125 protein-coding genes, 2 pseudogenes and 1 riboswitch (2 of these 128 running past the window's edge) are annotated in these 115343 nt (G+C 38.4%); of the genes and pseudogenes, 96 read left to right on the forward strand and 31 right to left on the reverse strand.

Going from position 1 to position 115343, the window contains the following annotated elements; translation table 11 throughout:
• Positions 1–848, forward strand: the 3' end of a protein-coding gene (locus tag PI85_RS24020; RefSeq protein ID WP_082011594.1) for a YheC/YheD family protein. The gene continues 1387 nt to the left of window position 1, outside the view; 848 of the gene's 2235 nt are visible here — the last part of the coding sequence; the start codon falls outside the window, past its left edge; its stop codon occupies positions 846–848.
• Positions 849–930: 82 nt separating this feature from the next.
• Here the strand turns inward: PI85_RS24020 and PI85_RS19025 are convergent, their stop codons facing one another.
• The gene (locus PI85_RS19025) at positions 931–2142 is read right to left on the reverse strand and encodes an ATP-grasp domain-containing protein (protein WP_036125115.1); all 1212 of its coding nucleotides are present in this window, start codon (positions 2140–2142) and stop codon (positions 931–933) included.
• A 140-nt stretch (positions 2143–2282) separates the two neighbouring features.
• Here PI85_RS19025 and PI85_RS19030 point away from each other — a divergent pair, with 140 nt between their 5' ends.
• Positions 2283–3677, forward strand: coding sequence for a Mur ligase family protein (locus tag PI85_RS19030; protein ID WP_036125116.1), 1395 nt, complete (start codon positions 2283–2285; stop codon positions 3675–3677).
• A 146-nt stretch (positions 3678–3823) separates the two neighbouring features.
• Positions 3824–5212: a UDP-N-acetylmuramoyl-tripeptide--D-alanyl-D-alanine ligase gene (gene murF, locus PI85_RS19035; protein ID WP_036125117.1), complete on the forward strand. Its 1389-nt coding sequence runs from the start codon at positions 3824–3826 to the stop codon at positions 5210–5212.
• Positions 5213–5262: 50 nt separating this feature from the next.
• On the opposite strand, the gene PI85_RS19040 is transcribed toward murF, so the two are convergent.
• The 4 genes from PI85_RS19040 to PI85_RS19050 all read right to left on the reverse strand — a co-directional run bounded on the left by PI85_RS19040 (position 5263) and on the right by PI85_RS19050 (position 8486).
• Entirely contained in the window at positions 5263–6609 is a 1347-nt protein-coding gene (locus PI85_RS19040; RefSeq protein WP_036125118.1) for a C40 family peptidase, read from the reverse strand.
• Positions 6610–6852: 243 nt separating this feature from the next.
• Entirely contained in the window at positions 6853–7218 is a 366-nt protein-coding gene (locus tag PI85_RS19045) for a VOC family protein (protein ID WP_036125120.1), read from the reverse strand.
• A gap of 79 nt (positions 7219–7297) precedes the next feature.
• A complete protein-coding gene (locus PI85_RS25270; protein WP_082011595.1) occupies positions 7298–7636 on the reverse strand; it encodes a TetR-like C-terminal domain-containing protein in 339 nt (112 codons plus the stop codon).
• 136 nt (positions 7637–7772) lie between these two features.
• On the reverse strand, positions 7773–8486 hold the full coding sequence (locus PI85_RS19050; protein ID WP_036125122.1) for an MBL fold metallo-hydrolase: 714 nt from the start codon (positions 8484–8486) through the stop codon (positions 7773–7775).
• Positions 8487–8671: 185 nt separating this feature from the next.
• Positions 8672–8861: riboswitch (cobalamin riboswitch) on the forward strand.
• A 29-nt stretch (positions 8862–8890) separates the two neighbouring features.
• Here PI85_RS19050 and PI85_RS25090 point away from each other — a divergent pair.
• From PI85_RS25090 to PI85_RS19085, 9 genes are all read left to right on the forward strand, one after another.
• Entirely contained in the window at positions 8891–9013 is a 123-nt protein-coding gene (locus PI85_RS25090) for a hypothetical protein (RefSeq protein WP_255350108.1), read from the forward strand.
• Positions 9014–9076: 63 nt separating this feature from the next.
• Positions 9077–9244: a hypothetical protein gene (locus PI85_RS24720; protein ID WP_008175715.1), complete on the forward strand. Its 168-nt coding sequence runs from the start codon at positions 9077–9079 to the stop codon at positions 9242–9244.
• Positions 9245–9331: 87 nt separating this feature from the next.
• Positions 9332–9976, forward strand: coding sequence for a TetR/AcrR family transcriptional regulator (locus PI85_RS19055; RefSeq protein ID WP_235318512.1), 645 nt, complete (start codon positions 9332–9334; stop codon positions 9974–9976).
• Positions 9977–9992: 16 nt separating this feature from the next.
• Positions 9993–11012, forward strand: a complete 1020-nt coding sequence (locus tag PI85_RS19060; protein ID WP_036125124.1) for a 2,3-butanediol dehydrogenase — start codon at positions 9993–9995, stop codon at positions 11010–11012.
• 408 nt (positions 11013–11420) lie between these two features.
• Positions 11421–12782 carry a PepSY domain-containing protein gene (locus tag PI85_RS19065; RefSeq protein ID WP_036125126.1) on the forward strand — a complete coding sequence of 454 codons (1362 nt, stop codon included), beginning with the start codon at positions 11421–11423 and terminating at the stop codon, positions 12780–12782.
• Between the two features lie 182 nt (positions 12783–12964).
• Complete coding sequence (locus tag PI85_RS19070) at positions 12965–14443, forward strand: HAMP domain-containing sensor histidine kinase (RefSeq protein WP_036125129.1); 1479 nt, start codon at positions 12965–12967, stop codon at positions 14441–14443.
• Positions 14421–15107 (forward strand): response regulator transcription factor, encoded by a 687-nt coding sequence (locus PI85_RS19075; protein WP_036125131.1) that lies wholly within the window; start codon positions 14421–14423, stop codon positions 15105–15107. Before PI85_RS19070 ends, PI85_RS19075 begins: the two co-directional genes overlap by 23 nt.
• 141 nt (positions 15108–15248) lie before the next feature.
• Positions 15249–15959 carry an ankyrin repeat domain-containing protein gene (locus PI85_RS19080; RefSeq protein ID WP_082011596.1) on the forward strand — a complete coding sequence of 237 codons (711 nt, stop codon included), beginning with the start codon at positions 15249–15251 and terminating at the stop codon, positions 15957–15959.
• Positions 15960–16236: 277 nt separating this feature from the next.
• Complete coding sequence (locus tag PI85_RS19085; protein ID WP_036125132.1) at positions 16237–17322, forward strand: Ig-like domain-containing protein; 1086 nt, start codon at positions 16237–16239, stop codon at positions 17320–17322.
• A gap of 58 nt (positions 17323–17380) precedes the next feature.
• On the opposite strand, the gene PI85_RS19090 is transcribed toward PI85_RS19085, so the two are convergent.
• From PI85_RS19090 to PI85_RS19105, 4 genes are all read right to left on the reverse strand, one after another.
• Complete coding sequence (locus tag PI85_RS19090) at positions 17381–17986, reverse strand: response regulator transcription factor (RefSeq protein WP_036125134.1); 606 nt, start codon at positions 17984–17986, stop codon at positions 17381–17383.
• Complete coding sequence (locus PI85_RS19095) at positions 17983–19011, reverse strand: sensor histidine kinase (protein WP_052323564.1); 1029 nt, start codon at positions 19009–19011, stop codon at positions 17983–17985. Before PI85_RS19095 ends, PI85_RS19090 begins: the two co-directional genes overlap by 4 nt.
• A 78-nt stretch (positions 19012–19089) precedes the next feature.
• On the reverse strand, positions 19090–20238 hold the full coding sequence (locus PI85_RS19100; protein WP_036125136.1) for a DUF418 domain-containing protein: 1149 nt from the start codon (positions 20236–20238) through the stop codon (positions 19090–19092).
• Positions 20239–20378: 140 nt separating this feature from the next.
• Positions 20379–21086: a class I SAM-dependent methyltransferase gene (locus tag PI85_RS19105; RefSeq protein WP_233300770.1), complete on the reverse strand. Its 708-nt coding sequence runs from the start codon at positions 21084–21086 to the stop codon at positions 20379–20381.
• 183 nt (positions 21087–21269) lie between these two features.
• On the opposite strand from PI85_RS19105, the gene PI85_RS19110 reads away from it, so the two are divergent.
• On the forward strand, positions 21270–21515 hold the full coding sequence (locus PI85_RS19110; protein ID WP_036125137.1) for a hypothetical protein: 246 nt from the start codon (positions 21270–21272) through the stop codon (positions 21513–21515).
• A 51-nt stretch (positions 21516–21566) separates the two neighbouring features.
• On the opposite strand, the gene PI85_RS19115 is transcribed toward PI85_RS19110, so the two are convergent.
• Positions 21567–22616: an NAD(P)/FAD-dependent oxidoreductase gene (locus PI85_RS19115; protein ID WP_036125138.1), complete on the reverse strand. Its 1050-nt coding sequence runs from the start codon at positions 22614–22616 to the stop codon at positions 21567–21569.
• A gap of 147 nt (positions 22617–22763) precedes the next feature.
• On the opposite strand from PI85_RS19115, the gene PI85_RS19120 reads away from it, so the two are divergent.
• From PI85_RS19120 to PI85_RS19160, 9 genes are all read left to right on the forward strand, one after another.
• Entirely contained in the window at positions 22764–23552 is a 789-nt protein-coding gene (locus tag PI85_RS19120) for an ABC transporter ATP-binding protein (protein WP_036125139.1), read from the forward strand.
• 16 nt (positions 23553–23568) lie between these two features.
• Entirely contained in the window at positions 23569–24495 is a 927-nt protein-coding gene (locus PI85_RS19125) for an iron-hydroxamate ABC transporter substrate-binding protein (RefSeq protein ID WP_036125141.1), read from the forward strand.
• Between the two features lie 23 nt (positions 24496–24518).
• Entirely contained in the window at positions 24519–25520 is a 1002-nt protein-coding gene (locus tag PI85_RS19130) for an iron ABC transporter permease (protein WP_036125143.1), read from the forward strand.
• Entirely contained in the window at positions 25513–26520 is a 1008-nt protein-coding gene (locus PI85_RS19135; RefSeq protein WP_036125147.1) for an iron ABC transporter permease, read from the forward strand. Before PI85_RS19130 ends, PI85_RS19135 begins: the two co-directional genes overlap by 8 nt.
• A gap of 229 nt (positions 26521–26749) precedes the next feature.
• Positions 26750–27169 carry a MarR family winged helix-turn-helix transcriptional regulator gene (locus PI85_RS19140; RefSeq protein ID WP_036125148.1) on the forward strand — a complete coding sequence of 140 codons (420 nt, stop codon included), beginning with the start codon at positions 26750–26752 and terminating at the stop codon, positions 27167–27169.
• 13 nt (positions 27170–27182) lie between these two features.
• Positions 27183–28385, forward strand: coding sequence for an MFS transporter (locus PI85_RS19145; RefSeq protein WP_036125149.1), 1203 nt, complete (start codon positions 27183–27185; stop codon positions 28383–28385).
• A 162-nt stretch (positions 28386–28547) separates the two neighbouring features.
• Complete coding sequence (gene efeO / locus PI85_RS19150; RefSeq protein ID WP_036125150.1) at positions 28548–29417, forward strand: iron uptake system protein EfeO; 870 nt, start codon at positions 28548–28550, stop codon at positions 29415–29417.
• Positions 29418–29423: 6 nt separating this feature from the next.
• A complete protein-coding gene (efeB, locus tag PI85_RS19155; protein ID WP_036125154.1) occupies positions 29424–30683 on the forward strand; it encodes an iron uptake transporter deferrochelatase/peroxidase subunit in 1260 nt (419 codons plus the stop codon).
• Entirely contained in the window at positions 30658–32373 is a 1716-nt protein-coding gene (locus PI85_RS19160) for an FTR1 family protein (protein ID WP_036125157.1), read from the forward strand. Before efeB ends, PI85_RS19160 begins: the two co-directional genes overlap by 26 nt.
• Before the next feature lie 58 nt (positions 32374–32431).
• Here the strand turns inward: PI85_RS19160 and PI85_RS19165 are convergent, their stop codons facing one another.
• Positions 32432–33286, reverse strand: a complete 855-nt coding sequence (locus tag PI85_RS19165) for a pentapeptide repeat-containing protein (RefSeq protein WP_036125160.1) — start codon at positions 33284–33286, stop codon at positions 32432–32434.
• A gap of 165 nt (positions 33287–33451) precedes the next feature.
• On the opposite strand from PI85_RS19165, the gene PI85_RS19170 reads away from it, so the two are divergent.
• From PI85_RS19170 to PI85_RS19185, 4 genes are all read left to right on the forward strand, one after another.
• A complete protein-coding gene (locus PI85_RS19170; RefSeq protein WP_036125162.1) occupies positions 33452–35044 on the forward strand; it encodes a PucR family transcriptional regulator in 1593 nt (530 codons plus the stop codon).
• 131 nt (positions 35045–35175) lie between these two features.
• Positions 35176–36444, forward strand: coding sequence for a cytosine permease (locus PI85_RS19175; protein ID WP_036125163.1), 1269 nt, complete (start codon positions 35176–35178; stop codon positions 36442–36444).
• On the forward strand, positions 36441–37544 hold the full coding sequence (locus PI85_RS19180; RefSeq protein ID WP_036125164.1) for a DUF917 domain-containing protein: 1104 nt from the start codon (positions 36441–36443) through the stop codon (positions 37542–37544). The genes PI85_RS19175 and PI85_RS19180 overlap by 4 nt, the downstream gene beginning before the upstream one ends.
• Positions 37537–39087 carry a hydantoinase/oxoprolinase N-terminal domain-containing protein gene (locus tag PI85_RS19185; protein WP_036125165.1) on the forward strand — a complete coding sequence of 517 codons (1551 nt, stop codon included), beginning with the start codon at positions 37537–37539 and terminating at the stop codon, positions 39085–39087. The genes PI85_RS19180 and PI85_RS19185 overlap by 8 nt, the downstream gene beginning before the upstream one ends.
• Before the next feature lie 59 nt (positions 39088–39146).
• Here the strand turns inward: PI85_RS19185 and PI85_RS19190 are convergent, their stop codons facing one another.
• Positions 39147–39359, reverse strand: coding sequence for a cyclase (locus PI85_RS19190; protein ID WP_036125167.1), 213 nt, complete (start codon positions 39357–39359; stop codon positions 39147–39149).
• Positions 39360–39567: 208 nt separating this feature from the next.
• Here PI85_RS19190 and PI85_RS19195 point away from each other — a divergent pair, with 208 nt between their 5' ends.
• The 11 genes from PI85_RS19195 to ptsP all read left to right on the forward strand — a co-directional run bounded on the left by PI85_RS19195 (position 39568) and on the right by ptsP (position 50124).
• A complete protein-coding gene (locus PI85_RS19195) occupies positions 39568–40347 on the forward strand; it encodes a hypothetical protein (RefSeq protein WP_036125169.1) in 780 nt (259 codons plus the stop codon).
• Entirely contained in the window at positions 40344–40700 is a 357-nt protein-coding gene (locus PI85_RS19200) for a GntR family transcriptional regulator (protein ID WP_036125172.1), read from the forward strand. Before PI85_RS19195 ends, PI85_RS19200 begins: the two co-directional genes overlap by 4 nt.
• Positions 40701–40709: 9 nt before the next feature.
• Positions 40710–41432, forward strand: a complete 723-nt coding sequence (locus PI85_RS19205; RefSeq protein WP_036125173.1) for an ATP-binding cassette domain-containing protein — start codon at positions 40710–40712, stop codon at positions 41430–41432.
• A 36-nt stretch (positions 41433–41468) separates the two neighbouring features.
• On the forward strand, positions 41469–42389 hold the full coding sequence (locus tag PI85_RS19210) for an ABC transporter ATP-binding protein (RefSeq protein WP_036125180.1): 921 nt from the start codon (positions 41469–41471) through the stop codon (positions 42387–42389).
• Complete coding sequence (locus tag PI85_RS19215) at positions 42367–43305, forward strand: ABC transporter permease (RefSeq protein ID WP_036125181.1); 939 nt, start codon at positions 42367–42369, stop codon at positions 43303–43305. The genes PI85_RS19210 and PI85_RS19215 overlap by 23 nt, the downstream gene beginning before the upstream one ends.
• Before the next feature lie 174 nt (positions 43306–43479).
• Positions 43480–45429: an N-acetylglucosamine-specific PTS transporter subunit IIBC gene (gene nagE / locus PI85_RS19220; RefSeq protein ID WP_036125183.1), complete on the forward strand. Its 1950-nt coding sequence runs from the start codon at positions 43480–43482 to the stop codon at positions 45427–45429.
• Positions 45430–45526: 97 nt separating this feature from the next.
• Positions 45527–46681 carry an N-acetylglucosamine-6-phosphate deacetylase gene (gene nagA / locus PI85_RS19225; RefSeq protein ID WP_036127832.1) on the forward strand — a complete coding sequence of 385 codons (1155 nt, stop codon included), beginning with the start codon at positions 45527–45529 and terminating at the stop codon, positions 46679–46681.
• A 30-nt stretch (positions 46682–46711) separates the two neighbouring features.
• Positions 46712–47422: a sugar isomerase domain-containing protein gene (locus tag PI85_RS19230; protein ID WP_036125185.1), complete on the forward strand. Its 711-nt coding sequence runs from the start codon at positions 46712–46714 to the stop codon at positions 47420–47422.
• Positions 47400–48149 carry a glucosamine-6-phosphate deaminase gene (locus PI85_RS19235; protein WP_200878316.1) on the forward strand — a complete coding sequence of 250 codons (750 nt, stop codon included), beginning with the start codon at positions 47400–47402 and terminating at the stop codon, positions 48147–48149. Before PI85_RS19230 ends, PI85_RS19235 begins: the two co-directional genes overlap by 23 nt.
• Complete coding sequence (locus PI85_RS19240) at positions 48149–48415, forward strand: HPr family phosphocarrier protein (RefSeq protein ID WP_008175794.1); 267 nt, start codon at positions 48149–48151, stop codon at positions 48413–48415. The genes PI85_RS19235 and PI85_RS19240 overlap by 1 nt, the downstream gene beginning before the upstream one ends.
• Entirely contained in the window at positions 48412–50124 is a 1713-nt protein-coding gene (ptsP, locus tag PI85_RS19245; RefSeq protein ID WP_036125189.1) for a phosphoenolpyruvate--protein phosphotransferase, read from the forward strand. The genes PI85_RS19240 and ptsP overlap by 4 nt, the downstream gene beginning before the upstream one ends.
• Positions 50125–50283: 159 nt before the next feature.
• Here the strand turns inward: ptsP and PI85_RS19250 are convergent, their stop codons facing one another.
• Both PI85_RS19250 and PI85_RS19255 read right to left on the reverse strand, forming a co-directional pair.
• Complete coding sequence (locus PI85_RS19250) at positions 50284–50958, reverse strand: HAD family hydrolase (RefSeq protein WP_036125194.1); 675 nt, start codon at positions 50956–50958, stop codon at positions 50284–50286.
• An 82-nt stretch (positions 50959–51040) separates the two neighbouring features.
• A complete protein-coding gene (locus PI85_RS19255) occupies positions 51041–51808 on the reverse strand; it encodes a sporulation protein (RefSeq protein ID WP_036125195.1) in 768 nt (255 codons plus the stop codon).
• A gap of 312 nt (positions 51809–52120) precedes the next feature.
• On the opposite strand from PI85_RS19255, the gene PI85_RS19260 reads away from it, so the two are divergent.
• From PI85_RS19260 to PI85_RS19270, 3 genes are all read left to right on the forward strand, one after another.
• Positions 52121–52858: a sulfite exporter TauE/SafE family protein gene (locus PI85_RS19260; protein WP_036125196.1), complete on the forward strand. Its 738-nt coding sequence runs from the start codon at positions 52121–52123 to the stop codon at positions 52856–52858.
• 26 nt (positions 52859–52884) lie between these two features.
• Entirely contained in the window at positions 52885–53595 is a 711-nt protein-coding gene (locus PI85_RS19265) for a cytochrome c biogenesis CcdA family protein (RefSeq protein WP_036125199.1), read from the forward strand.
• Between the two features lie 67 nt (positions 53596–53662).
• Positions 53663–55144 (forward strand): multicopper oxidase family protein, encoded by a 1482-nt coding sequence (locus PI85_RS19270; protein ID WP_036125200.1) that lies wholly within the window; start codon positions 53663–53665, stop codon positions 55142–55144.
• 52 nt (positions 55145–55196) lie between these two features.
• Here PI85_RS19270 and nhaC read toward each other — a convergent pair whose 3' ends face one another.
• Positions 55197–56579: a Na+/H+ antiporter NhaC gene (gene nhaC / locus PI85_RS19275; protein ID WP_036125202.1), complete on the reverse strand. Its 1383-nt coding sequence runs from the start codon at positions 56577–56579 to the stop codon at positions 55197–55199.
• A 544-nt stretch (positions 56580–57123) separates the two neighbouring features.
• On the opposite strand from nhaC, the gene PI85_RS19280 reads away from it, so the two are divergent.
• The 6 genes from PI85_RS19280 (at position 57124) to PI85_RS19305 (ending at position 62440) form a co-directional block, all read left to right on the forward strand.
• A complete protein-coding gene (locus PI85_RS19280) occupies positions 57124–57744 on the forward strand; it encodes a DUF47 domain-containing protein (RefSeq protein WP_008175806.1) in 621 nt (206 codons plus the stop codon).
• A gap of 15 nt (positions 57745–57759) precedes the next feature.
• Positions 57760–58776 carry an inorganic phosphate transporter gene (locus tag PI85_RS19285; protein ID WP_008175807.1) on the forward strand — a complete coding sequence of 339 codons (1017 nt, stop codon included), beginning with the start codon at positions 57760–57762 and terminating at the stop codon, positions 58774–58776.
• 220 nt (positions 58777–58996) lie between these two features.
• Positions 58997–59695 carry a response regulator transcription factor gene (locus PI85_RS19290; RefSeq protein WP_036125206.1) on the forward strand — a complete coding sequence of 233 codons (699 nt, stop codon included), beginning with the start codon at positions 58997–58999 and terminating at the stop codon, positions 59693–59695.
• The gene (locus tag PI85_RS19295) at positions 59692–61131 is read left to right on the forward strand and encodes a HAMP domain-containing sensor histidine kinase (protein ID WP_036125209.1); all 1440 of its coding nucleotides are present in this window, start codon (positions 59692–59694) and stop codon (positions 61129–61131) included. Before PI85_RS19290 ends, PI85_RS19295 begins: the two co-directional genes overlap by 4 nt.
• Before the next feature lie 7 nt (positions 61132–61138).
• Positions 61139–62209: an outer membrane lipoprotein-sorting protein gene (locus PI85_RS19300; protein ID WP_036125211.1), complete on the forward strand. Its 1071-nt coding sequence runs from the start codon at positions 61139–61141 to the stop codon at positions 62207–62209.
• A 9-nt stretch (positions 62210–62218) separates the two neighbouring features.
• A complete protein-coding gene (locus tag PI85_RS19305; RefSeq protein WP_036125212.1) occupies positions 62219–62440 on the forward strand; it encodes a hypothetical protein in 222 nt (73 codons plus the stop codon).
• A gap of 176 nt (positions 62441–62616) precedes the next feature.
• On the opposite strand, the gene PI85_RS19310 is transcribed toward PI85_RS19305, so the two are convergent.
• Together PI85_RS19310 and PI85_RS19315 are read right to left on the reverse strand one after the other, a co-directional pair.
• Complete coding sequence (locus tag PI85_RS19310) at positions 62617–62970, reverse strand: DUF4260 domain-containing protein (protein WP_036125213.1); 354 nt, start codon at positions 62968–62970, stop codon at positions 62617–62619.
• Entirely contained in the window at positions 62957–63397 is a 441-nt protein-coding gene (locus PI85_RS19315) for a MerR family transcriptional regulator (protein WP_025114892.1), read from the reverse strand. Before PI85_RS19315 ends, PI85_RS19310 begins: the two co-directional genes overlap by 14 nt.
• A gap of 115 nt (positions 63398–63512) precedes the next feature.
• On the opposite strand from PI85_RS19315, the gene PI85_RS19320 reads away from it, so the two are divergent.
• From PI85_RS19320 to PI85_RS19330, 3 genes are all read left to right on the forward strand, one after another.
• On the forward strand, positions 63513–64019 hold the full coding sequence (locus PI85_RS19320) for a sigma-70 family RNA polymerase sigma factor (protein ID WP_036125214.1): 507 nt from the start codon (positions 63513–63515) through the stop codon (positions 64017–64019).
• Positions 64012–65202: a hypothetical protein gene (locus tag PI85_RS19325; RefSeq protein ID WP_036125216.1), complete on the forward strand. Its 1191-nt coding sequence runs from the start codon at positions 64012–64014 to the stop codon at positions 65200–65202. The genes PI85_RS19320 and PI85_RS19325 overlap by 8 nt, the downstream gene beginning before the upstream one ends.
• 233 nt (positions 65203–65435) lie before the next feature.
• The gene (locus tag PI85_RS19330; protein ID WP_036125219.1) at positions 65436–66884 is read left to right on the forward strand and encodes a GGDEF domain-containing protein; all 1449 of its coding nucleotides are present in this window, start codon (positions 65436–65438) and stop codon (positions 66882–66884) included.
• A 46-nt stretch (positions 66885–66930) separates the two neighbouring features.
• Here PI85_RS19330 and PI85_RS19335 read toward each other — a convergent pair whose 3' ends face one another.
• A complete protein-coding gene (locus tag PI85_RS19335; RefSeq protein WP_036125220.1) occupies positions 66931–67485 on the reverse strand; it encodes a GNAT family N-acetyltransferase in 555 nt (184 codons plus the stop codon).
• A 166-nt stretch (positions 67486–67651) separates the two neighbouring features.
• Here PI85_RS19335 and PI85_RS19340 point away from each other — a divergent pair, with 166 nt between their 5' ends.
• The 9 genes from PI85_RS19340 (at position 67652) to PI85_RS19380 (ending at position 75876) form a co-directional block, all read left to right on the forward strand.
• On the forward strand, positions 67652–68122 hold the full coding sequence (locus PI85_RS19340) for a DUF2975 domain-containing protein (protein WP_036125221.1): 471 nt from the start codon (positions 67652–67654) through the stop codon (positions 68120–68122).
• A gap of 10 nt (positions 68123–68132) precedes the next feature.
• Positions 68133–68345 (forward strand): helix-turn-helix transcriptional regulator, encoded by a 213-nt coding sequence (locus PI85_RS19345; RefSeq protein ID WP_008175824.1) that lies wholly within the window; start codon positions 68133–68135, stop codon positions 68343–68345.
• A 188-nt stretch (positions 68346–68533) separates the two neighbouring features.
• Positions 68534–69181 carry a TetR/AcrR family transcriptional regulator gene (locus tag PI85_RS19350; protein ID WP_036125222.1) on the forward strand — a complete coding sequence of 216 codons (648 nt, stop codon included), beginning with the start codon at positions 68534–68536 and terminating at the stop codon, positions 69179–69181.
• Positions 69182–69219: 38 nt separating this feature from the next.
• Positions 69220–71538 (forward strand): ABC transporter permease, encoded by a 2319-nt coding sequence (locus tag PI85_RS19355; protein ID WP_036125223.1) that lies wholly within the window; start codon positions 69220–69222, stop codon positions 71536–71538.
• Between the two features lie 3 nt (positions 71539–71541).
• Positions 71542–72300 (forward strand): ABC transporter ATP-binding protein, encoded by a 759-nt coding sequence (locus tag PI85_RS19360; RefSeq protein ID WP_036125224.1) that lies wholly within the window; start codon positions 71542–71544, stop codon positions 72298–72300.
• Between the two features lie 124 nt (positions 72301–72424).
• A complete protein-coding gene (locus PI85_RS19365) occupies positions 72425–72943 on the forward strand; it encodes a sigma-70 family RNA polymerase sigma factor (protein WP_036125225.1) in 519 nt (172 codons plus the stop codon).
• Positions 72930–73592 carry a TIGR04104 family putative zinc finger protein gene (locus PI85_RS19370; protein ID WP_036125228.1) on the forward strand — a complete coding sequence of 221 codons (663 nt, stop codon included), beginning with the start codon at positions 72930–72932 and terminating at the stop codon, positions 73590–73592. Before PI85_RS19365 ends, PI85_RS19370 begins: the two co-directional genes overlap by 14 nt.
• Positions 73593–73740: 148 nt before the next feature.
• Complete coding sequence (locus PI85_RS19375) at positions 73741–74292, forward strand: biotin transporter BioY (protein ID WP_008175833.1); 552 nt, start codon at positions 73741–73743, stop codon at positions 74290–74292.
• An 18-nt stretch (positions 74293–74310) separates the two neighbouring features.
• Positions 74311–75876 (forward strand): amidohydrolase, encoded by a 1566-nt coding sequence (locus PI85_RS19380; RefSeq protein ID WP_036125231.1) that lies wholly within the window; start codon positions 74311–74313, stop codon positions 75874–75876.
• A 27-nt stretch (positions 75877–75903) separates the two neighbouring features.
• Here PI85_RS19380 and PI85_RS19385 read toward each other — a convergent pair whose 3' ends face one another.
• Positions 75904–76113, reverse strand: a complete 210-nt coding sequence (locus PI85_RS19385) for a hypothetical protein (protein ID WP_036125234.1) — start codon at positions 76111–76113, stop codon at positions 75904–75906.
• Between the two features lie 221 nt (positions 76114–76334).
• Between PI85_RS19385 and PI85_RS19390 the strand changes: the two genes are divergently transcribed.
• From PI85_RS19390 to PI85_RS19420, 7 genes and pseudogenes are all read left to right on the forward strand, one after another.
• Complete coding sequence (locus PI85_RS19390) at positions 76335–78107, forward strand: glycerophosphoryl diester phosphodiesterase membrane domain-containing protein (RefSeq protein WP_036125236.1); 1773 nt, start codon at positions 76335–76337, stop codon at positions 78105–78107.
• A 118-nt stretch (positions 78108–78225) separates the two neighbouring features.
• Positions 78226–79176, forward strand: coding sequence for a stalk domain-containing protein (locus tag PI85_RS19395; RefSeq protein ID WP_052323565.1), 951 nt, complete (start codon positions 78226–78228; stop codon positions 79174–79176).
• Between the two features lie 108 nt (positions 79177–79284).
• Positions 79285–79818 carry a cysteine hydrolase family protein gene (locus PI85_RS19400; protein WP_036125238.1) on the forward strand — a complete coding sequence of 178 codons (534 nt, stop codon included), beginning with the start codon at positions 79285–79287 and terminating at the stop codon, positions 79816–79818.
• Positions 79808–80364, forward strand: a pseudogene (locus tag PI85_RS19405) (N-acetyltransferase family protein). The gene PI85_RS19400 and the pseudogene PI85_RS19405 overlap by 11 nt, the downstream one beginning before the upstream one ends.
• A 22-nt stretch (positions 80365–80386) precedes the next feature.
• Positions 80387–81268 carry a DMT family transporter gene (locus tag PI85_RS19410; protein ID WP_036125240.1) on the forward strand — a complete coding sequence of 294 codons (882 nt, stop codon included), beginning with the start codon at positions 80387–80389 and terminating at the stop codon, positions 81266–81268.
• 632 nt (positions 81269–81900) lie between these two features.
• Positions 81901–82110, forward strand: coding sequence for a hypothetical protein (locus PI85_RS19415; RefSeq protein ID WP_036125242.1), 210 nt, complete (start codon positions 81901–81903; stop codon positions 82108–82110).
• A 90-nt stretch (positions 82111–82200) separates the two neighbouring features.
• Positions 82201–82737, forward strand: coding sequence for a GNAT family N-acetyltransferase (locus PI85_RS19420; protein ID WP_036125244.1), 537 nt, complete (start codon positions 82201–82203; stop codon positions 82735–82737).
• A gap of 92 nt (positions 82738–82829) precedes the next feature.
• Here PI85_RS19420 and fumC read toward each other — a convergent pair whose 3' ends face one another.
• A complete protein-coding gene (gene fumC, locus PI85_RS19425; RefSeq protein WP_036125246.1) occupies positions 82830–84221 on the reverse strand; it encodes a class II fumarate hydratase in 1392 nt (463 codons plus the stop codon).
• 274 nt (positions 84222–84495) lie between these two features.
• Positions 84496–84711 (reverse strand): hypothetical protein, encoded by a 216-nt coding sequence (locus PI85_RS19430; RefSeq protein ID WP_036125249.1) that lies wholly within the window; start codon positions 84709–84711, stop codon positions 84496–84498.
• Between the two features lie 525 nt (positions 84712–85236).
• On the opposite strand from PI85_RS19430, the gene PI85_RS19435 reads away from it, so the two are divergent.
• The 5 genes from PI85_RS19435 (at position 85237) to PI85_RS19450 (ending at position 89560) form a co-directional block, all read left to right on the forward strand.
• Positions 85237–85965 carry an AAA family ATPase gene (locus PI85_RS19435; protein WP_036125251.1) on the forward strand — a complete coding sequence of 243 codons (729 nt, stop codon included), beginning with the start codon at positions 85237–85239 and terminating at the stop codon, positions 85963–85965.
• Positions 85962–87185: an enhanced intracellular survival protein Eis gene (gene eis / locus PI85_RS19440; RefSeq protein WP_036125254.1), complete on the forward strand. Its 1224-nt coding sequence runs from the start codon at positions 85962–85964 to the stop codon at positions 87183–87185. The genes PI85_RS19435 and eis overlap by 4 nt, the downstream gene beginning before the upstream one ends.
• 136 nt (positions 87186–87321) lie before the next feature.
• The gene (locus PI85_RS24725; RefSeq protein WP_191967742.1) at positions 87322–87459 is read left to right on the forward strand and encodes a hypothetical protein; all 138 of its coding nucleotides are present in this window, start codon (positions 87322–87324) and stop codon (positions 87457–87459) included.
• Between the two features lie 51 nt (positions 87460–87510).
• Positions 87511–88029 (forward strand): GNAT family N-acetyltransferase, encoded by a 519-nt coding sequence (locus PI85_RS19445; RefSeq protein ID WP_036125257.1) that lies wholly within the window; start codon positions 87511–87513, stop codon positions 88027–88029.
• Positions 88030–88348: 319 nt separating this feature from the next.
• Positions 88349–89560 carry an MFS transporter gene (locus PI85_RS19450; protein ID WP_036125260.1) on the forward strand — a complete coding sequence of 404 codons (1212 nt, stop codon included), beginning with the start codon at positions 88349–88351 and terminating at the stop codon, positions 89558–89560.
• Positions 89561–89633: 73 nt separating this feature from the next.
• On the opposite strand, the pseudogene PI85_RS19455 reads toward PI85_RS19450, so the two are convergent.
• Positions 89634–91017 (reverse strand): annotated as a pseudogene (locus tag PI85_RS19455) (PLP-dependent aminotransferase family protein).
• 110 nt (positions 91018–91127) lie between these two features.
• Between PI85_RS19455 and PI85_RS19460 the strand changes: the two are divergent.
• Positions 91128–91568, forward strand: coding sequence for a GNAT family N-acetyltransferase (locus PI85_RS19460; protein ID WP_036125262.1), 441 nt, complete (start codon positions 91128–91130; stop codon positions 91566–91568).
• A gap of 86 nt (positions 91569–91654) precedes the next feature.
• Here the strand turns inward: PI85_RS19460 and PI85_RS19465 are convergent, their stop codons facing one another.
• Entirely contained in the window at positions 91655–92338 is a 684-nt protein-coding gene (locus PI85_RS19465) for a class I SAM-dependent methyltransferase (protein ID WP_036125264.1), read from the reverse strand.
• Between the two features lie 230 nt (positions 92339–92568).
• On the opposite strand from PI85_RS19465, the gene PI85_RS19470 reads away from it, so the two are divergent.
• From PI85_RS19470 to PI85_RS24910, 5 genes are all read left to right on the forward strand, one after another.
• Positions 92569–93168: a CPBP family intramembrane glutamic endopeptidase gene (locus PI85_RS19470; protein ID WP_036125268.1), complete on the forward strand. Its 600-nt coding sequence runs from the start codon at positions 92569–92571 to the stop codon at positions 93166–93168.
• A 71-nt stretch (positions 93169–93239) separates the two neighbouring features.
• Complete coding sequence (locus PI85_RS19475; RefSeq protein WP_036125271.1) at positions 93240–93425, forward strand: hypothetical protein; 186 nt, start codon at positions 93240–93242, stop codon at positions 93423–93425.
• Positions 93418–93585, forward strand: coding sequence for a hypothetical protein (locus PI85_RS24730; protein WP_008175876.1), 168 nt, complete (start codon positions 93418–93420; stop codon positions 93583–93585). The genes PI85_RS19475 and PI85_RS24730 overlap by 8 nt, the downstream gene beginning before the upstream one ends.
• Before the next feature lie 8 nt (positions 93586–93593).
• Positions 93594–94226 (forward strand): hypothetical protein, encoded by a 633-nt coding sequence (locus PI85_RS19480; protein WP_036125272.1) that lies wholly within the window; start codon positions 93594–93596, stop codon positions 94224–94226.
• A gap of 378 nt (positions 94227–94604) precedes the next feature.
• Positions 94605–94796: an RNHCP domain-containing protein gene (locus PI85_RS24910; protein ID WP_235318513.1), complete on the forward strand. Its 192-nt coding sequence runs from the start codon at positions 94605–94607 to the stop codon at positions 94794–94796.
• Between the two features lie 79 nt (positions 94797–94875).
• Here PI85_RS24910 and PI85_RS19485 read toward each other — a convergent pair whose 3' ends face one another.
• Complete coding sequence (locus PI85_RS19485; protein WP_036125274.1) at positions 94876–95373, reverse strand: hypothetical protein; 498 nt, start codon at positions 95371–95373, stop codon at positions 94876–94878.
• Between the two features lie 92 nt (positions 95374–95465).
• On the opposite strand from PI85_RS19485, the gene PI85_RS19490 reads away from it, so the two are divergent.
• From PI85_RS19490 to PI85_RS19515, 8 genes are all read left to right on the forward strand, one after another.
• The gene (locus tag PI85_RS19490; protein WP_036125275.1) at positions 95466–96206 is read left to right on the forward strand and encodes a sulfite exporter TauE/SafE family protein; all 741 of its coding nucleotides are present in this window, start codon (positions 95466–95468) and stop codon (positions 96204–96206) included.
• Between the two features lie 12 nt (positions 96207–96218).
• Complete coding sequence (locus tag PI85_RS19495) at positions 96219–97154, forward strand: PD-(D/E)XK nuclease family protein (RefSeq protein ID WP_082011597.1); 936 nt, start codon at positions 96219–96221, stop codon at positions 97152–97154.
• A gap of 45 nt (positions 97155–97199) precedes the next feature.
• On the forward strand, positions 97200–97853 hold the full coding sequence (locus PI85_RS19500) for a hypothetical protein (protein WP_036125276.1): 654 nt from the start codon (positions 97200–97202) through the stop codon (positions 97851–97853).
• A gap of 172 nt (positions 97854–98025) precedes the next feature.
• A complete protein-coding gene (locus PI85_RS19505; RefSeq protein ID WP_052059773.1) occupies positions 98026–98286 on the forward strand; it encodes a hypothetical protein in 261 nt (86 codons plus the stop codon).
• Positions 98287–98470: 184 nt separating this feature from the next.
• Positions 98471–98602, forward strand: a complete 132-nt coding sequence (locus PI85_RS25095; RefSeq protein ID WP_255350109.1) for a hypothetical protein — start codon at positions 98471–98473, stop codon at positions 98600–98602.
• 140 nt (positions 98603–98742) lie between these two features.
• Positions 98743–98895 carry a hypothetical protein gene (locus PI85_RS24735; protein ID WP_200878313.1) on the forward strand — a complete coding sequence of 51 codons (153 nt, stop codon included), beginning with the start codon at positions 98743–98745 and terminating at the stop codon, positions 98893–98895.
• A gap of 215 nt (positions 98896–99110) precedes the next feature.
• Entirely contained in the window at positions 99111–100274 is a 1164-nt protein-coding gene (locus PI85_RS19510; protein WP_036125277.1) for an MFS transporter, read from the forward strand.
• A 111-nt stretch (positions 100275–100385) separates the two neighbouring features.
• On the forward strand, positions 100386–101045 hold the full coding sequence (locus PI85_RS19515) for an MBL fold metallo-hydrolase (protein ID WP_036127842.1): 660 nt from the start codon (positions 100386–100388) through the stop codon (positions 101043–101045).
• 36 nt (positions 101046–101081) lie between these two features.
• On the opposite strand, the gene PI85_RS19520 is transcribed toward PI85_RS19515, so the two are convergent.
• The gene (locus PI85_RS19520; protein WP_051998210.1) at positions 101082–102248 is read right to left on the reverse strand and encodes a Ger(x)C family spore germination protein; all 1167 of its coding nucleotides are present in this window, start codon (positions 102246–102248) and stop codon (positions 101082–101084) included.
• Positions 102249–102386: 138 nt separating this feature from the next.
• A complete protein-coding gene (locus tag PI85_RS19525) occupies positions 102387–102632 on the reverse strand; it encodes a YkuS family protein (RefSeq protein ID WP_008175890.1) in 246 nt (81 codons plus the stop codon).
• 266 nt (positions 102633–102898) lie between these two features.
• Between PI85_RS19525 and PI85_RS19530 the strand changes: the two genes are divergently transcribed.
• Entirely contained in the window at positions 102899–103090 is a 192-nt protein-coding gene (locus PI85_RS19530) for a hypothetical protein (protein WP_036125278.1), read from the forward strand.
• Between the two features lie 55 nt (positions 103091–103145).
• On the opposite strand, the gene PI85_RS19535 is transcribed toward PI85_RS19530, so the two are convergent.
• Positions 103146–103721 (reverse strand): TIGR00730 family Rossman fold protein, encoded by a 576-nt coding sequence (locus PI85_RS19535; protein ID WP_036125280.1) that lies wholly within the window; start codon positions 103719–103721, stop codon positions 103146–103148.
• Positions 103722–103801: 80 nt separating this feature from the next.
• Here PI85_RS19535 and PI85_RS19540 point away from each other — a divergent pair, with 80 nt between their 5' ends.
• Positions 103802–104119: a MazG nucleotide pyrophosphohydrolase domain-containing protein gene (locus PI85_RS19540; protein WP_008175899.1), complete on the forward strand. Its 318-nt coding sequence runs from the start codon at positions 103802–103804 to the stop codon at positions 104117–104119.
• Positions 104120–104197: 78 nt separating this feature from the next.
• Complete coding sequence (locus PI85_RS24915) at positions 104198–104593, forward strand: N-acetyltransferase (protein ID WP_233301151.1); 396 nt, start codon at positions 104198–104200, stop codon at positions 104591–104593.
• A gap of 16 nt (positions 104594–104609) precedes the next feature.
• Here PI85_RS24915 and PI85_RS19550 read toward each other — a convergent pair whose 3' ends face one another.
• The gene (locus PI85_RS19550) at positions 104610–105062 is read right to left on the reverse strand and encodes an NUDIX domain-containing protein (protein WP_036125283.1); all 453 of its coding nucleotides are present in this window, start codon (positions 105060–105062) and stop codon (positions 104610–104612) included.
• A 96-nt stretch (positions 105063–105158) separates the two neighbouring features.
• Here PI85_RS19550 and PI85_RS19555 point away from each other — a divergent pair, with 96 nt between their 5' ends.
• Complete coding sequence (locus tag PI85_RS19555) at positions 105159–105656, forward strand: hypothetical protein (protein WP_191967740.1); 498 nt, start codon at positions 105159–105161, stop codon at positions 105654–105656.
• Between the two features lie 70 nt (positions 105657–105726).
• Here the strand turns inward: PI85_RS19555 and PI85_RS19560 are convergent, their stop codons facing one another.
• Positions 105727–106899 (reverse strand): multidrug effflux MFS transporter, encoded by a 1173-nt coding sequence (locus tag PI85_RS19560; protein WP_036127849.1) that lies wholly within the window; start codon positions 106897–106899, stop codon positions 105727–105729.
• Positions 106900–107268: 369 nt separating this feature from the next.
• Between PI85_RS19560 and PI85_RS19565 the strand changes: the two genes are divergently transcribed.
• The 3 genes from PI85_RS19565 to PI85_RS19575 all read left to right on the forward strand — a co-directional run bounded on the left by PI85_RS19565 (position 107269) and on the right by PI85_RS19575 (position 109036).
• The gene (locus tag PI85_RS19565) at positions 107269–107808 is read left to right on the forward strand and encodes a GNAT family N-acetyltransferase (RefSeq protein ID WP_036125289.1); all 540 of its coding nucleotides are present in this window, start codon (positions 107269–107271) and stop codon (positions 107806–107808) included.
• Between the two features lie 129 nt (positions 107809–107937).
• Positions 107938–108168 (forward strand): hypothetical protein, encoded by a 231-nt coding sequence (locus tag PI85_RS19570; protein WP_036125291.1) that lies wholly within the window; start codon positions 107938–107940, stop codon positions 108166–108168.
• Between the two features lie 292 nt (positions 108169–108460).
• Positions 108461–109036: a dihydrofolate reductase family protein gene (locus tag PI85_RS19575; RefSeq protein ID WP_036125294.1), complete on the forward strand. Its 576-nt coding sequence runs from the start codon at positions 108461–108463 to the stop codon at positions 109034–109036.
• A 402-nt stretch (positions 109037–109438) separates the two neighbouring features.
• Here PI85_RS19575 and PI85_RS19580 read toward each other — a convergent pair whose 3' ends face one another.
• Complete coding sequence (locus PI85_RS19580; RefSeq protein WP_036125296.1) at positions 109439–110095, reverse strand: hypothetical protein; 657 nt, start codon at positions 110093–110095, stop codon at positions 109439–109441.
• A 345-nt stretch (positions 110096–110440) separates the two neighbouring features.
• On the opposite strand from PI85_RS19580, the gene PI85_RS19585 reads away from it, so the two are divergent.
• On the forward strand, positions 110441–111391 hold the full coding sequence (locus PI85_RS19585; protein WP_036125298.1) for a DUF2268 domain-containing putative Zn-dependent protease: 951 nt from the start codon (positions 110441–110443) through the stop codon (positions 111389–111391).
• Positions 111392–111772: 381 nt separating this feature from the next.
• Here PI85_RS19585 and PI85_RS19590 read toward each other — a convergent pair whose 3' ends face one another.
• A complete protein-coding gene (locus tag PI85_RS19590) occupies positions 111773–112093 on the reverse strand; it encodes a general stress protein (protein WP_036125300.1) in 321 nt (106 codons plus the stop codon).
• A gap of 408 nt (positions 112094–112501) precedes the next feature.
• Between PI85_RS19590 and PI85_RS19595 the strand changes: the two genes are divergently transcribed.
• The 4 genes from PI85_RS19595 to PI85_RS19610 all read left to right on the forward strand — a co-directional run.
• Positions 112502–113035: a hypothetical protein gene (locus PI85_RS19595; protein WP_036125302.1), complete on the forward strand. Its 534-nt coding sequence runs from the start codon at positions 112502–112504 to the stop codon at positions 113033–113035.
• Positions 113036–113051: 16 nt separating this feature from the next.
• Positions 113052–113567: a GNAT family N-acetyltransferase gene (locus PI85_RS19600; RefSeq protein WP_042737466.1), complete on the forward strand. Its 516-nt coding sequence runs from the start codon at positions 113052–113054 to the stop codon at positions 113565–113567.
• A gap of 252 nt (positions 113568–113819) precedes the next feature.
• On the forward strand, positions 113820–114761 hold the full coding sequence (locus PI85_RS19605) for a rhodanese-related sulfurtransferase (RefSeq protein ID WP_036125305.1): 942 nt from the start codon (positions 113820–113822) through the stop codon (positions 114759–114761).
• A gap of 285 nt (positions 114762–115046) precedes the next feature.
• A protein-coding gene (locus tag PI85_RS19610; RefSeq protein ID WP_036125307.1) for an SDR family oxidoreductase crosses the window boundary here: on the forward strand, positions 115047–115343 show its 5' portion. The gene runs 597 nt beyond the window's last position; only the first 297 of its 894 coding nucleotides appear in the window; its start codon is at positions 115047–115049; its stop codon lies off the right edge, out of view.

The raw sequence follows: 115343 nt of genomic DNA on the forward strand, positions 1-115343 counted from the left end.
ATATTAGTATAGTGACGAATATTGGTTTAGCCCATGTAGGTAACTTTGATGGGGATGTAAGAGGTGTTGCAAAGGCGAAATCTGAATTGATTCATGGGATGGATCAGCAAGGGCTATTAATCTTGAATAAAGATGATGATAACTCAAGATTTTTAGAGACCCAGCAATTTAAAGGGAAAATGCTAACGGTGGGCATAAAAAGAGATGCTGATTACCGAGCATATGATCTTCAGTATAAAGATATTGGCATGTCCTTTAAAATGAAGCTGCATGGGCAAGAAATAGAATTGTATATTCCTATTCTGGGAGAGCATCATGTTTACAATGCCCTTAATGCTGTAGCTGTAGCAGATTATTTAGGGTTTAGTCCCTTGGATATTCAAGCGGGGCTCAACTTTAAAAAGCCACCAAGACGCTTAACGATTTATAACTTGCGCGATGATATTACGGTGATAGATGATACGGTTCACTCCCATCCACAAGGAGTCCGAGCAGCTATTGATGTATTGACGAATATTGCCAAGAAACGTAAAGTGGCGATTATTGGACAAATGCGAGAGCTTGGCGTGTTGAGGGAAGAAGAATATCGGAAGGTTGGCGAGTATATTTACGAGGAAGGCATTGATGAATTCATTACCTATGGATTTAGGACAGATGAAATGAGCAATGCAGCAATTAAAATGGGTATGGACCCATCTAGAGTACATCATTTTATTAATAAAGATGCCTTGCATGCACTGCTAGATAAACTCATCAAACCTCATGATACGATTCTCGTCAAGGGTGCTAGTAAAACGAATATGTTTGAAACGGTGAAATATTTGGACCAAACATTAAAAGAAGAATAATTAATGACGTCAAGGTAAATGAATGTATATAAAAACCCGAGTAACTGTCCACTGGCAAGCGGCAATTATTCGGGATTTTTTTTCATACTCTTAAAATAAATTTAATTTCTTTAGCGGCAGTTGTTGCATGATTCCGAGCTTCTGATAGAGTTGAGCCTTGTGCAATGACATAGGCATAACGGTGACCCATTGATAAAGGAGGGGTTAATAAAGTACCTTTCCTTGGCTTAACATAAACCTCGACTACTCCAGTTGAATTCGTCGCTCTTGTTCTGCCAATCACTTTTTCTAAAATCCCTTTGCTTTCCACAATGACATATTTTGTGTAAACAAACTTTTTATGTCTAGGCTTAAGATTAGGCTCTTCACCAAGAAGGAGCTTTAGTGTTTCTTCCACTAAACTAAATCCGAGAGCCGCTTGAAGCATATTGTTCATAGCACCTCCAGAAATCCTTGGGTTAATCTCAATGAGCTTCCAACCGTTTTTTGTCAGGCGGAGTTCCAAATGAAGAGCGCCATTTTCAATATCAAAAGCTTTGACGATGGATTGAAGAACTTCCTCAATGCCTGCCTGTATATCCAAAGGAGCTTTCACTAATACGCCATAGCCTGTTATGATAAACCGTTTACCTTGGGTAATTTCCTGCTCAATAATGCCAATGACATGTGATTGACGTTGATATACGACCGCCTCCACTAAATATTGGGGGCCTTCCAAATATTCTTCAATCATAATCGTTTCATAGGGGTTTTTACTGCGCAATGCTTTGAGGTGGTTATTCAGCTGGTCGGCATCCGTTGCTAATAGTACATCTTTTGAACCTGTTGACTTTGGTGATTTCACGATTAATGGAAATGTTAAATTTTTCTCAATGGGTTCATTAGGCTTCATGAGTGAAAATTTTGGTGAGTAGGGTTGGTCTTTCAAATAATTTCTTGTTTTTTCTTTATCCTCCATAATTTCAATAGCGGAGGAGGATGTATAGTTATGACAAAATTCATCACATAGCATGGAAGCAACATGGACAAATGGATCAACAAAACTAACGATACTTTTTATCTCTAATCCGGTTTTTCCTAGTTTATCAATTTCCTCTTTCATTCTTTCGATATTCAAAGTATCAATGAGTATCATTCTATGAATATCGGGGTAAGATCGGCGCTGCTGAAGTTGTTTTTCATTATTGGTGAAAAGTATTGTGAAATAGCCTAATCTTTCAGCTGCTCTTGTTGCTTCACGACTAGACCCGGATTTGTTTGTACCGATAAATACAATCGCTTTCAGGTATATCACTCCTTCTATTGGTACTTAGATACTTAATCACCTTTATATATATGCAACGAAATAGTTTTCTTCTAGTTGTGTATCTTGTCTACATCCAAGCAACTTTTAAGAGATTACATATACTAGAAAAGAAAGGAGGGAGAAAAGATATGAAGCCTCTTTCGGTGAAAAATTTAGCAATGATTACGGCGGGCTATTTAGTGCAAGGGTCTGAGGAAATGCTCATACAGCATGGTGCTTATCGATTAAAACAAGTGAAAAAGCCCAATACGGCCCTTTTTACAAGTAAACGTATTGTTAATTGGAAAAGTCTTGAGCCACTTTCTCCTCTTGTAATAGTGACCGACAGAGCATATCGGCCAAATGACATTCCAGCCCAAATCATCATCATACAGGTTGCGAATGTAGATGAGGCATATTGGAGATTTGTTCATTTTTATCGCAATCAGTTTCATATCCCGATTGTTGCGATTACGGGTACTTCAGGCAAAACAACAACGAAAGAGATGATTAAACATATTCTTTCTGCTGATCGACAAGTGACAGCAACGACATTAAGTAGTAACTCAAGAACGGCATCATTGCAATATTTACTGAATATTGAAGATGACACAGAGGCAGCTGTATTTGAAACAGCTGTTGGCTCACCGGGGGATGTCACGAATGCAGGGAAATATTTTAAGCCGACTATTGGGATTATTACTAATATTGGTGCCCATCATTTGAATTATTGTAAGACGCTTGAAGGCTATATTCAGGCGAAGGGAGAAATGCTAGACATCATTCAGCCAAAAGGGACCCTCATCATAAACGCTGAGGATATGAATACTAAAAAGCTAGATATCTCTAAGTTTAATGGGCGCGTATTGAAGGTAGGCATCCATGATTCCTGTCATTTTCGTGCAAGCCATATCCAATATTATCAAAAGGGTATGAATTTTAAGCTGCACCATAATAGAAAAATCTATGACATTTTTGTACCAGGATTTGGCCAACATCAAGTGTACAACGCCCTTGCTGCCATTGCAGCGGCCTATGAAATAGGGGTACCCATTCCGGTGTCAGCCAATCAACTCCAATCTTTCCGTCAATTGAAAAAGCAATTACAGCTCTTTGAGGGCATTAATCATTCCATGCTTTTAGATGATACATGGAGTATTACTACAACTTCCTTAGAGGCAGGCTTAAAAGTGTTGAATGATCTCGGAGTAGGCAAGAAAAAAATTGCTGTTATTGGCACGATTACCGATTTGGGTTCATGGGGCTATATTATTCATGAGCAGGCGGGTGAATTAATTCACCGTATTGGTGTGGATGTGCTCATTACTATTGGAGAGCACGCGCGAATCATGGCTGATCATGCTGTGAATTTAGGGTTTAACGCTCCTGTTTATACCTATAAAAATAGCACGCTTGTTTATCCATTGTTACAGCAGATTGTAGATGAAAATACGATAGTCCTTATAAAGGGTGATATGTATAGTGAACAGGTTTCGAAATTAGCAGCTGAGCTTAAATTTAAACCACCACCTCCCACAGTTTAGCTCACTTCTTTATTTATAGGATATTAACTGTGTCATATAGAATGCCACTCTAATAAGGTATAGTAATTGATCAAAAATGTAGCATTCTTGTTCAAGAGAATTAATAGGTCTGTACAAGATTGATAAAGAAAGGAGGCGTAGTACACTTGCAATCCATTAGTGTGCAAAAAATTAGAAGCGTCCTACAGGGGAAAATTATCCATGGATCAGATCAATGGTCTGTGAAGCATGCAATCTACTATAATCGACATGATTTAATTCACACTCACACACTTATGTTTGTTAGTCGAAGTGATAAAATCAATTGGCAAGAGATTGATAGAAAGGGGCCATCCCTTGTCATTTCCGATAAACCAGCTACTGAGTTGAAAAATGCGTTAGATAATACAACGGTTTTACACGTCAAAAGCGTTGCGCAGGCATACTGGACATTTATCGAATATTACCGTGGCCTTTTTCAAATTCCAGTAGTGGCATTGACAGGAACCTGTGGTAAAACGACAACGAAAGAGATGCTAAAACATATCGCTAGTAAACATTGGCAAGTGCAAGCATCTGTTAGTAGTAAAAATGAACCAAGGCAATCATTGCCCTATTTGACGGGTGTTGATGATAAGACACAGGCAGCCATTTTTGAACTAGGCTTAGGGAATACAGGTAACATAAAACATCAATGCATGATCTATCAGCCGACTATCGGCATTATTACAAATATTGGTGTTCACCATTTAGATGGCTGTCTCAATCTTGAAGGTTATATTAAAGCGAAAGCAGAGATAGTCGAGGGAATTCGAGCAGATGGTACACTAATAATTAATGCAGATGATGCCAATATCGCAAAAATTTCATTACAAAAATTTAAAGGGAAAATGATTAGATTTGGCTTACAGGATTCGGCTGATTACAAAGCTTCCGCTATAGAATTTGCTCATACAGGCATGAAATTCGTGCTAGAAGTAGCAGACACTAAGTATAATGTGTTTGTACCTGGTTACGGTGAGCATCAAGTATATAATGCTTTAGCCGCCATTGCTGCCTGTAGCGAAATGGGACTTTCCATACGTCAAGCCATTGCAGGGTTAAGAACCTTTAAACAGATGGCGAGACATTTAGAATTTACGACAGGCATAGGTGACAGTACGATTATTGATGATACGTGGACCAATAATCCGACTTCTGTCGAAGCAGCCTTGAAAGTGTTAGATACAGTAGGGAAAGAGAAAAAAGTTATTCTTGTGCTAGGGGATATAAAGCGATTAGGGAATTTTGAAGAAAAATATCATCGGGAAATTGGCTCCAAAGTAGCTGAAAGACAGATAGATACATTAATTACAATCGGCAAAAGGGCAGAGGCAATTGCCGACCAAGCGAAAAAAGATGGAACTAAAGCAGAGGTTCATACGTTTAAAGATGTAACAGGTGTTTTAGAATTATTGAAACCAAAGCTTGACGCGGACACGATTGTTCTTATAAAAGGACCGATGTCGAGTAGATCTATGATTGAATTTGCCAATAATCTTAAAAATTTATCCTAATTTAAAAGGGTGTCTCTATTATTTGAGACACCCTACCATTTAAAGCTTTGTTATTTTAACACACGGCGAGCTGTAACATAATTCTTTTGCGCCCAAGTGGAACTTAAATTTTGTTTGACAACATTGTTAGTTGTCATACTAATATATTGATTATTTCCTAAATAGATACCTGTTTGTGTAATATTTGCTCCTCCATCATTCGTTGAGAAGAACAATAAATCACCTTTTTGAAGCTGAGACTTGAGCACTTTTGTACCAACTAAAGCCTGTTTGCTCGCTAGTTTATCCTTTAAATCAATGCCGTTCTTGTTAAATACATAGTACGTAAACCCCGCACTTGTGAAAGTTAGTGCACTCTCATTATACGTATAGCCAAATTTTGCTTTGCTAGTTAAACCTGAAGCTGTAGCAATAATTTTATCGGCAGACGTATTCGCTGAAGGTGCACTTACCGAGGGGGTGTCAGAGAAAACCCGCTTAGCTGTAATATAGTGTTCTTTATAATAATCAACTAATAAAACTCTCGTCATTACACCATCGGAATTAGGGATGATAATACGGTGATCACCAGCATAAATCCCAACAATTGAAGGATTTTTTGAGCCTGCCACACTATTGAAGAATACTAAATCACCCTTTTTCAAGTTTGCACGTGCTACCGTTGATCCTTGGTTCATTAAATCAGTTAACGATTTTGCGCCTAATGTCACACCGCTTTTACGATAGACGAAATCGACAAATGCTGGAGCTGTAAAGCGTAGGCTCGATTCATTCGTTGAAGAACTAATCGTTGCTTTATTTTTATAAGTTAGCGCATTCTCTACAATTTTATCGCCTTTTGTTGCTGGGTTGGCAGATAGTAGGGTAGGTAAAACGCGTCGTGCTGATACATAGTTTTCAGTATAATATGGTTTACTATTTAAATCTGATATTACGATATTTTGCTTGGAATCAGCCATGTGGATCATTTTATTGCCACCAATATACATACCTACATGATCGGGATCCGTGCCTGTTTTTTTACTCTTAAAGAATAGTAAATCACCTTTTTGTAATTGGTTTCGCGCTACATATGTGCCTTGTTGTATCATATAGTTTTCATTATACGTCCCAAGATCTACACCATTTTTCTCGAAGATATACATTAAAAATGAAGCACAAGAAAATTTATAAGGATATGTAGGCTTGTAAACCGTATTGCTATATGTCGATTGACCCATTAAGCTTTTACCAGTTTGAATCAATTGATCGGCTTTAGCGGCAACTGCCTGAGCGTTGTTTTGTGCATTTGTTGTAGCTGCCTCTACTTGAATTGGCTGCATTGCTGTTTCGACTAATCCGAATGAGCTAAATCCAATTGTTAATGCGAGTGTTGTAGATAAAAATCGTTTATTCATGTTGTATATTACCTCCTGAAGCATCTAGTAGGATTTCTCCTGTATCGTCTTGCCTTGGAAATAATCGTAGCATGAAAATATAGGGCTTCTTGGCGGTAAATGTTTCCAGGGAGAAGTGGGGAGTGCCTCAACGCCTGCTATAAATGGCTTTATCGAAGGAATTTACAGTTATATTACAAATGTTTCAGTAAACTGTAATATGGGCGGGTTTCATACAAAAAAACTGCCCTCAACTAGGACAGTTTAGGCAATTGCCTGTATGATTTCTAATCGATTACCAAATGGATCTCGGAATTCAAAACGCTCATAGCTTGGGATAGGTACAGATTCTATTATTTCTATTTGATGTTCGACTAGTTTTGTCTTCCAATAATCAATATCTTCAACTTGATACGCAATATGAGCCTTTGTCGACAATCGATCAAAGCCATTCTCTGTTCCTACATGTACCTCTTGGTGACCAAGCTGTAACCAAAACCCGCCTCTACCTTTCAGAGAATCGGGTTTTTCTATTTCTTTTAGACCTAAGATACCGCAATAAATATCTTTCCCTTGCTCCTCTGAACCTTTTGGAATAGTAATTTGCACATGATGTAAAGCAATAATCATAGTTATACCTCCCATTATATTTATAGTTAATTATAAATTAATCCCTAAATATTTACAAAGTAGGGTGGTATGGCAACATCTACGTCTCAGGCTGATTGAGCATAACTGCATGAATACCTTCTATAAAAGTGTTTAGTAAGATGGAAAAGCTTTTATTTCTATCAAGAGGCATCCCGAATTCCCCTAATTGTTCAATAGAGGTGAATCCATGAAGAATACTGCGTAGTCCTCTACCCATATGAATCGCCATTTCATCTTGCAAATGATAGGTTTCTAATACATCAAGTACAAGCTGTTCGATAGATTTTTGAGCCTGCTTTAAATTAGGGTCATTAGCATCTGGGAAGCGAGTGCATGCATTATATAAGCCGGGGTGATCTCGAACAAATTGAATATAAGCTTTACTGATTGCACGGATGGCATCATCGCCTGAGCGTCAAACTGTTGCTTGAAGCATATATGCTTACAGGCCCTTGACCTAACTTTTGCTTCAATTCAGGGCAATCCATCAAGATGGCTATACAGGGTAGGAGGTCGCACTTCCAATTTCTCTGCTATTGTCTTTGTAAACTTTTTTCTGCTTCTGCAATAGCTATTGCCAAAAGCTTCTGTGGCTGCATTAACATCTTTCCATGACCGACAGCTAGTAGACTTGGCTTTAATTTACTTAATTTTTTTGCGCTTTCAAGTGCTGTCCTTTTATCCCATGTAGCAAGGGCAGGAAACGGAAATAATGGATTCATCATACCGGATACGACAAGCTTTCCTCTTGTTATAAGGGCGTCTCCAGCAATTAAACTTCTATTGCGTGTGTCGAAAAGAGTAATAGAACCAGGAGTGTGACCTGGGGTTGCAATCACTTCTAATGAACCAACCCGTGCACCTTCTTCCAGGAATAGGTCTGGTTTCGTTTTAATGTTTTTAGGAAGCCCTCCCTTGATCGGTACAGACTTTTCATGGGGAAGCAAAGTTTTATTCCCCTCCAATAATAGGGCATCCCTTGAAGAGATATACACCTGACAATCAGGTATTTCTTCTTTTAATGTATCTAACGCTCCTATATGATCATTATGTGCATGGGTAATTATGATTTTCGTTATTGGTTTTCCTATAGTTTTAGCTACATCCATAATACTTTTTGCACTATATGGTAATGCGGCATCAATCAGTGTTAGCTCATGTTGCTCTTCTACAAAATAACAATTAACAGGAAATATTCTCGGCATAAATGACAATTGATATACGGCGTTAATAGTCGAAACCTTCATTCTGATAATACCTCCTATAAACTAATCTTATTTTTATTTTATCTAATGTAATTAGTCTTTGCATTATTCACTTTAAGTGAGGTGTACAGTGCTAAAAATATGGTCGAAATAGCTGGATGGGTGAATAAACTATAGTTTTTTGGAATCTATTAAGATCGTACAAACCTTATGGTATAATAATAAAAACGGAATAATAGGATAGAGGTACAAACCAAATTGGGTTTGTTTAAAAGGGAAGATCGGTGAAAATCCGACGCTGTCCCGCAACTGTAAATGGGAGCACATTTCAAGAGACCACTGTTACGCCTTGTAATGGGAAGGTGAAAGGTGTGATGAACATAAGCCAGGAGACCTGCCTTTATCTAGTACAGCCAAAAAACCTACGCGGATAGGGGGTGTTGAGTGTGACTAGAGAAATTCTCCTGCATGCTCATAGTACGATGATTGCTAACAAGGTAGCTTCTATGAATAATAGAAAGCTTATTTCCATATGGCAAACATCGTATTATGTCGTGTATTTGTCATAAAAGACATCTTTCTAATGAGGGAAAGATGTCTTTTTTATGTAAATTATTAAAGGAGTGGTCCACATGAATCCACAAGTTGTTGAGTACTATGAAAGTTTATTTAAATTTGAAATTATGCAAGAGCCAAAGCCTTTGAAGGAGCTTGTTGAACAATATGTTGGGCATGATACGGCACATGAGCAATCTATTTTAGCAGCGTACGCGAATGTGATGAAGGAATTAATTGGATAATCAAGGTTTTGAAGGCTACTTCTTTATGGGGTAGCCTTTTTTATTGCGCATTTGTTGACAACATTTTGTAAGAGGCGTAAGATTCTATTGAACAATCGTTTTGAACACTTGTTCAAAAAAGAGGTGAGACCTGTCGATAAGAAAGATTTAATACTAAAAGAAAAAAATAAAGAGGTAAAAGATCAAATTTTACAGGCGGCAAAATTATTGTTTTCTTCAAGAGGATACGATGGAACGACGGTGAGACAAATTTGTGATGAAGCAAATGTATCACTCGCCCTTGTTTCCTATCATTTCGGTGGCAAAGAAAATGTTTTTAATGCACTATTGGAGCCACTCCGCCATACTTTTATGAATGCGCATTATGATGTCAATGATTCACTAGAAGCACTTCGTAGCTTTTGCAGAAACTTTGTCCTTTATCGCATTCACGAGCATGAATTAATTGATATTTTACAGCAAGAGATTGTGATGAATAGCCCACGATTAGAGATGCTGAAGGACGTATTTCTACCTTCCTGGGAGCAGCTTCGGACAATTTTACAAGCTTGTTTAGAGCAACGAACAATTCATTTTGATTCCATTGATATTGCTCTTAACTTCATCATGGGGACATTAATGTACTCACTCAATAATCCATTTTTAAATCGATCTGCATTGCCATTAACACCTGAACAAATTGCAGATCTTGCAGTCGATTTCGTGTTAAATGGTCTACAAACAAACTATTAAAAAGAAGGTAATCACAATGAAAGCAGCAAAATTTTATGGCATGAAAGATATACGAGTAGAGGAGGCCGAACTACCTGTACTAGAAAATGGAATGGTGAAAGTAAAAATTGCGTTTGCAGGGATATGTGGCAGTGATTTACATGAGTATGTAGGTGGTGCTTATGCATTCCGTACACAGCCCGTATTAGGACATGAATTTTCGGGAGTAGTTATGGAGGTCGCAGAGGGTGTCACTCATACCAAAGTGGGAGATCGTGTGGCAGTGGAACCACCTATCCCATGTGGAAAATGTGCGAACTGTAAACGTGGCTATTCTAACTTATGTAAAAGCGGCCAGTCATATGGTTATACGATTTCAGGTGGTTTTGCTGAATATGCTGTTGTTCGTGAGGAAAATATTTATCATCTTCCTGAAGGTATGAGCTTAGAGCTAGGCGCACTTGTTGAACCTACAGCCGTAGCCGTTCATGCTGTTCGTCAAAGTCAATTAAAGCTTGGAGACACAGCCGCTATTTTTGGTGCAGGTCCCATTGGCTTATTAATTTTGCAAGCTGTGAAAGCAGCAGGAGCAAGTGAAATCTTTGTAGTAGAGGTTTCGGATGAACGACGCCAAAAAGCATTGGAGCTAGGCGCAACCTATGTCATTAATCCAATCGACACAGATGCTGTTGCCTTTATTCGTGAAAAAACAAATGGCGGTGTGGATGTTGCATATGACGCAGCAGGTGTACAAACAACCTTCTCAAGCGGCGTAAGTGCTGTTCATCCGGGTGGTGAATTTAAAATCGTCAGTGTTTGGGAAAAACCAGTTGAATTCAATCCGAATGCGGTAGTTTCCCCTGAAGTGAAAATTAGCGGTTCATTCGCTTACGTAAATATTTTCCCAGAGGTCATTCGATTACTAGCCCGTGGGGTAATCGATGGACAGGCAGTGATTACAAGCCAAATTGCTTTAGAGGATATCGTTGAAAAAGGCTTTGAAGCACTCATGAAAGATCGTAGTCAATGTAAAATCCTTGTGAATATGAGTTTATAAATTTACCCTATTTCGTAGCCAAACTTGTATGATTACTTGTTTGGCTATGATTTTTTTATTGATAAATAGCATAATACCACTAGGAATACATTTGTTTGTCATAAAACTGCCTTTAGGACTTCATTCATATTTCACTTTTACTTTATATAATAAATTTGATATTTATCTTCATTCAGCAAATGTTTGTACTGAAAGTAGTACCAAATTCAGAAGGTTCCTCCTTCATAGCGGCGATAGATGCTAATTGAGTGTTCAAACGCCTACTGAATCAAGATAATGCCTCAAGCGGATATCACAGATTTTGAAGAGGAACTTTCCGGCCAAGCTCCTCTTCAAAATCTGGTCGCAGCCTAACAACAGCGGCAATTACGGTGAGGCGTATTTGATCAAATAGATTGGAGACTAAAAATGAAAAATCTGCTTTATTCAAGGTTTTGGCGTTTGCATTTTTTCGCAGCTCTGTGTATTACGCCATTACTGCTATCTCTCACATTAAGTGGGATCGGTTATTTGTTTTTTACAGATGTAGAAAATCGCTTATACGATGATTATTTTTTTGGCGATAGCCATAAAGAAGAGGTCTTAACAATTGATGAAGCAGTGGAAAAAGCAGAGGCAGCATTTGCAGGATACTCCACGACAAAAGTGATTATGTTGGAAGAGCCTTATAATACACGTTTAACTTTATCAAATGGCAATGAACAGAAATATGTATTTTTAGATGATCAAAATCAAATGGTTGGTAGTCAGGATGCCAATTATACATTTTCTAATATTATGAGAAATACCCATAGCTCTCTATTTATTGGGGGTACATTTGTCAATTATTTAGTAGAACTTGCGGCATGCTGGACGATCTTTTTATTACTATCTGGACTTTATATGACATTTAAAGGCGATTTATTGAAAAAGCGCAAGTCGGAAAATAAACGACAAAAAAGTAAGAGATACCATGCGCTTGTTGGGACAATCATTACTATTCCAATGGTGATGTTTATTTCTACAGGGCTTTTATGGTCGGCTTTTCAAGGTTCAATACTGGCCAATATAGCATCAGAAAGTCCAACTTTCGGCTACCCATTATTACAGCAAAAGCCACCAACATCAGATGTGTCTGAAATTCCATGGGCAACTCGTCAATTAGAGGCTCCAACATCTGAGGGAGAACATGCACAGCATCACGGTGGTGGGTCTGTTCGTTATACAAACGACAACCAAATGACGATTGCTAATCTTGAAAAAGAAATCACGGCCATGAATATCGCCAAACCTTATTCGATTATTTATCCGTCAGACGAAGAAGGCGTTTATACAGTGGCAAAGGCTAGTAACTCAGGTGTAACAGGGCTTGATGTCAAGCCGACAGACGAAGCAACCATGTATTTTGATCAATATAGCGGCAAGTTTATTGATCAGGTTAACTACGAGGATTATGGTATGCTGGCGAAGTTCTTTACATGGGGCATTCCTTTACATGAAGGTCATTTGTTTGGCTGGCCAAATAAGCTGTTAAACTTACTCGTATGTTTAGCCTTTTTAGCAGTAATTGTATGGGGAATACGCACTTGGATTTTACGTAGGAAAAAAGGTGAGCTGTCTGCGCCACCACAAATTTCACATAAAATCTCACTTCCTTTCGTTATCTTCCTTATTATTTTAGGGATTATCATGCCATTATTCGGTGCGTCATTGATCGCAGTGGTGTTGATTGAATATGTCATTTTAGGATGGCAAACTAAAAAGAAACTAAGAGCAGAAGAAACTAAATAACGATAATGGATACGGCACAACCAAAATGTGTCGTATCTTTTTTTGTGTTGATTATTTCAGTTGGTGTAAGCCGAATACTATGTTGATGCAAAATTATTTATAGATTTTTCAGCGCGATTTTATAAAGTTTTAAGATTTGTATGATACATTGCTATTAGTTTCAGCTAATTGGGGGAATTTAGATGTCGATTAAAACGAGGTTTTTGCTATCGTATGTAGGCGTTATTATTATTGCGATCACGCTTTTACTTGCAGCGGTTTTTCTTTTTGCCTTTGCGATCACAGGTGATGTGAAAGCAATTGAGCATTTTTACAAAAAGTCATATGTCCAAAAGCCTTTAACAACAGTAGAGGAAAATGCTTTTTTAGATTTGAAATTATTGGCTAAAAAAAATCCCCAGCAGCTTTTAGATATTGAACAGCTACAAACGATCAATGCTCCTTCCATTGAGATTGTAGTGCGGAAAGACCATCAAATTGTTTATGCCACACAGCAAGAGCATCAACAATTATTACTGCAAAGTTTACCAGGTTTTGAGGCGACCAATATTAATTCACGTGACACAATCATGATTAATCAAGCGTTTTATACGTATGTGAAGTTTGATTTTTATTTCCCTGACAAAACGGAGGGGAGTATATTTGTTTTAAGAGAGGTAAGTTCACATGCGGAAATAACGCGAGAATTATTACCTATTTTATTAGGTATCTTATTTGTATTATTTCTAATGATTATTGGTTTATTAAATTATTTAGTGTCTAGAAGTATCATTAACCCTATTACAGCCTTAAAAGAAGGGGCTCAACGAATTAAATCGGGCGATTTAGATTTTGAAATTACATCCCATTCTAATGATGAAATAGGTCAGCTCAATCGATCGTTTGAGGAAATGAGAGTTAAGCTCAAGGAGTCTGTACAAATTCAGCTTCAATATGAAGAGAATCGGAAAGAACTTTTATCGAATATCTCCCATGATTTAAAAACACCGATGACCTCTATTATTGGCTATGTAGAAGGTATTAAAGATGGTGTAGCGAATACCGAAGAGAAAATGGATAAATATTTAACGACGATCTATACGAAAGCTAAGGATATGGACGTATTAATTGATGAATTATTCTTATTTTCCAAATTGGATTTGAAAAAAGTTCCGTTCCAGATGGACAGTGTGAATCTTCAACAATATATGCATGATTATGTGGAGGATGCTAGTTTTGACTTTATTGCCAGAGATATTCATTTACAATATATATCAGCAGGCTCACCGCTTTTTGCTATGGCAGACAGGGATAAGTTAAGACGTGTCTTATCTAATTTATTGAGCAATAGTGAAAAATATATGGATAAACCCTATAAGCAGATTATTATTTCCCTGCATGAACGAGTAGATGATGCCATCATTCAAGTTACGGATAATGGTACGGGAATTGATCCTACTGCATTACCACATATATTTGACCGTTTTTATCGTGCGGAACCTTCTCGAAATTCGCAAACAGGTGGTAGCGGTCTTGGGTTAGCGATTGCAAAACAAATCGTCCTTGAAATGGGCGGCGATATTTGGGCAAAGAGTGAATTGACAAAGGGAACGAGCATTTTCATTTCATTGAAAAAGGATGAGGAAATGAGGAAAGATCATGAAAAAAATACTATTAATTGAAGATGAAGTGAGCATAGCAGAGCTCCAACGTGATTATTTAGAAATTAATGATTTTATGGTAGATATACAACATAATGGCGATGAGGGGCTGAAGCAGGCGCTTCATGGAGATTATGATTTAATTATTTTAGATATTATGCTTCCAGGTATGAATGGCTTTGAAATTTGTAAACAAATTCGAGCAGTGAACAATATTCCCATCTTATTTGTGTCGGCAAAAAAAGAGGATATAGATAAAATCCGAGGGCTTGGTTTAGGAGCAGATGATTATATTACCAAGCCCTTTAGTCCAAGCGAGCTTGTGGCAAGGGTTAAGGCGCATTTATCAAGATATGAGCGTTTAGCCTCTAACCAGCCAACGAATAATATGTTGTCTATCCATGGTATTACGATCGATACATCCGCTCGTAAGGTGTTTGTGAATGGTGAAGAAGTGGCCTTTACAACGAAGGAATTCGATTTGCTTGTATTTTTTGTCAAACATCCGAATCAAGTGTTAAGTAAAGAACAATTATATGAGCGAAACTGGGGCTATGAATCCGCTGCAGATGTTTCCACTGTTACTGTGCATATACGAAAGCTACGTGAAAAAATTGAACGTGATCCTGCACAGCCAAAGTTTTTGGAAACCGTATGGGGTGCAGGTTACCGCCTAAATGTATAAGATCAACGCCTCGTCGTCTTGACGAGGTTTTTTTATTGAAATTTTAGACTTTTTTAAGAAATGGTTAATAGGCAATTTAGCAATGACTTGTAAACTAAGACTATTACAACAAAATTAACTAGTGAGGACGGTGCAGAGCAAATGAAAAAAATGCAAGCGGTCACGATCGCTTTATCATTTTTACTGCAGGGATGTGCCCCAAATGATACGGAGGCCATAAAGATTAATAAAACTGGAGATGAGGAGGTGGCAACAGATTTGGCAAGTCAATTGTTTCAAGCGGTAGAAAAAAGAAATATAGAATCGCTTAAAAGGGTTATCAATGAAAAAGTAGATATTAATGCGCAGGACTCAAATAATCGAACAGCATTAATGATTGCTACTTATAATCAGGATGTGGAAGCAGCGAGATTACTAATCGATGCAGGTGCCGATGTAAACATCCAGGATGATATGAAAAACACGCCTTTCTTATATGCAGGTGCGGAAGGCTATTTAGATATATTAAAGTTAACGATTCAAGCAGGTGCCGATCCTACAATTGTAAATCGCTATGGGGGAACGGCATTAATTCCTGCAGCTGAGCACGGCTATATTAATGTCATTGAGGAATTATTAACTACCACTAACATCGATGTGAATCATATCAATCATTTGGGATGGACGGCATTAATGGAAGCGATCGTTTTAAATGACGGCAATCCTACACAGCAAACGGCCATTCAACTGTTGGTTGATCATGGTGCTGACGTCAATATTCCAGATAAAAATAATGTGTCACCCTTACAGCATGCGAAACAGAAAGGATTTAAGGAGATTGAAGAAATCCTTATTGCCGCAGGAGCCAAGTAAAGCCGGTACGGGAGTCGTCGCCCTTTGTTCCAAGCGCGTTTCTGCATAAAGTACTATATTTCTCATTTCACCCTAAAGTCATTCATCTAATAGTCGTGCTGAAATAAAGGCCATCGAGAATTCACTCTCGATGGCTTTTTTTCTATCGTCAACGCTATTCTTAAATATATTTCTCTATTTTTTAATTCTTTTTTAATAGTTTATTTATTGGCAGTTTAGATATGGACTTTATGATAAATATTGTAAACCAAATTAAACCAAAAGAGGAGTTTATAAGATGAAATTGAGAAAACGTATCGTCCCAGCAGCACTAGCTTTATCGGTATTATCAGCAGGTCTAGTTACATTTAGTGAGCCGTTAAATGCAGATGCAGCAGGTCAGAAAGTAGTAGCAACTGTGAACAATGAGCAGGTGGCGAGAATTACTAAAGTTAAGCCAATAAACACAATGACATTACAAGTTACATTTACCCAACCTTTAGCAGCAGCCGATATTGATCCAAACAATTTAGAGGCCATAAAAAAAGATTTTAATTTTAATGGAAATTTAGAGATTGTCAATGTTCCACGATTAATGACCGGTTCTACGAGTACATATATTGTACCTGTTACGTTCCAGGAAGATGATTTCATCTACAGATTAAGCTATAAAGAACAACGGAATAGAGTCTTTGAAGGGACAGATGAAAAAGTACTTGTACGAAATGTTGCGCAAGTAACGGATGATACTTTTACATTGGAATCATTCCAAGAGGATGGTGTAGTGGATTATGCTAATATCATTGAGGCTTACCGTGGAGGACGTGGAGATCTTGCATTTAGCATAGATCGTCAAAATCGTGATGCAAGTGGGAAGCGTTTTGATGTTATTTCTTCTTTACGTGATCGCTATGTGATAGTGAAAACAAGTGAAGGGGAGGAGTTTGTTGCTAATTATGTGCCTTTCACACAAGCAGCTGATGGTAAACAAGCACCTCAATTTAGATTACCAGCAGGTCAAACTTTAAAACAAGGTGTCACGTACCGAGTGTACTCTCAATGGGCAGAAATTGATGTAAAGAGCTTTGTTGCCAATAAAAAGGCACCATTTACATTGCAATCAGCTAATGCTATCGATAGACAATCATTTGAATTACAATTAACAAATGATCCCCAATCGGATTTATTAGCTGGCAGAAGTGTCGAACTTCGTGGTAATGATGGCAGCACATTACAAGCTCAATATCGATATTCATCACGTAAAGGGGCAGTAGGGATCTTTGATATTGCGAATGGTGGCACATTAAAAGCTGGTGTAAGCTATACAGTAATGCCATTAAATAATTGGGCTACTGCGAAAAATGTAGTTCTACAAGGTAAATAAACAGTCATACGTTCTCCTATAAAAAAATCTCGTCACAGTGGTGGCGAGATTTTTTGATTTATAGCCAGCCTTTATCACTCGCAATTTGAGCAGCTTGCTGTCTTGATTCTACTTGTAGTTTCTGAATAGACGTTGATAAATAATTACGAATGGTACCTTTAGTTAAAAATAATTTTTTACTGATTTCGTGAGTGGTTAAGCCTTCCTTCACTAGTTGTAGCACGGCAATTTCTCGCTCATTTAAAGGATTTTGCTCCTTCATAAATAAAGTAGCGGCTAAATCTTTACTGACCACCTTTTCACCCTGCATAATCTTGCGAATCGTAGCGATTAAATAATCAATCGGTTCATCTTTCAGTAAGTAGCCGTGTACTTCACAATCCATTGCTTTTTGTAAATAGCCTGGGCGTGCAAACGTTGTGACAATCATCACTTTGCAGGGCAAATTGGCCTCTTTAATTTTTTCTGCAAGCTCTAACCCTGAGAGATGGGGCATTTCAATATCTACAAGGCAAACATCGGGTAATTCCTGCTGAATGTAGTCCCATGCTTTTTGACCATCAGAAACTTCAGCGATTACTTCAATATCGGGTTCGAATGACAAAAGGGATGTTAAGGCACCACGTAACATTTGTTGGTCCTCTGCTAGTAAAACTCGTATCATGACGGGGGCTCCTTTCCATCTTGAATGGGTATGCTCAATATCACCTTTGTGCCTGTCTTTGTATTGTCTTCAAACAGGGCATTCCCCTGTAGAACGCGCATTCTTTCTTTCATCGAGCTCATGCCATTGCCCAGTCCCTTCTGTTCCAAACCAATCCCATCATCTTGAATAGCAATGGTATATTGTCTAGTTCGACAGTGGATTTGCATATGGCAGTTCTGAGCTTGACTATGCTTTAGCATATTAGTAGTAGCTTCACGTACACATAAAGCTAGCATTGTTTCCTCAACACTTGAAAGAACAATTTTGGGACAGTGATTGTGAATGGTGGTCTTAATATTGGCACTTTGTAATAGCTGCTGGCAGTGATGCAGCTCCGCTTGTAGAGATACGAAATTCATATCCGAAACAAGCTCACGTACTTGCTTTAGGGCTGTACGTGTTGTAGCTAATATGTCGTTTAATTCTTGTTTGACACTGGAAGGGTCCCGGTCGATAAGCTTAGTAGTCAATTCTGTTTTCACTTTAATCATCGTCAGGGTGTGACCAATGGTGTCATGAAGATCTCTAGCAATGCGCTGTCTTTCCTCCTGCTGAACAAGCTGGGTATTAACATCTGCCAATTCGTTCTGTAGATTTTTCGATTTTTCGACAAAATAAATGAGGATAGGAAATACCAATTGAATGATCATCATCGGTATTAGTACCTGTGAATCAACAAGTGCTAGGGAATTTGTGGTCGCCAAGAAAACGATTAAAAACATGACAGCCATCCCCAAAATTCCGCTAGCAATATGCCATTTTGATTTCGCTCTCCCTAATAAATCGGCAAAGGTAAATCCGAAAATTAACATGAAGATGTCCTCGTAAATGGCAAGGATAGTAATAAGAAGAAAGCCTATAAGTGAGGCAAGTAGTAGCTTCCAATTTCGATTCCATAAAGCCATATAGAAGGCGCCTAGGTACAAGAATAAAATAGCTAACTTAGCTATGAAAGGGAGTGTGGATTGAGACCATAACACCATGGCTACTAATACAATTATAGATACAACATCGATGATTAAATAATGTTTAACTTGTTCTCTGGGATATATTTTTATGGCTTACACCATCCTCTGTTGCTTATTCTTTGTCAAAGCGTGAATCGTTTTTTTACGTCCCCATTCCATCGGGCCAATCTGGAATTGCTGCTGCCAAAATGTTGCTAGGACTAGCTGCAGGCAAGAAAGGGCAATCCAAATACTTATGATAATAATGCTATTTACATGACCACCTAAGCCAAGTCCCCAGCCGTAAAAAATAATAGACGCCAGCACATTTTGCAGCACATAACAGCTTAATGACATTTTGCCGACATTGGCAAATCGTTGCCAAAGCCAATCAAGCCTCTTATATTCTACCAGTTTACCTAAAATTCCAATATAGCCAATCGATAGAATCGGCGCACATAAATAACGAACAGGTAAATCAAAAAGCCCCCCTGGAATAAAAATTAGCAGATTTAATGGAATGCCAATGAATACACCGATTGTAAACAGCTTTTGTCGAGCCTGATGACCTTTATTCGTTGGTGAAAAAACCTCATTGCGCATGAACTTGACGCCAAGAATAAATAAAAAAACATTCATGGGGATAATAAAAATAGCTTCTGTCCGATAAAATAAAAAGTTTGTTAGGCGATGCTGTACTTGCTCCAGCCATGTACCGTTTGCATAGATGGCTGCGACAGTTTCCATACCATTTAGGGAAACACTACCTGCAAGCAAGGAAATGACAAAAATAAAGAAAATGAGGAGGACATGAAAGCTACCAAAAAGATAGAAAGCCCATGTCATCACTTTGTCGCCTAATCTAATGACAATGGCCACGATAAAAGCAGTAACGGCGTAGCTCATTAAAATATCATATTCCATGACAAGTGTGTAATGAAGCAGTCCCTCCAACCCTAAAAAGACAATCGTCCATAGATACATGCCAGGCCAAGCATTTCCTCTACGAAGTGCTTGCTGGTATTTTAGCTGTAATCCAACCCCAAACATAATCGTTAATAATCCTAGAAGCTTTCCATTGACAAAAAATAGCACTAACATGCGTAAAAAATCATTGAAAGACCACCAACCAGTATAATTACTCGTTGTGATATACGATAAATCACCGAGATAAGCAAAAATCCAAATATTTGTTCCAAGCGTTCCTAAAACAGCGAAGCCTCTTAGCATATCGATAAAGGGAAGCCTTTGTTTTGTTTGCATTGTTCTATCACTCTTTCTTTGTTTTTCTTATATTCATGATAAAAAAACAGGAGGGGAAAACCTATTCACACGAGTCAAAGAAACTATATGACAGGTGTCATAACAAAAAACCAGCAACGCTTTGGATGCTGGCTAAAAGATTATTTTGTACATATATAGATGCGGTAATCTAAAATAGTATCGTATTTTTCGTTCATCCTCAAATGCTGATCCATGACATCATACAAGGTGGATTCAATATCCTTAGAAATGTGGAATTCTGGCTTGGATGAGATATCCTTGTTTTTTTGTATGCGAATATCTTGAAACCCTGTCTCTTGGAATAAAGCAACCCAATCCTTTTTCGTGAGGAGCGCATCAAATCCGTAAAATTGTTGGATGTCGTCTGCCTGCAGTGTGGAAAGGAGCATAGGGACGGTAAATTCAATGGCAATTAAGCGTCCACCTTTTTTCAATAAACGGAAAATCTCTTGCAATGCACGTTGTTTATTTACAAAGGCAAGAACTGATTCAGCAAGGACAAAGTCAAATGCTTCATTGGGTAATGTAGTTTCCTCAATCGAGCCTTGAATGACATTGACTGATAAATGTCCTTTTTTCATGCGGTGACGTGCTTTTTCTATCATAATAGGATTGATATCGATACCCGTTACGTGGGCTGCATAATGGGAAGCTAAAAAGGCAGCTGTTTGTCCTGTACCACAGCCAACATCTAAAATATGAGAGGCTGGTAGAATACGCTCATTCTTCATGATTTCCTTTGATAGATTAATGCCTCCAGGATGGGCACCACCCACACCAAATTTCGCTAACAATTGAAGATAATTAGAATTTTGAATGAAAACCACCTTCTTTTTTTATATAGTATGAAAAGAAAACTAGTATGGTTCCCTTACATATGGTGAAAAGCTAGAAATCCCTATATTTTATAGGACAAAAATAGATAATTTTTGATACTTCTTCATACGTCTAATTCCTTCATAAAAGGCGCACATATACTAGGGAAGAGCTTTTAGATAGGAGGTGTATAAATGCCACATTTTCAGCCGAATTATAGAAGAGGAGTCTATCCTTCAAACAATATGGGAACTTTTGGTCCTCCATTTCGAGGTAGAGCGATGCAACCTAACTATCCACCCAATCAGCAATTTCAAGGTCCTAGAATAGGAGGGAAGTTGCCAGATCATCTAAATACAATTATGGGTCATGCTGGAACGATTACGAATGGCGTAAATATGTTAAGACAGATGGGGGCACTATTAAGTTTATTCAAATAAAAGAAAGAAACCCTCTTAAGATTGCTTTCTTGAAGAGGGTTTCTATTATGATTAATGGGATGGGACAAGTTCTTTTTCGATAATGGAGCGGTTTTTCTCTTTAAATAGTTCATTATGAGAGGACACCATTCCATGGCGATAAGCAGTTGGCTCTAAATAAGTTTTAATAGAGTTGACCGCATTGGCTGCATCTTGGAATGTCCCAAGTAGCAAATTAATTTTTCCTTCAAATGATAAAATATCTCCTGCCGCAAAAATACCAGGCTGTACTGTTTCACCTGTTGCTTTGCCTTCGAAATAATAATCATCCTTTTTAGGAATCGAAATCGCTTCATCAAACGTGAGGGATGCTTCACAATTATAGCCATGACTAATGATGACCTCATCAATTTGACGAGTGTAGCTTTCCTTTGTTTTTGAGTTTTCACATCTCACTAATTGAATAGCCGTTTTATCTTCATTTGCTAAAAGCTTTGTAATCGTCGTATTGCATTCAATCAGGACACCAGCATCAAGGGCTTCTTTTACGGTTGCCTCATGCGCTGATAATGTTTCTTTACGGTAAACCACTGTCACACTTTTAGCAATGGGGCTCAGTTCGACAGCCCAATCAATGGCCGCATTCCCGCCCCCAGAAATAAGGATATCCTTATTCACAAAACGTTTATAGGATTGAACGGTATAGTGTAAATTGGACATTTCATATTTCTCAGCACCTTCCAGCGTTAGTTTCTGAGGATTAATAATACCTCCACCAACTGCTAGTAGAACTGTTTTTGAATAATGCTTTTCACCAGTAGCTGTATGTACAATAAATAGATTTTCTTGCCGTTCAATAAAATCTACTTTTGTGTTTGTTAGGATCGTAGGGTCAAATGTTTTAGCTTGCTGGATCAATTGTTTAACAAATTTCTCGCCTAAAATAGGGGGGTGACCTCCTATATCCCAAATAAGCTTTTCAGGATAAAGTAATACTTTTCCACCAAGTTGAGATTGGCTCTCGATTAATTTTGTTTTTAATCCTCGTAAACCACTATAAAAGGCGCTATACAAGCCGGCAGGGCCTCCGCCAATAATTGTCACATCATACACATGTTGCATTTTTATTGCCACATCCTTAATTAATAGTAAAAAAGTAATTGACAAAATCTTATCATAAAACTAGACTAATTTTAGTGATAATGATTATCATTTTTATCAGTGCCTATAATAGCATGGAATGAAGTAAAATGAAAGAGAGGGTCCGAATTGCGTTTAGAAGTAGAATCGATTCGTGTTGGTTATGAGAATAAAACGATTGTGCATGACTTATCGCTGCAAATTCCAGATGGTAAAATTACAACCATCATTGGTTCAAATGGTTGCGGAAAGTCTACCTTATTAAAGGCCATTACACGTATTTTAAAGCATGAGAGTGGACAGGTCATTTTGGATGGTCAAAATATTTCCAAGATGAACACGAAAGAATTGGCGAAAGAACTTGCCATTTTACCGCAAAGCCCAGAAAGTGCACATGGTTTAACAGTGGAAGAGCTTGTATCCTACGGTCGATTTCCCTATCAAAAGGGCTTTGGCAATTTATCACAGAAAGATAAAGAGGTCATTGACTGGGCTTTACAAGTGACAAAAACAGAAGACTTCCGCTTGCAATCTGTAGACGCTTTATCAGGTGGACAGCGTCAACGAGTGTGGATTGCAATGTCTTTAGCTCAGGAAACCGACATTATATTTTTAGATGAGCCGACAACCTATTTAGACATGGCACATCAATTAGAGGTTTTAGAGTTACTTTATAAGCTCAATGAAGAACAAGGGCGCACGATTGTTATGGTCCTCCATGATTTGAATCAAGCCGCACGTTTTTCTGATTATATTGTGGCACTGTCACAAGGAGAGCTTGTTAAATTTGGAACAGCTGAGGAAGTCATGGTTCCAGAAGTATTAAAAAAAGTGTTTAATATTGATGCTGTAATTGGCCAAGATCCACGAACAAACAAACCAATGTGCATTACATATAACTTATTACAAACCGTTTAAAGGAGAATGAAAGACAATGAAGAAGTGGTTATTACCAATGTTTATGATGCTTGTACTAGTACTAGCGGCGTGTGGCAATAAAGAAGAGAAAACAGAAAAGGCTGATGAAGGCTCGAAAGATGCAACTTCAGCTGAGACAATTACGTATCAATCAGAAGCAGGTCCTGTTGAAGTACCGGCAAACCCTAAACGTGTAGTCGTATTATCTTCTTTTGTAGGGGATTTATTACAGCTTGATGTTGATGTTGTCGGTGTAGATGCATGGGCAGCAAAAAATCCAAACTTTGAAGATGCTATTAAAGATGCAGTAGTTGTAGAAAATACAGATGTTGAAAAAATTCTTGAGCTAGAGCCAGACTTAATCATTGGTTTAAATGGTATTGAAAATGCTGATAAATTATCAGAAATCGCACCAACTGTATTATTTACGTATGGGAAAGTAGATTATTTACAACAATTTATTGAAATCGGTAAAGTTGTAAATAAAGAAAAAGAAGCAACAGCATGGGTAGAAGATTTTAAAGCACGTGCAGCAGAATCAGGTAAAAAAATTAAAGAAAAAATCGGTGAAGATGCAACTGTAACAGTGGCAGAGAACTTTAATAAACAATTTTATATTTATGGCGATAATTGGGGTCGTGGAACAGAGATTTTATATCAAGAAATGGGCTTGAAAATGCCTGAAAAAGTTAAAGAAACAGCTTTAGAGCCTGGCTACTATGCAATTTCTCAAGAGGTTTTAGGGGATTATGCAGGGGATTATGTGATTTTCAGTATGTTCCAAGACCAAGACAACTCATTTACAGATGCAGCATGGTTTAAAGATTTAGAGGCAGTGAAAAATGGTCATTTATTTGAAGTGAATGCAAATGCCTTTTATTTCAATGACCCGATCACGTTAGAGCATCAGCTGAAGTTCTTTGAAGAGAAATTTTTACAATAATTAGTAGAGAGTAGCGAAGGCAAATGACAAAGTTTCGACAGTTACCATTTTGGCTTCAGGTATTGCTTGCATTGATCGTATTAATCGGCACGGCTTGTATCTCGCTGTGCTTAGGTGCAGCGAATACGAGCATTCAAGATGTCTATCAAGCAATTGTCGGACAAAGTGGTGGTAAGCATTACACGATTTTACGTGAAATTCGATTTCCTCGTATCATTGCTGCTATTTTTGTTGGCAGTGCACTCGCAGTTGCGGGAGCGATTATGCAGGGGGTTACACGCAATCCATTAGCTGATCCAGGGCTACTTGGTTTAACAGCAGGGGCAAATGCTGCCCTTGCTTTAACGATGGCATTTATCCCGAAATTCTCCTATTATACGTTAATTTTAGCCTGCTTTATTGGAGCTGGAATTGGTATGATGATCGTTTATGGGATCGGTGCCTCTACTAAGAAAGGCTTCTCTCCATTGAGACTTGTTTTAGCTGGTGCAGCAGTTACTGCTTTATTACAAGCAGTTGCTGAAGGCACGGGCATTTTATTTCAAATTTCCAAGGATGTGTCGATGTGGACAAGTGGCGGATTCATTGGCACGACATGGCAGGCGTTATTGATCGTTCCGGTCATTGTCATTGGTCTCCTATTGTCGTTTGCTTTTAGTCGTCAATTAACGATTTTAAGTTTAAATGAAGAAGTAGCGGTAGGTGTTGGGCAAAACACAACATTGATTAAAGGTATTATGATGTTTGCTGTCGTTATTTTAGCTGGCTCTGCCGTAGCACTTGTTGGGAATCTAGCATTTGTTGGCTTAATGGTTCCGCATATTGTTCGCGCATTTGTAGGGACAGACTATCGTTTTGTCCTACCGATGAGCGCAATTGTTGGCGGCTGGTTTATGGTGACGGCTGATTTTGCAGGACGTATGATTAATGCACCATTTGAAACGCCGGTTGTAGCGATTGTTTCGATTCTTGGTCTACCATTCTTCCTACTATTAGTACGGAAGGGAGGACGCCAATTTGTTTAAAGAAGGTCGCAAAAAACAGCGAAAATGGTTTTTTACTTGGCTTGTCGTCACGTTATTCATTTTTGTTTTAGGTATTTCTTTAGGACCTGCCTCAGTTTCGTTTGATCGCATTCTCCCAACCTTGCTAGGCGATGGTAGTTTTAAAGAATCCTTCGTATTATTCTCAGTTCGCTTACCACGAATGTTGGTATTAGCAGCGGCTGGGATGGCATTAGCTTTAGCAGGTGCAGTCCTACAAGGGGTTACACGCAATGATTTAGCAGATCCAGGGATCATTGGTATTAATGCAGGAGCAGGTGTCGGGATTACAGTCTTTTATTTACTTGTAAATGGAGATCTTCCACACTTTGCTTATATATTGCCAGTTGTAGGATTTTGTAGTGCGCTTTTCACTGCCCTTTGCATTTACTTTTTCTCTTATCAACGCAATAAAGGAGTGCAACCCGTCCAACTGATTTTAATTGGGGTAGGGGTAGCCTCTGCTTTATCTGGCGTTATGATGGTATTAATTTCCTCAGCAGAGCGAAGTGATGTGCAATTTATTGCCCAATGGCTTGCAGGTAGTGTTTGGGGTACGGATTGGCCATTTTTCTGGGCTTTAGTGCCTTGGCTTGTCGTGGGAATTCCATATATTTTCTATAAATCCAATGTCTTAAATGTCTTGGCGATGACGGAGCAAACAGCCGTAGGTCTTGGGATGAATATCGGGCGCGAGCGGTTACGCTTATTAATCGTCGCTGTGGCACTAGCAGCAGCAGCAGTTTCTGTAACAGGTGGTATTGCCTTTATAGGGTTGATGGCACCTCATATTGCCAAACAGCTTGTCGGACCACGCTACCAATTCTTTTTACCATTGACATTATTCATTGGCGCAAGTCTATTAATGCTGTCCGATACTATTGGTCGTGTTGCCATTCCTACTGCAACTGTACCAGCGGGGATCATTGTTGCCTTTATCGGGGCACCTTATTTTTTATATTTATTACGGAAGAATGTATAGAAAAGTGATAGCACGAGTAAACGGATGCTCGAAATCAAAGGCTTTTGAACTACTGAAATGAATGAAGGATTTATTTTACTAAATGTATATGGCAAGTTTTTAGGAACCTCATTTGTTGAGGTTCTTTTTTTAATACCCTTATTCTATAGATGCGAAATCCCGACTAGACAAATAGAGATTTTAGGTATATAGTTAGCTAGGCTAACTAATATAAAGAGGAAGTGATTTTTTGACAATCGAGCAGGAGTTTTTTAATCAGTATCGTTTAATGTATAGACCATTTATCAATAAGCTGAATGTGCAACTTGAACCGTATCAGTTATATAGCTCACAGTGGGCAGTTCTTCGTTTTTTAAAGGATAAAGGTCCGCATTCCTTTGTGGATATCGCGAATTTTATGTCTATTGAGAAGCCGAGTGTGACGAAGCTTGTACATAAACTTGTGGAGCTTGGCTATGTGGAAACGATCCCGGGCAAGGATAAGCGGGAAAAGCTTGTTCATTTATCGGCGCATGGAGAGGAGCTTGTGCAGGAGATTAAAGCGCACTTGAAGCCATTTTTTGAGCATGCACTGGCAGGTGTACCTCAGCGAGATATTGAAATAGCGACACAGGTTTTTGAAAGAATTTGTATGAATATTCATCAATAGGAGAGCGAGTAACGTGGAAGGAACAACAAGAAAGAAACTATGGACAAAGGATTTTTTAATTGTCTCACTTATTAATTTTACCATTACGTTAATCTTTTATTTATTAATGGTTACGATTGCTGCTTATGCAGTGGAACATTTTAATGCGTCTACAAGTACAGCGGGTCTTGTATCGAGTATTTTTATTATCGGGACATTATTAGGGCGTCTTGGAACGGGCCGTATTATTGGGGATTGGGGCAGTAAGAAAACATTATTTTGTGGATTGCTTTTATTTATGCTGTCAACGATGTCCTATTTTATTGCAGGGAATTTACCTTTACTTATGCTGAATCGTTTAGTACAGGGGATTGCCCTAGGGGTGGCAAGTACAGCGACGGGGACGATTATTGCACAGATTTTACCTCCTGAGCGACGCGGTGAAGGAATTGGTTATTATAGCTTAAGTGCGATTTTGGCCACAGCTATTGGACCATTTGTCGGTATTTTATTAACACAGCTGTTTGAGGATTACCGCATGATTTTTGCTGTAGATTCAGTTTTAGCTATTATCTGCTTTTTCATGTATTTTATCGTAACAGTGCCAGATGCACCGAAGAAGGCAAAGGATGCGGCAGCAAAGGCTGGCTTTAAGGTGACGAACTTCATTGAATTGCGCGCTGTACCGATTGCTTTTGTTGCACTGGTCATCGGTTTTGCGTATTCTGGCGTCATGTCCTTTATGACCTTTTATGCGAAGGAGCTTGATTTAGTATCAGCAGGTAGTTATTTCTTCATTATCTATGCGATTGTCATTTTAGCTACACGTCCATTTACAGGGAAATTGTTGGATACAAGAGGCGCTAATATTATCATTTATCCATGTTTGGTGATTTTTGCTATTGGTATGTATGCATTTAGCTCAGCGTCAACAACGATTGCTTTTTTAATTGCTGCTGCTTGTATCGGTATTGGCTATGGTAACTTCAACTCAGTTGCACAGGCTATTGCTATTAAAGTAACTCCGAATGAACGTTTAGGACTTGCGACATCTACTTACTTCATTTTTTATGATTTAGGTTTAGGCGTAGGGCCTTATTTCTTAGGATTATTTGTTCCATCTGCGGGCTACAGAGCCATCTTCTTTGCGATGGTCTTTGTCATTTTATTATCAATTGTACTTTATTATTTCTTACATGGTAAATATGAAAAATTGAAACAATCAAAAATTTCGTAGATTAGAATCATTATATTGTGGAAAAAACGTATTTTTTCTAGTTGTTCTTCGAAAACAACTTAAAAATGACGTTTTTTTCTTTTTCAAAAAAATTATCTTGCATTAGAGGATGATAATCATTATCATCACAATATAAAACAAAATCGGGAGTAGGTACGAAGTATGAAAAATAAATCATTATTGTCAGTATTAGTAGCAGGAGGCATTCTAATGGCTGGCTGTGGTAATACAGAAGATACAAAAAAAGAAGATAAGCCTGAAACAGAGCAAACAGACAAAGCAACACAAGAGGTTGATTTATCTTCTGAACTATCAGCCTATCAACAATTTGCATTAGAGCAAATGGATCAATTTTTACTAGAAACAGAGAAATTTGTGAATCTTGTTAAGGCTGGCGATATTGAAGGAGCAAAAGCGGCCTATGCACCAGCGCGTATGTATTTTGAACGTTCTGAACCAATTGCGGAAAGCTTTGGTGACCTTGATCCACGTATTGATGGTCGTTTAGCTGATATACAGGAAGAAGGAAAAGGCGAAGAAGAGTGGTCAGGCTATCATAAGCTTGAGTATGCACTATGGGAAGAAAATACAACAAAAGGCTATGAGGCTGTGGCTGACCAGCTACTTGCAGATGCCAAGGAATTACATGCCCTTGTACAAACAGTTGAAGTGACTCCTGATTTAATGATTACAGGTGCAGTTGATTTATTAAATGAAGTGTCCACATCTAAAATTACAGGTGAAGAGGAAATTTATTCACATACAGACCTGTATGATTTTAAAGCGAATATTGAAGGTGCTGAAAAAATCTTTGAAATTTTACGTTCAAAATTAGAAGCGAAAGATTCAACATTAGTTACAACACTTGATGAAAAATTCAAGGCGGTGGACGATTTATTAGCACAGCATGCAACTGCTGATGGTGGCTATGTTTCCTACGAAGAATTAACAGAGGATCATACAAAAGCGCTTGCGGCAGCGGTAAATCAGCTTGGAGAACCATTAAGTCAAATGGGTATCATTTTGGAGTGAACATAAATGACAGCGTCAAATGAAGAAAAATGGATGAATAAAAAAATCTCTAGACGTGATATGTTGAAACTGACAGGCATTGGGGTGGCAGGTGTTGCTATTGGTGCCTCTGGTTTAGGTGGTGTGATGAAAGCAATGGGCTATGATGTTTTTGAGCCTGTTGCTGACAGTACCACTGCGAGCAATAAGGTCAATTTCTACGGCAGTCATCAGTCAGGTATTGTAACACCTGTACAAACGAATATTTATTTTGCTTCTTTGGATGTATTAGTGACATCGAAGAAGGAACTGCAAGAGTTGTTCCAGCAATGGACACCTCTTGTTGTACGTTTAATGAATGGTGAATTAATGGCTGATGTTTCGTCGAATACGAGAGTGCCGACTGGTGATACAGGTGAGGCAGAGGGCTTAGATGCTGCCAATTTATCAATTACTATTGGTGTTGGAGCTTCCTTATTTGATAAGCTTGGTATGCAGCATTTAAAGCCAGCGGAATTAAAGGATTTACCACATTTCCCAAAGGATCAGCTACTGAAAGAATATACAGGTGGTGATCTATGTATTCAAGCCTGTGCAGATGATCCGCAGGTGGCATTCCATGCAGTCCGCAATTTAGTACGTGCAGCGTCAGGGAAAGTGGAGATTAAATGGTCACAGTCTGGCTTTAACTCGTTTCCAGCAGGTGGTGGTACCCCCCGAAACCTCTTTGCATTCAAGGACGGTACGGTGAATCCATCCATTACAGATGAGAAGGATTTAAAGAAGGTTGTTTGGGTGGATAAAGGCTGGCTACAAGGTGGCTCTTATTTAGTTGCGCGTAAAGTTCAAATGCATCTTGAGACATGGGATCGTACATCTTTAAAAGATCAAGAAGCTACATTTGGTCGTTACCGTGATAGTGGGGCACCGATGGGTAAGACAAAGGAATTTGATGATTTTGATGTAGAGGCGAAGGATGATAAAGGGAATTATATTATGCCTGATACATCACATGTTCACTTAGCTCGTAAATCAGGAGCTCGTATTTTGCGTAGATCCTATTCCTATGCATCAGGTGTGATGTCGAATACAGGCACTCATGATGCGGGGCTTATCTTTATTTCATTTCAAAAAGACCCAGCCCAATTTACAACGATTCAAAATAGCTTAGGGCGTATGGATAAAATGAATGAGTATATTACCCATCGAGGCAGTGCAGTGTTTGCTTGCTTCCCTGGTGTACAAAAGGGGAGTTATTTAGGTGAAGCACTTTTTAACGCGCTGTAGTATTGTGATTGCTTTAGTTCTGACTTTAGCTTTACCAGTGCAAGCTGCGCAATCGTATAGTCCTTTATATATTGCGATTAGTGATGCATTGATGAATACGAAGCAGGATAAAGAGGCAGAGGCGAAACAGGCGCTTGAACAGTTTGCCACAGACTGGGCTATGGTTTCTTCAGAACAAAAAGAGGCGAAAGCAAAGGTTGATGAGATCCTTGCGCAAGCAACAGAGGCCAAGTCAAAGGATGACCGTTTAGAGGCGTTGTCAGCATTGTCGAATGCATTACGGGCGCTAGAAAAACTGGAAAATCCAGTAGATGAGGCTGCACAGCGAGCAGAGTTTGGACAAAAGATGAAGCCAATTTTGGCAGACTTTGAAAATGCTTTAGCTAGTGGTGATGTTCAGGCTATTGATGAAGCATACAAGGATTTTAATCTCAAGTGGAATAAAAGTGAGCGACCTGTACGTGAGCAAAGTATTGCCATGTATGGGCAAATCGAAACACAGATGGCATTTCTACGAATCTCTATTTCTGCGGAAGAACCAGATATCGCTTTAATGAAAACTCAATTTGCAGATTTACAACAAACAATTGTAGATTTTGTAGCGGGTAAAGAAACGGCTGAAGCGGTAGAAGGAGACTATTCGCTAGCTACATTAATTGCTTATATTGATGAGGCGTTGGACTATGTAGATAATGGTGATTATAAGGCAGCCTCTAATAAGGTTCGTGAATTTATCACGATTTGGCCACGAGTTGAAATAGAAATCTCAACTCGTAATGGTAGTCTATATACAAAAATTGAAAGTGATATGCCCATAATCGCCAGTGATTTATTAAAATCCTCTGTCGATCAAGGGGCTATTACGAAAAAATTAAATACATTCCGTACGGAAATCGAGTTAATTCAAGGTGATTCAGATTATACAGTTTGGGATGCCGCGTTAATATTACTTCGAGAAGGGCTAGAGGCTTTACTCATTATATTAGCTCTTGTGTCATTTCTTAATAAATCAGGGCAGAAGAAAATGCGTAAATGGATTTATATCGGAGCGTTTGTGGGCGTTCTGTTATCAGCAGTTGCCGCAGTTCTTATGTCAACGATTTTAAATTCGGCTACAATTGATACGAATCGTGAATTAATGGAAGGCTATGTAGGCTTACTGGCTGCAGCAATGATGATTGGTGTAGGTATTTGGCTGCATAGTAAATCGAGTGTGGTCAGTTGGAATCGCTATATTTCGAAGCAAATGGGCAATGCCATTTCCAGTGGCTCTATTTTTGCGATGGCAGCGATTAGCTTCTTATCCGTTTTCCGAGAAGGGGCAGAAACGCTTGTCTTTTATGCGGGTATTGCACCGAAAATGGCGACTTCTCAATTTATTCTTGGGATTGTCGTGGCACTCATTATCCTTGCCGTGCTTGCCGTTGTGTTGTTTAAGGCAAGTGGCAAAATTCCTATTCATAAATTCTTTGCCGTAGCGACCTGGCTTATTTATATATTAGCCTTTAAAATTATCGGTGTCAGTCTGCATACATTGCAGCTAACTAATAAGATTTCTACAACGATTGTTGATGGCTTACCTGTCGTAAGCATGATTGGTTTCTATCCAACCGTAGAAACGATGATTGGCCAAGCGATATTACTAGCATTGATCGGGGCAACGATCATTTATAAAAAGAAGCAAGCCTAAGCGTCTTTAGTAAAACGCTTATGGCGGAAAGGGATGTCTCTATTGGAGGCATCCTTTTTTATTGCCAATGAGCGGGACGTTTAATATACGAAGGTAGTTTCGTAGTGCTGTCACCTTGTGCGGCATTGATTTGCATTTGTGTTAAAAATAAACTTGTCGATAGATCTGCGCCGCGTAAATTGGTATCACGCATATCAGCCCCAATGAAATCTACCCCTTGTAAATTGGCTCCTTGTAAATTGGCAGCAATTAAATAGCTACCTCTTAAATCAGTAGCTCGTAAATCTTTCCCCTTGAAATTTTTCCCCATCCAATCAGCACCACGCTGATTTAATTTAGGAGAAGTTTTCCCCTTTACTAGCTGTTGCCGCATTTGTTCGCTTGTTTTTAAAAGAAGTGCGTTTACTGGCATACGAATAGCAATCATGTCCAGTGCCAATAAGCCATTAGCGTCAAGCTCTGTTGCCTGCTGTAGCTGCTCTAATTGAACGAGGAGCTGTTCATGGAGCGTATCGTCAACTGGATAGGAAAGAGCTTCAGCTACATACGCAATCATTTCATATAGCTGCTCCATAATTGGAAACACTTGAAACATCTTCTCAGCATGCTCTCGTGATTGGCGCCAATCTTGCCCTTTAAATGTCACTTGGGAAACTTGCTGACCTGCCCCTAAGCAATCAAAAACAGTACAGCCTTTATAGCCACTTTTTCTTAGCTTGCTATGAATTTGACAGCTATAATCCTCCTTTAAATTGGAGCATGGCTTGCCTGCTGGTTTATCCATGGCAAAATCACTAGAAGCTACTATATTTAATGCGGTACAACATAAGCCAAAACAGCTTTGGCAATCTGCCTGTAAGCTTTCTCGGATTGTCGTGCCAAACGATGTGTCTCTATTTGTTAGTCTAGACATTCTCTTTTTTCCTCTCTTACCTCATAAACTTAGCTATTATTTTAGCACGTACATGCGAAGTTATGAATATGAATACACCCATATTTTGAAAGACAGGTGCGATTATGGTATTCTTCTTCACAAGACATTGTATAGAAAATTTAGAAAAAGTAGTGGTGGTTGAACATGGGGGTAACGGTGAAAGATTTACTGCATTTGCCTTCCTTTCGCGGGGCAGAGGTTTTAACAGGGCGAGATAATCTGCATCGTACGGTTTCTTCTTTATCCGTTTTAGAAGTATCGAATGTTGATTTTTATTCGAAAATTATTAATCGTGTGCAAGAGGAATGGTATGCAGAAGAGCTCGTCATTAGCTCCTTCTATTCCATTCGAGATAGTGTAGAACAGCAATGTGAAACCATACAGCATTTACACGATTTAGGAGAGCTGGGCCTTATCTTATATTATGTTGGTATCGTGTTGCCACATATACCAGAGGAAGTGCTCGCCTTAGCGGAATCTCAAGGGTTTATTATCATCTGTATGCCAAAGAATGATTATTCCCTTCGTTATAATGAGGTTATTTATGAAGTTATGGAAGCGATTGTTAGTAATCAGGGTGTCAATGACCATTTCGTCAAGGAAACATTAGAGAAGGTATCCTTATTGCCAGAGCATTTAAGAAGTGTCGAAATTACATTGAAAATGCTATCAGATCGCTTGAAAGCCAATATTCTATTAACCAATAGTCATTTAGATATTATCAATCAAGTCATGTGGCCAAGAAATTCATCATTAGATGTGGTCCACGCTATCCATGAATGCTCACAATCACAAGTTTATCGTGAAACAGGTAAAGGTGAATTCAAACGAAGTGACATCTCATGTGTGATTGAATATAAAAGAGTACATCAAAAAAATGGGGAGCCTCTTTTTTTATTCCTTATAAAAGAAAATACCAAGTTACCTGCCAAGACAATTGAAAAGGTAAGTGAGGTTGTCCAAGTGGCGATTAATTTATGGGGAGACAAGCATGATGAGGTCAGCGAGTATGCCTTAGTCAAAGCAATCATTAATGATGAAAGTGAAAAAATGAGAAGATTAGCCAATCTCCTTCATATAGATGTTTCTGCTATTCAAATGATGTGGTTAGTATATATGCATGATTTAGCGGATGAAAAAAAGATTCGAGATGAGTTAGAAGAGCAGCTGTCTAAATACTATCAAACAAGAGTTATTCAATGTATGGACCATTGTATGATTGTTCTACTTGGTAATTGCATGTACAAGCACCATGAGTTTGAAATTACTGCCGAATATAATGAAACTACCAATTATGCTGGACAAATCGCAGAAATCGTCTATGCACCAAAAATGAAAAACACGAAGGCCGTTCGTCAGATGTATCAGTTGGTCAATCAGGTAGGTGATAAAGCCCACACGATATACCCCATGCGAAAATTATTTACAGCAGCTGAGGTTCGTTCCATGAAAAGAGCTATGGATGTAAGTAAGCAGGGGGAAGAAATGATTGAGGAATACTTATCGGTCATTGACCCCATTTTACATGATCATGATACATTACAGACATTGATTACCTTTTTATTAGATGCACATGCGAGTGTGGAGCGCTGTGCAGAGCTACTTTATATTCATAAAAATACGGTGAAATACCGTATCAAAAAAATTAGTGAACTGATTGGGATAGATGTGACCATTTACGCCGAATTTTATGATGTGTATATGGCTTGCATGCTCTATCGATTAATCAATGACTAGAATAATCTGAAATTTTGTCATTTTGAACAAAATTTCAGATTATTTTTTTTATTTACGCAAAAGACTCTCTTCCATACTTTCTTTATAATTAAAAACATTCATCCATCACCCAAGTATAAGGAGGGAGTCACTTGAGAAATGACAACAATGTTCAATCGTGGTATAGCTTAGGGATTATTTGGGCGGGTGCCATGATATGTATTCCTAGTTTATTGGTAGGGAATGCACTCATTACAAGTATGAGTTTATCGAAGGCACTGGCTGTAGCATTTGTAGGCTACGCGATCGTCGTATTTATTATGATATTACAAGGAATGCAAAGCAGTGATTTAGGTAAGCCAACTGTCCATGTCGCTGGTCAAGTGTTCGGTAAAAAAGGCTCTCGAACTATTTTGTCTATTATCCTAGCTATCGCTTGCTTAGGGTGGTTTGGTATTCAGGCTAATGTTTGTGGGGTTGCCTTAGCAAATTTGCTAGCAATCTATCACTTAAATATACCAGTTCCTTTAGCTTCGTTCATAAGTGGTATGGTGATGGTTGTATCTGCTATCTATGGCATGAAAGTATTACGTACATTAAGCTATATTGCTGTCCCATTATTAGTCATTATTTGCGTATACGGTTTAGTCCAAACGTTAACAGGGGATCAGTTGGAGTTTATACGTGCTTACCAACCACAAGGAAATATGAGCTTTATGGATGGTTTAGCAGTGACAATTGGTTCATTCGCATTAGGGGCAGTTATAGCGGGGGATTATTCGCAATTTTCCAAAAAACGTTCAGATGTTTTCAAGGCTGCTACGTTAGGAATTATTCCTGCTGGAGTGCTAATGATTGGCGTAGGGGCCATTTTAACAATTGCTTATCAAACAAGCGATATTACCGCAGTCTTTTTGCATATTGCTACACCATTTATTGGCGGGGTTGGCTTGATTTTAGCTACTTGGAAAACCAATTTGGTCAATGCGATTTCAGGCGGTATTGCCTTAATTAATGTATTTGACGTAGCAAAAAACAAAGAGAGAATGGCAATTTTTGTTGCTGGGACAATTGGTACGATTTTAGCAGTCATAGGGATTTTAAATTATTTCACACCAATTATGTCGATTCTATCCGCGATGATTCCACCTGTTGCAGGTGTCATGATTGCTTCCTATTGGGTCATCCATAAAGGTCGTAAAGATAGCTGGGTTGAGGTGGAAGGCGTTAATCGCTTAGGGGTGCTTTCTTGGCTAGTTGGGGCAGTGATTGCCTGTATGCCCGTCGTATTCTCTTTATTTCCTGAATTGCCGACATTACCTAATCAACCGATGATCGGCATTATTATTTCATTTGCTATTTATTATATTGGATATCGTGTATCCGTACAAAAAACTGTCATATTGGAGGAACATAGATGAGATATTTAGATCAAGCGGCTATTGAACATATAGCTATAGGTGCAGCATTTCTAGGGACAGGTGGTGGCGGAGATCCGTATATCGGGAAATTAATGGCACTTTCTGCTATTGAAAAAAATGGCCCTGTTCGGTTGTATTCCGTGGATGAAATTGAGGATGAGGATTTTTTCATTCCCGCAGCTATGATGGGAGCACCATCGGTTTTAGTTGAAAAATTTCCTCGTGGCGACGAGTTCGTAAAAGTTTTCCAAAAGCTTGCACAATATTTAGGGAAGGATAAAATTGCTGGTACATACCCGATGGAAGCGGGTGGGGTCAATTCGATGATTCCGATTGTGGTGGCTGCTCAGCTAGGTTTACCTTTGATTGATTGCGATGGTATGGGGCGCGCATTCCCAGAGTTGCAAATGGTGACGTTTAATCTAGATGGTATTTCGGCAACACCTATGGCCATCACAGATGAAAAGGGTAATATCGGCATTTTTGAAACGATTGATAATAAATGGACAGAGCGTATCGCCCGCTCGGCAACTGTTGAGATGGGAGCTAGCTCATTAGTGAGCTTGTATCCAACAACTGGTGCTCAAATTAAAAAAAGTGGTGTGCATCATATTGTGACACTTTCTGAAAAAATCGGTGAAATTATTGCTTCTAAAGATCAAGAGGTGATCGATAAGCTAGCAAGCCTTTTAAAGCTTATTGCAGGGTACGAGCTATTTCAAGGGAAAATTGTTGATGTGATTCGTGAAACGAAGGGCGGCTTTAACTTAGGGAAAATGCTTCTTGAAGGAATTGATGGCTATAAAGAGGATCAGATGAAGGTGCATTTCCAAAATGAAAATTTACTGGCAGAGAAGAACGATCAAGTTGTGGCGATGACACCTGACCTGATTTGTTTAGTCGATTATGAGACATTATTGCCTGTGACGACAGAGAGTTTAAAATACGGTAAACGTGTGCGTGTCATTGGTTTACCATCACATGAAAAATGGCGCACAGCAAAAGGGATAGAAACAGCAGGACCAAAATACTTTGGGTATGATTATAATTTCGTGCCAATTGAAGAATTGGTGAAAAAGGGGGTAGCTGAACATGTATAAAATCGGAATTGACGTAGGCGGAACAAATACAGATGCCATACTTTTAGATCATAATAGTCAGCTTGTTTATAGTGTGAAGTCACCGACAAGTTTAGATATTAAATCAGGTATCGAACAATCGTTACAGCAATTATTACAGGGTGCAAACATTGATAAAACGAAAATTACACATGCGATGCTAGGGACTACTCAATGTACAAATGCCATCGTTGAACGTAAGAAGCTAGCAAGGGTTGGTGTGATTCGACTGGGCTATCCAGCTACAGCATCAGTGCTACCTTATACAGCTTGGCCATCCGATATGATTGAAAAATTATCAGGAAATTATGCAATCGCACATGGAGGCTATGAATACGATGGCCAGCTATTGAGTGCGCTTGATCAGGAAGAGATTACAAAGCTCTTAGAAGAATGGCGTGACCAAGTAGAATCAATTGCCATTGTAGGTGTCTTTTCATCTATTAAAAATGATCAAGAATTGCAGGTTCGTGATTGGATTCAAGCGATCTATGGTGAAGATTTCCCAGTTTCTTGCTCATCGTTAATTGGCTCTGTAGGCTTAATTGAGCGTGAAAATGCAACGATTCTAAACGCAGCTCTATGCAAGGTCATTGAGACGACAACACAGGGTTTTATTCAAGCCCTTCAAGCGGAAGGCATTTTTAATGTAGAAGTGTACCTCTGTCAAAATGACGGTACATTAATGTCCATCGACTATGCGAAGCAATTCCCAATCTTAACGATAGCTTGTGGACCTACAAATAGTATTCGAGGTGCTTCGTATTTATCACAAATTCAAAATACAATGGTATTAGATGTAGGTGGTACTACTTCGGATATTGGTGTGTTACAAGATGGATTCCCCCGAGAATCTTCAGTCGCGGTGGAGGTAGGGGATATCCGCACTAACTTTAGAATGCCTGACATTATTTCAGTCGGACTAGGTGGTGGTAGTATTGTTCGAGTGAAGGATAATAAAATTACCGTTGGACCAGATAGTGTCGGCTATAAAATTAGTGAAGAGGCATTAGTATTTGGTGGGTCGACGATGACAACAACAGATATTGCCGTCCGTTTAGGTCTTGCAGAAGTAGGAAATCCAAATTTAGTGGCACATATTGATGAAGCATTTGCTAAAGCCGTTCAAGAAGAAATTTCCTCGTTACTAGAACAGGCCATTGATAAAATGAAAACATCGTCAGAGGATGTATCGCTTGTTTTAGTAGGCGGGGGTAGTATTATTGTGCCAGAAACAATTCAAGGTGTTTCAACAATTGCCAAATCGGAATATGGCGGTGTGGCAAATGCCATTGGAGCATCCATTGCACAAATTAGTGGACAATACGAGCAAATTTATATTTATTCCAAAGAACCTCGTGATGAATCTTTAAAGGATGCACAAAATAAAGCAGTGAAACAAGCTGTATTAGCAGGTGCCCTTGCGGATACCATTGAATTGGTTGAAGTGGAAGAAACGCCATTAGCCTATCATCCAGAAAACGCAACAAGATTAAAAGTAAAAGTAGTAGGGAAAATGGTATAGAGAAGAAGAGTCCTAAAGAGGGCTCTTCTTTTTTAATGCATTAAGAGGTCTAAGTTGGACTAATCTTGTCGTTTATGTTTTTCATTAATAATTCTCTTGTTAAGAATGCTTACTTTGCCCACCATTAGTAACCTCATATCTTCTACAATATATTGAGCTAACTCTTCGTCAGAGATGTCATCTCCTTCAATATCAAGGCGAAATTTTTGCCCTTGAATGCCCCCTCCATTTGTAAATTCAATGTCAAAATCAAATAACACCCTTTTTTCCATTCCACTATCACCTTTCCTTCGTCTTTGTGTGCTCTCAATGTATTCTGATTTTACTAAATTGATGCGTGAAGTCCTTAGGCTATACAGGTTAAAGGTTTCATTCTAATCAAATGAGGCTCTATCTTCCTTTTTCTTGTATTTGGCACTTGAAAATAAGGAAGTCATAGTGTAATATCTGACTAGTACACTATGACACGAGGTGCTGAGCATGAAAAGTTTTGTAGGACTTTTAAAAAAAGAATGGGTACTTTATCGCTCATGGTTTTTGATGGGGATATTTTCAGGCATTATGCTTTCCTGGATCGTTCCCTATGTATTGCATCAATTTGTTGATCTCTTTGCTCAAGAAAATCAGCTTGCATTTGCCTTTACACTTCTCGTCCTTTTTGTAGGTGGATTTTATTCCGTCTTACAATTTTTAGCGAGTATGCGATTGGATATTAAAGCTAAGGAAAGTTGGCTCCATTCCACTAGTTCCATCACAAAGCTAATTGGAGCAAAGATAGCCTGTTCACTAATAGGGTATGTGCTTTTTAATACGCTCTTTGTAAGTTTTGCCATCTTTCATCTAAAAGAAGAGTTTATTGCAAATATTGGACAAATCATTTTTGTTTTAGTAATAATCGTTATTGCATTAACTATTTTCCAATTTATGTTATTTGTTTTGCTGTTGTTCTTTTTAGCTTTTTACTTGCAATTAAAGCATGTAATTGGGCGTTTTTCCATTGTGTTGACGATGGTTGCTTTTGGCTTTACAACATCTGCTTGGGTACGAATAACGGAGAGTCCGTTTTATGAAACGGTTTTCCAACGTGGCGCCATTTCGTTAAGCAAATTTGAACCGTTTTTACCCAAAGTAAGAGCGGCGACAACGGTGGAATGGAGGCTAGGCTCTATTTATGTTGTGGAAGAATTTGCTTCTATAGTACTCATCGTGCTGCTCTTTTTAGCGGCATCCAAGTGGCTTGAAAAGGTGGTATTACGATGACGATGGATTTTTCACGTGATAAACCGATTTATAGTCAGCTTGTCGATCGGATATGCGGAGACATTTTGAAGGGGCACATATTGCTTGGGGATCGACTGCCCTCTGTTCGAGAATATGCAGTCGAAACGGGTGTCAATGTTAATACAGTGCAACGAGTCTATAAGGAGTTAGAGGCAATGAATATAACGGAAACCAAACGAGGACAGGGCACATTTATTACGACCAATGAGGAACGCATTGACGTATTACGGGATGATATGAAAAATAAGTTAGCCGAAAGTTTTTTAACTTCCATCGAGGCATTGGGATTTTCTAAGGAAGAAATGCTCATTGTTTTAAAAAATAAAGCGTGAGGTGAAGGAATGTTACAGCTATCGAATGTCTCTTTTCAGTATAAGAATAAGCCCATTTTACAGGATATATCCTTTTCCTTTCCTATTGGACAGATAATTGGACTAGTTGGGGAAAATGGTAGTGGTAAATCTACACTTCTCAAAGTTTTAGCGGGCTTACTACAATCATCAGCTGGTGAAGTAGTATTGAATGGTCAACCCATTTCCCGACGTAGTGCGGACCAAATTGCTTACTTACCAGATACAGATTTGTTTTTTGATTATTATACGGGTGAACAGCTTTTTCAGCACTACGCCTCTCAATTTGAAGACTTTTCCTATGATAAGGCTTGTATAGTAGCAGAATTTTTACAGGTGGATAAAAATACGAAGCTACGTCAATTATCAAAAGGGAATCGTGGTCGTATGAAAATGGCTGCTACACTGGGCCGAGAAGTTCCTTATTATTTAATGGATGAACCATTTGCTGGGCTAGATCCGATTGTGCGAGAGCAGCTCATTAAAGGTTTAATTCAATTTACGGACATCGAAAATCAAACGATTTTGCTGTCTACACATGAATTATATGAGGTTGAACCTATTTTAGATCAAATTATTTTATTAAAAGCGGGCTCTATCACAGCTTATGAAGATGTAGAGACATTGCGTGATGTGACCAATAAAGATGCGGTTGAGTGGATGAAAGGTTTTTATCGTTCTTCTACCAATGACACAGACCGCAATAGCTTTTAACGATTAGGCCTAACAATAAAGAAAGGGTGAATAAATATGACAGAACCAATTGTTCAATTGCAAAATCTATCGAAGACCATTGGTGGAAAGCAATTAATACAACAATTAAACATTGATTTATATCCAGGACAAATTACAGGTTTTTTAGGACCCAATGGGGCAGGGAAAACAACGACAATTCGTATGATGACAGGTCTCATGCATCCAACAGAGGGCAAGGTTATCATTGATGGGCTTTCACTACAGGAGCATTATGAGGAAGCGATTAGCAAGGTTGGCGTGATTGTCGAAAATCCAGAAATGTATAAATTTATGTCGGGCTATAAAAATTTATTGCATTTTGCACGTATGCATAAAAATGTTACAAAAGAACGAATCATGGAAGTCGTTAAACAGGTGGGTCTAGAAAATCGTATCCATGAGAAGGTTGCAACGTATTCTCTTGGTATGCGTCAACGACTAGGGCTTGCTCAGGCGTTATTACATCGACCAAAATTTCTAATATTAGATGAACCAACGAATGGCTTAGACCCTGCTAGTATTCGGGAATTCCGTATGTACCTTCGCAAAATTGCGGCAGAAGATAATGTTTCTGTTTTTGTATCCAGTCACTTATTATCTGAAATTGAATTAATGTGTGATCGAGTAGCCGTCATACAAAATGGGAAACTGATCGACATTCGTGAAATTCACAATGAAAGTACGTCGTTCTACTATGTGGAAGCACAGCCAAAAGAGCAGGTTTCTGCCCATCTGGCACAACATGATTACAAGTTTGAGGCAGTGAATCAAGGCTATGTAATTGAATTGAAGAAAGAAGATGTTCCTGCATTGACGTTAGGGCTTGTGCAAGCAGGTATGCAGCTATTTGCCGTACAGCCACATCAGAAAACATTAGAAGATCAATTCTTAGAAATGACTGGAGGCGGACAAATTGCTGAAGCTAATTCAAAATGAATGGATGAAATTATGGCATAAAAAAGGGACGTGGGCGATGGTCGCTATGCTTGTCCTTGTCATTTTAGTTCCTGGTGGCATCATGAAATATTATGAGGGTAAATCATCAGATGAGGGATCATGGCAGGAGATAGAGCAGCAGTCTATCCAAAATAATAAGGCAATGCTAGCAGAGGAGGATTTATCCGAGGAAGACAAAGCATTTTTTGAAGAACGAATTGCTATTTCGGAGTACCGTTTAGCCCATGATGCGCCGAGTCAAAAAGATAACAGCCTTGCAAGCTTTATGTCCTTTACAAGCAATATGCTAACACTTGTCACATTATTTACGGTGATTACAGCCGCAAGTATTGTCTCCAGTGAATTTTCAACAGGTACCATAAAAATGCTGTTGACTCGCCCAATGTCCCGTGCGAAAGTGTTAACGTCTAAACTATTGACGATTTTCTTATTCGGCTTGTTTTTAGTGGCCGTAAACGTAGTGGTGAGTGCAATTGTAGGTTTAGTATTATTTGGTGTAGGCTCAGGTGTGGAATTAGAAGTTGTCAATGGGCAGGTGGCTGAAAAGGCAGTATGGAATGATTTAGCCTATCATTACCTACTCTCTGGCGGTGATTTTGTCATGTCGACATTATTTGCCTTTTTAGTTGGTTCAGTGTTCCGTTCTAGCTCATTAGCAATCGGCTTAACAATGTTCCTTTCATTTACAGGTGGCATGATCGTCATGTTCTTAAGTAGATACGACGTTGTAAAATACATTTGGCTAACACATTCAGATTTAACTCAATATGAAAAAGGTATTTTAATGGTTCCAGATATGACAATGCCATTCTCGCTAACTGTATTAGCTATTTACGCCGTAATTTTCCTAGTGATTAGTTATACATCCTTTATGAAACGAGACGTTACTGCATAATTTAAATAAGAACTGTGCCCTAATGCTTTATTGGGGTACGGTTTTTTTTACATCAAGAATTATTAAAAAAGTATTTATTTTTTTTCAAATTGCGCCTATAATAATAGCAACTTAATGAAAACGCTTTTTTTTCATAAAAGTGGTCTAGACAACTATACCAAAGGGGGATGAAGAATGTTTGCTTTCTTACAAAAAATCGGTAAGTCACTTATGTTTCCAATCGCGACATTACCGGCAGCAGCTTTGCTTTTGCGTTTAGGTTCTGGGGATATGCTTGGTGCAGTACCGAATGAAGCCATTCAGTATATTGCTAGTATTATGGCCGCTTCTGGGAATGCTATACTAGGCAATTTACCTATTATTTTTGCGATTGGTATTGCGATGGGGTTAGCACATGATAGCAGTGGGGGAGCCGCTCTTGCGGGTGCGATTGCTCACCTCGTATTAATAGCCGTTTTAGGGACGGTTAATGAAGAATTAAATATGGGTGTGTTTGGCGGTATTATTGCCGGTATTACGGCAGGGTTACTGTATAACAAATATTATAATGTGAAATTTCCAGAATGGTTATCATTCTTTGGTGGACGACGGTTTGTACCAATTATCACGTCCATCACCATGGCGATTTTAGCGAGTATTTTAGCGATCGTTTGGGGACCAATTCAGGGCGGTATTGATGCTGTCGGAAATTGGATGATCGGTGCAGGATCACTTGGTGTTGGGATGTATGGTTTCTTCAACCGTCTATTAATACCAGTTGGTCTTCACCATGTAATTAATACGGTTATTTGGTTCGACTTCGGTGAATTTACGAATGCCGCGGGAGAAATTGTGAAAGGGGATATTAATCGTTTCTTAGCAGGAGATCCAACAGCTGGACATTTCCAAGCTGGATTCTTCCCAATTATGATGTTTGGTTTACCAGCGGCTTGTCTTGCGATGTATTTTACAGCGAAAAAAGAAAAACGTCCGATCGTTGGTGGGATGTTCGTATCTATTGCTTTAACTGCCTTTTTAACAGGTGTTACGGAGCCGATTGAATTTTCATTCATGTTCTTATCACCAGTACTTTATGGTATCCATGCAGTATTAACAGGTATTTCGCTTGCGGTTGCCTATATTGTTGGGTTCCGTGATGGCTTTGGATTCTCAGCCGGGTTAATTGACTACTTGCTTAACTTAGGTTTGGCTGACAGTCCATTACTGCTTCTACCATTAGGTTTAGGTTTTGGGGCGATATATTTTGTGGTCTTCTACTTCTTAATTAAAAAATTGGACTTAAAAACACCAGGACGTGAAGATGATGACGAAGAAGATGGTGAATCACATTCAGCTATTTCCGATGATATCGATTTACGTGCCTACTACACAATTGAAGCATTAGGTGGTAAAGATAATATTCAGCAAGTGGATTACTGCACGACTCGCTTACGTATGTCCGTACAGGATGCCAGTGTCGTGGATGAAAAAACATTGAAACAAACTGGTGCGCGAGGTGTTATGCGTATTAGTAAAACCAATGTACAAGTAATTATTGGAACATCTGTTGAGTTTTTAGCGGAGGCTATGAAAGAACGTCTGCAAAAAGGCAACCCAGCACCTGCTAATGCCCAATTGCCGACGGAACAGCCTGTAGCGACAGTAGAAGTAAAAAGTGACGCAACAACAACTTTCCATGATTTTGAAATGCCGATGACGGGAGATTTATTACCGTTATCTGAAGTACCGGATGAAGCCTTCTCTGCTGGCCTGATGGGTCCTGGTTTTGGGATTCGTCCGACAGATGGAACTGTTTATGCACCGTTTGACGGTCAAGTGGTGATGATTTTCCCTACGAAGCATGCGATCGGTTTAAAATCTGATACAGGATTAGAATTATTAATTCATGTCGGATTGGATACTGTAACGCTTAATGGTGAAGGCTTTGACATGCTTGTGTCAGATGGTCAAACAATTAAACGTGGGGATGCATTATTAAAAGCAGACATCACAAAAATTAAGGATCAAGTGCCTTCCATTATTACGCCTGTCGTTTTCACTAGCCTAATGGGGCAAGAGATTACGCTAGGAAAATCAGGTTACCAAAGAGCAGGCTCTACCAATATTATTTCAATGAAAAAGTAACAATTCATGGGGCTGTTTGCGGAGGAATACATGGGCAATCATATTGCAAATGGATACCTTTTCAACAGCCCTTGTTCAAGAAGAGGAGATGTTTTTCTTGAGTTTAATAATTCGGAACATCACAGTGGTCAATGCGAGTGGTCGAGATGAACAGATGGATGTGTGGATGAAGGACGGTAAAATTGCTCAGGTTGCCCATCATATTGAGGCGCAGGGCTTTGAACAATTAGATGGTTCAGGCAAGTTTTTATTGCCAGGATTTATTGATATGCATATTCACGGGTCTGCCGAAATGGATACAATGGATGCATCCGATGAAGGGTTACATATCATGGCCAAATCACTATTAAAAGAAGGTACAACCAGCTTTTTAGCAACTACGATGACACAAAGCTTTGACAATATCGAACGGGCCATCGCCAATGTGGCACAATTCCAGCCAAAGTCAGATGAAGCGGAATTACTTGGTCTTCATATTGAAGGACCTTTTGTATCGAAGCAGCGGGCAGGAGCTCAGCCACTTGATTATATTGTCCAGCCAGATATAGAAGTGATGACAAAATGGCAAGCATTAAGTGGTCAAAAAATTAAACAAATTACGCTAGCACCTGAAGAACCTAATGGAATGACAGCAGTCCAGAGCCTCTCTGAAAACGGAATTATTGTATCAATTGGTCATTCCGATGCTACATTTGAGCAAATGCAAGAAGCAGTACAATTAGGTGCATCACAGGGGACTCATTTATACAATCAAATGCGTCCATTCCATCATCGTGATCCTGGTGTGGTCGGTGGTGTTTTGCTAGTGGATGCCATAAAGGCTGAACTGATTGTTGATTTTATTCATATGCATGAAGGAGCTGTGGAAATGGCTTATCGCTTGAAGGGGGCAGACGGAATTATTTTAATAACGGATGCGATGCGAGCGAAGGGTATGCCATACGGTGAATATGATTTAGGTGGTCAATTGGTGCATGTGACAGAATCAGGAGCCCATTTATCGAATGGTTCACTAGCGGGTAGTATTTTAACAATGGATCAAGCTGTACGAAATATGCGTCAGATTACCAATTGTACATTGGAGGAGCTTGTGAAAATGTCCAGCTATAATGCTGCCCAGCAATTAAAATTAACGAACAAAGGACAGCTTATAGAAGGATATGATGCGGATGCAGTGATTGTGGATGAACATTTACTGCTACATCAAACGATTAAAGCTGGGCAAATCAGTATGCATGCAAACAATTTGTAAGAAACGTTTGAAATGAAAAGGTGATAGATCATGAATACCTATTTTCAACAAGTCAATCGCTATTTAACAATGGTGGCACAACAAGAAGATGAACAAATAAACCATGTAGCTCAGTTAATCGTCAAACGACTCTTACAGGGAGGCATTATCCAGTTATTTGGTTCAGGCCATTCCATGTTATTGGCACAAGAATGTTATTTCAGGGCTGGTGGATTAGTCCCTGTCAAACCAATACACATTGAATCCTTAATGCTACATCAGGGAGCACGGCAATCTTCACAAAATGAAAAGAAGCAAGCATTTTTAGCCTCCTATAAGGATCAGCTACAGTTTGATGCCAAGGATGTTTGTATCATTATTTCAACATCTGCCAACAATCCAGTCCCTATTGATATGGCGATCTACGCCAAAGAAGCAGGTGCGCATACAATCTCACTGCAATCATTGGCCTATCAACATCAGCCATCACGCCATCCTTCAGGCAAACGTTTAGAGGATATCGTAGATGACGTTCTAAATACACATGTCCCATTAGGGGATGGGGTTTTAACAGTTGATGAGTTGCAATATGGACCTGTATCTACAGTGTTAGGTGCAGCACTATTAAATGCTCTATTCGCCCAAATCATTGAAGTTCTACATGAACAAGGCGCCAGCTTACCAGTGTTTGCTAGCAGTAACTTAGGTAACACCAATAATGATGAGCTTATTGATCAATATGGTCGGCGCATTCATTTTTAAGGCTTTAGGAAAAGGAGGATATGTGGTGAACATAGAAAGATTTGATTCAAAAGAAGATTTATATGCACGAGCAGTAGCCATCATAGCAGATGCTAAAAATAATGGGTCCACTACGTTCGGGCTAGCTACTGGTGGAACGATGGAACCGTTGTATGCTAAAATCTGTAAAACGGATATTGATTTTTCGAATTGCATCAGCTTTAATTTGGATGAATATGTAGGGCTTGAGGCCAATCATGAGCAAAGCTATGCCTATTATATGCATCAGCATTTATTTCACGAAAAACCATTCCAGGCATCCTATTTACCAAATGGCTTAGCAGCTGATCCTATAGAGGAAGCAGCTCGCTATGAAGCCCTACTACAACAACATTCCTTAGACTTTCAATTGCTTGGTATCGGACAAAATGGCCATATTGGTTTTAATGAACCCGGTACACCATTTGAATCCATGACACATCTTGTGACATTGGAGGAATCGACTCGTCAAGCCAATGCTCGCTTCTTTTCTTCGATTGATGAAGTGCCCACGCAAGCGTTCACTATGGGGATTCAATCTATTATGCGCGCAAAATGCATTTTGTTACTAGCAGTGGGAGAAACTAAGCGTGAGGTGTTAGAACGTGTGCTGGCCTCTGATTATACAGAGGAGATTCCAGCAAGTGTTTTATCCAAACATCCAAATGTCATCATCTTAACAGACTTACAAGTAGAGGAGAATAAATAATGAAAACACAACAATTTACAGTAATCGATCCTTTAGGAATTCATGCACGTCCAGCGAGCCAGCTTGTGGCAAAGGCTACGCCATTCACTTCCGCTATCGAAGTGCGTACGGAAGAAAAAGCAGCAAATTTAAAATCTATTCTTGGCGTAATGGGATTAGCATTAAAGCAAGGTTCTCAATTTACACTTTATGTAGAGGGGGAAGATGAAGAGCAAGCATTTGAGGCATTGGCAACATTAATGACAGAAATGGGGCTTGCACAATGACACATTTCACTGGTATTGCCGCTTCAGACGGCATTGCCATTGCTAAAGCGTATCGTTTTGTACAACCGGATTTAACATTTAGCCAAACAAAGGTTCAAGATGTTCAGGCGGAGCAGCAACGTTTAGCCGCTGCCCTTGCCCAAACAGAGCAAGAGTTAGTGGCGATTAAACAGCAAACATTAAAAAAATTCAGTGCCGAGGAAGCAGCTATTTTTGATGCGCATTTATTAGTGGTAAATGACCCAGAATTAATTGGGCCTATTCATCAAAAAATAGCTGACGAAGGGGTCAATGCAGAGTTTGCCTTACATGAAGTTTCATCAATGTTTGTGGCATTGTTTGAAAGTATGGATGATGAATACATGAGTGCACGTGCATCCGATATTAAAGATGTGACAAACCGCATGTTAGCACATTTACTCGGTGTACATATTCCAAACCCAAGTAATATTAGTGAACAGGTGATTATTGTAGCCAATGATTTGACTCCTTCAGAGACGGCTCAATTGGATCGTAATTTTGTTCTTGGTTTTATTACTGATATTGGGGGTCGTACCTCTCATTCAGCGATTATGGCCCGTTCGTTAGAGATTCCTGCAGTAGTCGGAACTGGAGCAGCAACGACGACTATTCAAGATGGAGATTTATTAATCGTGGATGGTTTATCAGGTCAAGTACTGATCAATCCGACGGAAGATGTGATTGCCAGCTATCAAGAAAAAGCACAAAGCTATCATACTCAACAAGCGGAATGGTCAACGTTAGTAAACGAACAAACGGTATCTCAAGACGGTGTCCATGTAGAGCTAGCAGCTAATATCGGCTCTCCAGGCGATTTGGAGGGCGTTTTGCGTCATGGGGCTGAAGGAATTGGCTTATATCGAACAGAGTTTTTATATATGGGCCGTGAAAACCTGCCATCTGAGGAAGAGCAATTTACAGCGTATAAGACGGTTTTAGAAGGAATGCAAGGTAAGCCTGTGGTCATTCGTACACTAGATATTGGTGGAGACAAACACTTACCGTATTTACCACTACAGGAAGAAATGAATCCATTCCTAGGACATCGCGCCATTCGTCTATGCTTAGAGCAACAGGAATTGTTCCGTACACAATTACGCGCTTTACTGCGAGCATCTGTTTATGGCAACCTAAAAATTATGTTCCCAATGATTGCGACTATTCAAGAGTTCCGTGAGGCTAAAGCGATTTTATTAGAAGAGCAAGAACAGCTAGTAGCAGCAGGGAAGGACGTAAGTGCTGACATTGAAATAGGCATGATGGTGGAAATTCCTGCTACAGCAGTGATGGCTGATGTTTTTGCCAAGGAAGTGGACTTTTTCTCCATTGGAACAAATGATTTAATTCAATATACAATGGCTGCAGATCGTATGAATGAAAAAGTATCTTATTTATATCAGCCGTACAATCCAGCTATTTTACGCTTGGTTCAAATGGTCATTCATGCCGCCCATCAAGAACAAAAATGGGTAGGGATGTGCGGAGAGATGGCAGGCGACGAGCTAGCAGTTCCTTTATTGCTTGGCTTAGGCTTAGATGAGTTTTCAATGAGCGCAACATCCATTTTGAAAACACGTTCTTTATTGAAGCGCCTGTCAGTAAAGGACATGCAAGCTTTAGCCGCTGAGGCATTACAGTGTGCAACAGCTGAAGAAGTAATGGAAAAAGTAAAGCAAGCAGTAAAATAACTTTATGCTCAAAACCATCTAGAGGGTGGCTCAGGCTGTAGACGAACTCAAAAATGTTGAGTTGTCTACAGCCTTTTTTTGTGTTAATGAAATAAAACGAAGAACGAAAATAGCAATAGCCAACGAGAGTCTATTGATCGTTGGTCATTGTCTACCGTTTTATAGTTTGTTGTTTAAATAGTCGATGATGGAAGGTAATTCTGACAAATCATCAAGGATGGCATCTGCCTCAACATGGTCCCATTGAGCATCCTTTTTCCAAATACCTTTCATGCCAACAGCTTGAGCACCCTTCACATCAGTTTCAGGATGGTCTCCTAAAAAAATGCTGTCATGAGGAGAAACCTGTAGCTTGTCTAAAGCTCTCAAAAATAGTTGGGGATTAGGTTTTTTCATATTTTCCCATTCAGAAACTAAAATCACATCAAAATACTTCTCTATGGCTAAAGCTTTAATATTGTCCATTTGAAAATGACCATAACCATTCGTAATGATTCCTAGAAGATATTTATCCGTTTTCAATTGTTCTAGTAGGCTAATTACATTTGGGAAGGCGACACAATAATTTTTGAATTCATTCATGTAATCTTGAAGAAGCTCCTCCCAAGTGAGAGATACGATATTAAATTCCTGCACTAATTGCTGATAGACTTTATCCTTCCAAACATATCCTCGCTTATCTAGTTGAATAAAACGAGATACATAGCTTTCTTTTGGAATATCATCCAATGTCATACCGAGTCGCTCATATTGCGACTCTATAAAAAAATTTACAGATTCATCTCTATTTAACAAAGTTCCGTCTAAATCAAATAGTACCGCTTTTATGCCCATGCATTAAAACCTCGCCTTCATAAAAGGAGCTAGGAGAAAAAGTAAAGTAGTTGAAGTGCTCTTCAACTACTTGTTAGTGAAATTATAGTTGCTTTGAAATAAGTTGTTGGAATTTGTCTGGAAGCGTCGGTAAATCGTGCATCGTAATTGTTGTTCGAACGTAGCTTTCATCCATCTCTAGAGCTTCAGCGAAGAAGCTTCCAATGCCTTTTACTTTGCGGTCAATTTGTAAAAGAATTTCAGCTGAATGATTGGACTGGGACAGAAAGACCATTTCAAGTTCATCTAGATGGCCTCTAAAGGAACCTGTTGGTACAAATTCAAACTCCTGTACAAATGGATAATACCCACGTAAGCGGGCTGGGGCTTGCTCACATTCTGCTTCTCGTAAACGAAAACCTAATTGACCTATAGCATCAAGTATTTGCGCTGCGAGGCTTGTTGGCTCGACACGAATATAATCTTTGTCACTTGGGTCAACTGCGTTTTTAATATCGAGTCCAGTTTGAATCCAGACTTGCGTTTTGCCTGCACTAATCGGTGTTTCAAATGGCAGTGTCAACGAAATGGGAATGACCTTCTCTTCACTAGCAGCTAGTGTAAAAGGCTCTGTCACTTTGACTTTTTGTAGAGTGGCTACCTCTGTATGTTTATGATCATTTGACTCTCGTACATATGTCGTATTAATGGACAGATAGATGGAATCTACTTGTTGTTCTACTTGACCGCCACGCACGATGATTTCCCCTCGCATGACTTCTCCAGCTCGATAAGTATCCTTTTCCAACCTTGTATCAACTGTTGCTGAACCTATCCCAAAACTTGCTAGTGCTTTATGAAAAAAAGACATTCTTACATTCCTCCTACGGACATTGTTAGCTATACATACGCACAGGTTGAAAAAAGGTTTCAAGACTCGTAAATTTTTCACCATACTAATTGAAAATCCAAAAGGGGATGCAGTACCCCAAACGGAATGAACTGCTCACTATGTGTAGATTCGTATAAGTGCCTTTACCAACAAAAAGACAAACTTTGATCACATCATCGTCTTCTAAAAGCAGGTGAGTCGATTTCTGCACCATTTATTCATATTTACCCTTTATACTAGTTTTGGCTAGTTTGTAAAGCTGAAATGATGAACAGATGGAAGGTGTTTAAATTGTATAGTTTTTTGTCAGCTATTAGTCAGTTTCTAAGTGAGCCGATCAATCAATTTTTAAATGCCTATGAACATTCAGCATGGGCTATGGCGCTGCTATTAGGTCTCATAGGGGCACTAGCTCCATGCCAAATAACCGGCAATATGAGTGCTATTACATTTTATGGGAATAAAACGCTGCAAATGAAAAATAATTGGCAGGAGATACTGTTTTTTATTCTTGGTAAAATAATTGTTTTTAGTGGACTTGGGCTTTTTGCATGGTTATTTGGACAATCGTTTGAAACTAAAATGACATTGTATTTTCCCATTTTCCGTCAGGCCATTGGACCAATTATGATGATGACAGGACTCGTTTTATTAGGTTTATGGAAGCTGAAATTTTTAAATCGTCTGTCGACGCTTATTCCTCCTGTTATGAAAGGGGGCAAACTAGGCTCCTTTTTAATGGGCGCTAGCTTCTCTATTGCCTTTTGTCCGACCATGTTTGTTCTGTTTTTTGTATGGCTAATGCCTATCGTAACTGGCACATCCTATGGGTTTATCTTACCTAGTATTTTTGGGGTGGCCACTTCTATACCATTACTCATCATGCTTCTTTTCATTTATCTGTTCGATGCGAAGCGACTCATTTTACGAACAAGCATGAAGATGGGGAGAGTTATTCAAAAAGTGGCAGGCATATTACTACTATTATTAGGGATAGTGGACACCATTACATATTGGGGAATCAATTAACATGAAAGATGTAAGGAGCGCTTAAAATGAATCCAGATATGAATCTTTTATTAGCCTTTGGTGCAGGGTTTTTAAACTTTATTTCGCCATGCACCTTACCGCTCTATCCCGCTTTTATTTCTTATATTACAGGGATGTCACTGGATGAGCTTCAGGGTGACAATAAAAAATTAAGAACAATGGGTATGTTGCATACGCTGTTCTTTTTAATTGGATTTTCGGTGATTTTTATTTTCTTAGGATATAGCTCATCTGTTGTCGGGTGGTTTTTCTTCCAGTACCAAGATGTATTGCGACAGGTTGGGGCTATTTTAATTGTGCTCTTTGGTTTAATGATTATAGGGGCCTTTTCCCCGAAGTTTTTAATGCAAGAAAAACGTCTTTCCTTTAAAAATCGTCCTACAGGCTATTTAGGCTCCTTTTTCATTGGGCTTGCCTTTGCAGCGGGGTGGACCCCTTGCACAGGTCCGATTACTGGGGCAGTTTTTATGATGGCTTCTCAACATCCAGGGATGGGCATGGTTTATATGGTAGCCTATGTTTTAGGGTTTGCCATACCGTTTTTCCTGCTATCACAATTTGTCTCGAAACTCGCATGGATACGAAAATATAGTCAAACGATCACAAAAGTGGGTGGCTATTTCATGATTGTGCTAGGAATTGTATTATTTTTCGACGGTTTAACAGTAATCATCATTTGGCTAAGTCCATTGTTCGATGGTTTTTCAGGATTTTAACGATCTTCATTATTTCTCCATACTTCTTTGTTACAGTATTTTTGTCGTAACAAAAGGAGGAAAATAGATGAAATTTAAAATGCAGTTTTCATTACTGACAGTATTGATTGTACTTATAGGCGGGTGTAGTGCTAGTAAAACAGAAGACGATGTTTCGACTAAACCAATGAACAACGCTCATGAAGGAATGGATATGACAAATGGTCATATGAGTCATACAAATCCTTTACAGCTTGCTCCCTCTACAGGAGAAAATGAGTTGGCTATACCTCCATTACTAGAACCAGATGGAAAAAATCCAGCTCACTATTCCATTGTGGCACAAGAAGGGACAACAGAGTTTTATCAAGGTGTCCAAACAGAGACCTATGGCTATAATGGGGCCTTTTTAGGGCCGGTGATACGAATACAATCGGGACAAACCGTACAATTTACAACTACGAATGAAATGAGCAAAGAGACAACATTCCATTGGCATGGTTTAGAAATACCTGGTGAGGGGGATGGGGGCCCACATGAACAAATAGAGCCTGGTCAATCGAAGAAGCTGACTTTTACTATCCGTCAGCAAGCAGCTACTTTGTGGTTTCACCCTCATCCAGAAGGACAAACGGCTGAGCAGGTATATAAAGGACTAGCCGGGCTCATTTATGTGGAAGATGAAAATTCACAGCGTTTAGGATTACCTGAAGAATATGGTGTAAATGATATTCCGTTAATTTTTCAGGACCGCCAATTTGATGATCAACAACAATTAAATTATCAACAGTTCAAAAATAATGATGGGACAATTGGTGATACATTGCTTATTAATGGTACGCTTAATCCGAAGCTCCATGTACGCCGAGAGCCTGTTCGCTTTCGATTGGTGAACGGCTCCAATGCCCGGAATTTCACCTTCAAGCTAAGTACCAATGAGGAATTTCAACAAATCGCCACAGATGGAGGATTTCTAAATAGCGCTGTTCCACTAAATAAACTGACCTTAACACCAGGTGAACGTGCTGAAATCATCATCGATTTTTCCAAGCTAAGTAGTTCTACTGATTTATCATTGATAAATGAAGAAGGTGTAGTCCTGTTACCGTTTACGATCACAAATGAACGCACTACACCACAGAAGATGCAGGATGTATTTAATCAATTCTCTACAACTCGTGAAGAACAACAATTACCTGTATCTAAACGTATAGAGCTATTTGGTATGGGGAAGATGGTAACGATTAATGGCAAGCAATTTGATCGAACTAGAATTGATTTTGTACAACAACAGGGAGTGACAGAAATTTGGGAAATTTACAATAAACCCGATATGATGGGCGGCATGACTCATCCGTTTCATTTACACGGTACGCAATTTAAAATTGTATCCATTAATGGTCAGGCGCCACCGCTTAATGAACAGGGCTGGAAAGATACGGTGTCCATTGAACCAGATGAAACAGTTAAATTGGCAGTGAAGTTTCAAGATAAGGGTGTCTATATGTTCCATTGTCATTTATTAGAGCATGAAGATAATGGTATGATGGGGCAAGTGAAGGTAGAATAGAAACTTTTAGAAAAATAGAAAAGGTAGCTGATCAATCATCAGCTACCTTTTATTATTGCTCAAGCTTTGTTAATGTTTTACCGCTCCAACCAAAAAGTACGGTTAGAATTGGCCCAAGTAAACAGAAGAAGGTGAATGGTAGGTAATCCAGTGTGGAAATACCAAGAACACTTGTGATGAAAATACCACAGACACTCCAAGGTACAAGTGGATTGACAACCGTTCCAGCATCCTCCATGACACGAGATAAGTTTTTAGGTGCTAGGCCAACCTTTGCAAATTGAGCTTTAAATGCTTCACCTGTTAACAGGATAGATAAATACTGCTCACCGATTAATGTATTGACTCCAATGCCGGTAAGTGCGGCGCCTGTAATAACGGAACCAGCACTTTTAAATAAGCTTTCAACCTTAGCTAAAATACTTTGTATAATACCAAGTGTGAACAAAAGCCCACCCATTGTTAAGGCCAGTAAGACAAGAGCAATTGTAAATAGCATACTATTCATGCCTCCACGTGTTAATAGGGCATCTACTTCCTTATTACCAGAGTGAGAGACATAGCCATCAAATAAAACTTTGAAGACGTCTGAAGCTGGTAGGGGATCTAGTGTATAAGATAAGCCTACACCGAGAATAGAAACAACGGCTAATGTAATAACGGCAGGAGCTTTATAAAAAGTCATCATAACGAGGACGACAATTGGTAATAATGTATACCAATGAATAAGTCCTGTAGTCAATAATCCTTCTTTAAATTGCTCCACCGTGTCAAAAGATGTTGCTTCGCCTGTTGGCGATAAAATAGCGTATAGGACGAATGAAATCAGAAAAGCAGGGATTGTTGTCCAGCCCATATTTTTAATATGTTCAAATAAATCTACACCGACTGTTCCTGACGCAAGATTGGTTGTATCGGATAATGGTGACATTTTATCACCAAAAAAAGCACCAGAAACAATTGCACCAGCTGTTATGGTTAATGAAATGTCCATGGCACCTGCGATACCCATAAATGCCACTCCGACAGTTGCGACTGTTGTTAACGAACTACCAACAGAAATACCAACGATGCTACAAATTAAAAAAACAATGGCAAAGAAAAAGTTTGGTGAAACAGTTAAAAAACCATAATAGATGAGCGTAGGGATTGTTCCACCCATAATCCAGCTCGAAATTAAAATACCAATAAAGAAAAAGATGAAAACAGCGCCCAATCCAGCACTAGCACCTGCAATCATTCCACCCTCTAAATCGCGAAAGGGAACTTTTTTTAGTAATCCATAGGCTAGTAAAAGAGAAATAACTAAAAAAATCGGAATATGGGGTGTTGCTTTTAAATACCCAATACTAAAAGACATTGTGGCAATAATTAAAAGTATAACGAAGCTTGCCTCCATAAATCGAGGGTTGCTTTTAGCTTCTATTCGAAACATATGAAACCTCCTAATAAATACTTCTTCGCTTCAATGCGGTGAAGCCCAAAAGTATTATAGCACGCTAATATTTTTTGTCAATTGACAGAAAATTGCAGGATTCCTTCAAGTCAATGCTCTCAAGTTGTTGTCCTTACTTTTATGTATAAGCAGCAACAAGGACGAGCATAACAAATAGGAAAGGTGACATGTTTCGACATCTGTAGGTAATAAATAACAGAGGAAATACTTATTTCGAATGTAAATATCGTTTACAATTCCTTAACATTTCATGTGGTAAATAAATAAGGGGAAAAAAGATTATTTCAAGTATTTTTATAAAAATAACAGAAAAAACGGTCATATTTAAAGAAAAAATAGTGATTTTTATTATTTGATTTCCAACGTTTTCAACTTGGAAACCAGCCTGAAAATAAATGTGGCAAATTTTATATTACAGTTTTGTAAAATCAACATAGAAGTGTTTAAAATTTTGTAGAATTGTGTAAATGTTTTGTTATGATGATTCAGAAATTGATAATTTTTATTTTACAGGAGGAACAAGATGTTCAACTCAAACAAGCAAGATCCATTTTTTCAGTCATTATTGAAAATCGCTAAAAATGTGAATGAGGGAATTTATTATGCACATAATGCCCATATTCAAGATATAGATGCGTTAAAAGAAATTGCCGATACCATGAAAGATTATGAAACAAGCGGTGATAAATTAATTCATGAGCTTATCGTCATGCTGAATAAATCATTTATGACACCAATCGAGCGAGAAGATATTTTAGCTTTAGCCAATAAATTGGACGATGTAATTGATGGAATGGAAGGCTGTATTGCTCACTTCAATATGTACAATTTAACGGAAGTAACGGAGCCAATGCGTCAATTCCTAACATATATTGCGAAGAGCACTGATGAGATGGTACAAGCCATGGAGCTATTAAATAATAAAAAGCTTGTAGAGATGCGTAAACATGCGATTCAAATTAAAGATAATGAACGCGAATGTGATGAAATCTTCCGTTCCTCTATGAAACAGTTATTTATTCAAGAAAAAGATCCAATGCGCCTCATTGTTTTCAAGGATATTTATGAGCAATTCGAGGATATTGCTGATAGCTGCCAAACAGTGGCAAACACAATTGAAACAATAATTATGCGTAACGCATAAGATGGAGTGTAACAAATGGATACAATCTTACTAATTACCATATTAGTCGTTATATTCGCATTAGTGTTCGACTTTATAAACGGCTTTCATGATACAGCGAATGCTATTGCAACGTCGGTATCAACCCGTGCATTAAAACCACGTACAGCGGTTTACATGGCTGCGGTTATGAACTTCGTCGGAGCTATTACATTTGTTGGGGTAGCCAAAGCCTTAACAAAAGATATTGTGGACCCGTTTACCTTAAATGCCTATGATGGCGATATCACAGGTTCTGTTGTTATATTAGCAGCTCTATTATCTGCCATTACATGGAATTTACTTACGTGGTATTTTGGGATTCCATCAAGTTCTTCCCATACATTAATTGGGTCTGTAGCAGGTGCCGCGATTGCAGCAGCTGGATTCAGTATTCTAAACTATGCTGGATTTATAAAAATCTTACAAGCACTGATTTTCTCACCACTACTAGCGTTTGCCGCTGGTTTCCTAATGATGACCATATTAAAGGTCATCTTTAAAGATATGAATTTATACCGTACCAATAAAGGCTTCCGTACCATGCAAATCGGAACAGCGGCCTTACAATCATTTACACACGGAACGAACGATGCCCAAAAAGCGATGGGTATTATCACACTCGCTTTAATCGCAGGTGGATTACACACAGGCGACGATATTCCTTTCTGGGTACGTTTTGCAGCTGCAACCGCAATGGGTCTTGGTACCTCTGTAGGTGGTTATAAAATCATCAAAACAGTGGGTGGCAAAATCATGAAAATTCGCCCAGTGAATGGAGTAGCAGCTGACTTAGCTTCGGCTTCTATTATCTTTGGTGCGACATTAATTCACTTACCAGTATCCACAACACATGTTATTTCTTCATCTATCATGGGTGTTGGAACAGCACACCGTGTCAAAGGCGTTAAATGGGGGATGGCCCGTAAAATCGTCACAACATGGGTCATCACTATGCCAATCTCTGCCGTAATGGCCGCATTAATTTACTATTTTTTAAGTTTATTTTTCTAGCTTGATCAGAAGAATGCACAATCACTGTGCATTCTTTTTTGTTTGGGACGAAGTGGGGCTGAGTTGGAAGGCAAAAGTGAGGATAGCCCCGCGCAGAAGAAATGGAAAACCCCGATCATTTGTGCAAAATTCAGATTCGTTCTATGTTAAATATAAAGAAAGTGTAAAGTTCGGAGAAAACCGTTTTTTCCGTAGTAAGGTTAGTGCAGGAGGAGAATGAATGAAGGTAAAGTTATTACTGATTGAGGATGATGCAGCTATTGGTCGCATTGTCAAAGATACAATGGAGCAAGAGGGCTATCTTGTAACATGGGCCACTACGGGTCTTGAAGGGCTGGCAGATTTTCAGGAGCAACCATTTGATTTAGTGTTGGTGGATTGGATGCTACCAGAAATGGATGGTCTTACGGTTTGTCAAAATATACGTTGGGAAAGTGATGTGCCCATCCTTATGATGAGTGCTCGTAAGGAAGAAGCGGATAAGGTGGAGGGCTTGCAGGGAGCGGACGATTATATTGCAAAGCCGTTTAGTTTGGAGGAATTAAAGGCTCGGGTGGCATCTCATCTTAGACGCTGGAGACGCTATAACAAGCAAGACGATGTAGAAAAGCAGACTGCCTATGCCAATGGATTAATCATTGATTGGCAACGAGAAATAGTGAGCGTTAATCAGCAAGAAATAGCGTTAACTCAAAAGGAATTTGCTCTTGTCAATCTATTAGCAAAAAATCCGAATCAAACCTTTACGAAAGAGGAACTATATCAGCATATTTGGCAGCAAACGACTTTAGAGGACACACATACTGTCACAGTACATATTAAGGCACTGCGAGAAAAGCTTAAGGATTCGGTTAAACATCCATATTTTATTCAAACTGTGTGGGGCAAGGGTTACCGTTTTATTGGTGAACCATTATGAAAATTAAATCTTGGTTACTTATCACTTTTTTTATTGTCATGGTGTTGCCCATATCTGGTGCTTATAGTCTATATGTGTGGATAAATGCTTATTATCAAGATAAAAATGTTGCCGAATACTTTGATAAATGGACAGAGCTAAATCAGGTAAAAGCAGTCGTTGACAATCCAGCACTATATCAAAAAAATGCAAATTTAGAAGAGATAGAAGAGCTGACCAATGGGCAGCTAGCGATTACACTTTACACGAAATCAGGTTTTGTCTTATATTCCTCTAACCCTTTACAATCGGGCTATGTATGGAAAGAGCGGATGTTTAAAGGTTTATATGATTTACAACAATCGTACAACGCCTTTACCTACAAGGAGCCTGTATATCACAATGGGGACTTGTTGGGCATCTATGAAATTCAATTAATAAGAACGGATTGGGTAAAAGGTGTAGAGAAGCGTTCGTGGCTTGTTATTATAGGCACTATCTTGCTGTTTCTAGTAATTTATATAGGGGTCATTTTGTTGCTTAATGGGAAACTTAATCGACCATTAAGCGAACTGATGCATCAAATGCGAAGTTTTGCCAAAGGGGAGCATATAGAATCCAATTTAAGTTCAAGAAAAGATGAGATTGGTTCACTTTCCCAAACATTTATGGCGATGCAACATGAAATTGAAATGGCCCGGGCTTCCTTAAAAGTAGAACAACAGCAAAAAGAGATGATGATTGCAAGTATCTCCCACGATTTAAAAACGCCTCTTACCGCTATTCAAGCCTATGCGGAATCCTTACTAAACAATGGTTTATCACAACAGCAGCAAGAAGAATATCAGCAGGTCATCATCACGAAGGCTGATCGAATGAAGCATATGCTAGAAGATTTATTGATGTTTACATTACTCCAATCAACAAGCTATGAATTAGAGCTGGTAGCAGTTGATGGGGAAGAATTTTTTGAGATGGCTTTGTCAGACTATGAACCGTTATGTGAGGAACAAGGTTTTACATTAGAAGTGTTCTGTGATGTAGCTGGGCTGTATGCTGTGCACCCTAAACAACTTCAGCGCGTGATTGATAATTTATTGAGCAATGCATGGCGTTATGGTGAGATCGGTACATCTATTGGTTTAGCGGCAATTAAAGCTGGAAGTTTTCCGGAATGGGGGGTTGATTTCCTTAAGCCAGCTTTAACGAAGCAAGAGGGTATGTATATGATTGTGCAGAATGTTGGGCAGGGCTTGCCACAAAAGGACATTGTAAAGTTATTCGAGCCCATGTATCAAGCGGATCATGCAAGATCAAAGGCTGGAGAACGAGGAACAGGTCTTGGCTTAAATATTACGAAACAAATAATTGAAAAACATGGTGGCACTGTAGAGCTGCTTTCTAGGGAGAATATTGGAACAGCTGTTGTCTGCTGGCTACCACCTATAAAGGAGTAGATGAACTATGAATTGGAAAAAATCTTGCCGAGCAGCGGGCTTAATCGCTGCCATGACATTTAGTTTAGTAGGCTGTAATACGGAGGCATCGTATTCACCGCAAGAAATTATTGAGCAAGCACTTCAGGAATCGAGGGAACCACTTACCTATTATGGCGAATATACGCTAGATATGGGGGAGCTAGGTGGCAAAGCTCAAGTGAAAGAATGGGTCAAGAATAGCAATAGACGTATAGAGATGAAAGGGGACAATGATGAACATGTCATCACAGTCAAAACTGATTCTGAACTGATAAGTTATGATGTCACTCAACATACAGCCTATAAAATGGCTTATCCACAAGGTGAATTAGACGGACTGCAATCGCCTAGGGAAGAGGTACAGCTTGTTTTTAATTTGGTTAAAGATACACATGATATTAAAATATCCGGTGAAGAGAAGGTTGCTGGGAGAGACACATATAAAATTGTAGCAAAAGCTAAAAAAACTGATTCATTATTTGGGGATATAGAAGCATGGATTGACAAAAAAACTTGGCTGACGTTAAAAATGAAATCAGATAATGCAGGTAATCAAATGATCACTGAATACTCAAAAATAAATGTTGGTGAAAAAATTGATGATCAACAATTTATGCTTGATCTACCAAAAGATGTAACAATCCAAGAAATTAGCGGTGAAGATACTTCAGAATTAATATCATTGGATGAAGCGAAACAACAACTAGAAAAGTTTTTAATGGTTCCGCAAACAAATGGTCTTACTATAGATAAAATTTCAATGGTTAAAGGATTAGAGGATCGACTAGAATATTCTTTTGACATTGGGTTAGATGGGGAGCTAGCTTTTTTCGTCACTATTTTTAAAGCAGATGATAGTATCGCTGAAATTGACCCCATCTTAAATGAAAAAGAGATAGATATTCGAGGACAAAAAGGAACGGTTATGGATGATAAAAATTTCCGTTCGATTGCTTGGCAAGAAAACGGCTACCAATATAGTATGGTTGGCGAAAATCCTGAATTAACGATAGAGGATCTTGTAAGCTATGCAAAACAAATGGAACTTGTTCAATGAGGTGATGCTATGAAACGAGCACAAGGGTTGAAATGTCTTGCACTGTTTTTATTTACTACTATTTTTTTATACGGGGTAGGCGATACCTATCAAGTGTCTTGGCTACAATTTCATTTAACAGGCCAATATGATGAAGTAGGCTTTTATTTCAGCTTTACGTCACTTATTCCGATATTTATTGGATTATTGATGGTAGGGCTTTATGAATCACTGTTAAAACGATTAATATAAAAAGTTAGAAGCAGGATCTCGGATGAGAATCCTGCTTCTTCTAGTAAAAATTTGCTATTTTACGTTAACGTATTTACATCATTTAAAAGAGGAGACATTCAAGTAAATGATCGTTCATTGATCCCTTAAGGAGCATGGATACCCAAGCTCCTATTTTTAATGCTTCATCTTGCTCATTATGCAATCTGCTGTAAATGTGTTTTTGTAAAGGCTTCATCATATTTTAAGCCATAACCGAGTGCTCGATCTAAGAAAATATGTGACAGCCAAATCAAGGCAACCATCAGTAGTGTTGGGATGGAAAACGTAAAGCCAATTACGAGTAGGATAGCCGGTATGACGAAGCTATGCCCCGTATTATAGCAAAGGGCACCCATTTTTGAATTAATCATATAACCGGCCATAGTGATATCAGGCAGCAATAAAAATAAAATAAATGATAGCCATGAAAAATCTAAGTGCCCATAGAAAAAGACCGTCAAGATAAAGGCAATGACATATTCTAGCGAGATAATTTTACGTAGTTTCATTGTAACCACGACCTTCCTGTAAATTTTGGTACATATCTTCAATAAGTGAATTAATTTTTTCTTGATTGTTTTTAAATTGTCCATCAGCCATTAATGTTTTAGTTAGCTGTAGTGATTGTCGTGCATGCTGATAAAAGTGCATGAGCTGTTCAATATGGGCAATCTTTGCAGTAAATAACTGTACCGTTTCTTCATTACACTCTGTGGATATAGGTTTTTTTTCGAGTGTCAGTAAATAGTTGATTTCTTGTAAGGTAAAGCCAAGCTGGCGTAGGACGAGAATAAATTTCATGGTCTGTTCACATGTGCCATCATACACACGGTAGCCATTGTTTAATTTCTGTGGATGTAGTAGTCCTTCTTTTTCGTAATAACGGACTGTATCGGTGGATAATTGAAACTTCTCGGCAAATTGTTTAATTTTCATATGAGCACCTCCTACAATTATCCTAACATTGGAGTATGCTCCAAGGTCAATACACGTTTAGAAAAAATTTGAAACGGTGATACATTGGGAATCGTTTATTGTGTAAGAGGGGGAGGTGGGTGGCATACTTGAACAAATCATTGATGAACATGGAGAGCATTTATTGCGTCTCGCTTATTTTTACGTAAAGAACCGACAAACAGCGGAGGATATTGTACAGGAGGTTTTTATTAAATTTTCTCAGTGTAATTATGAGGAACGTGGGCAGCTACGCGCTTTTTTATCCACTTTAACGATTAATCGTAGCAAGGATTATTTAAAAAGCTGGCATTATAAAAAACTACTTGTACAAGAAAAAGTGTTTCCTATGAAGTGGAATAAACAGCGTGATGAGCTAGTCGTGGCGGAGGAACGTTCCTCTGTGGGAGCGGCAATATTAAAGTTATCACTTCTGTATCGAGAGCCGATTGTTCTTTATTATTTTGAAGAAATGAAAATACATGACATTGCCCGATTATTAAGGATTTCAGAAAATACGGTGAAAACAAGGCTGAGACGGGCAAGGGAGGCATTAAAGTCCTATCTAAAGCAGGAGGAATGGGAGGTGCTAAAGGATGAATAAAGTACACAAAGAATTGGTGAAAGTAACGGGGGATATGACGAGTAGCAAAGAACGTGTTAAACAACATGTGCTACATCCTAGGAATTCTAACAAGAAGCCTTATCGATTCACACTTTTATCGGTCGTGCTCACCCTATGTGTGGCAGGGTTTATACTGGTACAGCTGTTAGAGAAAGAAAAGACACAGACGACTACATGGTTTCATGAAACACAGCTCGATCATTTTGAGCGTATAACCCAAATGATGTGGCCCAATCAAAACAAGGAATTTTATAAAGAAGAGGCTTATCGTTCGTATGAGAGGCTTGTTGCCGCATACTATTTTGCAGAGTCATTAGGAATTACCTATACGAAGGATGAACTTGAGACGGAGAGGAAAAACTTCGTTGAGCAAATGGAAATGCTACAGCAATCACCTAAAAATAAAGCGTTTTTTCAAGGAGTAGAACCGAGTAAATATGTGGATGTTTATATGGAACCTCTCCTGCCGATGTATCTAGCTAGAACGAAGCTCTACGCGATGTATAAGGAAAAATATCCAACTTTTTATGCCTATAAAGGCGTAGCAGATATTGAGGCTATTCGGTATTTCCAAATGAATTTTGCTGAACAGGCGACGGCCTTTCAAAAGGAAAATAACATCGTGGATCGTTCTAGTACATCTGGCACCTCTTTAGTGGGAACCGTTGCAAAGGTTGAGTCAAATATCTTTTTATTTATCGAAGGCATTATTCCAAAAGATCTCGATCATATGACAGAAAAACAGTTGGAGGAAAAGTATGAGCAAGCTGATTGGTACCCTGTATTAGCTGATTTTCCTGTAGAACAAGGGGACTATATTACCCTCCATTCGACTGAAACGGGTAGCATCGAGGAAAATGGGATTGTCCGAAAATATGGCTTATTAAACGATGTGGAGGTATTAGAGCCTGATGTCACTGTGGAGCTAAATTTGCAAAATGAACAAGAAGTAGCTGAATTCTTGCAGGATATGCCCTGGCAGACGGCAGACTATATGAGAAGGCCCCCTGATTACTCCCTTCAGGTGGAAGGGGTGCGTATTGAAATATGGAAAGGCTATGGAGGTTCGCTGTATCTACAAAAGATAGGGAGTGGAGAAATTAAATTAAGCTCCGAAAAGGCCAAGAAATTAAAAGAATTACTAAGTATAGAAGAATCTTAACAAGTCTCCGTGAAAGAGGCTTGTTTTTTGTTAGCGAGAAAATTATAGTGAAAGTACTATGTTAAATTTACCATAAAAATATAAAATTAGTAACGTAGGATAATATACACAATAATTTATTTGTCTAGTATTAATTGCTTAATTTTGTAAAAATAAATGAGTCCAAAGAATTGTAATATTTTATTCGTGCAGGTAGTATTAAAGAAGTAAGGTTGAAGATAAGGGGGAGCGGTATGAACGTACAAGAATTTGAAGAATTATGGATTACGCTCAATGAATTATATAACGCGGATCGTTTTTTAGAATATATAGAAATAAGTAGTGCCGCAATCGAAAGTGCCATTAAGCTTGGAATGTATGATAAGGCAATCCTTTTATTACGCTATAGCTGTGCCAGTTATTTTCAAACAGGTGATTTACAGCTATCAATTAGTGTACTTGAACAATATCGTGAGCTAACTTTTCAACATGGCAATGATATTGACCTCATTCAGTATTATAATATAGCCGCGATTTATTGGGGGACATTTGGTCACTTAAAGAAATCTGAAGAGCTGATGCTAAAGGGCTTAAAAATTGCTGAATCTATTCAACATGTGGAGAGCTTGGGGAAAATTTATAATAATCTAAGCGATTTGGAAATATCGATGGGCAATTATCGTACAGCCAAGGAATTCGCCTTAAAAAGTCTTTATTACTCGAATGCGTTTGAAGTGCAGCATAAAGAGCCTTATACAGGAATTATGTATCCGAAAACAAACCTAGCAGTATCACTTATATGGCTGGATGAGTTTGATGAGGCCAATGTACTATTACAAGAACTACTAGCCACGATTCATAACCCGCCCTATTCAAAAGTACAATTAGAGGTTTTCAATGCCTATGCCATTCTCTGTGAACGACAGGGACGCGTAAGTGAAGCTATTGATTTATATCAAAAGACTAAACATTATGCTTTGCAAAACAATGATCTGTCTTTGCTTCAAATCATCTATAATTCATTAGTGAAGCTTATAGAGGATCAGGGCAATAAAATTGTTTTATGTGCAGTTCAGAAAGAATATATTAATATTTTGTTAGAAATTCAACGTGAAAATTACTCTCATGTATTATTTGAAATGGAGTATAACGATCATAAGAAGCAATTTGAAAAAAATGCTTATTTCGATCCGCTAACGAATATTTACAATCGACGTTATTTTGATGAAAATGCAAAGAGGATGCTCGAAAAAGCAGCTGAAGATAATCAGCAATTAGCGTTAATGATGGTGGATTTAGACCATTTTAAAGAAATTAATGATATGAATGGTCATCTATTTGGAGACGATGCATTAACGAATACCGCTAAAACATTGCAAGATTATTTTCAACCCTTTGAATCGATTGTCGCACGTTTTGGTGGAGATGAGTTTATAATCCTCAGTCAAGTAAAAGAGGGGGAAACGGTGCAAACATTGGCCGACAACCTTTATCAAACCTTAACGGCTTTGTCACTTACGGTGAATGGTGAAACAGTTCAATTGGAATTTAGTATTGGTGTTAGTACTAATGATTTTGGCAAGATAAAGATAGTGGAGGAGCTTATCCAACATGCGGATGAAGCGCTTTACAAGTCGAAGCGTAATGGACGCAACCAAATTACACACTATAACCATTATTGTGATGTGGGAAATGGTATTTAAAGAGAAAGAGGCATGACTTTATCCGAGGTGCCTCTTTCATGTACGTTTACAAGCTACAGTAAGGGTTAATAATGCCGTAAAATACGATATCTTCAAAAGTACCGTTTTTAAAAACATGATCCTTTAACGTTCCCTCATACTGCATGCCACACTTCTCCATGATTTTGCCAGAGGCGGGATTGGAAAGAAAATACTGCGCATAAACACGATGATACTGTTTTTCCTTAAAAGCAAATTCAATGATGGCACTGGCAGCTTCTGTTCCATAGCCATTTCCCCAATATGGCTCACCAATCCAATAAGCTATTTCTCCATTTTGGTGTTGCTGACGATTTGACAGTCCAATGGCCCCATATAATTGCCCACTTTGTTTGTCCGTTATGGCAAATTCATAGAGCTGCTCTTGCTCAAAATTTTGTTGGTGAGTGGAAATCCATGACAATGCACAGTCTAACGTATAGGGATAAGGTAAATTTAACGTACTTTTATATAGGGCAAAATTATTACACAATGCACTTACTTCAGGTGCATCCGCTTCTGTAAATAGCCGGAGCATGAGACGCTCTGTTTCTATTGTTTTTTCTGCAGCTTGGTCATTCATTGAAATACCCCCTTCAACCATGGTAAAAATGATTATAGCACAATAAAAAGAAAAATAAACCAAATAATGGATATTATTAATATCATGAAATTAGATAAAAATTTATTGTAAATCGATAAATTATATGGTAAATTGAACAGGATATTAAATAAAAGAGGTGCGTAATATGAAACGGGAAACGCTCTTTTTAAAGATCGCTGTTTTTCTAATGGGGTTGCCGGTTTTTGCCTTATGTATATGGGTGGTGCCACGTGTTGCTTTAGACACAGCTCAGCATTCACCGGTCTTAACCATTGCTGCATTACTTGGCGTCTATGCAACGGCAATCGCTTATTTTGTTGCTCTATATACGACGATTAAGCTGCTAAGCTATATTGATCAAAACATTGCATTTTCAGAGCTATCAGTGAAGGCTTTAATTAAAATTAAATATTGTGCAATTGTCATTAGTAGTGTTTACGTGGTTGGCATGCCACTGATATACTATGCTGCGGAAGTAGACGATGCCCCAGGTCTTATACTTATTGGAATGGTCATTATTGGTGCTTCTTTTGTAGTTGCAGTTTTTGCTGCTGTTCTTCAAAAGCTTCTAAAAAATGCCATCGATATCAAATCAGAAAATGATTTAACGGTTTGAGGTGAATACTATGGCGATGATTATCAATATTGATGTCATGTTGGCAAAACGGAAAATGAGTGTAACAGAACTTTCAGAGAAGGTTGGCATAACGATGGCGAATCTTTCTATATTGAAAAATGGTAAGGCGAAAGCGATTCGCTTTTCAACGTTAGAGGCGATTTGTGAGGCATTAGAATGTCAGCCAGGGGATATTTTAGAATATAAAAGGAACGAAGAATAAAGACTGTAGGTAAAAGCCATCGAGCTCTCTCGATGGCTTTTGTCGTTTTTTCTTGGTGGGTATGGGAACGAGATAGCTTTTTTATTGAAAAAAGGCTGTAGAAAATATTGCCAAATGGAATATAGTTGTGCTACGATAAAGCTAAAATAATTCGACAGTCTGTCGGTCTATTGCGGGGGGTTGTTAAGATGAGGGAAATGAAAAAGGCAGAAGAACGTAGAAATGAAATTTTAGATGCAGCAGATGAACTGTTTACGCAGAAGGGATTTGATGGCACTAGCACAAATAATATTCTTGAAAAAGTAGGGATTGCACGTGGTACTCTTTATTATCATTTTAAATCCAAGGAAGATATTATGGATGCCCTCATCGAACGTTATACGGAAACGATGTTAACGAAGGCAAGGGCAGTGGCAGGGGATAGTAGCTTTGCGGTGAATGAGCGCATATTGAGGGTTGTGATGGCATTAAATATGCAGAATGAAAATGGTCAGGAAATTATGGACCATATTCATAAGCCACAAAATGCATTAATGCATCGAAAAATACAGCAGGTGGTTATGAATCAAGTACCGCCATTATTGACGAGTATTATCCGTGAGGGTATTGAACAAGGAATTTATCATACACCGTACCCATACGAATGCATGGAGATGATTGTTGCCTATACAAATACCGTTTTCGATGATGATTTGGTGTTGTTGTCAGATGAAGAACGGGCTGCTCGTGTCCCAGCATTTATCTTCAATGTGGAGAGAATGCTTGGCGTGGAAAGTGGTAGTTTGTTGTACATGATGAAAATGTTTGGTCATGAAGGGGAAGACGGGACGAAATAATTGTACTTAGGGTCTTAAAACTGACAAAGGGGTGACCTATGTATTTCAAAATTGTGCGGAATGATATAGCGAATAGTAAGCTAATTACATGTTTGATAACACTGTTTGTCGCAGGAGCTGCTATGCTTGTTACGCTTTCGGCCGTTCTGATTGTTCATTTATCAACTTCTATTGATACATTATTAAAGCAAGCGGAAACATCACATTTTCTACAGATGCATTCGGGTACTATCGATCAAGCGCGTCTCATTGACTTTGCCGAGCGAAATGAGCTGGTGGATAAATATCAGATCAACGAATTTCTCAATGTAGATGGTGCCAAGATCAACATTGCAGGCAACACACTTGCACAAAATGTTCAGGACAATGGGTTGACTACGCAAAGTGAGAAATTTGATTTTTTACTAGACCTTGATGGCCATGTGATTGAAGCGGATAACGGAGACATTTATGTACCTGTAGGCTATATGAAGGACGGCACAGCCAAGCTAGGTGATACAGTGATGGTCCATAATAAGCCATTTACGGTTGCAGGTTTTTTACGGGATTCGCAAATGAATTCCATGTTAGCATCGTCCAAGCGATTCCTCGTGAGTGAAGAGGATTATGCAGCGATTCAAGCAGCCGGCACTATTGAATATTTAATAGAGTTTCGTTTGAAAGATTTGGCTGATTTAAGAAGCTTTGAAGAGGACTATCATCGAGCACAATTAGAAGCGAACGGACCAACGATTACATGGCCGCTTTTCAAAATGCTAAATGCCATATCGGATGGTTTGATGATCGCTGTTATTTTATTAATCAGCGTCCTCGTGGTGGTCATTGCATTTATGTGTATCCGTTTTACATTGCTAACTAAAATGGAAGAGGATTATCGTGAAATTGGTGTAATGAAGGCCATTGGTATACGTGTTTCAGATATTCAGAAAATGTATTTTGCTAAATATGGTGTAATAGCGGCATTTGGCTGTATGCTTGGCTTTATTCTTTCCTTTATGGTGAGGGATATTCTTTTAGCCAATATCCGTCTATATATGGGGGATACAGCGAAAACATCATTGGTCTGGCTATTCACTATTATCGGTCTGGCCCTAGTATTTGCTTCTATACTAATTTATGTACAATTTTTATTGAAACAGTTTCGTAAGCTTTCGGCTGTTCAGGCTATCCGATTTGGCGCGATACAAAGTAAAGGAAAACATGTGAAGTGGCTAAATATTAGCTCCAATAAAAGGCTCCCAATCAATCTCTTTTTAGGCGTGAAGGATGTGCTTTCCCGTAAAGGTTTATATGCCACAATGCTCACTGTCTTCATAGTAGCAACTTTTATTATTATTGTGCCTCAAAATTTATACCATACCATTTCCTCCAAAAATTTTATTACGTATATGGGGATTGGCAATAGCGATATCCGCATAGATATCCCGCAAGGCAACCTACATGCTCAGCATGTAACAGCTGTGGTCAAAACACTAGAGCGTGATGAAGATATTACGGATTATACGGCTCTGACGACGAAAAAGTTTACAACCATTACAAATGATGGCGTGGAAGAAAGTCTAAAAATTGAGTTGGGCGACCATACCGTTTTCCCAGTAGAATATGCGCAAGGGAGTGCGCCGGTAGCTCAGGATGAAATAGCACTTTCTGTTCTTAATGCGGAGGAGCTTCAAAAAAAAGTGGGCGATACGATTTTACTGATCATCCAAGGTGAAACGAAAAGCTTAACTGTGAGTGGCATCTATTCGGATATTACAAATGGTGGGAAAACAGCGAAGGCAGCATTCTTTGATGAATCCTCTGAAAGTATGTGGGATGTCTTCTATGGTTCGCTATCAAAACAATCGGAAGTCGAAAAAAAGGTTGCGGAGTATGCAGATAGCTTCCTTTTTGCCAAGGTTTCAGGCATTGATGAATATATTTATCAAACATTTGGAACGACCATCAGCTCCATGAAGCAAGTAGCGAGTGCAGCACTTATAGTAGCTCTCTTTATGTGTGTGCTGGTGACACTGTTATTTATGAAAATGCTGATTGCAAAGGATCGATCTCCCATCGCTATCTTGAAAACGATTGGCTTTACAAACGTCGATATTTCCATACAATATGCAGCACGATCAGTTGTTGTCTTAATGCTGGCTATTTTTGCGGGGACATTTCTCGCCAACACATTAGGGGAATTTCTGACGACCACGGTCATTGCATCCTTTGGTGCAGCTTCATTTAATTTTATCATTAATCCACTAGCTGCCTATGTTTTTTGCCCATTAGCCCTCCTATGCGTTGTACTTCTAGCAACGCTTATTGGGACTGTTAAGGCGGGACAATTAAAAATAATGGATTATATAAAGGAGTAGAACATGAAAAAACTTGTGACTGGTGAACAAATAGTCAAGTCATTTCAGGTCGGAACAGAAAGACATGAGGTTTTAAAGGCTGTATCCATCGATTTATATGAAGGCGAGTTCGTTTCTATTATGGGTCCCTCGGGTTGTGGCAAATCAACCTTACTGTATGCTCTTAGTGGTATGGATAGCATTGATCATGGTCGGGTTTCTTTTGATGGAGTGGATGTAGCAACACTTCATGACAAGGAGCTAGCTGAGCTCCGCCGAACGCGGATGGGCTTTGTGTTTCAACAGCCAACCTTTCTTAAAAGCTTAAATATCCTTGATAATATAGTATTACCCGCAGTACGTGATCAGCGAAAAAATGTGGATGCATTAACGGAAAAAGCACAGAGCATCATGAAAAAAGTAGGGATTGCAGACTTAGCAAAGCGTAATATTACGCAGGTTTCAGGTGGCCAGCTTCAGCGGGCAGGCATTTGCCGTGCTTTAATTAGTAGTCCATCGATGATTTTTGGTGATGAACCAACAGGCGCCTTGAATTCAATGTCTGCCCAGGAAATTATGGATATTCTAGCCTCTATCAATCAAGAAGGTACAACGGTTATGCTTGTGACACATGATCCGAAAATAGCTGCACGAACGGAGCGTATTCTCTTTATGAGTGATGGTTCTATAATCAGTGAATTGCGTTTACCACCATTTATCGGTAAAGATTTGGATGATCGAATGGCAAAAGTAGCAACAACGATGCGAGAAATTGGTATTTAATAGTGAATTCAAAAAATCCGCAATGACTTGGCAGTAGCCGTTGCGGATTTTTTATTTTTTTTAGAAAAAATGAATCGCATTGGCAATGGCGTCCGTCAGTAGTATAAGAAAGTAGGTGAGAGCCATGATGGATATTGAACAAGTGATCGAGGAGCATGGGGATTACTTACTAAAGGTCGCCTATTTATATGTGAAGAATAAAGCGACAGCGGAAGATATTGTGCAGGATGTGTTCATAGCTTTTTATCAAAAGCAGGAGCAGTTTCGCCAGCAAGCATCATTGCGTACATATTTAGTAAAAATGACAGTCAATCGGAGCCATGATTATTTACGGAGCTGGAAAAGTAAACGCCTGACATTATTTGAAAAGATTGCGGGCCGCACAACGGCGATTACACCAGAGAAGAAAGTGCTCGAGAAGTCGGTCAAACAAGAGCTGACAGAGGCGTTATTTACGTTATCGGTAGCTTATCGTGAGGTTCTAATTTTGTATTATTTTGAGGAGATGACAACTGTAGAGATTGCACAGCTTGTCCGATGCCCAGAAGCGACAATTCGTACAAGGCTACAACGAGCGCGTAAACAGCTGGCAACAGCAATCGGTGACTTTGATTGGGAGGTGCTACGTCATGAATCAATTTAAAGAAGAGCTATTAAAGGAACTACAAGATGTAAAATTTTCGGGGGAGCGTAAACAACTCATCGCAGAAAAGGCTAGAAGGAAAGAAAAGCATAAAGTAGGTAATCAATGGACGTACCGCGTCGTACTCGCGACCTTTACTGTATTGGTCATTAGTTTTAGTTATCTTTTAACAGAGCAGAAGGGACAGCGCACCACAGGTCACCAAGCAGCAACTATACAGTCCGATGCCTGGAGCTGGTGGACAATTTTCAATTCTGATTATGTTCGAGGAATTTTGTTGTTGGGCTTTTTTATCGGTGCTGCTTTTATTGTCAAGCGTGTATTACTAAAAAAAGGATATGGACTTCCTATTTGTATAGAATGCGGGGAGAGCTGGTCTGAAAAGGAAGCACGCAAATTGTATCGCAAAAATGGAGAAATTGTGTGCCCTCATTGTGGCCAAAAACAGTATCGTACGAAAAAATCCATGCAATTAGGGGGCATGCTTTCAATGCCGATACCACTATTCATTATGTTGCAACATGTATTTCATAATTACTTCATCGGTTTTATTTTCTTTCTAGTAGGGGTGCTGATTTTTCTTTATCAAGTCGTGCCATATGTCTTTAAGCTACAAAACAAGGATTCTATGAATGAACCTTTATGGTAATAATAATACCGAAGAGAAATTGCGATAGTTATCTAGCAATTTCTTTTTTTTACACCAAAATACATTGACAAGCGTTTTCATTTGCTTTATCTTTGTGTTAACTTATTTTTATTATTAGTTAACGTATAGCAAAGGGAGGCTTTTTACATTGAAAAAAGGAAGTACATATCAATATGTGTTAGCAGCATTTGGGGCAGCGATTATTGCTGTTCTGGCACAGGTGACTATTCCACTACCTCTAATTCCAATTACAGGACAAACTTTAGCAGTCGGCATTGTCGTGACTATTTTAGGGACAAGACTAGGAACATTATCTGTTCTATTATATATTTTACTAGGAGCAGCTGGTTTACCAGTGTTTAGTGGAATGTCTGGAGGTCTAGGAATTTTAGTCGGTCCAACAGGGGGATATATTGTAGGATTCCTTGCCACAGCGATTATTATGGGCTTATACTTAGATAAATTTGGTATTACATTTACCCAAGCAATTATTGCGAATATCATCGGTATGATTATTACGTTATCATTTGGGACGGTATGGTTAAAAATCGTAGCAGATTATACATGGACAGCAGCCTTCTTGGGTGGTACTGCACCATTTATAGTAGTAGGGATTGTCAAAGCGGTAATGGCAGCATGGATTGGTGTGATTGTCCGTCGCCGCTTAGAAAGAGCACATTTAATTGAAGCAATAGCATAGGACATAGGGGGAATTGTTTTGGCAACATTATGGACAGGTGGAAAGATTTACACGATGGCTCAGGTTGGTGAAACAGTAGAAGCAGTCCTTGAAGAAGATGGGGAAATTGTGGCGACAGGCTCAGTGGAGAGCTTGTCGCCATTAGCTACTTCTACTCGACATTTACAAGGCAATGTCATGTATCCAGGTTTTGTAGATAGTCATTTACATATTATTGGTTACGGGGAAAAATTAAAACATATTGATGTATCAGCTATTACGAGTAAAGAGGCGTTACTAGAAAAGCTTCAAGAGCGTATGTCCAAGGCATCGCCCAAAGAATGGGTGATAGCGATTGGATTAAATGAAAACCAATTTGAAAAGCCCATTTTCCCAACTTTAGCAGAACTGGATGCGCTTGGTGAAGCCTATTTAATCATAAAGCGTAGCTGTCACCATTTAATATTAGCTAATTCTAAGGCACTTGCTTTTGCAGGGATTACCAATGATACGCCTTCACCAGAGGGGGGAATCATTGAAAAAATGGATGGTCAGCTCACAGGCGTATTAAAGGATGCGGCGTTATATTTAGTGGTCAATCAGATGCCCCATATTACACCTGCGTATATAGAGGATGCTTTAGTGAAAGCGGTGGCCTCCTTACAAGCATATGGTTTAGTGGGAGGTCATTCGGAAGATTTAAGTTATTACGGACCGCCAAGTCAACCCATTCAAGCCTACCGTAAAATAGTGGAATCTCAGCAATCTTTCAAAGTTCATTTATTGCAGCATCATACCGTATTTGAAGAGGTAGAAAAGTTGGATACTACTTCCTCGCCTTTCTTGGAGTTCGGTGCCATGAAAATCTTTATAGATGGAGCCTTTGGCGGAAGAACGGCAGCACTACGGCAACCATACAATGATGATCCAGACAATACAGGAATGCTTATTCATACGACAGAGCAATTAACGAAGTATGTGCAGCTAGCTCGTCAATATGGACAAACTGTTGCCGTCCATGCAATCGGAGATTTAGCTATCGAACTGATTTTAGATGTTTTTGCGGCATATCCACCACAGGCTGATCAGCTTGATCGGGTGATCCATTGTAGCTTGGTCGATGAGGGCATATTAACTAAACTAGCTGAATTGCCTGTTGCTATCGATATGCAACCGCAATTTGTTCAGGGGGAGTATGACGCTGAGCTATTGAAGCTTGGAGAAGAGCGCGCTCTAGGCTTACATCCTTTAAAGTCACTTCTTGACCGTGGACTTGTGGTTGCTGGTGGTAGTGACGCGCCGATTGAAGTACCGAATCCATTAATCGGAATCTATGCTGCTGTCACAAGATGCAATGTGGGAGAAAAACATGATGGCTATAATCCTAAGGAGAAAGTTTCTCGTTTCGAAGCGGTCCATTTGTATACAGGAGGAGCGGCTGAAATCATTGGTCAGCAGCACAGTCGTGGTAAAATTGCAGAAGGCTATACAGCCGATTTTACGATTTTAAAAGAAGATATTTTCACTGTGGCTATAGAGCAACTACCTCATATTGAAGTGTTTTGTACTGTGGTAGATGGAAAGATTGTATATGAAAATCGCTGAAGGGAAACCTTGCAGCGATTTTTTTAGTTATTTCTTATTCGCAAAATTATTTACTTCGTGTTCTAAGCTTGTTACTCGTTTGGTTAAGTCCTCTACTTGCTGTTGCATGGTTGGTGGAGGAGGCACAGGAATCGTTGCTTTCATTTTTTTAATCATACGTATCATGCCGAAAAAGATAGCTAAAAACAGGCATAGAAGAACCGTTGTACTAAGCATATCGCCAATGTCGAATTTCATGTTTGCGCTCCTTTCGCTACGGGGTATCTAGTTATATACAGGATAGCTTCGAGAAAAGTTTCAAGAAAATGGAGAACGTCACGATAAATACACAAATCTTTTCTCTCCAAGCTGCATAGGATACTTGAACAAATTGCTATTTTATTGCTTTGAGTACTGTGCCGTGGCGGTCAAAACATACGTTAGAAGAGAGCGATTTCAACTGTAACAGGGGTGATTATGTGCACAAGGCAGGACAAGTAATGCGACAGGCTGTTTATAATATTTATATATATCGATTTGACTATGTACAGGTTTTCGCATTAATTAGAATCTTTCAGTTTTTATTAATGATCCCTGTAAGCTCTACGATGTTAAAGCTCATGCTCAGAGTAACAGGATATACACATATTACCGAGCAAAATTGGCAAAGCTTTGTGGCCCATCCCTTTGTCATTATGATGACTTGTCTATTAATCTTGTTGTTCTTATTATTTGTTTATTATGAAATGGGCTTCTTATTTTTAATGGCCTTTCATCAACAAAGAGGAATGCGCTATCGATTTTTTTCTATATGGCAGCAACTGAATCGTAAGGTTGTTTATTTTTTTAGTGTCCAAGTCCTATTTTTAATCGTCTATCTTGCTCTATTAATGCCACTCGCTTCTTTCATGCTACCACTCACCTTAACCCAATCCATCTCACTTCCACATTTTTTAACAGAAGAAATCATGAGTAGTCGAACAGGTAGGTTAGCCTATGCCGCAGTGGCAAGTATTTTAGTAATGATCGGTATTCGGAGTATTTTAACGTTACCTATTTTTACGATCCAGCCAAACATTTCTATTTTACGTTCTTTCAAGCAAAGCTGGCGATTTTCCAAAAGAGGTTTATTGGAGCTTTTAGCCTTATTGGTCATGCTTTTAACAGGGCATCTATTCGTCATGCTCAGTATAACGGTAATTGGCACGATTCCACTTTATTTAATGGAACGCTTGCTACCAAATGCCGCATTGGTGACAGCGGGGTTAACGCTCGCCTTTTTAGAAATGGTTTTTGTGGTGCTCTTTAGTTTATTACAGGCCATGTTTTCACAAGTCATGGTTGCCATTACTTACAATACACCGGTTATAGGGAAAATCAACAAATCGGGTAAGCATAGGAAACGACGTTATAAACCTTTACTGCTCATTTGCTTTGTTGTGTTTGTAGTATTAAGTATGATCAATATCAATTCTTTAGAGAAAAGTGTCTATGCACCCGATACAAAAATTATTGCTCATCGAGGCTATGTGGCTGGCAATGTTGAAAATACGATTAGCGGGCTAGTGAGCGCGGCTAATGCAGGTGCAGACCTCATTGAAATTGATATTCAGCAAACGATGGATGGTGAATTTGTCGTATTCCATGACCGTACATTGCGGCGATTGGCAGGTAAAAACGGGGTCATTGCTAATATGACCTTAAGTGAATTAAAAACGTTAACGATTCATCAAAATGGCTATAGTGATAAAATTGCCTCTTTAGAGGATTGTATCGAAATTGCTAAAGCTTTAGATGTTGCGTTACTCATTGAGTTAAAGGTACACGGCAAGGAAACGGAAGATGTGTTACCCAAATTAGTGGAAAAGCTACGAAAATACAAGGTGCTAGATTCGTATTATGTGCAATCTGCAGATGGGCAGAAAATGACACAATTAAAAAAATTAGTGCCTAATCTAAGAGTGGGTATTGTCTACGCGCTTAATATCGGTCCGATGGAAGAAAGTGTGGATTTCATTGCCTTAGAGGAGTCATGGGTAACAGAGCAGCTGATTGAGGAGCTGAAGCAAAACCCGATGGATTTATTTGTATGGACGCTGAATGATGACCGTTCTTTACAAACGTTTATCGAGAAAAATGTGAGCGGAGTCATTACCGATCATCCTGATGTTGCTCGGGATTTAAGGACCAAGCAAAGTGAGCATCAATACTTCTTGCAACGCATCCTAAACCGATTGAAATTTATATTTTAACTAAGGAATGTGATACCTGTATAATGACTGTTTCAAAAAAATTTAGCCTTCGTGTAACCTTTTTCATATGAGGACGACTACTTCTATGAATTCGTGAAATGAAGGAGATGCTTTTTGTATGAAAATGAAGAAGGTCGTACCATTTGCTATGACAGCATTATTAGTAGGGAGCGCAATGGGCGTTCCAACTGCATCAGCGAGCGAGGTTGAGGCTGTTGTGAATACTTCAGAAACTAACGAGCAACAAGCTCAGCCAGTTTTTGTTAAAGTAACTGGAAAAGTTGAAAATGTTGATGTCCGTGACAACGCAACCTACTATACGGTGGTAGAAGGCGAACAGACGAATTTTGTGGTTGTCGATAAAGATTCATTAGTATTCGACAATATGGGGAAAGAAGTGAAGCTTCAAAAAGGGGATAAGGTGTCAGCTTACTCTTATGCGAAAAAGCCTATGCTTGCTATTTATCCGCCACAATATAACCCAGAAGTAATTATTGTAGAAAAAGATAATATGGGCAGTGTGGAAGTCGATTACTTCGATAAAAACTTAATCGATACGGACAATTATTTGAAATTAAATGTGGGGGAAGACACAAAAATTGAAAGTGTTTCTGGCAAAGAGCTAAAAGCTAGTGATTTAGAAGAGCAGCACTTAGTAGTGTTCTACACAATCGCAACAATGAGTATTCCTGCCCAAACACCACCTTCAAAGGTTATCGTGTTAGATAATATTGAGAAGGAAGAGCCAGTTGAAGTGGACCCAGTGCCAACGCCTGAACCAACACCAGATCATGGTGCCATTGAAGAGATTATTCAAAAAGATTTTTATGAAGTAGAAGGGACAAAAATGGTTCCTTTACGATTAATCGTAGAAAAGCTTGGCTTTGAAGTTGAAGTAACGCCTAAAGGTGCAATTATTTCTAAAGGTGCTGTTTCCTACACAATTACTCGTGGTCAAAAAGAATATGGCTATAATAAAGCGATTCGCCAATTTGACGTAGCACCTGCTTTATTAGAGAATGGTAAAACATATGTGTCGGTTGAATTTGTTGAAGAATTAATGAAATAAAGATGTTGAAGTATCTAGCAAATCGCTAGGTACTTCTTTTTTATATTTTCTTCCAATACAAAATTCAGTACAATAATGAAGAAAAAGTCGCAAATAAAGGAGAATCCTATGAAACAAGCTCTAATCATTATCGATATACAAGAGGCCTTCTTTTTAGACAGCCAACAAAATCTATGGAATGACGAAATGGTTATCAGTACTATTAATTCGTTAATTGCATGGGCGCGCTACAATGAAGTACCTATTATTTTTATTCAGCATACGGATGCCGAGGATGTAGACTTCGCTTACGGTCAGCCTGGATGGGAGCTATATCATGGTCTTCAACGACAAACGGAGGATAAGGTGATTCAAAAACCAACATGGGACGCCTTTTATCAAACTGAGCTTGCCCAATACTTGCAGGAGCAACATATTGAGCAATTAATATTTGCTGGTGCACAAACGGAGTTTTGCCTTGATACAACGATTCGTAGTGCTTTCAGTCATGGCTATCATCACAATATTTTAGTGGAGGAGGCTCATAGTACATTATCTAATGATGTTCTCGCAGCGCCACAAATCATTCAGCACCATGAATGTATTTGGCGCAATCGATTTGTACGAATTCAGCCAGTTGCGGAGTTCCAGCATGCTGATTAATAGGAGAGACTATCAATATAAAGAATTGTCCTATACGGTCCGCTGTGCCGAACGGAATGATGCACAAGCCTTGTCAGATCTACGTTTACAATTAGATGGTGAAACGGAAAACTTTGACCGAGCACAAGGGGAGGGCTTCATTGATCGAGCAGGATTCGAGCAGCTCATTTCCAATGACCTAGCAAGCCCTAAAAATCTATGTTTAGTAGCAGTCGTTGATGATCAACTTGTAGGATTTAAAAATTAAACTCAAGGTGTGAAGGCTCTACATTGATAAGGCTTGCCCATAAGGTTATTTTTGGTGTGGGTGTCAGGAAGGATTTTTGGGGGTACGGCATTGGTAAAGCCCTGATGCAAGTATCGATCGACTGGGCAGATGCTAATGGTATTCAGAAAATGGCGCTGGAAGTGTTAGAATCCAATGACAAGGCCGTTCAGCTTTATCAAAAATGTGGCTTTGAAGTGGAAGGTATTTTGAAAAATGATAAGCGTCTTTCAGATGGACAATACTATCACACTATCTTGATGGGCAGATGGAAGGCATAGGGAAGTTAAAGGAATTTACAATATGACGAATTTTATGTATATATTTTGTTTAATCGTTTGGGGTCTTAATTTTATTGCCGTAAAAATACAAGGGACTCCCGTTAGTTTAGAATTATCGTTAACCTATCGTTTAGTCATAACAGCTCTGTTATTTTTAATCCTTGCTTGGTTGATGAAACCACAGGGGAAACCACAAAAGCAGGATATCCCCTTTATCATTGTTTTTGGCGTGTGTAATTTTGCATTCAGTTATTTATGTTTGTATTACGCGACGATGCTAAGCTCAGCAGCGATGGTCACGTTAATTTTTTCATTAAAAGTGATATTAACGCCTATTGCTTTACGAATTTTTCTGAAAGAGCCGTTACATCGCCGTGTTCTTCTTGGGGGTATTTTAGGCATTATAGGAGTGGGTGTATTAATCTATCCAACTTTACATAGTTTTTCAGGATTCGCTGATTTCAAAGGGATTCTCATTGCGTTTTTAGGAACGCTACTGACAGCAATCGGTGATGCTAGTTCTGCCAGAAATGCGAAGCGCCAAATTGACCCGATTTATGCCAATGCGATTGGTTTTGCTGTAGGTAGTGTAGTCATGTGTGGAATTGTTTGGATGGAAGGACAAAAAATGATGATTCCGACATCCATTACATATCTATCGGCATTGCTGTATTTAACAGTTATTGCCTCGTTTCTTGCCTGGCTATTTTATTTAAAGCTAGTCGAAACGATTGGCGGAGCAAAAAGTGGCTATATGGTCGCATTATTTCCTGTTATTGGCGGCATTGCCTCTGTTCTGATTGGTGAATCTACAGTAAGCATTTACTTGATCGTGGGCTGTCTATCCAGTTGTATCGGAGCGGCGATTGCCTTAGGGTTTAAAATTAAGCCTATTTTACGATGAACGAAAACCCGTATCTTTTCATAAACTAGATAAGAACGTTTGAAAAGGGTGAGGGAGTTGGCATTCGTTCCGAGAAGCAGAGAAAAAGATCAGGATCATTGGGATATCGATCGTTGGGAAAATGATGGTGGTAGTAGTTTAGGGGGGAAAGGGAGGCAAATTTGTCTCCCTAAAAATAGTTGAAACCTTTTTCTACGCTGTTCGTATGAATTAGTAGGAACAGATTAGATTCGAAAAGGGAGAACTGAAATTTTTGAGCCATTGAACAAAACGATTACTGTTAATTATTTACTTGATTGTTATTGCGGATGCGTATTACACAACATTGTATATGGAACCCAAAACACCACCGCAACATCAAACGATCAAAGCAACGGCTATTACCGTGAACATATTACGGTAGCAAGCCAAATGAAAAGAAACGGACAAACCGTCGTTTAAAACCGATGAACATTCAGCCAATTCAAAAGAAAATGTTGAACGGAATGGTCATGTTCATCAATAGTTTAGACGTTGGTCCATCAATACTTATATTTTTACGATATCAACAGCTTCGTTGCTGACGCCCTGTCCACTGACAGGGTTTTTTTATGATTAGCATCAGTATGGCATGAACTAAGGGGGAGATGGGCATGACGAAAATTTATTTGATGACCATTACTAAAGGGAATGATGAGCAGGATTACGAGCAACAGATCAACGAAAAAATATTTGAGAGAAAGTCAGACCTAAAAGAGTATTTAAACAAAGAAGGCTATTTGAAGGAATCTACCTATCAATATGTGAAAATAGCGGAAGAATCAATATTTGTTGCTGAAATTCAAAAAATAAAACTTAAATAACCATAGTGTTTACTAAAAAATAAATCAAGCAATCTTCGCTCTTTTCATATAAAATATGGAAGATATAACATACTTGAAAGAGGTGGCCACATGTTTCCGACTTTAAATACGGATCGTTTAGTATTACGAGAGATTACAGAAATTGACGCGCAAGCTATTTTAAATTGCTTTTCTAACCCCGACGTCTTACGTCATTACGGTCAAAATCCATTAACGAGTTTAGACCAAGTAAAACAAATCATTCATCGTTTTTCAAAAAACTATGAGGAACAACAAGGCATTAAATGGGGGATAGAACTAAAGGGGCGAGAAGGTCTAATAGGTACTATTGGATTTCAAGAATGGTCAACAGAGCATAAGAAAGCTGAAATCAGTTATGCCCTTTTCCCTGACAGTTGGGGAAAAGGCTACGCACGAGAGGCACTGGATCAAGTAATTTCGTTTGGCTTTCAAGAGATGGGGTTATTGCGGATAGGAGCCATCGTTTTCACAGAAAATGATGCTTCTAACAAGCTATTAACAAAAGTAGGCTTCCAAAAAGAAGGCTTATTAAAGAAATATATGCATCAAAATAATGTCCCATATGATACATATATTTATTCTCTAATCAATATAGAAAAATCATAATCACGGTTCGTGAAAAATAAAAGGATTGGGGACATACCCCAATCCTTTTACTCATTTAGCCCCCAAAAGGTAGCTATTTAGTTACACTTAGCTCATTTTACATTCGGATAAATCATCGTAGCTGGATCTACATATTCATCAAATTGTTCTTCTGTAAGCAGACCACTTGCGATAGCTGCTGCTTTTAACGTAGTGCCTTCTTTATGAGCTTTTTTCGCAATTTTTGCTGCGTTTTCATAGCCGATATATGGATTTAATGCTGTTACAAGCATTAATGAGTTTTGTAAGTTATGATCAAGCACTTCTTTATTTGGCTCAATGCCAATTGCACAATGGTCATTAAATGATTTCATTGTATCTGCTAATAGGCGAGTTGATTGTAAGAAGTTATAAATGATTACGGGCTTAAAGACGTTTAGTTCAAAATTCCCTTGAGATGCTGCGAAAGCAATCGTTGCGTCATTACCTACTACTTGAGTAACTACCATTGTCATCGCTTCACTTTGGGTAGGGTTTACTTTACCAGGCATAATAGAAGAACCTGGTTCATTTTCTGGAATCGTGATTTCACCAATCCCTGAGCGTGGCCCACTTGCAAGCCAACGAACGTCATTCGCAATTTTCATTAAATCAGCCGCTAAAGCTTTAAGAGCACCATGCGCAACAACGGCTTCATCATGGCTTGTTAAGGCATGGAATTTATTCGCTGCAGAGGTGAATGGTTTACCTGTTAGCTCACTAATTTCCGCTGCAACACAATCCCCAAATTCTGGATGAGCATTGATGCCAGTACCAACCGCTGTTCCACCAATTGCAAGCTCTTTCATATAGTCGATATTTTGAAGAATCATGTGCTCCGATTTTGCCAGCATAGCTGCCCAGCCGCTAATTTCCTGACCTAATGTAAGAGGTGTTGCATCCTGTAAATGCGTACGGCCAATTTTAATAATATCTTTAAATTGAGCTGCTTTGTCTTCCAAAGTAGATTTTAATAAACGAAGTCGTGGTAATAAGTAATCTTCCACTTTTAAAACTGCGGCAATATGCAATGCAGTAGGGAATGTATCATTCGAGCTTTGTGATTTATTAACATCATCATTTGGATGAATGCGGTCTGCCTCGCCAGCGTCTTGTAATAGTTGGTTCGCACGGTGTGCAATGACCTCATTAACATTCATGTTTGATTGTGTACCACTACCAGTTTGCCAAACAACTAATGGGAATTGATCGTCCCATTGTCCATTTAAAACTTCATCTGCAGCCTGTACGATTGCATTCGCTTTAATAGCTGAAAGTTTGCCTAGTTTGTTGTTCGCGATTGCTGCACTTTTCTTTAAAATAGCCATGGCCTGCACAAGCTCAATTGGCATATGTTCCGTACCAATTTGGAAATTTTCTTTACTGCGCTGTGTTTGCGCACCCCAAATTTTATCAGCAGGTACTTTAATTTCACCCATAGTGTCTTTTTCAATACGATAATCCATGTCAAACAGCTCCTTTAGTATGTAAAAATCCTCCATATATACAGATAAAAACGGATACTCTTAGTCTGATGTAAGAGTATCCGTTTGATACATGCTTATTCAAAAAAGAGGGGGATTCTGAAATAAGCAATTTGGAGAAAAGAAATAATCTATTGATAATGATAATTGTTATCAATTAAAATGTCAACAAATTTGTTTGAAGAAATAATAGGCTGAGAATAATTCGCAATAGTAGTATGGATATTCCCGAATTTGTTGGAAATAAACGTATGGATTATCTCTTTTTCTTTCCTAAATCTTTAAGAGGTTGCTTTTTAGGAATTTTTTCAAAAATAATCTTCACATGATATTGGTTGACGTCAATTTGGAGTACTTCAGTTACTTTGGCTTTACGCCCTTTAATTCGAATATCCTCTTCGATGGCAGGGAGCTTGACGAGCAATTGGCTTAAGACGGACGTTTTATTTTCATAATAATGAGTAACAAACATCGTTCTTCTCCTTCTAACATTTGATTGTTACTCAATTTATGAGTGGAGCCTAGTTTCTAGAACTTTTATGGATGGAAATAGGTGTACGGAGAAAAATTGTTACTCAAACAGCATGTAAGGGACCTTGCCTGTAAGAATGCTAATTATTTAGGGAATAATCATAGAACTCCGTTGAATATTGCTGGGAAATTACACTCTTCATAATTGGAAAATATCATTCATAGGAAAAACTTGCTGCCACTTAATTTTATGAAAATCAAAAATATGACATAATTTTACGAAATGAAATTGCAACTTTCGACATGTTTTTTATTTATTTCTCGGGAAATACCTCTTACATAATGGCGGTGTTGAGTGGGACTGAGAACGCTCAATTTTTCACTATTTCAGCTGTGAACTTTCATTGAAAAAATAATGACTATATGATTTGTTTGACTATTCTTGATTCTTTTTCATAAAAGAGGTAGCGCGATGACGTTTCAGCAGAGGCATTGTTCGTTATAATAAAAGAAAGGAGGAAATAAAATGTATTTAAAATCATGTAAGATGCTACAGGATACGATTCCCAATAATCAAATGTATCCTTTTAATATCCCAAGCTTGCAGGATTTGCAGGAGTTGGAGTTTCCGACAAATGTGACATTCTTCGTAGGGGAAAATGGTTCGGGAAAATCAACATTACTGGAAGCCATTGCAGATCGGTGCGATTTTAATACGGCAGGTGGTGGCCGCCAAAATCTGTATGAAGTACATAAGGCAGAATCTTCACTGGGTGAATATATCCGTCTGTCGTGGATGCCGAAAATTTCAAATGGTTTTTTTCTTCGATCCGAAACATTTTATCAATTTGCCAGTCATATTGATTTGATAGAAGATCCAAGGAGATATAACGCTTTTGGTGGAAAATCTCTACATCACCAATCCCACGGGGAGTCTTTTCTTGCTTTATTTATGAATCGCTTTAAAGGTAAAGCCATTTATTTATTGGATGAGCCTGAGGCAGCATTGTCTCCAACAAGGCAGTTAAGCTTGTTAAAAATTATGAAGGACCTTGAGCATGAGGCACAATTTATTATTGCTACACATTCGCCTATTTTACTCGGTTATCCAAATGCAACGATTTATAGCTTTGACAATGGAGAAATTGAAACGATCCGCTATAAGGATTCCATTCATTACATTGTCACCAAGCGGTTTTTAGATGCACCACAAACTATTTTAAGTGAGTTATTTGATGAGGAGAGGGAATCATGAATCAACGAAAAGGCTTAGTCATGCGAGAAATTCGATTGGATGAAATGGCACAATCCATTGATTTATTGAATTATGTCTTTCAAATGTCGATGTCTATTCATAAGGACCGTCGTTTTGTGAATGCAAAAAGTAGACAATTTAATGAGGGACATGCTATCGGATGGTTTGATGGCTCACATTTAGTATCGCAAATATTAAGTTTGCCTTTTGAGGTCAATGTCCATGGGAAGATTTATGAAATGGGGGGGATTACTGCAGTTGGCACCTACCCAGAGTATTCGGGCCATGGCTTGATGGAGAGCTTGATTATTGAAAGCCTACAAAGTATGCGCAACGAGGGACAATGCATATCCTATTTATTCCCATATTCGATTCCTTATTACCGAAAAAAGGGATGGGAAATTATGAGTGATATCGTAGAATTTCAGGTGAAGGATACACAGCTTCCGCATTATTCCGGACTCAATGGAAAAATTCGTCGTGTCGATCCGAAACATCAGGATGTTGTCGATATCTACGCCCGATATGCCGAAAAAACACATGGTGTAATGGTGCGAAATAGTATTGCCTGGAATGAGAAATTCCAGGAGGATTTCTGGGAAGAGAAATTTATTGACAGTGATGTTAACCTTCAGGCTGCCGTCTACTACGATGAAGGAGATGTGGCGCAGGGCTACATGTTTTATCGTATTATGGAGGAAAATTATTATATTGATGAAATCGTCTATTTACAGGAAGAAGCACGTAAAGGGTTATGGAATTTTGTCTCTGCCCATAGTTCCATGATTTATAATGTCTATGGGAAAACGACAGGTAATGAAGCAGTAGCGTTTCTATTAGAGGATAGTGAGATTATTCAAAAGGTCTCTCCTTATTTTATGGCGAGAATTGTTGATGTGAAAGAGTTTTTATTACGCTATCCATTTGTCAGTCAAAACTTTGAGCTTCAGCTAGCCGTAACGGATCGGATTGTCGCTTGGAATAATGGTACATTCATCATCAAAATGGTGGATGGTAAGCTGTCTGTCCAAAAGGTAAGCGAGACATTAAATGATAATGCTGTCCATTTAACGGTGCAAACCTTGGCTACTATGCTGCTAGGCTATAAACGCCCAAGGTATTTAGAGAAAATTGAACGGTTACAGGGACGTGCGGAGGAAATTGCCTTACTAGAGGACCTATTACCCGTTGGCATACCGACATTCATTGATTATTTCTAAACAGGTGGAAACGGTTATGGAGCTGAACTAATTTTTACATTAGTTCAGCTTTTAATTATCATCAGGCACTGCACATTTAAACAAGGATGTAACTTTATATACATAGACAAACATGGATATAGAAGGGGGAATAGAAATGGATTTATTTGTCGGAATAGCTATTGTACTCATTGTGTTTTTCTCTTCAAGTATAATGGAAAAAAGATTGAAATCTATTGAAAAACAAAACAATCGTGTCATCGAAATACTGGAAGAAATAAGAGATAAAAAATAAAGGGATTTTTCAAGGAAAGAGTAGAACCTATTGGAATGGAGCTTATATAACATGGATATATATATTGAAAGATTACAAGTGACAGATGCCGAAGGATTGTATAAATTTGAACTTGAAAACAGAGCATTTTTCGAAGAGACGGTGCCTACTCGTGGAGATGAATACTATAACCCTGAGATTTTTAAAAAAAGACACGAAGCTTTACTTGAAGAACAAGCTCAAGGAAGGTCATATTTTTATTTAATTAAAGATCAAGATAGTTCTATTCTAGGAAGAATAAACTTAGTAGATATTGATAGATTTTTTAAGATCGGTCATCTCGGTTATAGGGTGGGTCAAGAACATGCTGGAAAAGGAATTGCTAATAAAGCATTGGAAATATTAATCGAAACAATAACTGATGAAGACATAAAACAGATTAAAGCGGAAACAACAACAAATAACATAGCTTCTCAAAGAGTTTTAGAGAAAAATGGTTTTGAGAAAATAACGACTAGTAGTGAAAAATTCGAAATGAACGGTCAGAAATTAAGTTTCGTTTATTATGCTTTGACTATCTCGCCTTGTTAAACTAACTGTGTGCCTTATTAAAGATGAAAGAGCTGTTTAGACAGCTCTTTTTTATATATTGAACAATGAAGCGGCTTAGCTTAAGAACGATTAGTTATGGAATAAACTTAGGATATGGTAATAAATTACTGTAGATGTGTAATGTTAAAACAAACAATGCTATAATTCAATTAAATTTGTATGGATGATAAAAAACTTGTGATAAATCGATATCCCCCAGATTTATCCGCTAGATGAAAGGAGTCAAAGTTTCATGAATAGTCCAATCTAATATTCCCCGTTTAAGCCAAAATTCGAATGTAATATCGGGGGATATAAAATGAAATTGAATAGAAATTTTTCTTTATTACTATTAGGTCAATCACTCGCTAATATAGGCGATGTATTATATATAGTCAGTGTTATAAGTACGATTTTCTTGTTGACGGATTCTGCAATTGCAGCATCGTTTGTACCATTTACGATTGCTTCCTCTATGTTCATATCCAGTATGCTGACACCTCTTTTAGTGGAGAAGCTAAATCTTAAATGGTTACTTGCTGGGTCACAAATCGCAAAAACCATGTTACTCTTTATTCTAGGATTTCTGGTAATGGGATTATCAGCAGCTAATTATTATTTTATCTTTTTAATCATAGGGTTAATTGCTTTTTTTGATGGATGTGCAAATCCAATAAGACAGACATTGACTCCACACTACGTTAAACCTGAACAGCTACTTCAAGCTAATGGGATTTCCGAAACTATTACGCAGGTCATTCAAGCAGGTATGTGGTTCGTAGGGAGTTCATTATTACTGATTATGAGCTCTCAACAACTGATTTGGTTAGTTGGATGTTTATTTGTATGGGCAAGCCTATTACTTAGCCTTTTAGAAAATGTAAACAGTCATGAATCGACGGAGACAAAAGGGAAACTAGAAAAGATGAAAGAGGGTTGGCAAACTTTATCAAATACGCCAGTTTTAAAAAGGATTGCTTGGATAGAATTTTTAGATACCATTGCTGCAACAGTTTGGATAGCCGCTATTTTATATGTGTTTGTCAACGACGCTTTGAACGTTGATGAAAAGTGGTGGGGATTTATAAATGGAGCCAACTTTTTAGGTCTGATTTTAGGAAGTGCTTATTGTATAAAATTTTCTTCTGTTGTAGAAAAGAAAATAGGCACCTATATTTTTGTCGGCTCCTTTGCAAGTTTCATATTGACAATAGTATTTAGCATAAACAGCATTCCGATGATTTCCTTACTTTTATCATTTTGTGTAGGGCTTTTTGGACAAATTAAACAAATACCTCAACAAACAGTGATACAAACCAGTGTATCAAAAGAACAGTTGTCAACTGTTTATACCTCATTAGGTGCTATCGGAACTGGAATTTTCGGCATTGGCTCTCTTGTAATGGGGATAATAGCAGATTTAGTAGGAGTTAGAATGGTTTTCGTGATTTCGGGGCTCTTACTGGCGATAGTCAGTGTAATCGCACACAAAAATAAGCAATTGTTTGTTAGAAATGTTTTGAAACCATAAAATTCAAGAAGAAAAAGGACCATCAAAATGGATGGTCCTTTTTATTGAACGCAATGTACGAACGAGGTGCTATTTATAAGGACCATGCTTTTTTAAGCAGTTGGACACCTAATTTAATTTCTTCCATTGTTAATTTACTAAAGCCTAGCTGTAGCATCGGTTCTATACTGGCTTGATGGAGAAAAAACGGGCTGGTTGGATAAACTTTTACCCCATGGGACTCGGCTTGTTGGATTAGCTGTTGTTCCGAGAGGGATGACTTTATTTTCACCAAAATATAGAGTCCTGATTGTTCACCTAAAACCGTGATTTGCTCCCCAAATTGTTGTTGTAGCTCCTGCACAAGGGCAATGCATTTTTTGTTTATAGGTTAGGCGCATTCTTTTAATATGGCGGGTCCATTCGCCTTGGGCCATAAAGTGGGCCATTGTGCGTTGATGTAGAGTGGATGCATTTTGTTCAAAATGAGCAAATTTTTCTTTATAAGGCTGCATAAGGGCAGTTGGTAACACCATATAGCTTATTCGTATGCCTGGTAAAAAGGATTTCGAAAATGTGCCTAAATAAATGACCCGAGAGGGATCGATAGAGGCAAGGGCAGGGAATGGCTGTTGTGTATAACGAAATTCACCATCATAATCATCCTCAAGGATATAGCCATTCACTTTTTGAGCCCATTGTATAAGTGCTTGCCGCTGTTGAATGTTCATGGAGGCACCGTATGGAAAATGGTGTGATGGGGTGACATACAATAGCCGTGAGCGACAAGTTGTTAAAATATCAAGCTGTGCACCTGCTTCGAAAACAGGTAAGGCCTCAATGTCAAAGTTATGTAATTGAAATGCCTCTCGAGCCCCATCATAGCCTGGGTCCTCCAGCAATACGCTAGGGAAATTTCCCTTCAATAAAAACCCAAGATACAGAAGCATTTGCTGTGTACTACTTCCAATTATGATATTTTCATTATTGGTATATAGCCCTCTTGCCTGTAGTAAATATTGGGCAAGCTGCTCTTTTAGCATAGGTTCTCCAAACAGTTCACCATATTGATAGCAAGTGGAATCCTGTAAAACCTGATTGGCGATTTGACGCCACGTCTTGATGGGAAAGTGTTGTTGATCGACAGCCCCTGCTTTGAAGTTCACAAGGAATGCAGAAGTATCCTTTAGTGGCTTCGATCGAATGGGCTGTGGCTGCTCTTGTAAGAAAACTTGCTCCAACGCATTTACAAAATACCCTTTCCTACCTTCACCACGAATATACCCCTCAGCCACAAGCTGATCATAGGCCGTTAAGGTCGTATTGCGGCTCACCTGTAATGTTTCTGCTAGCTTCCGAATAGAAGGCAGGGAATCATTTTTTTTCAATGTACCCTCCATAATGAGAGTCTTCATTTGCTGATAGATTTGTTTATATTTGGCCTCTTTGTCGGTTAATAAAAAGATGAAATCGTCCATCATGCACCTCTTCGACATGTTGAAATGTTTGGAACTGTCACTTTTGAAATGTCAGATAATCTACTACCATCATACTAGAATGATAAATAAATTGAAATGGGGAGTGGAATATGAATATTTGTACTGTGACACAGGCAACAATTAGGGAAGTGGTCCCGTTATTTAATGCCTATCGTGAGTTTTATGGACAACCGACTGATTTAATACAAGCCGAGCAGTTTATCCAAGAACGTGTGGAAAAGGAGCAATCCATTATTTTTCTCGCATATTTGGATGGGGAAGCAGTAGGTTTTGCGCAGTTATTTCCTATCTTTTCTTCCGTAGCTATGAAAAAGGCATTTATTTTAAATGATTTATTTGTGGCTGGATATGCCAGAAAACAAGGGGTGGCCAAAGCATTAATTGACCAATGCTACGTCTATTGCCAGCAGGAGAACGCTCGTTACATGATGCTCGAAACAGCCAAGGACAATGTCAGTGCACAAAAGCTCTATGAAAAAGTAGGAATGACCATAGATGATCATGTGTATTATTACAGTATTTATTGGTGAAAAACGGCGCTGTCATTTTTGTATGAATTCTATAATTCACTTGTTGAAAGACCCCGCCATTTGAGCTAAATGGCGGGGTCTTACGGTTAGGCGTGACTCATCCAGCCAGCAAAAAGACCTGAACTGAAAAAGCGCGTAATCTGTTTAAATCCAGCCTCCTTCAATAATTTTTGAATGGCCTGATCGGATAGGAAAGAGATATTCATAATGACTTTTCCCATATCTTCGACTTTTGCTTTTTTATATCCTGCCTCTAAAAAGAAGCTTTGCCAGATTTTAATGCGATCTTGCAGTTCGTCACTATTACGATCACCGTAGGCACAAGCTAGGACAAAAGGTTTGCCGGGCTTTAATTGCGCATGAATGTTGTGCAGTAAGTTAAGTTTTTGCTGTCTATCTTCAATAAAATGCAGCACAAGGATACAGCTAGCCGCATCATAGGTGAATGGAGAGGAAGGCAAGGTATCAATGGTTCCTGAGAGAAGCTGAACTCGATTTTCAATAGCTAATTGCTGTGCTTTAAACTGAGCAATTTGCAGCATCTCTTCAGACGGGTCTATACCTGTAAATGTCCAGTTTGGATTAGATGGTCCCCATGCGGATAGCTCATTACCGCCCCCAGCTCCTACAATTAGCAGGGAAGTTTCTTGCTCACCTAAATGAGCTCGGAAATAGGCTTGTGTCATGGTGAACAGGGTGTCATAAGCTGGTACAGAGATACGAGTACTTTGCTCATAAATGCGAGCCTTCTCTAATAAATTTGTATTCATAGTCACGACCTCCAACGTATATTGCGTATATTATAGACCTTAATTGTCTGTAATTGAGTATATATGAAATTTAACCGAAGCACAACAAAGAAATCTTATCCTATTATAATTAAAGTAAAACGATTAATATTTAATATTAAAGAATAATAATTTAATGATTATCGTTAAATTATTATTGAATTTAATAGCACTTTCTTCTACACTTAACGTAATGAATAGGGGGAGAAAATATGATTAATGCAATTGTGCAAGTGATGTTATTTTCAGTCATACCGTTTGTTTGGTGGAGTTTTACAGCTAAAAAGGAACAAACTTTTCTCGAATGGTTAGGATTTCATAGGCCAGTTATTGTCAATAAGGGGAAATATGCCATATTGTATATGCTTGCTATTGTTGTATTAGTGGTGCCTAATTTCGCTCTCGTCTTTTTTTACATGGATAATTCCATATTAGCGTCCCATCAATTTGCTGGCCTTGGCTTATCGGGGATTATACCGGCTCTTCTGTATGCGATGATTCAGACTGGCTTATCAGAGGAGCTTTTGTTCCGTGGTTTTTTACTGAAAAGGCTGGCAAAGTCATATGGTTTCCAGGTCGGAAATTTGCTACAAAGCCTCGTTTTTGGCTGTATCCATGGGGCTATGTTATGGACGGTATTACCATTTCCAATCATCTTGTTAGTTGTACTATCTACGGGGCTAGCAGGCTATGTGTTGGGATGGATGAATGAGCGAGTTAGCGGGGGCTCCATCATGACGAGCTGGAGTATTCATAGTTTGACTAATTTAATGACTGCTTGCTTTTCCATGTTTCAAATTCTATCTTTTTGACTTATTTGCATTTCTTTGCCGTCACTTGCATAATAGGGCAGAGAAGATTTTTCGTGAAGGGAAGTGCAAACATGACAGAATGGCCAAAGGGAGTAGCTAAACCTGCAATTCGTGCATTACAAGCAGCAGGCTATACACAATTGAAACAGCTGGAAAACGTTGACCTTTCCACTTTAGCTCATTTACATGGAATGGGACCAAAAGCACTTGCCGCGATTGAGGCGGCATTCAAAGAAAGTAGGGAGCCACGTGAATAAGCTGACATTATTTTTACTGGCAATGGTGGTCTATTATATAGTCGTTGTCTTCCTCATCAGTAAGCTTTTTATCATTCCTATCATGAAAGTAATGGCACTTGTCTTCTTTATAGGAGCGGGTTTCATCTTTTCACGTAAGATGCGCAGGAAATTGCAGTAGGAGGCATTATGAAAATTGTTCAATTAACAGTCATTTATTTAGCCATTATTTTGCTGGCTATGGTGCTATCTTTATCAGGTGTTCGGCTATCCTTTTCACTCGGAATAATCGCTGTGTTCGTGGTAGCTATTATTTATCGTCATGTACATATTTTATATCGAACAAACAATATGGAACTTGTAGATAAATGGGTGAAGCGCCGTCAAAAAGAACCAATATTTGCGGCTCTGTATGCATCCGCTTATGGGACGGTAGATGAACAGATTCGTGCTATCGATGTCATCATCCACCATTATAAACAGCCAGCCATCAAATATAATTATCTATTTACGAAAGCTATTATGGAGAAAAATCTTGGAGCGGCAAAGGCTGCTGCCCAGCAAATTAATAAGGAGCCATTGTCAAGCTATGCCCTATGCTATATTGCAGCGATGGAAGGTCGAACGGCTGCTATGAGAAGTGACAAGCTGACACAGCCCTGGATGCAACCCGCTGTAGAGGCAGTATTTGCTCATAGTCAAAAAAATCAAGAATTATTCCGCCAATGGGCTGATACTAGCATCGAACAAGCGCGTGGTGTACAAAAATACGGTTTAATACATAATTTTAGACAAATGGAAAGAGAATTGGGTAGTGAATAACTATTTAGTATAGGGGGCGAATGCCTAAGCTAGTGATGATCAATGAGCACCGACTAGTGAAAGGTGGAGAGGTCCGTCTTACAGTGATTGATACTATTATCTAAAGTCAATCGTGGTTCGGATAAGGAGATGAAATAGGCTCTTTTGAAGGTGGAACTAGAAGTAATCGTTTTGTAGAACAAAACGGTGAATGGGTTAGATCATGATCAAAGCCTAATACTATTTTTATAGAAAAACAAAACGGAACCCTTTGTCCAAAGATGAAAAATTCATCTTGGAGGAAGAACAATTGAGCAGAAAAACTGAAAATACAGCCTTTCATTGTGAACAGTGTGGGTTAGACGTGACACCATTAAACAATGGCAGTTTCCGCAATCATTGCCACATTGTTTATATTTAAAGCATCTAGATATTGTACCTGGTGATAGAGCCAATCCATGTAAAGGGTTAATGAAACCTATTACTATTGTTTATTCATCTAAAAAAGGGTATCCACTTGTACATCAATGTACAAAATGTGGTCACCTGTCACGCAATAAAGTAGCTATGGATTGCACACAAGAGGATTAACTTATGCTATTTATGCAATCTATATAGTCGTTTCATGTTTGTAAGACGTATTAAAGAGCAACTCTTTAATACGTCTTTTTTAACCCTTTTTATTCAATAAAATGCCTCGTACGATCCCCATACTGAAAATACCACAGAGCAAGAACAGAAAAAGATATGCATGCCATTGTTGTAAAATGCGATCGCGTCCCAATGCAATCGTAAGGTCGTTGAAAAGGGAGTAAGTAAAGTACAATAAAATACTATTTTTTATGAGACAAAATGTGATGATGCCATTTTGACGCTGGGTATGGGACAGCGGCGGTTTATTTTTTCTCATCATAGGATAGGCGGCTTTTATCTCTAAATAGTGTAAAAGTAAAAATAGCATGAGTGCGATAAATGGTAAATAAAAAATAGCAATTTTCGGCCCAAACTGTGCATGGTCACTTGTAAAGCTTTGTAAAACGGGAATCGTTGCAGGAAGCTTTCGATATTGAATTAGTGTAGCTGTGAAGCCAGCTAAAAAAATGGTGGCCACGATGACCGTCAGCTGGTGACAAAAGCGTGGTGTTGGTGTTTTTTGTTGTGTTTGCATCCTTGCCCCTCATTTCCATCATCATTCAAAATTACAATCTGTTATACTGTATCATAGAATGATTGCTTTTGTGAGAGAGAAAGAAGGATATGATGGAATACTTGTTATTTTTATTCATTGGCATCATTGGGAATGTCATTGGAACGTTAGTTGGTGGCGGTGGTTTAATCACTCTGCCAACGATGATGTTAATGGGGGTGCCTGTCCATTCTGCAATTGGGGCTAATAAAGTATCCAATATGGTAAGTGCATTTTCGAGCTTTTATACGATCTATAAACGTAAGGAATTAGCATGGTCAGAAATGAGACCGGTCTTATTGGTATCCCTAATTGGTGGAACATTGGGTGGACTTTTTGCTTCATTTATGAGTAGTCAAGTATTGACGTTTATCGCCATCATTTTACTAGGCTTTGCGTTAATAATGTCCTTTATGGGTGGGGCAGATTTTGGCGATAAGGAACTCTTTATGATGAATCGAAAAAATGGTCCAATCCTCCTTGGGGTTGGTTTTTATGATGGTATGTTTGGGCCTGGCAGTAGTACACTAGCCCTTTATACATATGCGCATGAGAAAATTTCTTATATTAAAGCAGTAGGGCTCTCAAGGGTAGGGGTATTTGCCATGTGCTCAGGAGCAGCGATTACCTATATTGCTACGGGGAAAATTGAATGGCCATTGACGTTGATTTTAATGGTAGGTTCTACGATTGGTGCGCAAATTGGTATTGTTTTAGCAAGAAAGGTGAACGCAAATCAAGTCAAACTGCTACTTCGTATTGTAACCATAGTTTTGATCGTACAGCTTGTCTATGATTTTATCCAGCAGCTATAGGAGGCGATTGTTGTGTTTGAAATTACACCGTACCCTACGTTTTCATGGTCATTATCACGTCTTAAAACGCTAACAAGCTGTGCCCGTAAATATGGCTATGAATATTATTTTTCCCATAACGGGTGGCTAAGCTACAATGTGGAGCCTTATCATCAACTTGTGTATCGTTTAAAAAAACTACAACCCATGCCTATTTTATTTGGGCAAATTGTTCACCGTTTTATTGAACAGGCTATTAATGATTATTTACAAACAGGGAAGCCCCCCACATTAGAGGAGCTGATTCATTGGGCTCGAGGACAGCTAAATGCGGCTTTTATTGATTCTACTCGCCATCTTGAATCATGGAGGCAAAAACCCAATAAATATTATATGATGCAGGAAATTTACTATACTGGCAAACTTCCAACCGATCTAGTACAGGACTATAAAGAACGAATTAAGCTTGTTTTTGAGCATTTTTTGATGAGTGAAACATTTCAACAAATTACGTCACAAAGAGGCTCTTTACGAATTGGGGAGCCCGAACAATTTCGCTCAATGAAAATCAATGAAATCCAAGTGTTCGTTGTAATGGATTTTCATTATTTTAATGAGCTAACAGATAAATGGGTAATTGTAGACTGGAAGACGGGGGGCGAGTCAGATGATGATCGCCAGCAATTAGCCCTCTATGCCTATTATGTCCAGCAAAAATATCGGGTGCCACTTGAGCAAATCGAGGTCTATAATGAATATTTACTAACCGGAAAACGGAAGAAATATAGCTTCTCTGATTTTGATATGGACAATATTTTACATACATTTCAGTATAGTGTTTTAGAGATGAAAAAGTATCAAGCCGATATTTTTTCTAACGAGCCTGTGGAACTGGAAGATTTCGAACAAACACAAGAAAAATGGCATTGTCGAGGATGTAATTTTAGAGAATTATGTGCGCAAAAATAGAAATGGAGCATCGCCTATTTCCATTTCTACAAGAGGAGGGAGAATATGATAAGAAATAAAGTGGCACTTGTTACGTCCATGATTCTTTTAGGAATTTGTATGTGTTTATTTTTCCCATTTCCTAATTATCAAATGGTGAATGCACGAGTTTCCTTTATGTCGTTCCCTATCCTCACTGATGAGGGCTATGTGCTGCTTGGGTTATTTGGTTCAGCTCTCTTTATCCTTGCTTTGATTTTACTTGTCAAGGGTCTGAAAAAATATCACCTCCTATCAATGGGTGTAGTGCTAATCACCTTTGCCTTATTACCGATTCTTCTGATGACCATCTATCAAGAGACTTTCGCTCGTGGCATTATGGCGATTTCCTATACTGAGAATGGCGAATGCCAATTTGATGTAGTAAGCAAAGATATATTACAAGGAGAATGTCATCTTGAATTACAAAATCGAAGTAATGAAGCGGTGTCATTTGAGCTAGAGTTTTTAGATGATCATTTAACGGGTAGTGGACAGCGTATCGAGTCTCTGATGAATGTAGCTGGCCCTTATTATGTGACGATTGAGCCTAATCGTAAAAAGTTCATTCGTATAAAGGAATTACTTGATTTATCTGACATGCCCAATCATATTCAAGGAGGCGGTTCGTCGTTTATACATATTAAAATAATCGACGGGGAGAATGCACGAATTTTATAAAAAGGTATTCAAGGAACTGAGCTTTAAAACAGTTGAAGTGTAGGTAGGAGTAGCTTATGAGTTGCATTCGCAGCTCTTTTTTTATTGAACTTCTGAACCGTTTAGTTGCATAAGATATGAGATGTTCTATGTTAATATAATGGAAAAAAGAACCTGAAGGGGTGAAGTAATTGTGTTGAGAAAATATTTAAGTATGCTTTCATTGTTATTATTTTCTTTGTTCATTATCTTTGCTTTTATTACCCCCATTGTCGTGAATGGAACCTCTGAAATAGGGGATATTGTGGTCATTTCGTTAATAATAGCATCATTTCTAGCTGCCCTTTTTAGTCAAAAGGGGAAGCTAAAAATATTGGCTTTAATTGTTTCCTTGATTCCTGTGCTTTTACTAGTAGGGTTCATGTTACTTCCGCTATTTTACTTACTAGAGTAATGAACGGGTATATTCCTTTTATTTAGTCGAGATACAGGTTGCTTTTTCTTATTTAAATGAAAGTACTAGGTATAAAGATGTCTCTATTTTTTCCGCTAGTATAAAATCTAGTTATTAAACATATATAAGAAAAGCAGCCAGTAGAGTGTACAATACCTTTTAAGAATCATAAAGGGGGATGAAAATGGATAAACAATTAACCATGTTTGAACTATTGATAACTCCTATGAAAAAAACGCCAGATGATCGTTTGAAAAGTGTTGAAAAGCAAAATGTAGTGGCACCACGTAAGGTGGGGTATATTGTACACAGATAAGGAACTATTCACCCAACATCACATGATAGTTGTATCAGGTAACCCTAAAATGAATGGGAGAGCGAAAAACTGAATTTGCTTTTTTTATTATTTTGTATTAAATTATAATGTATTGATATTTCGAGAGGAGGCAAAAAGTTATGGAAACTGTTTTCAGAATGGCTGCAATTGAAGTAAAAACATTTTTACAATTAGCTGATTTCAATTCAACGGGACCAGTCTGTCGTTTTTTAGAAAAACTTCATATAGAATTCAGCAACCGAAAGCTTTTTGCCTTTGTATTTAATAGATAAAGAAGAACCTTTATGTTTGTTCTTTTTAAATACTGTATGCATGTTATGACGCCGGTTAGCTGGCGTCTTTTTGTGTTGTTAAAGATGAATAATTGAAAATAAAGCTTTTGAAAGGGTGAGACGATTGCTTAAAAAGTTAAGGCAATTTAGGAATGTTTCAGTGTGCCAAGCGCTTCTAATTTAAAAAAGATTAATTAGAAGCGAGGAATTTTAACATGCAAAAACAAAGAATTTTTACTTCAGCGTTTCTTTTTTTATTTAGTAGTAACTTTTTAACTTTTATAGGGTTTGAAATGTTACTACCTATTTTACCAGCCTATTTAATTAGCATACATGCTTCTTCTTTTCAGGTAGGGTTGGTGACTACAGTATTTACAATAGGCGCTATTATCATTAGACCTTTTGTTGGCTATTATTTAGTCGATAACAATAGAAAAGGTTTAGCTATTGGTGCGGGGATTGCGTTATTAATGATTACCATTATGTATCCCTTTTTGAGCACAATCTGGCTCTTCCTACTATTACGGTTTTTCCATGGAGTAACATGGGGAGTGTCAACAACTGCGAATAGTACAATGGCGGTGGATTTAATTCCAAAAACCAGATTAGGTGAAGGGATAGGCTATTTTTCTATTTCAACAACAGTGGGAGCTATCATCGCCCCTAGCTTAGGCATCCTAATCTATCATTCTTTTTCTTTCCAACTATTAATCTATTCTTCCGTCATTCTTTGCCTTTTGGCAGTGATAGCTCTTCAATTTGTTTCTTCTGCTGAACCGGTAAAGCATGAGAAGCAGCCATTTCGATTTATGGAAGCGATTTTCGAACGAGAAGTATGGTTTCAAGCATTACTGACTGTTATGACAACGCTTGGCTTTGGTGCAATTATTACCTTCCTTGTGCTATATGGCGAACAAAGAGGGTTAGATCAAATTTTTTTATTTTTCCTAATCAATGCGATTGTTTCCACTTTACTACGTCCATTTACAGGAAAATGGTTTGATAAAACAGGGCCGTGGTCAATTATCATTGTGTCAGCAGTGGTAGGGTTTTTATCGTTGATTGTGTTATCGTACGCGACAAATAATGGGATGCTTATTATCGCAGCCATCCTTTTCGGAGCAGGCTATGGAACCGTTATGCCTTGTTTACAAACATGGACTGTTCAAAAAGTAAGTGAGGCAAAAAGTGGTGCAGCGAATGCCACATTTCTTTCTAGTTTTGATATTGGAGTGGGCATTAGCGCCTTCACCTTAGGGCTGTTAGCTGAATGGATTAGTTTAGAGATGATTTTCCGTGTTGTTAGTATAAGCTTTCTTCTGGTTGCTCTGTTTGTTTATAAAGATGCTAAGAGAACGAGAAAAAATAATCATATGTAGACAATAAAATTTTAAGTCGATGATAGGGATGGCAGGAAAATTTAGGCTGAAAGCAGAAGCTAAAAGAGGATCACTATTATCTTTTCATGTTTGGCAAAGGGGGCGAATGCTATAGAAATATCAAAAGGTGTAAAGGTACTGGAACTGAACTATCAAGGGTTTATTATTCATCCAACGCTTTTGTGGGACCAAGATATGGCTGTGTTAATAGACGCAGGTTTTCCTGGACAAATGGAGGAATTGCGAGAGGCGATGGAACAGGTTGGTGTTTCTTTGAACCAGCTAAGGGCGGTCATTCTCACGCATCAGGATGTGGATCATATTGGGTGCTTGCCGGAATTAATACAGACATGTGGACAGCATATACGAGTATACGCGCATGCACTGGAGCAACCGTATATTCAAGGGGAGCTACCATTATTAAAAGATGCGCACTTAGAAAATCCACCAATGGGACGAGTGGATGTGACCTTGAGTGATGGTGAAGAATTACCTTTTTGTGGAGGCATTCAAATCATCCATACACCTGGACATACGCCGGGTCATCTCAGTCTTTATTTGACACAAAGTAAAATATTAATTGCCGGTGACTCCCTATACAGTGTAGAGGGCCATATTGCGGGTATCCATGAACCGTCTGTATTAGATTTAGCGAAAGCTCAGGAGTCTTTACAGAAATACCTAGACCTCGAGATCGAAACGGTTGTTTGCTATCATGGAGGAATAAGTAGAGGAGCTGTCCTTGATCAGCTTCATCAAGTATTATTATAAACAAGAGACCACTCCTAATAGGGGTGGTCGTTTTTATTATTCGGTAATTGTTTCTTCAAACGATTTTCGCCCAGGGCTTACTTTGTTAATATGAATATCGATTTTACTAATGGATTCCTTAGTTAAAGGGATTTTGCCATCCTTCTGTATTTTTTTCCATACCTTTACATTGTCGCGATAGAGATATTCTGACAATCGATAGACGTCCGCATCTATGTTTAAGCCTGCCTCAAAAGTAGCCATAATTTCTTTTTTAACTTCACTCTCTACTTTTTTTCTGACCTGGCTCGCTGTCACTTTTCCTTTAAAGCCATTCAAAATGGTGTTAAATTTTAAATACACTTCAAATTTTACTTGATTGTTTTGAACAATTGGTTTGACATTGACATCTAATTTTTTAATATCAACCGTTAAGTAGTCACGTTCCTCTGTATTGTCCAATTTTACCGTAATTTCTCCTTGCTTCGTTGCATCATTCATCCATTCAATTCCTCGTGCTGTATTGCCTTTAATAAAGCCTTTGAAGGTGTTCTTTGATAGTATACCGACACCCGCAAAAACAGTTTCAGTGCGAGATTCCTTGGCTGTTTCCCAGTCTTGATTGATGGAAATGAATGGGACCTTCATTTCATGATTCGGCTCATTTAAACCAATGACTAGCTGTCTCAAGTTCACCGGCTCTACAAATGATTCTTGTTTCGAAGTATTTTTAGGATTACTCAGCTTGGTCGCAGTCGGTGATTTTTCAAGAATAGGAGATACTAATAAAACTTCCTCGATGGGGTCTTGTGTACAATAGACCCAAATATGATATCTTGTTTCTCGAAAGCGTAGAAACGTGTCGATAATGGGAATAGCATGCTCACTTTCCATTGCTTTTTCTGAGAAAAGGAGAAAGGTCATATGTCCCCAAAAAACTTCTTGATCCATTGAACGATACAATTTATAGATAGCTTCTTCAATTGTTTTTCCTGTAGCTTTTCCGACTTCAGTTGGTGCAGCTTGTGGATTCGATTGTTCTGTTTTTGCTACATTGGCAAAGTTCATAAGTTGGATGTACGCTATATATTCATTATCCTTATAATCAACCCCAACACCTTGCACATAATACATCCGTTGGGGTTCTGTTACATCCCAACAGCCTGACATGAGAAGTGTAGTCGTAAGCATTAAAATTACAAGCATGATATTTTTTTGGCTCATATATCTCCCTACTTTTTAAAGTTCCTATTATTTATTTTGTACAACTAATAGGTGTATTATAAGTAGATATTATAAGTATGTAAGGAAAACCAATTAAGAAAGTGCTGCTCGCCATGTTTTCGCGACAGCACTTCATGATTAATGGAAATATTTTTCGACACGTTGAACGACGTCATTAGCTGAAAGCCCATTCGCATCAATGACAGGACCTTCGATAACTGGATCACTAATCCCCATGACGTCTCGGTCTTGGCCCGTAATGATGCAGGCATCACATTTTTTGGCATCCTCTTCATTGCGAAGCTGGATGACTTCATAGCCTTTCGCTTTTAAAGCCTCTTCAATATTAGATAATGATTCTTCAACACCAATAATTCTCGACATATTTGTCCACCTCCTACAAGTAATGTGCCATTTCATGTTGCGCATTATTCATATTATTTTTTTGAAGGTGGGTAATGATTGTACAAGTATAATGGTTGCTAATAATTCGTCTGTTAACAATTCGACTTCTTTAAGCTTTGGCTGGAAACGCAAATTCTGCTTTTATTAAAGGTGCAAACTCACTTTTTACAAAAATAGGATACATTGAACTTTCTACTGTTGCATGATTTCCCTATACATAGTCTATAGACAAAGGTGGTGAAGAGATGGGCATTGCAGAAGTATTGACTGTTGTTTTGGTCCTATTAAAGCTAATGGATGTTATTACTTGGTCATGGTGGCTTGTTTTATTACCGGCCATAGTATCATTTAGCTTGTATATAATCATAATTGTGGTGAAGCTCATCATGGTATTGGTAGCTGTACTTGTGGTAAAAAAACGAGATGCGACGAGATAAAAAGAAGCGGTGGTAAGATCAGTCGAGTAGGACTAAGACTAATCTTACCAACTGATCATTTGCTTAGCTCGTAGGTTTTTATAGCTGGAGGAACAAAGCTTTGACATTGATCTAAAAGCGCTGCCGCATTTCCATCAACGATTAACGCTTCTCGGTATTGTGCTTTTAAAAATTGTTCCTGTTGCATATGATCAAAAAATGAAATTAATAAATCAAAATACTGTTCAATATTGAAAATGGCACAAGGTTTTTGGATGAGGCCGATTTGATTCCACGTAAACACTTCAAAAAATTCCTCTAATGTACCAGGACCACCAGGAAGGGCAATAAAGCCATCTGCTAGTTCCATCATTTTACTTTTGCGTTCATGCATCGTGTTGACAACGATCAATTCTGTTAACTGCTGATGCGCAATTTCACGCTCCTCTAATAAGGTTGGAATCACGCCAATAACTTTTCCACCTTCTTGTAGCACAGTATCGGCTACTGTTGCCATAATGCCAACGCTTGCCCCACCATAAATAAGGGTAATTTGACGTTTGGCTAGCTCTTTCCCAAGTTGAATTGCGCCTTCACGATAGGCGTCTGAAGCGCCGATGCTAGATCCGCAAAATACTGCGATACTGTTCATTGTTGATTCCTCCATATCTGATGAGATTCTTTTATAGTATAATTTAATTTGAATAGGAAAGAAATGGAGGAAGGGCAAAAATGGAATTAAATGAGTTCCAACATTGGGTGAAGGACTATTATGAAAGCCGTGGGTGGTCAGAGCTCAACATATTTACACGAATTGGCTTTTTAGCAGAAGAAACAGGCGAGGTTGCTAGAGCTATACGAGCATTAGAAATTGGCCGAGATCGACCTGATGAAATTACACAATCATATGAGGAAAATAAGCAAGAGCTGATGGAAGAGTTAGGTGATGTTATAGGGAATATTATTGTCATTGCCAATCAATATGATATACCACTTGAGGAAATTTTCGTGGCGCATCAAGACAAACTTTTGAAGCGTTATCAGGATTAGGAGGAGCCCCATATCGATACGCATATTTCAATTTTATATGAGCAGCATGATGATTTTGCGAATTTTTTACGTAAAAAAATTCGTAGCTTTAATAATGAGCATTCTCTTCACCATCGGGAAAGTAGGCAGAAAGGAGCCGTTCGTCCTCTCCATTTGATCGTTACTGATCAACACCAGCAATGGGTTGGGGGTTTGACCGCAGAAGTGTATTGGGGATGGGTGGAAATACATAAATTTTGGTTTCATGAAGAGTATCGAGGAAAAGGCTTGGGCAGTAAGTTGCTGGCACAGGCTGAAATAGCTGCACAGGAAATGGGTGCTAACAAGGCTTTGCTTACCACCTATTCGTTCCAAGCTCGTACGTTTTATGAGGAAAGAGGCTATCAAGTGGTGGGAGAAATAAAAGATTATCCGCCTGGCAGTAGCTATTATACAATGGTAAAACCATTTGATGCTGAAGAAGGCTGTCTATAAAAATAGGCAGCCTTTGCTAATTGATGTCACCTAAATAAATAGTTGTTTCTAGCCCTTGCACATATCGCTGAAGTTGTGGAATTAATGCTTTCGGATAAAGTTGGAACTCATGGAGCTTTGTCACTGAGACCCATTCAGTCCCAATTTGGTGACTATCTGGGTTAGAGGGTTGGTGCAATTGTTCATGGAGCTGGCATAGAAAATAATACTCTACTTGATGAACATCTGCGTCAAAGGCAGCATGCTCATGATTTTTCCCAATATATTCGCGGATAAAAAGAAGTTCTCCAATATGGACAGAGGCACCAATTTCCTCGAGGCATTCTCGTTGAAGTGTCGCATGAAATGTTTCACCATGCTCCTGTCCGCCTCCTGGACAAATATAAAAATATTCCTCTGTAACTTTATTTTTAATCAGCAATATTTCACCATCCACGAGGATGATGGCTTTGACAGAGTTTCTTATCATAGGAGCCTCCCTAGGTTTGTTAATTTTTTATGATTATGACTAAAACGCTTCATGAATGTCTACCTTAATAAAAAGGGGAGATGAAGCGTGTATTCAATGTCCAATTTTAAAATACTTGTTGAAAAACAGACTGAGATTGATACAATTTATCAAAATTGTGATGATTTAATCCAATCAACGGTCACGCCGAAACTAGATGCTGAGGTCGATCAGTTTCTACAGCTCGTTGAACAACATTTGACAGAGCAAGGCTTTAACATTACGCAAACTTCAACAGGCCTAATCGCCCATTTTCATAAGGCGGTCATTAATATCGATAAACATTCTAAGCATTTGGAACAATGCTTTTTTATCAATTTAAATAGCTATGCAGAGGATCAGGTGTCAATTGTGTTAGACATCTCACCTATTATGCTGCCTAAAATTTCAAATCAGCTAGATGGCTATACGGATATTATTGAGCAAATGACGGATAAGCTAAAGCAAGCTAAAAGTCTGGAGAAAGCCTGTACGAACCCTAAATTCCTTTATAAAACACAAAGTAATAAAGTGTTTCAATCCGCACAGGAAGTGGTGGAACACTATTTTCAATAAAAGGAGAAGCCACCCTCAGCAAACAGGGTGGCATTTTTGTTTAATTAGATAAGATGCCCGCTAGCATCCATTATCGAATATATTTTTTTGCACTAATCCACATCATGATCGTTAACACCAAGAAATAAAGAGGCATCGTCAGCAAGGATTCATTGTGAAGCAAACTCATACCAGATGTGATCACACTGACAAGCAAGTAATAGCCGAGACTAAAGATGGCTCCTGCTGTCCCAATGACGTCCTGAAAGTCTACCAATGCTAGACTTAAACAATTAGGAAGGGCAATGCCCGAGCCTAGCAGCAAGATAAAAACGGTAACCATGATGCTCATGGCTAGCATACTAATAGGCAATGGTAAAGTACAGACAATCATTAAAAGGAAAGCGCCCATCAACATCACGGAACAACCTATATAAATAATTTGTTGAGGTGGATGCGTGGTGATAAGTCGCTTAGAGATCATCGCTCCTAAAATCGAGGCCAATGCTACGATGATGCCAAGAAACCCATAGAGACCAGGCGTCATCTGAAAGTGACCAATGAAAATAAAAGGTGCCTCCGCATAATAGCTAAATAGCACACCGTTAATGCCCCCAATGAGCAAACCATAGACAAGAACGGTTGGCGAAGCAAAAATGCGTTTGACGACTGGCCAAATCGCTATTCTTTGCCTAGCTGCTGGTTGCGTTGTTTCAGGTAGTCTGGCATAGGCATAGATGAACAACCCTATACTCATGACCACAAGGACAAAAAATACTGCCCGAAAGCCGAGTGCTTGATCCACCCAGCCCCCAATTAAAGGTCCAACCGCAGGAGTAAACGCAATGACTGCGGAAATTTGTGCGAACATACCATGTCGTCTATTACCGCTTACACTTTCGCGTAAAATGGTCTGCGTAATAATAGAGCCAGTAGCAGCACCGAATGCTTGAATAAAACGACTGCTGATTAGAATGGAGATAGTGTCCGCATAAAAACATAATGCGCTCCCTATTCCATAAAAAACTAAACCGCCTAACATGGCAGGTCTACGGCCAATAATATCAGAAATCCATCCCCAGCAAAAAACACCTAATGCAAATCCAATAAAATAGATGCTTAAGGTTAATTGGACAGAGCTATTGGATACACCAAGTGTATCTGCAATGTCCGGTAGAGATGGTGTATAAATGGTTTCACTAATTTGTGGGAACGCCACAAGAACAATCATTAACAATAAAGATGGTACTGCCTGTTTTTTCAACATATTGCCCTCCTACAAGCAAATTCTACTTTGTTCGTTACAAGTAGAAAGCGTAGCTAGGGAACCGGCGGGACCATTATTAGAATACGTTCATAAGATAGCATGTTGAAATCACCTTTATATGCTTTAAGTAGGAGTGCATAGTCAGCTTTCTATTATAAACTATTTTATAATTTTTATATAGTAATAATTGCTATTTCTATTAAAATTTAAGAGAAATAACTTGTACAGAAAATGGAAATTTCATAAGATGGAATAAATATGTTTTCTCCAATAGGTAGATGAAATGGGAAAGCACATCATGACCAGTGAGCAAGACGCCATTATGCTTGATGGTTAAGGATAAGAAATAGTGAAGGGGGAAGACAGATGTTTCCAATGTTAGAAACGGACCGACTTAGGTTAAGAGAACTGACGCAGGCTGATGTAGCTGCCATTTTTCATTGCCTTTCAAATGAGGAGGTCACACGCTATTATGGGCAGGAGCCTTTTATAGAAAAACAACAGGCTGAACAGTTAATCCAACTTTTTGAAAAAAACTACGAGGAAAAAAGAGGTATACGGTGGGGTATTGAGCTTAAAGAAACAGGGGAAGTCATGGGTACGATTGGTTATCATTTATGGTCTGCCCCCCATAAACGAGCGGAAATCGGCTATGAAATCCATCCAGATTACTGGCGTAAGGGGTACACAAAAGAAGCAATTCAGCAAGTAATCAACTATGGCTTTGAACACATGAATTTACAGCGTATTGGAGCTGTCGTGTATTTAGAAAATGAAGCATCCAATCAGCTGCTGCTGAAGCTAGGGTTTCAGCAAGAGGGAATTCTAAGAGACTATATGGTGCAAAAGGAAAAAGCATATGATACGTTTATCTATTCTTTGTTAAAAAAAGAACAGCCACAATAACTTCAATTAAATTAGAATCAGTGAGAAATCGAAAGAACAGTTTGTTCATCTATTGGATGTTTCATGGAATACAAATGAATACTTCAAATAGGGATTGATATGTAACGATTTCTGGAGGTGATGCTAAACATGTTTGATACGATTGTAGTCATTATTTTAGCAATACCATTATATGGAGTATTAATTTGGAGTTATTTCTACCCTCAAGAAAGCTTATTATGGGGAAAGCGATGGATGTACAAAGAAGAACTAGAAATAGCAGATGGTGCAATTCGTTATATAAAAGTTGCATCTTTCATCAGTATGATCGGATTGAAGCTAGTTTTCATTATTTTAATACTAACTCAATTTAGAAGGTGATTCTTTGTTGGGATTGTCATGTGGATGAATAGCTTTGTAGAGGTAGCATATTGATAATAAAGAATCTATAAAGAATGTCAAAAGGCTTAAATTGATAGCAACTCTCAACAATCGGGTGCTTCCCTGAATAAGGAAAGTGGTTTTTATAAAGGGCCAAATTGTTTAGTAAGAAATTTTGCAATCTAGAAGAAATTATTGATTCTTATGTGTGCTATACTTGACTTTGCACATAACATTAATGAAAACTGCAAAGTATAATGTGACATCCTTCATGAACAAAGGAGAACTGAAAATGAGAAAACTCGTTCTATTTCTGCACGCATCGCTTGACGGTTTTGTTGAAGGGCCAAACGGTGAAATGGACATTGGCTGGGTTTCCTACGATTCTGATTTGGAGAAACACGCGAAAGAGATTCTGAATACTGCCGACACTGTCATTTGGGGACGTGGGACTTATCAGATGATGCACAGTTACTGGCCATCTGTGCCTTCAAACCCATCAGCTTCGGAGTATGAACTGAATCATGCCGAGTGGATCGAAAAGACAGCCAAACTCGTTTTTTCCACGACGCTGGAGAAAGTCGAATGGAACAATTCCAGACTGGTGAAAGAAGATGTCGAGGAAGAGATCAAGAACCTCAAACAGGAGCCAGGCAAGGATATGGTCATTCTAGGAAGTCCTAGATTCGCACACTACCTTATGCAGCTTGATTTAATTGATGAGTATAAAATTACGGTTTCTCCCGTCCTGGTCGGCAGCGGGTTGCCGTTATTCCAAGGTCTCAAGGAGAAGGTCAATCTTAAACTTATCGAAAACAAGACATTTGATTCTGGAGCCATAGGTCTCGTTTACCAGACGGGTAGATGACCTTGTACTTAAAATAGATTAAGCTAACTTTTTAAACCAACCTCAATTCCTTTTTAAGTAACAGGGGAACAATGGAAATTGTAATTGTATTATCTTGAAATCCAGTCTTCCATATAAGGGCGCGATTCTGTAACAAGAATCAGCGCTCGTTTTTATTAAAGGGCCTTATTGTGGAGCAATACCACCCAAAAAATATTCTTATGCACCGACCTAGATAATTGTGTTTAAAGGACAGTCTAGCTTACATACTAAGCTAACTAACGTTTGATAAAATACATTACCAAGTAACTTCATAGAAGAAACTTAGGTAATGCATTTCGTGAGTATGTCTATTTAGTAAACAATCGTATATGGTTGTTAATATCTTTTTCTGAAAAGGACTGTTGTAAAATAGTATTTACCTCACTTCAAACCGTGGTTAGCTTTTTTTAACTGTAACAAGAAATCGTCTTTCGTGTTAGTACTTTGTACATCTTTCATATAAAACAAAATGGAGCTGCTATCGGCAGGTTCCCGCATGTCTTCGACGACCACATAGGTAATGGGAGCGCCACTTTGTTTTATTAAATTTTGCAATTCAAAGAAACGGTCCAATTCATTTTTTTCAAAGGTAGCCATTTCAATTGGAGTAGCAGTATATAAATAAAGAGCATGCTTTTTCGTTTCATCCGAAAAACGTATGCTGATCTCCTTATTAGTATAGTCTGGACCTTGAAACCCGAGGTCTTCAATAGCTGTAATCACTTTATCCAATTTGTGCAATGCTTTATCCGCTTCCAAGGCACTTGCATAATTATCTGTTATCGTATCTGAATAAGGATCTAGTATAATTTTGAATTCTAAATGTTGATGATTTTTTGGAAAGACAACGTATTCATAATCAGAACCAATCCCTGTTCTATATAATTGTTTAATCTCTACATCATAGCCATATGTATCTTCTGCATACTTTTTAATTTTGCGTTTTTCAGAATAGTCACTAAAATATAACGCGATACTTGCGATCAATAATACAAAAACCCCAAGTATAGTTAAAAGAACTTTTATAAAGGTTTTCATTCTTTCACTCCGTGCTTTAAGCATATTTATTGTAGTTTAACAATATATTTTTGATTTTATCAAAATATCTTGGTAGTAAGAATGAGTCTTTAAGCCTAATGAATTATTTGTTTGGGTTGATTCATTTTGTGGTTCCATGTTATATCAAGAGAGGTGAATGGTTTGGGTTGATTAAAAGAAAAAAAAGGATTTTATATTAATCTTGATGTGAATTTGTGAACAGTGTACCTAAGTTAACTAGGCAGGTTGGTTCAATAAAAAATTTCAGAGAAATAGATGAATTAATACTAAAATACGGTAAAATAACTAGTTGAATAGTTTGTTTTTTACATAGGAGGATTTTATTTGAAAAAATATCAAAAAACGATTATCATATTTCTTCTAATAATTACGTTGCTAACACTTACTTCTTGTACACAAGCTGAAGAATCGAAAGCAAAGCATGATATTGAAAGTATCGTTTTATCATTCGAACACCCACAAACAGGTCAAAAATTTAAAATAGTCAATGCCTATAAACTTTATCAAAACTTTGCAGATAAAGTTGAAATTAATCCAGAACAATCACAATTGGAAATTTATAATGAAGAGGTAATTAAACCAATATATAGTGTTTGTTTTGAGAATGGTGAATATCCTAATATGGCAGATGAAGTTCTAAATGTAGCTCCCGACCTTTTAACAGAAAATCAACTAATAAGTGAAAAAATTGATAGGGAAGAAACTGAAAATATTATTAAAGAAGCTCTTTTAAAATCTTCTGACCTTCTTCCATCTGGAAAGGAAACAACTGCATGTGTTTTTCCTGCTACAAATACAAATATACTTATGACTACAGTGGGGGCAGGAAAAATAATAGTACTTTACAACAAATATTATAACGAAGATGTTTTAAGGTCTAGCATGGCTCACGAATATCATCATAGTGTTTGGACAGAGAAGTACTTGCGTAATGCTCCACCTTTTACTGTTTTGGATAGCCTAATATTTGAAGGAAAGGCGTTTATGTTTGAAAAGTCAGTTTATCCTGATATTTATATTTATCCAATTTATTCAACATTCAACAAATATTATTGGTCAAAAATTGTATTAGATCTCGAAAAGCATGATCTTAATCGATCTTCCGAAATTATTCTGGGAGGTAATGGCCTTCCTAATCGTTATGGTTACAGTGAGGGCTATAAAATGGTAAAATCCTATCTTGATTTGCACCCAAATGTAACCCCAGAGGAATGGACTGCGCTAAGTGCAAAAGAAATTTTTGAAAAAGGAAACTATCTTGAAAACTATAAATAACAAATCAATTCATGAATTGACATATATTCTAGGGGTAAATATATGTTATTGATTAGTTAAGAATCATTTTGAGTTGCGTATGCAGCTCTTTTTTTCTTATAGAACTAACAGGGTACAGGGTGCTTTAGTTCAATAACGATCTTCAACAATTCGGGTGCATTTATTTAGGAACGCGTTTTTTCCTTTTAAAGGGTCATATTGTTGAAGAAGACTCTTTAATGAAGAAGATGAAAATTTCCTCGAGCAGATCATTGACAATAAAGAAGGATGGTTTTTTTACTGACTTGGTTGAAAGGCTATCTGGAATACAGAGTTCACGGAATACCGAGGAGGACTTGTAAAATGAAAAACAAACCCGGGATGAGATTCCCGGGTTTGCTTTTACTTATTGGCAACTATGACCAATTTACCTGTATCCAGTTCCTTTTCGAATTGAGCAGCTTCTGATTCACTTAATCCGACAGAAGCTAATTTATTGCGGAGTTCATCTCCACGGGAATTCACCAGGTTCTTCATAGAAGTCAGGAACCCTTGCTCGCTAATACCAGCTTCTTCTGTCCCGAGTGCTTCGTTAATATCCTCTTCACGCTCTTCATAGTGCGCAAAGATGTAAATGTTATCTCGAAGGTATCCTTGCGCTTCTAATTTCTCCACTTCTTGTTTCGCCTGTACTACGTTTTCTACTGTCAATTTGACTGTCATTATTTATCCCTCCAATATATATTCACATTCAATCTATTCCACTAAATTGAATGAATAAAACATCTTTTTAGTTTTTAATTATGTAGAGAGGCATTAAAAACTAATGGAATAACAATGAACAACTCGGAAACATTGTAAGTTGTTATTCTATAATTGGGTACTATTCTATTGAGGGATTGTACCTTATTCAAGAATAGGGAGCTTTTCTGCAACAAGAATTGTGCATTTATTTATAAAGGTTCCATATTCTTAAAAAAACGATGAGGCTGGATATGAATGAAACCGTGAACAAACCTTAGCTAACAGCAGCGGAAAAGATTTGAGCATCAATTATAGCTTCCATCCATTTTCCATTATATGTATAATCGAGGTATATTAATTTTTAAAATGATGTGAGGAGGGATACAAATGGGAATTTATCCTGATTGCCCTGTTATTGTTAAATCAATAGAGATTGGCGGACTAACAAAATGGCAGCTTCTTCAAAAGTTACAAGAACATTCAATCTCGATGAATCCGTATGGTGAGCAATTATTATCTGATGATCAATTTATTACTTCTGAAACAAAGTACAGTCTAAATACTGTTGAACTGGCTGTTAGGAATCTTGGTTTTTCTGATGGAGCTACTATGCCTCAGCTTATAAAACAAGCGAATAAACTTGGTTTGGAATTATGTCCACTTGAGGTTGGACCTTACTTAAGACTGGAATATTTAGACCAAGCTGAAGGCGATTCAGGGAATTCTCTACAACAATATCAAGCTCCTTCTGGGTCTATCACAATAGCATCAGAGAGAGTACGTGATGATGATGATTTTCCTAAAGGATTTTATCTTAGAAAAATAGCTGGCGTACTATGGCTACGTGGTTATATTGCTGACGACTTGCATATTTGGAATCCTGATGATCAATTTATCTTTAGGAAAACAGAGAAAATGTAAAGAAGGGGAAATACGAATGATTGAATTACGAAAAATAACCGGGGAAAACATAGAAGAAATCATAGCACTTGAGGTTGAAGAAAGGCAGAAGGACTTTATAGAAACTACGAATCTCAAAAGTTTTGCAGATGCTCATATGTTGAACACAGACGGGATACCAGCGACTCCCGTTGCCATTTATGTCGATGAAGTTGTGGTTGGGTTTATGATGTATATTTATGATACGTTAGATCATGAATCATTTGAAAATGAAGATTTTTACGGAAAGAAGAGCTATTTTATATGGCATATGATGATTGACAAAAGGTATCAGGGGAAAGGATATGGCAAACTTACCTTTGAAAAAATGTTGATGGATATTGAAAAGATGCCATATGGGGAAGCAAAGTATGTAACGCTCTTTTATCATACAAGCAATGCCAAAGCAAAAACATTATATGCTTCCTTTGGCTTTGAAGATACAGGCATCATTCAGGATCATTCAATGTTGGCGATCAAGCATTTAGATAAGCAAATAATCTTAGCTCACTGAAAGTAATGAAGCTTCTCGACCCCTCACCAAATTTAATAGTTATATTCCAATCGGATGCTTTGAAATAAAAAAGCATCTTTCTTTATGCTAGATTGTGCTTTATAAAAGGTTCGCTGACCCATTAACCAATATTTATAACTATTTCAGTCTAATTACCGATAGCATTTTAAGTGATTTTCCTTTATTGTTAATAGGTCGTAAAAGACACTATCAGGAATATCCTGCAAATATTGAAATGATAGGTGGAAAACAATGAATTATCAAGTTTTATTATATTACCATTACACAAAGATTGAAGATCCAGCTGTGTTTTCAGCAACGCACTTAGAAATGTGTAAAGAGATCGGTTTAAAAGGTCGTATTTTAGTAGCCAATGAAGGCATTAACGGTACTGTTTCAGGTACGATTGAGCAAACAGAGCAATACATGGCAAACATGCAAGCTGACCCATTATTTGAAGGCATTGTCTTCAAAATTGATGCGGCAGATGATCATGCCTTCAAAAAAATGCACGTACGCCCTCGACCTGAGTTAGTAAACTTAGGCTTAGAAGAAGACGTAAACCCGCATGAATTAACAGGTCGCTATCTGTCACCAGAACAATTCCTTGCAGAAATGCAGGATGAAAATACAGTAGTATTAGATGTGCGTAACACGTATGAATTCGATGTCGGCCATTTTCGTGGTGCGATTCGACCAGATGTAAAAAACTTCCGGGATACACCGGAATGGGTACGTGCGAACCGCGAGCTATTCGAAGGGAAAAATGTGTTAACATATTGTACGGGTGGCATTCGTTGTGAGAAGTTTTCAGGTTGGATGAAACGTGAAGGCTTTGGTGATGTAGGCCAATTACATGGCGGTGTTGCAACATACGGAAAAGACCCTGTTGCGAAAGGCCAATTATGGGACGGACAAATGTATGTATTTGATGAGCGCTTAACGGTGCCAATCAATCAAGTAGAGCATGTAATTATTGGTCGTGATCATTATGACGGTGAACCTTGTGAACGTTACATTAACTGTGCAAACCCTGAATGCAACAAACAAATTATCGCAACTGAAGAAAATGAAGCCAAGCATCTAGGTGGCTGTACAATTGAATGTACAAAGCATGAGCGCAACCGCTACATCGTGCGTCATAATTTAACAGAAGAACAAGTAGCCCAAACGATTGAGGCGTTACAAGCATAAGTATGAACAGCTAGTTAAACATACAAAACAATATTAAATATCTCATAACCTCTACTATCTATATAGAGGGACTTAAAACACTCTGTGTAAGTGTTCGAACTATCCATTTCAAAATGGGACTAGTTGGCTCGCTTACATGGGGTGTTTTTTCTTTTGTAGGAAAATAGTAAATGACTGTAGCTGTTTAGAGTAAATGATCACAGGGTATTCAAAAAATATAACCGCATTTAATTAGTGCAAGCTCATAAAGTGTTTTTAAATAATAAATATAGGAGATGAATGATAATGGCAAACCCACATCTAACTGACTCACGTAAGAAATATCATACGGAAAAATTCCCAAATCAGGAACAGAACACTCCAGCGCTACAGAATGAAATGAGCCCCAAACCTGACTGTGGAGAAGAATCATATAAAGGATACAATCGTCTGGAAGGGCGCAATGCCTTGATTACCGGAGGCGATTCTGGGATTGGCCGTGCAGCAGCTATTGCCTACGCACGCGAAGGAGCGAATGTGGCCATTCAATTCTTCCCGGGAGAAGAGGAAGATGCCAACGAAGTCAAAGCATTAATTGAAAAA

Source organism: Lysinibacillus sp. A1 (assembly GCF_000801965.1).
GTDB classification, from domain to species: domain Bacteria; phylum Bacillota; class Bacilli; order Bacillales_A; family Planococcaceae; genus Lysinibacillus; species Lysinibacillus fusiformis.

What these genes read in the sequence shown, in the direction of transcription:
- PI85_RS19030 (WP_036125116.1), top strand. Translation starts at nt 2,283, where the DNA reads ATGAAGCCTCTTTCGGTGAAAAATTTAGCAATGATTACGGCGGGCTAT.
- PI85_RS19040 (WP_036125118.1), bottom strand. Translation starts at nt 6,609, where the DNA reads ATGAATAAACGATTTTTATCTACAACACTCGCATTAACAATTGGATTT.
- PI85_RS19045 (WP_036125120.1), bottom strand. Translation starts at nt 7,218, where the DNA reads ATGATTATTGCTTTACATCATGTGCAAATTACTATTCCAAAAGGTTCA.
- PI85_RS19050 (WP_036125122.1), bottom strand. Translation starts at nt 8,486, where the DNA reads ATGAAGGTTTCGACTATTAACGCCGTATATCAATTGTCATTTATGCCG.
- PI85_RS24720 (WP_008175715.1), top strand. Translation starts at nt 9,077, where the DNA reads ATGAATCCACAAGTTGTTGAGTACTATGAAAGTTTATTTAAATTTGAA.
- PI85_RS19060 (WP_036125124.1), top strand. Translation starts at nt 9,993, where the DNA reads ATGAAAGCAGCAAAATTTTATGGCATGAAAGATATACGAGTAGAGGAG.
- PI85_RS19065 (WP_036125126.1), top strand. Translation starts at nt 11,421, where the DNA reads ATGAAAAATCTGCTTTATTCAAGGTTTTGGCGTTTGCATTTTTTCGCA.
- PI85_RS19070 (WP_036125129.1), top strand. Translation starts at nt 12,965, where the DNA reads ATGTCGATTAAAACGAGGTTTTTGCTATCGTATGTAGGCGTTATTATT.
- PI85_RS19075 (WP_036125131.1), top strand. Translation starts at nt 14,421, where the DNA reads ATGAAAAAAATACTATTAATTGAAGATGAAGTGAGCATAGCAGAGCTC.
- PI85_RS19080 (WP_082011596.1), top strand. Translation starts at nt 15,249, where the DNA reads ATGAAAAAAATGCAAGCGGTCACGATCGCTTTATCATTTTTACTGCAG.
- PI85_RS19085 (WP_036125132.1), top strand. Translation starts at nt 16,237, where the DNA reads ATGAAATTGAGAAAACGTATCGTCCCAGCAGCACTAGCTTTATCGGTA.
- PI85_RS19090 (WP_036125134.1), bottom strand. Translation starts at nt 17,986, where the DNA reads ATGATACGAGTTTTACTAGCAGAGGACCAACAAATGTTACGTGGTGCC.
- PI85_RS19095 (WP_052323564.1), bottom strand. Translation starts at nt 19,011, where the DNA reads ATGGTGTTATGGTCTCAATCCACACTCCCTTTCATAGCTAAGTTAGCT.
- PI85_RS19100 (WP_036125136.1), bottom strand. Translation starts at nt 20,238, where the DNA reads ATGCAAACAAAACAAAGGCTTCCCTTTATCGATATGCTAAGAGGCTTC.
- PI85_RS19110 (WP_036125137.1), top strand. Translation starts at nt 21,270, where the DNA reads ATGCCACATTTTCAGCCGAATTATAGAAGAGGAGTCTATCCTTCAAAC.
- PI85_RS19115 (WP_036125138.1), bottom strand. Translation starts at nt 22,616, where the DNA reads ATGCAACATGTGTATGATGTGACAATTATTGGCGGAGGCCCTGCCGGC.
- PI85_RS19125 (WP_036125141.1), top strand. Translation starts at nt 23,569, where the DNA reads ATGAAGAAGTGGTTATTACCAATGTTTATGATGCTTGTACTAGTACTA.
- PI85_RS19130 (WP_036125143.1), top strand. Translation starts at nt 24,519, where the DNA reads ATGACAAAGTTTCGACAGTTACCATTTTGGCTTCAGGTATTGCTTGCA.
- efeO (WP_036125150.1), top strand. Translation starts at nt 28,548, where the DNA reads ATGAAAAATAAATCATTATTGTCAGTATTAGTAGCAGGAGGCATTCTA.
- efeB (WP_036125154.1), top strand. Translation starts at nt 29,424, where the DNA reads ATGACAGCGTCAAATGAAGAAAAATGGATGAATAAAAAAATCTCTAGA.
- PI85_RS19165 (WP_036125160.1), bottom strand. Translation starts at nt 33,286, where the DNA reads ATGTCTAGACTAACAAATAGAGACACATCGTTTGGCACGACAATCCGA.
- PI85_RS19170 (WP_036125162.1), top strand. Translation starts at nt 33,452, where the DNA reads ATGGGGGTAACGGTGAAAGATTTACTGCATTTGCCTTCCTTTCGCGGG.
- PI85_RS19180 (WP_036125164.1), top strand. Translation starts at nt 36,441, where the DNA reads ATGAGATATTTAGATCAAGCGGCTATTGAACATATAGCTATAGGTGCA.
- PI85_RS19185 (WP_036125165.1), top strand. Translation starts at nt 37,537, where the DNA reads ATGTATAAAATCGGAATTGACGTAGGCGGAACAAATACAGATGCCATA.
- PI85_RS19190 (WP_036125167.1), bottom strand. Translation starts at nt 39,359, where the DNA reads ATGGAAAAAAGGGTGTTATTTGATTTTGACATTGAATTTACAAATGGA.
- PI85_RS19195 (WP_036125169.1), top strand. Translation starts at nt 39,568, where the DNA reads ATGAAAAGTTTTGTAGGACTTTTAAAAAAAGAATGGGTACTTTATCGC.
- PI85_RS19200 (WP_036125172.1), top strand. Translation starts at nt 40,344, where the DNA reads ATGACGATGGATTTTTCACGTGATAAACCGATTTATAGTCAGCTTGTC.
- PI85_RS19205 (WP_036125173.1), top strand. Translation starts at nt 40,710, where the DNA reads ATGTTACAGCTATCGAATGTCTCTTTTCAGTATAAGAATAAGCCCATT.
- PI85_RS19210 (WP_036125180.1), top strand. Translation starts at nt 41,469, where the DNA reads ATGACAGAACCAATTGTTCAATTGCAAAATCTATCGAAGACCATTGGT.
- nagE (WP_036125183.1), top strand. Translation starts at nt 43,480, where the DNA reads ATGTTTGCTTTCTTACAAAAAATCGGTAAGTCACTTATGTTTCCAATC.
- PI85_RS19230 (WP_036125185.1), top strand. Translation starts at nt 46,712, where the DNA reads ATGAATACCTATTTTCAACAAGTCAATCGCTATTTAACAATGGTGGCA.
- PI85_RS19235 (WP_200878316.1), top strand. Translation starts at nt 47,400, where the DNA reads ATGGTCGGCGCATTCATTTTTAAGGCTTTAGGAAAAGGAGGATATGTG.
- PI85_RS19240 (WP_008175794.1), top strand. Translation starts at nt 48,149, where the DNA reads ATGAAAACACAACAATTTACAGTAATCGATCCTTTAGGAATTCATGCA.
- ptsP (WP_036125189.1), top strand. Translation starts at nt 48,412, where the DNA reads ATGACACATTTCACTGGTATTGCCGCTTCAGACGGCATTGCCATTGCT.
- PI85_RS19250 (WP_036125194.1), bottom strand. Translation starts at nt 50,958, where the DNA reads ATGGGCATAAAAGCGGTACTATTTGATTTAGACGGAACTTTGTTAAAT.
- PI85_RS19255 (WP_036125195.1), bottom strand. Translation starts at nt 51,808, where the DNA reads ATGTCTTTTTTTCATAAAGCACTAGCAAGTTTTGGGATAGGTTCAGCA.
- PI85_RS19265 (WP_036125199.1), top strand. Translation starts at nt 52,885, where the DNA reads ATGAATCCAGATATGAATCTTTTATTAGCCTTTGGTGCAGGGTTTTTA.
- PI85_RS19270 (WP_036125200.1), top strand. Translation starts at nt 53,663, where the DNA reads ATGAAATTTAAAATGCAGTTTTCATTACTGACAGTATTGATTGTACTT.
- nhaC (WP_036125202.1), bottom strand. Translation starts at nt 56,579, where the DNA reads ATGTTTCGAATAGAAGCTAAAAGCAACCCTCGATTTATGGAGGCAAGC.
- PI85_RS19280 (WP_008175806.1), top strand. Translation starts at nt 57,124, where the DNA reads ATGTTCAACTCAAACAAGCAAGATCCATTTTTTCAGTCATTATTGAAA.
- PI85_RS19285 (WP_008175807.1), top strand. Translation starts at nt 57,760, where the DNA reads ATGGATACAATCTTACTAATTACCATATTAGTCGTTATATTCGCATTA.
- PI85_RS19290 (WP_036125206.1), top strand. Translation starts at nt 58,997, where the DNA reads ATGAAGGTAAAGTTATTACTGATTGAGGATGATGCAGCTATTGGTCGC.
- PI85_RS19295 (WP_036125209.1), top strand. Translation starts at nt 59,692, where the DNA reads ATGAAAATTAAATCTTGGTTACTTATCACTTTTTTTATTGTCATGGTG.
- PI85_RS19300 (WP_036125211.1), top strand. Translation starts at nt 61,139, where the DNA reads ATGAATTGGAAAAAATCTTGCCGAGCAGCGGGCTTAATCGCTGCCATG.
- PI85_RS19305 (WP_036125212.1), top strand. Translation starts at nt 62,219, where the DNA reads ATGAAACGAGCACAAGGGTTGAAATGTCTTGCACTGTTTTTATTTACT.
- PI85_RS19310 (WP_036125213.1), bottom strand. Translation starts at nt 62,970, where the DNA reads ATGAAACTACGTAAAATTATCTCGCTAGAATATGTCATTGCCTTTATC.
- PI85_RS19315 (WP_025114892.1), bottom strand. Translation starts at nt 63,397, where the DNA reads ATGAAAATTAAACAATTTGCCGAGAAGTTTCAATTATCCACCGATACA.
- PI85_RS19325 (WP_036125216.1), top strand. Translation starts at nt 64,012, where the DNA reads ATGAATAAAGTACACAAAGAATTGGTGAAAGTAACGGGGGATATGACG.
- PI85_RS19330 (WP_036125219.1), top strand. Translation starts at nt 65,436, where the DNA reads ATGAACGTACAAGAATTTGAAGAATTATGGATTACGCTCAATGAATTA.
- PI85_RS19335 (WP_036125220.1), bottom strand. Translation starts at nt 67,485, where the DNA reads ATGAATGACCAAGCTGCAGAAAAAACAATAGAAACAGAGCGTCTCATG.
- PI85_RS19340 (WP_036125221.1), top strand. Translation starts at nt 67,652, where the DNA reads ATGAAACGGGAAACGCTCTTTTTAAAGATCGCTGTTTTTCTAATGGGG.
- PI85_RS19345 (WP_008175824.1), top strand. Translation starts at nt 68,133, where the DNA reads ATGGCGATGATTATCAATATTGATGTCATGTTGGCAAAACGGAAAATG.
- PI85_RS19350 (WP_036125222.1), top strand. Translation starts at nt 68,534, where the DNA reads ATGAGGGAAATGAAAAAGGCAGAAGAACGTAGAAATGAAATTTTAGAT.
- PI85_RS19355 (WP_036125223.1), top strand. Translation starts at nt 69,220, where the DNA reads ATGTATTTCAAAATTGTGCGGAATGATATAGCGAATAGTAAGCTAATT.
- PI85_RS19360 (WP_036125224.1), top strand. Translation starts at nt 71,542, where the DNA reads ATGAAAAAACTTGTGACTGGTGAACAAATAGTCAAGTCATTTCAGGTC.
- PI85_RS19365 (WP_036125225.1), top strand. Translation starts at nt 72,425, where the DNA reads ATGATGGATATTGAACAAGTGATCGAGGAGCATGGGGATTACTTACTA.
- PI85_RS19370 (WP_036125228.1), top strand. Translation starts at nt 72,930, where the DNA reads ATGAATCAATTTAAAGAAGAGCTATTAAAGGAACTACAAGATGTAAAA.
- PI85_RS19385 (WP_036125234.1), bottom strand. Translation starts at nt 76,113, where the DNA reads ATGAAATTCGACATTGGCGATATGCTTAGTACAACGGTTCTTCTATGC.
- PI85_RS19395 (WP_052323565.1), top strand. Translation starts at nt 78,226, where the DNA reads ATGAAAATGAAGAAGGTCGTACCATTTGCTATGACAGCATTATTAGTA.
- PI85_RS19400 (WP_036125238.1), top strand. Translation starts at nt 79,285, where the DNA reads ATGAAACAAGCTCTAATCATTATCGATATACAAGAGGCCTTCTTTTTA.
- PI85_RS19410 (WP_036125240.1), top strand. Translation starts at nt 80,387, where the DNA reads ATGACGAATTTTATGTATATATTTTGTTTAATCGTTTGGGGTCTTAAT.
- PI85_RS19415 (WP_036125242.1), top strand. Translation starts at nt 81,901, where the DNA reads ATGACGAAAATTTATTTGATGACCATTACTAAAGGGAATGATGAGCAG.
- PI85_RS19420 (WP_036125244.1), top strand. Translation starts at nt 82,201, where the DNA reads ATGTTTCCGACTTTAAATACGGATCGTTTAGTATTACGAGAGATTACA.
- fumC (WP_036125246.1), bottom strand. Translation starts at nt 84,221, where the DNA reads ATGGATTATCGTATTGAAAAAGACACTATGGGTGAAATTAAAGTACCT.
- PI85_RS19430 (WP_036125249.1), bottom strand. Translation starts at nt 84,711, where the DNA reads ATGTTTGTTACTCATTATTATGAAAATAAAACGTCCGTCTTAAGCCAA.
- PI85_RS19435 (WP_036125251.1), top strand. Translation starts at nt 85,237, where the DNA reads ATGTATTTAAAATCATGTAAGATGCTACAGGATACGATTCCCAATAAT.
- eis (WP_036125254.1), top strand. Translation starts at nt 85,962, where the DNA reads ATGAATCAACGAAAAGGCTTAGTCATGCGAGAAATTCGATTGGATGAA.
- PI85_RS24725 (WP_191967742.1), top strand. Translation starts at nt 87,322, where the DNA reads ATGGATTTATTTGTCGGAATAGCTATTGTACTCATTGTGTTTTTCTCT.
- PI85_RS19445 (WP_036125257.1), top strand. Translation starts at nt 87,511, where the DNA reads ATGGATATATATATTGAAAGATTACAAGTGACAGATGCCGAAGGATTG.
- PI85_RS19450 (WP_036125260.1), top strand. Translation starts at nt 88,349, where the DNA reads ATGAAATTGAATAGAAATTTTTCTTTATTACTATTAGGTCAATCACTC.
- PI85_RS19460 (WP_036125262.1), top strand. Translation starts at nt 91,128, where the DNA reads ATGAATATTTGTACTGTGACACAGGCAACAATTAGGGAAGTGGTCCCG.
- PI85_RS19465 (WP_036125264.1), bottom strand. Translation starts at nt 92,338, where the DNA reads ATGAATACAAATTTATTAGAGAAGGCTCGCATTTATGAGCAAAGTACT.
- PI85_RS19470 (WP_036125268.1), top strand. Translation starts at nt 92,569, where the DNA reads ATGATTAATGCAATTGTGCAAGTGATGTTATTTTCAGTCATACCGTTT.
- PI85_RS19475 (WP_036125271.1), top strand. Translation starts at nt 93,240, where the DNA reads ATGACAGAATGGCCAAAGGGAGTAGCTAAACCTGCAATTCGTGCATTA.
- PI85_RS19480 (WP_036125272.1), top strand. Translation starts at nt 93,594, where the DNA reads ATGAAAATTGTTCAATTAACAGTCATTTATTTAGCCATTATTTTGCTG.
- PI85_RS19485 (WP_036125274.1), bottom strand. Translation starts at nt 95,373, where the DNA reads ATGCAAACACAACAAAAAACACCAACACCACGCTTTTGTCACCAGCTG.
- PI85_RS19490 (WP_036125275.1), top strand. Translation starts at nt 95,466, where the DNA reads ATGGAATACTTGTTATTTTTATTCATTGGCATCATTGGGAATGTCATT.
- PI85_RS19500 (WP_036125276.1), top strand. Translation starts at nt 97,200, where the DNA reads ATGATAAGAAATAAAGTGGCACTTGTTACGTCCATGATTCTTTTAGGA.
- PI85_RS25095 (WP_255350109.1), top strand. Translation starts at nt 98,471, where the DNA reads ATGGATAAACAATTAACCATGTTTGAACTATTGATAACTCCTATGAAA.
- PI85_RS24735 (WP_200878313.1), top strand. Translation starts at nt 98,743, where the DNA reads ATGGAAACTGTTTTCAGAATGGCTGCAATTGAAGTAAAAACATTTTTA.
- PI85_RS19510 (WP_036125277.1), top strand. Translation starts at nt 99,111, where the DNA reads ATGCAAAAACAAAGAATTTTTACTTCAGCGTTTCTTTTTTTATTTAGT.
- PI85_RS19520 (WP_051998210.1), bottom strand. Translation starts at nt 102,248, where the DNA reads ATGAGCCAAAAAAATATCATGCTTGTAATTTTAATGCTTACGACTACA.
- PI85_RS19525 (WP_008175890.1), bottom strand. Translation starts at nt 102,632, where the DNA reads ATGTCGAGAATTATTGGTGTTGAAGAATCATTATCTAATATTGAAGAG.
- PI85_RS19530 (WP_036125278.1), top strand. Translation starts at nt 102,899, where the DNA reads ATGGGCATTGCAGAAGTATTGACTGTTGTTTTGGTCCTATTAAAGCTA.
- PI85_RS19535 (WP_036125280.1), bottom strand. Translation starts at nt 103,721, where the DNA reads ATGAACAGTATCGCAGTATTTTGCGGATCTAGCATCGGCGCTTCAGAC.
- PI85_RS19540 (WP_008175899.1), top strand. Translation starts at nt 103,802, where the DNA reads ATGGAATTAAATGAGTTCCAACATTGGGTGAAGGACTATTATGAAAGC.
- PI85_RS19550 (WP_036125283.1), bottom strand. Translation starts at nt 105,062, where the DNA reads ATGATAAGAAACTCTGTCAAAGCCATCATCCTCGTGGATGGTGAAATA.
- PI85_RS19555 (WP_191967740.1), top strand. Translation starts at nt 105,159, where the DNA reads ATGTCCAATTTTAAAATACTTGTTGAAAAACAGACTGAGATTGATACA.
- PI85_RS19565 (WP_036125289.1), top strand. Translation starts at nt 107,269, where the DNA reads ATGTTTCCAATGTTAGAAACGGACCGACTTAGGTTAAGAGAACTGACG.
- PI85_RS19570 (WP_036125291.1), top strand. Translation starts at nt 107,938, where the DNA reads ATGTTTGATACGATTGTAGTCATTATTTTAGCAATACCATTATATGGA.
- PI85_RS19575 (WP_036125294.1), top strand. Translation starts at nt 108,461, where the DNA reads ATGAGAAAACTCGTTCTATTTCTGCACGCATCGCTTGACGGTTTTGTT.
- PI85_RS19580 (WP_036125296.1), bottom strand. Translation starts at nt 110,095, where the DNA reads ATGAAAACCTTTATAAAAGTTCTTTTAACTATACTTGGGGTTTTTGTA.
- PI85_RS19590 (WP_036125300.1), bottom strand. Translation starts at nt 112,093, where the DNA reads ATGACAGTCAAATTGACAGTAGAAAACGTAGTACAGGCGAAACAAGAA.
- PI85_RS19595 (WP_036125302.1), top strand. Translation starts at nt 112,502, where the DNA reads ATGGGAATTTATCCTGATTGCCCTGTTATTGTTAAATCAATAGAGATT.
- PI85_RS19600 (WP_042737466.1), top strand. Translation starts at nt 113,052, where the DNA reads ATGATTGAATTACGAAAAATAACCGGGGAAAACATAGAAGAAATCATA.
- PI85_RS19605 (WP_036125305.1), top strand. Translation starts at nt 113,820, where the DNA reads ATGAATTATCAAGTTTTATTATATTACCATTACACAAAGATTGAAGAT.